The sequence below is a fragment of the Bartonella sp. MM73XJBT genome, assembly GCF_028618465.1.
Classification (GTDB): domain Bacteria; phylum Pseudomonadota; class Alphaproteobacteria; order Rhizobiales; family Rhizobiaceae; genus Bartonella.
In genome coordinates this window covers 1-115,343 of record NZ_JAQISY010000004.1, presented here as the reverse complement: position 1 = coordinate 115,343, position 115,343 = coordinate 1, and the positions used below count along the sequence as shown (strand labels likewise).

Genomic DNA, 115,343 nt, shown 5'->3' with positions numbered 1-115,343 from the left:
AATATTTGCTATGTAATGGATGGTATTTTCAATATCAACGGTTGTCTTTTTAGGAAGAAAAGAAGAAAGCCGTTTTACTCCGTGAAAGAGAAGGTTGCGTGCTAAAAAATTGACTAAAAATGCAATGATGATAAGAATAATAAGCCAAGCAATAGATTCTAGCAGTGGATATTGAACAAGAAATTTGATCACTTTTTCATTCTCCATTTCTGAAAATATGCGGTTGGAGCTTAATCTTTTAACCGCTTAAGAGGAAGTCTTGGAATTATGCTCTAAAGTCGTTAAATATGCAAAAAAGAAATTTAAAACTCTGTGAGAGATAATGCGATTTACGTCCGATTTCCTTGATGAGCTCCGCACAAGATTACCAATTTCAACAGTTATTGGACAAAGGGTGGTGTTTGATCCCCAAAAAAGCAAGCCTTCGCGAGGGGATTTTTGGTGTTGCTGCCCATTTCATGGTGAAAGGACTCCCAGTTTTCATTGTGATGATCGTAAAGGCCGCTATTATTGTTTTGGCTGTGGTGTCAGTGGCGATATTTTTACTTTTCTTTGTGAACTTGATGGATTGCATTTTTCAGAAAGTGTAGAGCGTTTGGCTGATTTTGCAGGGGTAAAACTCCCTGTTTTTGATCCACAAAGTCACAAACATCATATGGAAAAAGCAGACCTTTATGATGTTATGAGGATAGCTACGGATTTTTTTCAACAGAGTTTACATGATAAAGAAGGTGTGCAGGCGCGTCGTTATCTTCATGCGCGTGGTGTAACGCCAAAACTTGCAGAGCGTTTTCGAATTGGTTTTGCTCCGATAAGGCGTACAGCTTTAAAAGAAGCTTTAAGCGCGCGGGGTATTTCTATCAAACAAATGGAAGATTGTGGACTTCTCAAATTGGCTGAGGATAATACGGTTTCTTATGATCGATTTAGAAATCGTATTATGTTTCCTATTGAGGATTTACGCGGACGTGTGGTGGCTTTTGGAGGGCGTGCATTAGAAAAAGATACGCCGGCGAAATATCTTAATAGCCCTGAAACAGTACTGTTTCATAAAGGAAACATGCTTTATAATGCAGCCTCTGCTCGTAAAAATAGCCGCTTTGTTGGTGATGAAAAAGTCCGTTCAATTCTTGTGGTTGAAGGTTATATGGATGTTATTGCACTGACTAAAGCTGGTTTTGAGGGAGTTGTAGCACCTTTGGGGACAGCATTAACAGAAGCGCAAATTGGGCTTTTATGGCAGATGGCAGCTGATCCTATCTTGTGTTTTGATGGCGATGATGCTGGTTTAAAAGCGGCTTTTCGTGTTGCTGATCGCGTGTTGCCTCTTTTGAAGGCGGGGGTGTCGGTACGCTTTGTTTTATTGCCACAAGGTAAAGATCCTGATGAAATTATTTCTGCTAGTGGTGCACAACTTTTTTCTTCTTTTTTACAAAAAGCAATTCCATTGATTGAGCTTTTGTGGTGGCGTTCTACTTACGGAAAAAACTTTGAAACTCCAGAGGCACGAGCCGCGCTAGAAAAACAACTGAAACAGCAAATTTTTACCATTAAGGATGAAGATATACGTCGCTATTATTTACAGGATATAAAAAAACGGCTTTTTGATTTTTTTCGTCCTTTTTTTTCGAAAAAAAAATCTACAGGAGGGTATCATCAGTCTTCGCAAAACAGAATATTTAAAGATCAATCTTTTTCTGTTTTGGCAAATTCCGGTATTGTGCGCCACTCTTCGGAATCTATTCCTCTGCGTGAGGCCGTTATTTTATTGCTTTTAGCTTACTATCCTGAGTTGTGGTATGAAAATTTTGAAGTTTTGGCTGAGTTAGAATTACAAAATACTCAATTGGTATGTTTTCATCAGTCTATGTTAGAAATTCTCGGCAATCAACAGCTTCATGATAAGGAGACAATGGTTGCACTCTTAGAAGAAAGAGGACATAAAACGCTCTTAGAACGTATGAAACATCTTGTGCAAAATATCGGTATGCGTACGGTCTTTATGGGGGTGCCCATTGAAGATGCTCGTGCTATATTAAAACAGGCTGTCTACTTGCATCTTCAAGAATACCACCTACATAAGAGACTACAAGATATTGAAGCGCAACTGGTAGAAAGTCCTAACAGTGAGGTTTTTGATTTGCTTCGTGAAATAAAAAATGAGTTAGAGCAAATGCAAGCGACAGAAGCGTTAATTGAAGGATTTGGAAGTTGGTTGGATGGAAAAATAGACGGGAATAAGCAAGATACAATAAAATGATTCGCTTTTTTGATGCGAATCAGTCACCTAAGGCTTAGTATGAAGAAGTTATATAAAGCGACATTTTTATAAAGAATGACGACTGAATTTTAGGAAAAGCGGGAAATTGGTTCTTAACTATAGGGTACAGAGATTATCTCAGAAAGGCTGAGAGGTGTCGGGGAAACTTCTAGAGTTTTCCCGCGTTTTTGTGTGAATGACAAGGTGTATACGATATGTAGTCTTTCAAATGGTAATCTTTTCTAAGAGGGGGTATATTATAGGAAACTGTTCGTACGCTTAAATGAGAACGCAAAAAGTTGGTCACATGGAAGTTGTGGAGTGATCAAGTGGAGTTATGGTATGGCAACAAAGGTTAAACAGAAAGATAATGTAGAAGTATCAAGCCAAGCAAGTTTGGATAGTCCTCTTCTTGATTTTTCTGATGATGCCATCAAGAAAATGGTTAAACTTGCCAAAAAGAATGGTTATGTGACGATGGATGAACTGAATGCAGTTCTTCCTTCGGATGAGGTTACATCTGAACAAATTGAAGATATCTTGGCGATGTTCTCCGAGATGGGAATTAATGTTGTGGACGATGAAGATGAAATCGATTCTGGACATTATGACGAAGAAGTAACGGTGGAAGGAGGCGATTTAGTAGAGGCCTCTAGTCACGCAATTGCAACGACAACGAATAAGCGAGAGGTGACAGATCGTACTGATGATCCGGTACGCATGTATCTGCGGGAGATGGGAGCTGTAGAGCTGCTTTCGCGAGAAGGCGAAATTGCTATTGCTAAGCGTATTGAAGCAGGACGTGAGACAATGATTGCAGGACTTTGTGAGAGTCCTTTGACTTTTCAGGCCCTCATTATCTGGCGTGAAGAATTAAAAGAGCAGCGTATTCTTCTTCGTGAAATTATTGATCTTGAAACAACTTATGCGGGACCAGAAGCTAAGCTGGCCCCTTTTGTTGAACGAAGTGAAGTTGATAAGATAAAAGAGGACAAGACATCTGCTGGTGTGCGTAATATCGAGGGTCTTGCCGGTGATAGAGGCGTTGAGGATGATGAGGAAGAAGAGGATGATGTTAATTTATCTCTTGCAGCAATGGAGAATGAGCTTTGTCCTCAAGTTATGGAAACATTGGACTTTATCGCTCAGACCTATGTAAAATTGCGAAAATTACAAGATCAGCATGTTGAGAGCAGTTTAGCGGAGCGTAAAGAAGGTGCTCTTTCACCTTCTCAGAAGAAGAAATACATTCAATTAAAGAGCGAGTTGATTCAAGCAGTCAAATCTCTCTCTTTGAATCAAAATCGTATCGAATCTTTGGTTGAGCAACTTTATGATATCAATAAAAGATTGATTCATAATGAAGGGAAGTTGAAACGAATTGCTAACAGTTATGGCATTGGCCATGAGAATTTTTTAAAAGAATATCAAGGCCGTGAACTGGATGCTGATTGGACCAATTATATTGCGACTTTGCCAGGAATAGGGTGGCAAGAATTTTCTATGCGTGAAGCAAAAGAAATTCAAAGGTTGCGTAGCGAAATACAGAATCTTGCCCAAGAAACGGCTATTTCCATTAGCGAATTTCGTCGGATTGTTACACAGGTGCAAAAAGGTGAACGCGAATCAACCATTGCTAAAAAAGAAATGGTGGAAGCTAATTTGCGCTTAGTGATTTCAATTGCAAAAAAATATACTAATCGTGGTCTGCAGTTTCTTGATCTTATTCAAGAAGGCAATATCGGTTTGATGAAAGCCGTCGATAAATTTGAATATCGGCGGGGCTATAAGTTTTCAACCTATGCAACATGGTGGATTCGTCAAGCAATTACCCGCTCAATTGCTGATCAGGCACGCACTATCCGTATTCCTGTTCATATGATTGAAACTATTAACAAAATTGTACGTACATCGCGCCAGATTTTGCATGAAATTGGTCGAGAGCCTACACCAGAAGAATTGTCTAGCAAGCTTTCTATGCCATTAGAAAAGGTGCGAAAAGTTCTTAAAATTGCAAAAGAGCCTATTTCCCTTGAAACCCCTGTTGGTGATGAAGATGATTCCCATTTGGGTGATTTTATTGAAGATAGGAATGCATTGTTGCCCATTGATGCAGCTATTCAGGCTAATTTGCGAGATACGACAACGCGCGTCCTTGCTTCCCTCACGCCACGTGAAGAACGTGTGTTGCGGATGCGTTTTGGTATCGGTATGAATACCGATCATACTTTGGAAGAAGTTGGTCAACAATTTTCAGTAACCCGGGAGCGTATTCGTCAAATTGAAGCAAAGGCGCTTCGCAAATTGAAACATCCTAGCCGTTCACGCAAATTGCGTAGCTTCCTCGATTCTTGAACAAAGGAACTTGTGTATTTTCAAAAATGTCTTCAGGCATGTGAGTAAAAAGTGTATCATATTGTTCTTGAAGCACTTTTTTGAGAGGAGGCAGGGTGCTGCGTGCAAAATTCGCGGTATCTAGCGTTTTGTATGTTTTTGATCTTTGGACGATTGTTTATAAAATCAGCAAAGAATGTGTGTAATTTGTTAAGTGATTTCTTAAAAGAATGAATGATGTCTAAAGAATATTATTCTGCATGTAGCGGTCAATTGATTCAGAAACATGATACTAAAACATCACTGATGTTGGAAGGTATCAACTTTTTTATTGAGTAAGGTGCTCTTATACTGCAAAAGCATCCAGATAAGCGATTTATGTGAATGTGTGGGAGTTTAAAAGATTTCATTCAGACCGCTTGCTTTTGATTGTAAAATATTTTCATTTCCATGTTTTGATTGTGTTCTGTGTTTGTTTATGAGAGATATTTTAATGCATTATTTTTCTGTATGTGAAATCTTTATTCAAAATAGTGTGTATCTTTGATTGAATTTGTTTTAAAAGTTTGTCGTAAGGCAGTGTCGCAAATTTATTTTTTGCTTTTTAATCGCTTTTTCCAAAAAGATATGGTTGATTTATGAGTAAAGAAAATCCCTTTTGGAAAGTCAAAAAATTAGAAGAAATTTCACTTCTTGAATGGGAAAGTCTTTGTGACGGGTGTGGATGTTGTTGTTTGCATAAAGTAGAAGATGATGATACGGGTGATATTTATGCAACGAGTGTGGCTTGTCGTCTTTTAGATAGAGAAACTTGTCGGTGTCAGAATTATGTTCATCGTCAATCAATCGTTCCAAATTGTATAGCGTTGGATGTTGCGACGGTTAAAACAGCTCGTTGGCTACCAGAAAGTTGTGCTTATCGGTTGATTAATGAGGGAAAAGGTCTTCAATGGTGGCATCCGCTCGTGTCAGGAGATTGTCAGACGGTACATCAAACACAATTTTCTGCACGTGGGCAGATAGAAGTTTACGAGGATGAATTATCGTCTGAAGAAGCTTACCTTGAGCACATCACTGGTCTTCTTTGTGAAGGCCAGTGATTAATGATTGCACGCAATAATTGATGATATTACATAACTTAGTTTATAGAAAATACCACGGTAATACTGACGTTATAGCCCAATTCACCCCCTGAAAAATTTGTGTCTGTATAACTTGTATCCGCTGCTCGGCTCATAAGGCGTGGCTTTGGATAATAGGGATCGTTATTTTCATTGATTTCAATAATTTTTCCTAATTTTACATCTGCTGCTTGTGCTATCGTTTTTGCTTTTTCAATTGCCTCAGCAATAGCTTTTTTACGTGCTTCTTGATAAAATGGTTTTGGATCGGCGTTGGTAAAGGTAATGCCATTGACCGAATTAACACCAAGCGCCATTGCTTGATCAAATATTTTACCAGCATTGGCGAGATCTCGAATACGCACTGTTAAAGAATTTGAAACATGATACAGTTTTCCAGTGTGCTGTTTTTCGTGATGTTTGTCGGGGGTATATTGATAAATTGATAAGCCTGATGTTTGTAAATCATTTGCTTGGATACCATTGTTTTTGAAAGCGTTTACAATATCATTCATAGACTTATTATTGGCGGCTAGCGCTTGTTGAGCAGTTTTGTCATCTGTAACAACGGCTAAACTGATAATTGCCATATCCGGTGCTGCTTGGCTTTCGCCTGTTGCCGTAACTGTAATTGTTGCGTTTTTCATTTTGCTTTCTTCAGCATGGAGAGGGAGTGAACTGATGAGCAGTGTGAGTGCCATCATCGCTATTTTGATTCTATAGTGATGCAATGAATGGAAAACTGTTTTTGTCATATCTATTCCTTTATATTTATCATTTACTACTTTCTCATTTCTGAGAGTTCTTGTAAAGAAATTAGAGCATTGGAAAAAAAACCAAGAGAAAAGAGAAAAAGATGGGTTATAATTTAGGTAGGCTCTTGTGTCATAGGGCATTTTAGTTTAGAGAAGAGCAACCTATGTGGGGCCTGTAGCTCAATTGGTTAGAGCCAGCGGCTCATAACCGCTTGGTTGGGGGTTCGAGTCCCTCCGGGCCCACCATTCATAAAAAGAATAGGTTCTATAGAAGTCTTTGATTTTCTGTCTCACTGTTCTGCTGGTTTATTTTTGTCGGTTCTGTTTTTTCATCTTTAATTGTTTTCTTGTAAGTGATTTTCTTTTTACAGTTTTGCTCTAGAGTGGTGCTATGCTCTTTTTAGTCTAACCAAAAAGCCTTTTATTTGACGCCATTATTGCATCTACGCTAATTAATATATCTTTAAATTTTCTGCTACATTACATTCTTTATGAGGCACAGGGAAATTGTCCTTGATACGTTTTTATTGCCGCTTTTCTCTTCTGCTTTTCAATAAACGACACTATCTATGGTGTCTTTCTGATTATTCAAAACTGCATCATTACGATTTAATTCTATGCAAAAGAACAGAATTTACAGATGGTTATGTTATAGCATATGTTCAGTGATAATAACATTTGTTATCGTTTTCTTTTTTCAAGCTGAGAATTCATTCTTCTTTTGGTAAATGCTTGTGCAATGTATAGCAGCTATCATTAGGGCTTGACCCATTGTCTCTTTTTCAGTATTGCCATTTTTGTTCATGATAGATCTCTATGTCAATATTTTTAGTGGACTTCAGAGGTGCAATAACCTTTTACGCAAGGTATGCCATAGGGTTGTAGGCAGCACTGCTGTTCATAAGAACTGTACGTATTGCATTGCTCTATTTTTGCATATGCGATATCGTTTGAAAAACATAGATAGTGCTGTGTAGAATAAAACTGTGATATATTCTTCTTTTAAAATAAGCTTTTTTGTATTCTTTCACATAGAGAGCAGTAGCGTTTTCAGAGATATCTTCACATTCATCAGTTATTGGTGCGAATCGTTGGATTTGCATAACATTCTTAACGTTGTTGATAAAAGTGATAATGCCAGTTTTTTCACAAAAGGATCTGGATCGTGCGATGTTTTCTGTTTCACTATGGTACATAACCAACAGAATTCCATCTAATTTTATAAAACCAGTTTGTATACAACTGCTTCCATACTGCTTATTGCAAATATTTTTTCTAAGGTATGGGATATGTGCAAACGTTTTAGCGTTATATATAGTTTGACTACCTGGAGTATAACTATGAAGAATGACGAAAAATTTGAGGCAGCTTTATCTGATATTATCGTGAAATGGGAGGCTTTGTCTACGACTCAAAAGCAAAAGATATTGAAAATAGTAGAAAGTTCTACAAATTCTGCTCAGTCAACAGAATACTTAAAGCTTCAATCTTCTTTTTATCTCCAGAGGAAATCAAAGCGATAAGTTTTAAATCTTCATCGGAGATGTTAAAACCAGTTATTACATATATGGCGCTAGCATTTCCAAGTGTGTTAAGAATAGCCATGAGCTTATCTACAGAGGGTCTTTTTCCTCCCTTTATCATCTGTTGTACATAGTTTTGTCCACAGCCTGCTGCTTTACTTATTTGAATCATTGTGCGTCCGTCACTTTCTATTAATTCAATTAAGCGTTGGAACCAATCTTTTTCAGTCTTTTTCATTTTTAGACCTTTACACATTTACGCTATAGCGTTAATATTACACTGCGAATCCAGAATATATGAGATAAGGAGCGTGAAAATACCCATGCGTAGCTTTTCGCTTATGAAGGATACAGAGTTGTTTTTAACTAATAACAAAATGTCCCCATACACTTTCAGATTCGAATCAATAAAAAATGGTTGCTTAGTTTCACGATTGTGACAGGGTGGGTGCGTATGACCATAAATGGAAATACACTTGGTGTGTTCATGAAATATTATTGATAGTATACGCAGCGTCATTATAAATCAAGATATCCCCTAACATTGGCATTTATAAGAAATTTCTGCATTTGGTGTGTGGATAGAGTGGATTTCTGTGCTCTGGAGAAAAAAGATTATGGCTGTAGAAATTACAAACTCATGGGAGCAGAATACTTGTTTTTCTTTTGTTTTAAGAGATTCAGTTACTGTCAGAGATGGTATATCGCATGTGGGCGTTAAGAGAGTTTAAAAACATCAAAAAAGTAATCTTGATAATTTTATAGAGATGAAGGTACTTTCAGTCATGAAGATGTTTATTGGGGAAAGTGTCATATTAATGGTGGAGGTTTTATCGAAAATGGGTGTGTTTTGGCTGATCCCATAGTTTGTGATGATGTTCCTTTTAGCAGGGACATTTGTGTTTATGATAGCACGCAGATATATTGCATGTTACCTGTATTCACCATTCTTCATGTGTGTAGTAATGCACAAATATATGGTCGTGGAACAGGCAACAGTAGGCTGTATATTTGCAATAAGATAAAGATTTATTGTAATTTGAAGGTGAGTAGCAATGCACGTGTTAACGGCTATGATCTTGTTTATAACTGTGTAGAGATTCTCAAAAATTCTAAAATTTATATCAATGTTTTCGTTTGCTTTTATATAAAGGTTCATGAGAAAGAAAAAGTTTACGGTTATCTTGAAGTTTATCATTGTGCAGATTTTTGCAATGAAAAAGAGATTTGGATAGGGAGTTGCATTCTCCATAATATAAAAAAGGTAAATAAAAACGATACCAGGGAGGCATTTGCTGAACGTATTGGGCTGCTTGCATTATTTGAAATCATTTGTGGTTTTGCATTTTGTCTCAATCAATATGATGCAAGTAATTGGTATAAGGGGATGGATTTAGGTAGCTTTATGAGGCTGTCCTGTATCATTTTTTAGCGTGTTTTGATGGAAGTGAATAAGGAAACTGAGCGTGATTTATTACACTTGGTAGGCGGTCTTTTGCATTCTTTTTTTGATGGAGGGCGAAACAAAGAATTGGTCGAGATGGTCAATTTAATGGCAATTAAAGGAAATCCAAATGAGTGTAAATGAAATTTTATTAGGAATGGTGATTGTTGTTTTGTTTTTTAGTGGATTCGTATTTCGGTTCGCTCTTTATTATCGCGATCAGGTTAAAGCTTTTAAAGAACAGGTACGAAAGATAAACCATGAGTTCTTAAGAGATTCTATGAAGATGACTGAAGAGCGAGATAGGGCAATTAGAGAGCAAAATATGGTGATTAAAAGACGCGATCAAGCAATTGAAAAACTAAAAAAACAAGTTAAGCAGTACGAGGATATTATAAAGCAATATAAGGAAGCGGTTCAATCTGGAGATGATGTGAAAAAGTAATTATGCACATTGTATATTGGAGCTTTTGCATGACAAGATTTTTAGAGTGTTAAGAAAGTTATGAAAAAGTTTAGGGATAACGGAAAAGGTAAAACTCCGTCATGAAAGCGAATGTTGAGTTGGTGATGAAATTATATTTTTGAATGTTCAAATTTACTTTCATGCTGTGGTTTATAAAAATACTCAAGTATATGGAAAGATAATTTGGGGCGGTGATGTAAAAGTTTATGATGATACACTGATTTATAAGTCTGTGAAGTTGTTATAACAATGCAATATATAATTTCGGAACTATCTTGAAGAGCTAACGTTTTTTGTGACGAACCATTGCTAAAAACAATGGGGGAGGCGAGATGTCTTATGAAGGAGTAAGTCACCACCCTCATATTTTTTACTAGCTCTAAGAGTTGTACAGTTCTTAGGTTAAAGAGCTTTCATAAGAGGCATTTTAGTTCTTTCTTGTACAATTTTTACCCACGCGCCATCCCCGCTTGTGATGTGCAAGTGAATAGTTTTGATATAAATCAATATGAAATTATGATGTAGGGAGGCACATAACAAAGTAAAAATTCTGTCTTCAGGATCAATAATATTAAAATTGTAGCTCTCTAATGAGAGCTTTATGCGTAATCTCTTTTATCTGCTCAATATTCATTAGGATATCTTGTTTTGTTGGATAACCTTTACTAGAAAAAGCGATTTTTTGCTCGTCTCCTGAGATTAAACGCCAATACCACTGATTGTGAACTCCTTGAAACACCTCAAAATACATGCTTCTCACCTCATAAAATAGCCAATAATTTGCAGGATAAATATTCAAACACTCTGACTATAGATATTAAAGTATGTCTCTATAATAAGTCGTCAATATATTCCCCTTATTTTTTTGCTCTTAAGCAATAATTTCTATGAGGGTTATATCTTTGTAACAAGAAAGTACTTATTGTCAATAAGAAGAAAACGGGTATTTTATACTATTTATAGCAGAAACTTTCCTTCGTTATCATTTGGCAAAATTATCCCGTATTTCTACTATTGAAACAAAATTTTTACAGATATCAAACTCTATCAGCATGGAAAAATGCTTCTTTCCGTGCTGATTAAAGGTTTACATTTTTTTATATCCTTTGTGATCAGGATATTTACTGATTAGCTGTGATTTCTTTTTGAGATACGCTTCGAATGAGTAAATCAATGAACAAGCTAAGGGTATAGGAATTAGCCATTTTTGCTTTCATATCAATCAGAGAGGTTGCAGCTTTTGGGTTAAGACTATTCGATAAGCCCTGCTTTGACAAATATTGCTGCAATTTCTCGTAAGAACTATCGATTTTTTCCTGATTTGGTTTTTCACTACGATCACTATTGGCAAGAATTTCCTCGAGTCCTTCGATTTTTTTTATAAAATAGTTCCAGTCAAAGTCACCTTTAGTATATTCGGTATCAAACATTTTCCCCTGTCCGGTTAAAAGCCAGTTAATATTGACACCGTATAACGTACGGTATGTTTGTAAAACACTAAGATTGGGTTCTCTTTCGCCACGTTCATAAAAAGCGATAGAGTTTTTTGTCATGCTAAAATTTTTAGCCAAGGTTTCACGTGATGGATCTCCTAAAGCGAGACGTACATAACGTAAACGTTTGCCAAAGATAGTTTTTGATTCAGTTTCAGGACGTGCCACGAATTATCTCCCTCAGTAAATCATCATGGTATAGACTTGTGATAAATAAAGCCACACTATGTATTAATATCTCATGATGTAATGTCAATATTTATAGCTTTATTTTCCTTTATTTTTTTAATTTTAGTGGATAGAAAGTCATTTTAAACTGATTAGTTTGTACCTTAATTTAAGGTAGATACTCATTTTTTTATAAAATGAGAGAATCACTTAATTTTTCTCTTGTTTTTTCTAAAGAGCATTTCCATATAAGCACGCCGTGTAGGTTGTCGTTATTTTTCTATGAACAGATGCCATTTTTCGATGTGCACTCTACAGATAAATGAAAAATAAATTTTGAGGTATGATCATGACCTTATTAGGTTATTTTAGATGGGCTTTCTTTTTTACAGTTGTTGGGTTTTTTCTAGGAGGCATTATTGGTTGGTTGGAAACAGGGAGTATTACCGGCTTTCTTAGATATTTTTTTATTTGCTGTGTGCTAGGAATTTTAGAAATTTCCTTATCTTTTGATAATTCTATTATCAATGCCCGTGTTCTTGGAAAAATGGATTTTGTATGGCGTCGTCGTTTTTTGCTATGGGGCATTTTAGTGGCTGTATTTGGGATGCGGATTGTTTTTCCATTACTCGTGGTTGCTGTTGCTGTTGGGATTAATCCAATTGCGGCAGTAAAATTAGCAATATGGGAACCACATCAATATGCTGCAATTTTAACAGATGCACATATGGGGATTGCGGCTTTTGGAGGAACTTTCCTCATGATGGTCGGTTTGAAATATTTTTTTGATTCGCAAAAAGAGGTCCATTGGTTTTCTTTGATAGAGAAACCTGCTCAAAAATTGGGGACGCTTGTTGGTATTGATGTTGCAATTGTTTTGGCTTTGATATTATTCTTTTCCACACAGATTGTCACAGAAGATAAAATAACTTTCTTACTTGCTGCGCTTTATGGACTTTTGACTTTTATAGGAATCGAAGCAGTGAGTTCACTTTTGGATGCTCCTAAAACGACTCTTAGTACTGTTACAAAAGGGGGAGCAGGCGCCTTTCTTTATCTCGAAATTCTAGATGCTAGTTTTTCTTTTGATGGGGTGGTTGGTGCTTTTGCTTTTTCACATAATCTTTTTATTATTGCAATTGGTCTTGGTATAGGGGCGTTCTATGTTCGTTCTATGACGATTATGTTAGTTGAATCTGGAATATTGTTGCATTATCGTTATTTAGAGCATGGTGCTTTTTATGCCATTTTGGTGCTCGCAGTTATTATGTATCTGCAAACAACTATATCTGTTCCTGAAGTGTTAACAGGACTAGTGGGAGTTTGTATTATTGGAATGGCATTTTATTCGTCTCTTCGTTTTAAGCGTCATCATCTCAATAAGCATCTTTAACCTAAGTAAATTAAAAATTTTTTATACATGGCAATGGTAAAAGAAGAAGGGATTTTAGGAAGCCATTAAGAGTTCTATACCGGTTTCGTTCATAAGTTTAAGCATTGTATTGAGAGAACCATTTACATCAATGCCAGCGCAGGCATTTAATGAAACGCTGACTTTAAAGCCACATTGTATGGCGTGAAGTGCAGAAAGTCCTACACAAAAATCTGTTGCCAAACCACACATAGCAAGTTTTGTGAAGCCGTGTTCTTTGAGATAAACTTGTAAGCCTGTTGGTGTTTTCTGGTCATTTTCAAAAAAGGCGGAATAGCTATCAATTTTTGGGTTATAGCCTTTTCGAAGGATAAGTTGCGCCTTTTCAACTTTAAGAGATGTATGAAAGTCTGCTCCTTTGGTTCCTTGTACACAATGATCGGGCCAAAGTATTTGAGAGCCATAGTCAAGATCAACGGTATCATAGGGCTTTTTATCAGGGTAGGAAGATGCAAAACTACAATGGTTTTGAGGATGCCAGTCTTGGGTTAAAATGACATGATCAAAGTGGTCTATGAGATTATTGACAGCCGGTATAATGATATCGCCTTGTGGTACTGCAAGTGCTCCACCTGGTAGAAAGTCGTTTTGAACATCAATGACGATTAAGGCTTTTTTTTTCATAGACATATTCCTGTGGGAGACTTACTTTATGTGGTACTTTTAAAAAGTTATATTTTATTTTGAAGTTTTGAGATAATTGGGCGGATATTGGTATTACCTTTATAATTATCAAGCCAAAAAAGAGGTATGGATAAGTTTTTACAGTTCGCTTTATAGTTTTTTACGAACTGTAACCATCTTCCAATGGGGAGTGCACTATAGTCACTTCTTGCTATATGTTGGTGCAAAGCTTTCATGATCATAAGGCTTGGGACGTCAGATCCCATAAGACGGCGATCGTTTTGTAAACGCAGCTTAAGTCCCATCAAAGAAAGAGGTGAAGTCCATTGTTTTCCGTAACACAAAATTAATGAAAAAAGAGCGGGCTTTTTTACTGCATAGTGTAAAGCCCATAAGGCAAAAAAAGAAGGGGCATAGAGAATGAGCTTTTTATGGGGCACCATATTACATTGGTAAGACGGTTTAATACGATAAAAACACAATGTTGTATCGGGTATAGAAAAAAGAGGTGATGTTTGATAGCATGTTTCAGGTACAGCTAAAAACAGCTGTTCTCTATTTTTTGATGGGGTGTTTTTTTGCATGCAGAACCGTAGTAGGGCTTGTGAGATGAGAAAAAATGTATCAATATAGAGTGAGAGGCTTTTGATACAAGGAAAGCACTCTTTACTGCGTAGTTGAAAAAAGTGAAAGCACTTTTTTCAAGTTTCTGATTTTTAATACCGAAAATATCAAAGAGAAATTTATGGCACGTCAATTTATCTATCACATGGCTGGGCTTAATAAGGCTTATGGCAATAAAAAAATTTTAGAAAATATCCATTTGTCTTTTTATCCAGATGCAAAGATTGGTATTTTAGGACCCAATGGTGCAGGTAAATCAACAATTTTACGTATTATGGCTGGGCTCGATAAGGAATATACGGGGGAAGCATGGCTTGCTGAAGGGGCACGTTGTGGCTATTTGCCGCAAGAACCTATTCTTGATACGAGCAAGGATGTGCGTGGCAATGTGATGGAAGGTGTTGCAGATAAGCAGGCAATTGTTGAGCGTTATAATGAATTGATGATGAATTATAGTGAAGAAACGGCTGATGAGAGCGCTCAGCTGCAAGATATTATTGATAGTCAAAATCTTTGGGATTTAGAAAGTCAAGTAGAAATGGCTATGGCTGCTCTTGGTTGTCCGCCTGCCAATGAGAGTGTGATAAAGCTGTCAGGAGGTGAGAAACGGCGCGTTGCTCTATGTAAATTGCTTTTGTCAAAACCTGATTTATTGCTTTTGGATGAGCCGACAAACCATTTGGATGCAGAAACGACAGCTTGGCTTGAAAGACATCTGCGTGAATATCCTGGCGCGGTACTTTTGGTAACCCATGATCGTTATTTTCTCGACAATGTCACAGGTTGGATTTTAGAAGTAGATCGCGGTAAAGGTATTCCTTATGAGGGGAATTATTCTGCTTATTTGGCGGCAAAAGCCAAACGTTTGGCTCAGGAAGGTCGTGAAGAGGCTGCGCGTCAGCGTGCATTGTCACGTGAGCAAGAGTGGATAGCTTCTAGTCCAAAAGGGCGCCAAGCAAAATCAAAGGCTCGGATTAAAGCCTATGATGAATTGGTGCAGGCAGCACGGGAGCGCCGTCCTGGAGAGGCACAAATTATTATTCCTATTGGAGAGAGATTGGGGCAGGTTGTCATTGAAGTTGATCATCTTTCTAAAGCATATGGTGAGCGTGTGTTAATTGATGACCTCTCTTTTAAGCTTCCTGCTGGAGGGATTGTTGGAGTCATTGGGGCTAATGGGATGGGAAAATCTACTCTGTTTAAAATGCTGACGGGCCAAGAACAGCCAGATTCAGGTCAAATACGTATTGGGGAAACAGCTTACATGAGTTATGTTGATCAGAGTCGTGATGCATTGGCAGGTGATAAAACTGTTTGGGAAGAAATTTCTGGTGGAAATGATATTATTAAATTAGGCAAATATGAAATGAATAGTCGCGCTTATTGCGGTGCGTTTAATTTTAAGGGAGCAGATCAACAGCAAAAGGTGGCAAATTTATCAGGGGGGCAGCGTAATCGCGTTCATTTGGCTAAGCTTTTAAAAGAGGGAGGCAATGTTCTTCTCCTTGATGAACCAACAAATGATCTTGACACTGAAACATTAGCTGCATTGGAAGATGCATTGGAAAATTTTGCTGGTTGTGCGGTTATCATATCGCATGATCGTATGTTTCTTGATCGATTGGCAACGCATATTTTGGCTTTTGAAGGTGAAGGCCATGTGGAATGGTTCGAAGGTAATTTTGCCGAATATGAGGCTGATAAGATTCGCCGTTTTGGTGCAGAGTCCCTCAATGTTAAGCGTGTTAATTATAAGCCTCTTACGCGCTAAAATTTTTTATCTTGTTTAAGCTTGATTTGAGAAAATGATGGTGGTTGCTGGTGTCTTCTTTGTGTTTAAAACAGTATACCATAGGGTAAATTTTGTTTTTCACTTCTGAGATAACAAAGAAAGCTTAGAATTCTTATTATATTCTTTACAGAATATTTTATTATGTTTGAGATACTGATAATACATAATAACATATATAAATCTCTCTTATTCGTTACATTATCGTGGAGGGTTATAAGTTTTTACAGAGAGTTTTGTGATTGCTCTATAAGGTGTGTCACTATTATCTTGAGGAAATAGCGCTGGGAGGAACTGTTCATTTTTCATATTATTATAACAACAATCCACACAGTCTTATGCAACCTTATGCCTTCTGCTTGATTTTCTATTCGTTAGAATAAATGTTTATCTGAGTTAAGGAATATTGATGAACAAGACAGTAAGTTTAGATGCAATGATTGAGTTGCTGAAAACGATGGCAGAAGTAAGTCGTTTGCGTATTTTAGCGCTGTTGTGTCAAGAAGATTTAACAATTTCTGATCTTACTTTTATCTTGGCACAGCCGCAATCGCATGTCTTACGGCATCTCCATTTATTACGTAAGGCGTGGTTGGTGACATGCTATCAGAAGGGGGGAGAGAATTATTTTAAGTTTTGTTATAATTGTTTAAGCAAAGACATTGTGATGGCTGTTATTTCAGCATTGCCAAAGCATGACGTAATGTTAGTGCGTGATTTAGAACGTTTAGTGGAGGTAAGAAAACAGCGCCAAAGAGTGGGGAAAGAACATTTTTTACGAAAAAAAGCAGAGTGGAAGGCTTTACGGTTATCCTATATTGCCGATCAGGTTGTGGAAAGTGCTTTACTTGAAATTATTGGCGATGAACTGTTTGAGACTATGCTCACTCTTGGTATGGAGACAGATGCTGTCTCAAAATTATTTTCAGATCTTTATAGGCATAGTGTTGAAGTGGAGCTTGAAAGCAATGTTTTGCATCTTTCTGTTGGGGAGAAAACTTTTGATGTGGTTTTTCTTCATTGGGTTCTTCATTTTCTTGACAACCCTGAGATGGCTCTTCATGAGGTGGCGCGTGTTTTGCGCCCTCATGGGCGTTTGTTGATTGTAGATTTTGTTGGGCAAAAAGTTGCTTCTTCACATGTTTGCCACGCCCATATGTACCGTGGATTTTCAGATGCACAAATAGAACAATGGCTTGAAAATGCTGGACTTATTCTAGAACAAACGCTTTGTCTTGCTCCTATGCAAAATGAAAATAATAAGGGGTTTATGCCTACAGTTTGGCTTGCCCGTGATCCACGTTTACTCATAGATGATATCAAAGATAAAAAAGTAGATTTTGCATAAATCATCTTTGTTTAACGTGCTTTGTTCTCTGTTTTTTAATTAAAAGCAGGAAAGGTGAGGCTTTGGTGAGTTTTTAAAGGGGTATTGTTTTTGCACGCGATTTACTGGTGTTTTAAGAGGTAGTATGGGGGATAACTCAAGATATTCTTACAGAGATGTTTTTTTCTGGAAGCATTTAATGTGTGTTGATACAGTACGTGATTGATAATATATTGAATTTATGAGTGATCATTCATTGTTTTATAACTTCAAGGAAAATTGTGAATATAGGGATGTTTTCTCGTTTCAAGCCTTTTGATATACAGGTCACAGAAAGCTTATTGAGTTCCCATAAGGGGGCAATGTATGAGTGCAACTGTTAAAGAAAGAGGTAAGATATGCTTTTTGAAGCGTTATTTTAATGCAAGAGCAAATTCAATGTTGAGGGATGGTAAGTGTAATAATGTTTCTGCTTTGTCGCTTCACTCACTGGACAGATGCAGGTTTTAATGGTTTTGTCTTGTATCTTTCACAAATAGGGCTAGAAAATGGACTTAAAAGCAAAGTGAAATCTCTCTCTTTAAGCAAGTAGATGAGTGAGCAGTATCATCAGGTAAGGTTTTGTGAGAGGTATGATTTTATACAAAACGTGAACAGCAAAAAATTATTGGCTCATCCTCTTTATAAAGAACAGAATACAGCAATTTTCAACTATAGAGTGACTATTGCATCATGTTGCAAGAGAGTAACTACAAAGTAGTATGTGGAGAAAAAATATCTCTATGAATCATAGTCTTTTATGATAATGCGTTGGATTTTTTTGGTTGTAAAATAACTTTTAATCACTCTAGGTAGCAATAGTGAGTGATTCGGTGTAAATGATGTTGGGGGGCATTTTTTTTTGTACCATCTTTAAAGGGCTAAAAGGCTTGTGTTTTGATTGTTTTGGTAAAGACTGTTCAGCGAGTATTTGCTGTTTTTATAGGTTTTATCTGTACCATAGGTAAAATGCAGAAAAATCTGCTTACACTTTAAAGTTTTTTATAATCACAGAAATTTCTAAAAAAATATTGAAAATTATAATGACTGTAGATTCTTATTTCATTCTTCTTGAAATAAAATTGCTTCAAATTGGATCATTTTAAATATTTTTTGCCTAAATTTTTCCATTTTTAAACGATTTATAATTTTTTTATGTTTTTTTGCATAGAAGGTGATAAGAATTTCTTGTTGTTTAAAACATTTTATTCCATAGCAAGAATATTGCATTGATCACTTAGTGGTTGATGTGAGAAGACGATCGGGGAACCTCCTCCCCCCCCCCCCCGCGTGGATCCCCTAGATTGTCTTGCCTGGCTGAGGAAATCCTCAGCCAGGCTTTAAGGGAGTGGTATTGATTTTTGGGGGATGCAATAGCAGTATGTAGCGTTTGAGAGGGTGAGGTTCAATTTGTTTGGCTGAGGTACTATTCTTTTTATCGATGATAAGGCGATTTTTTTCTTTAAAGTGCAATGGATATGAGGTTGAGGGGTGCTTTGTCTGTTGTGATCTTTAGGTTAAGAGATAATGAGATTTTGCGAAAGTCGTATCGTTTTTATTTTTTTTGTGTTTTCCGTTTTTATCGCTAGCCTTTTCGTTTCTCGGAATGTTGCAGTTTATAAATTTTTGTTCGGTCGTTCTTTTTCTTCTTCCCAAGTTAATATCACAGAGGAAGTGCTTCTAGAAAAATTTGCAGTATCTTTTCCCAATGTTATTATGCAACTCTCTAAGCTGAAGCCGGAGCAACAAAAGAAATTAATTGAGAAAGTGCGCCATGACATGATTGCTCTTGCTTCTGCAAGTGGTCAAAACAGTGAGCAGGCTCAGAAATTAGGTAGGATTGTTGCTGTTATTCTATCAAAAGCGATTTCTCATTCTTCCATTGTGGATGCTTATTTTTAGCTATGTCTTTCACGAGTTGTATATTTGCAATTGATTTTATAAAGTTTTCTCACATTTTTTGCGTTTTTTGAAAAGCATGAGAAGGATTGCACTATTTGGTATGTTTCCTAAAGAGAGGGATAAGTATTTAGAGATAAACCGATTATAATATATGCGTGAAATATTGAGAGAGGGATAGGCGTTATAAATTTTTATTTAGAGGGTATTCGGATTCCTGTTTCTTTATAGAATAAAAAACAGAGAAAATGATTACGAAGCTTTATTATAGGCTCAAAAGTGTTTTTTAGTGTGTATTTAGGTGAATTCCATTGGAATGACCGATTTTGCTCCCTGGCTTTTCTAGCAGAAGTTTTCTGCTGTGGGTGTTTAGCTGTGTATGGAGCAAGTGGGTAACGGTTTCTCTTTCTCATTAAATATTCTGAAATATCAAAAGTGTTCGGTGAAAGACTTTTGTTCTGTGTCGCTTTTTGTAATGAGCGATTGATTTTAATGAAAGCTTTTAGAAATTCTGTATAAGAATGAACAGCGGTATTTTAAATGCTGTTTTTTTACTACAAGTAAGCCGTATGATAGATGTATGAAAAATGGGTAATCTCTATCGTATTTTTATTAGGTTTAAATCTCTTATAGAGTTTCTTTTTGTTTTTATATTTTATGAAATAAAGAAGTATATATTATTTTTTAAGAGATTTTCTTTTGTTATAAAAAATATCTTGAAATTGTCTTAATATTTTCATTTTCAAGCCGCTCTTTAGCTTTTTTTTTCTGTAAAGTACATCGGTAAAGTCATTACGGCTAGGATTTAAGAATGTCTTAATAAAGAGAGAGAAAATGCAATTTTTGAAAGTCTTTTTAAATGCAGCATTTGCTGTATTTTTTGTATTCGATATCAGTTTTGCTCATACTGTCTTCAATGTTGCAGGATCAAGTGAAAACTCAGTGAATAGTGCTCCTAAGATTTCTGTGCGTCCTTATGAGTCCCTTATTCAGAAATTTGCAAATAAGCATAATGTTCCTGTTAATTTGGCTCATGCTGTTGTAAGAGTTGAAAGTAATTATAAGGCACGTACAAAGGGGGCCGCTGGTGAAATAGGCTTAATGCAAATTAAACCTTCTACGGCGCGAGGGTTGGGTTTTAATGGTTCCGTACAAGATCTTTACGATCCTGCGACTAATCTTGAATATGGGATGCGTTATTTGGCACGGGCATATAAACTCAGTGGTGGAAATACCTGTGGTACGATTCTTAAATATAATGCAGGTCATGGTGCAAAGAAAATGAATGCTATTTCAGCAAAATATTGCTCAAAAGTAAAAACTTATTTGGCTTCATTGAAATAAAAATGATCTTGAAAGTGATGCATTTGCTCTAAAAATTCTTGGAGATACTATTTTCACGTCATGAAAAATGTTTTATAAGTGCCATGTCAGTCGGCTGGGCAGCCGCGCTTGTCCAATACTTAAAGGGGACAGGTGAGGAAAGTCCGGGCTCCACGGAAAAACGGTGCCGGGTAACACCCGGCGGGGGCGACCCTAGGGAAAGTGCCACAGAAAGTAAACCGCCTATTTTTATAGGTAAGGGTGAAAGGGTGGGGTAAGAGCCCACCGCGCATTCAGTAATGAATGTGGCAAGGTAAACCCCACCGGGAGCAAGACCAAATAGAAATGACGCGCAAGACTTAACTTGCAGCTGGTTTCCAAGCGAGTCATTCGGGTAGGTTGCACGAGGCGGATGGTAACATCCGTCCCAGATGAATGGTTGCCATATAGAGTGTAAGCTTTATGATACAGAACCCGGCTTATAGGCCGACTGATCTTTTTTGACTGAATGTGTTTTATCTCATTGATTATTGTAAAAAATGGGCGTTGTACGCAGACTTATTCTATGCAATCAATGGGTGCTTTTAGAGTGTATACTTTAAAAAAGCCTTTTAAAAAATCATAACATTTCTTTAAGTATAATGCGTTAGGATATGTGCTGGACTAACTTTGGCTTTATGTTCTTTCATTGTGAAAGGTGAAGTTTTGGTTATTCTAATATCAGTTTCCATGTGAGAGCTGTTTATTGTAAATAAGCATAAATCAAGACGGATTATTTTGACAAAACAAGGTCACAGAGCTGAACGCCATATTCCAGTGTTGTTACAGCCAGTTTTAGCTGGGCTTGCGCCATTGGTTGGGGCAAGAGTGATTGATGGCACCTTTGGTGCTGGTGGTTATACGCGTGCTTTGTTAAATGCAGGCGCACAGGTTATTGCTCTTGATCGTGATCCTTATGCTATTGTTGCGGGACAATCACTTGTTGATGAATTTTTTCCACGACTTCATTTAGTGCAGATGGAGTTTTCAAAGTTGGAGAGCGTCGTTGAAGAGAAGGTGGATGCTGTTATTTTGGATATTGGTGTTTCTTCAATGCAGCTTGATGAGGCTGAGAGAGGTTTTTCTTTTCAAAAAGATGGTCCATTAGATATGCGAATGACTCAGACGGGTTTTACTGCTCGTGATGTTGTCAATCGTTTGAAAAGTAATGAATTAGCGCGTATTTTTAAAATATTAGGAGAAGAACGTTATGCGGGGCGAATTGCACGAATGATTGAAAAACGTCGCTCTATCCAGCCTTTTTTGCGTACTGGTGACCTTGCCCATGCCATTGAAGCGTTGGTGGGGTACAAAAGTGGAGAGCGCATTCATCCTGCAACACGTGTATTTCAGGCTCTTCGCATTTATGTGAACGATGAAATTGGTGAACTCGCGCGTGGTTTATTTGCTGCTGAACGCGTTTTGAAGCCAGGAGGTCGTTTGGGTGTTGTGAGTTTTCATTCTCTTGAAGATCGTATGGTCAAAAGATTTTTTTCTGCTCGTTCAGGAGAGAGGGTGAGATCACGCTATCTTCCTGAAATAGAGACGGTTCCAGCAACATTTTTTCCTTTGTTTAAAGGTGTGATCACTGCAAGTGAAGAAGAGCTTCAAAAAAACCCTCGTTCACGTTCTGCAAAGTTGCGTATTGGTGTACGTACACAGGCGGAGAGTCTTGCAGCAGATATGAAATTATTTGGTTTCGCAGAAATTGCCAGTTTTGAGGGTGGCAAGAAATGACAGTTTTTCGCACATTTGATATGATTTTAGTGATCATTATGATTTGTATGGCAGGTCTTACTTATAAGGTAAAATATGATGTCCAAAGGCGAATGAGCGAAATCCGCCATCTTGAACATGAAATTGCTGCAGCGAAAAATACGGTGAGTTTATTACATGCTGAGTGGGCTGTGATGATAGAGCCTTCACGTCTGCAAAAACTTGCAAAACGTTATCAAAAAGAGCTTGGTTTGGAGATCATACAGCCTCGCCAAATCGTAGAGTTTAAAGATATTCCAGTGCGTGTACATGATCCCATTGAAGAAGTGATTAAACGAAATATTTTGGAGGAAAGGCGAGATATTTTGGCGAATAATCGTACTTCTCAGATGAATAGTGTTGTACAAAAAGGCGTGCGGTGATGAAATTATCCTTTCCATTCTCGCAAAAGAAAAGGCGCTTAAATAATAACCAGTTCAATCTTGATGGTTTTCCTGTTTATCGCTCGTATTCTGGTCGTCCACGCTTGCTTTTTTCTTTGTTCTGCTTTCTGGCTTTGTATAGTATTATAGGAGCTTGTCTTATTTCTTATGGGCTTGAAGGTGGGCAAATTGAAGAAGCAAAAGGGCCAACGGCTGTTCAGCCCACTGCTCGACCTGATATTGTGGATCGTAATAATCGTTTATTGGCAACGGATATTAAGACTTATTCGCTTTTTGCTGAACCGCGACGTATTATTGATGTGGATGAAACCATTGAATTGCTCTCAACAGTTTTGCCCAATCTCAATTGGCAGGAGACTTATAAACGTCTCAAAAAAAAGTCCAGCTTTTCTTGGATTCAGCGTGGATTAACGCCAATGCAAAAGACAAGGATTATGGCTCTTGGTATTCCAGGGATTGGTTTTCGTACGGAAATTCGTCGTTTTTATCCAAGTGGATCTATGGTTTCGCATATTCTCGGCATGGTGAATGTTGATAATCAGGGCATAGCTGGTATGGAAAAATATATTGATGATGCTGGCTTGAGTGCTTTGCGTGCTGCTGGTCTTGCAACAGAAGAATCATTAAACCCAGTTCAGCTTTCAATTGATGTGCGACTTCAGGCTATTGTGCATGATGAACTTGTTAAGGCCATGAAGCGTTATAAAGCGATTGCTGCAGGAGCTGTTATTTTAAATATCCACACAGGAGAAGTTTTGGCTTTGGCATCACTTCCAGATTTTGACCCTGGAAATCCTGCTGATGCTCTGAAAAGTGATCGTTTTAATAGAATGACAGCTGGGACTTTTGAAATGGGATCTATTATTAAAAGTTTTACAACCGCAATGGCACTTGATTCAGGACTTTTTCATTTGAATAGTGTTATTGATGCTTCAAACCCTATTCAGGCAAGTAAAAATTACTTCATTCGTGATTTCCATGGAAAAAATCGTCCCTTAACAGTTTGGGAAGTTTTTATTTATTCTTCCAATATTGGTTCTGCTAAGGAGGCTTTGGCGGTAGGAATTGACGGACATCGTGATTTTTTAAAACGACTTGGTTTACTTGATCGATTGACAATAGAATTGCCTGAGGTCGCCCATCCTGTCGTGCCACATCATTGGAAGGATATCCATTCTATGACGATTTCTTTTGGGCATGGTATGGCAACAACGCCTTTGCAAACAGCTGTAGGTGCTGCTGCTCTTATGAATGATGGTTGGTGGATTGATCCTACTTTTTTAAAACGCACAAAAGAACAAGCTTTGCAACATGCGAAAAAAGTTTTACAGGCCAAAACTAGTCAAAATATGCGTTATCTTTATAAATTAAATAGCAATATAGGTTCTGGACGTAATGCAAAAGTAGAAGGTTATCGTGTTGGTGGTAAAACAGGAACAGCTGAAAAAGTTGAAAATGGAAAATATTCTAAAACAAAAAATTTTAATAGTTTCCTTTCTGCCTTTCCTATAGAAAATCCTTCTTATGTTGTTTTAACTATTATCGATGAGCCTCAACCTGAAGAGGGGCAGCGTTCAGCAACAGCAGCAATGAATGCAGGGCCAATGCTTGCTAATATCATCCGCCGTTCAGCGAGTTTTTTGGGAATAAAACCAGATTTCGAAAAAGAATACGAGCCTCTTTTGAGCACAAAGAACAATTCGAAATTTGTTAAGCAACGACAGAATTAAGATAAAGGTACGTTATCATGTTGTTTGGAACAGTTTTTGCAGAATGTTTTGAAGATGAAAAGCTTTCTTCAATGGAAATAACAGGAATAACTGCAGATTCTCGGCAAGTTTTGCCAGGTTATGTTTTTGTAGCTATTCAAGGAAATCAAGCTGATGGCAAACACTATATTAATGATGCACTAAAACGTGGTGCACGAGCAATTGTGACAGATTCTCATGTTGTCTTTAAGGATTTATCTGTTCCCCTTTTACGTGTTGGTAATGTTCGTCATAGTTTAGCAATAGCAGCGGCACGTTTTTATGGTTCTCAACCTGAAACGGTCGTTGCTGTGACAGGGACAAGTGGTAAAACATCTGTTGTCTCTTTCATTCGGCAGATTTGGACTCACGTTGGATTATGTGCGGCAAGTATAGGAACGGTAGGTGTCATTTCTCCTCATCGGAATGATTACGGTTCTCTTACAACACCTGATCCAGTTATTTTACAACGTCTTCTTTCTGAAATTGCTCATGAGGGTGTTACTCATGCTGCCCTTGAAGCATCTTCGCATGGAATTGATCAAAATCGACTTGATGGGGTCCATTTAACTGCTGGCGCCTTTACCAATTTAGGGCGTGATCATATGGATTATCACGCATGTGTAGAGGATTACTTATGTGCTAAAATGAGGCTGTTTGATACGCTTTTGCCTGAAGATGCTCCTGCTCTGATTTTTGCCGATGATATTTATTCGCAAAAGGTTATTGATACCGTCAAGAAAGCACGCCGTCGTGTTTTAACAGTTGGGCGTAAAGGGCAATTTATCACTATTAATCGTGTTGAGCATCAACGTTCAAAACAGTGTGTTGAGTGTCGTGTGGAAAACGATATCTATACATTTGATTTGCCTTTAGCGGGAGATTTTCAGGTGACCAATGCGCTTATGGCGGTGGGACTCGCAATTGCAACAGGTGTTTCTCCAGATAAGGTGTTTCGTTCTTTGGAAAGTTTGCAGGGAGCACCTGGGCGGTTAGAGTTGGTTGGAAAGACAGAGAATAATGCTCCTGTTTATATCGATTATGCGCATAAACCAGAAGCTTTAGAACAGGTATTGCTTTCTGTTCGTCCCTTTACGCAAGGACGTTTGATCCTTGTTTTTGGTTGCGGTGGTGATCGTGATCAAGGAAAAAGACCCTTGATGGGAAAAATCGCAGAAAATAAAGCTGATATTGTCATTGTAACGGATGATAATCCTCGCACGGAAATACCAAAAAAAATTCGTCAAGATATTTTACAAGCAGCGCCCAAAGCCATCGAAATAGCAGATCGTGGTGAGGCTATTGCTTATGCAATTGGGCTATTAAAAGCAGGGGATACATTAATCATTGCTGGAAAAGGTCATGAGAATGGTCAAATTATAGGGCAAAAAACATATCCTTTTTCAGATCGCTTGAAAGTGATTGAGGCTTTACAGGAACGGATTAAATGACAGCTTTATGGAATAAACAAGCACTTGTTTCTGCAATCGGTGGTTTTGTTGTGGGGCGTTTGCCAGAAACTTTTTCTGGAGTTTCTATCGATACTCGTACTTTAGAAGAAGGCGAGATTTTTTTCTGTATTAAGGGGCATCATCTTGATGGCCATGATTTTGCCCTGCAAGCTTATGAGCAAGGTGCTGGTGTTCTTATTGTTGCGGAAAATCGTTTGGCGGATATGGAAAAAATATCTGCTCCACTCATTGTTGTTCCTGATGTTTTACAAGCCTTAGAAAAGCTTGGAAAAGCTGCGCGTAAGCGTTCAAAGGCTAAAATTATTGCGGTAACAGGATCTGTGGGGAAAACAACAACAAAAGAAGCTCTCAAACAAGTGTTGACAGCTGTTGGGAGGGTTCACGCTAATTCTGCTTCTTTGAATAATCACTGGGGCGTGCCGCTTACCTTGGCACGAATGCCTGAGGAGAGTGATTATGGTATCTTTGAAATTGGTATGAATCATAAGGGTGAAATTCGCCCTTTGGTTAAGTTGGTTCATCCACATATTGTTCTCATTACACATATTTCTGCGGCGCATATGGGTTTCTTTAAAAACCTTGAGGAAATTGCTGATGCAAAAGCTGAAATTTTTGAAGGACTGGATAAGGAGGGGATTGCTGTTTTAAATACAGATAGTGATTTTTTTTCTTATTTAGTCCAAAAAGCAAAGCAATGTGGTGTGAAAAAAATCTTAAGCTTTGGTGAGACTCAAAACGCTGATTATCAGGCTCGAGATATACGTCTTCTCACAGAGAATTCCTTTGTGACTGTCCGTATTTTGGGGCAAGAGAGAGAAATTCAAATTGGAGCTCCTGGACGGCATATTGTACAAAATAGTTTAGCGGTTATTGCTGTTTGTGATGCTCTTGGTGTTGATTTGGAATCCATTTTACTTTCTTTAAGTGGTTTTGCTCTTCAGAAGGGGCGTGGTATTCGTTATAGATTGGCTTTACCAAATGGGGGCGAATTTTCTTTAATTGATGAAAGCTATAATGCAAATCCTGCATCTATGTGTGCGGCTCTTGATTTGCTTGCTATAGGGCCGGTAGGGAGCTGTGGTCGGCGAATTGCTATTTTGGGTGATATGCTGGAGTTGGGTGCTTATAGTGAAAAACTCCATCGTGATTTAGTAAAGCCAGTCTCTCTTTCTGGTGCTAATCCCGTTTTTTTATTTGGTGAGGCAATGAAGTTTTTGTCCTCTGATCTGTCTGCCTCTGTGAAGGTTCACTATGCTGAAAATGCTGAAGAAATTTTACCGCTTATTTTTGCAGAAGTTTCCCATGGAGATCTGCTTATGATCAAGTCATCCAATAGTCTTTATTCATCAGATATTGTGAGGGCATTGCTTGATCGCTATAAGGTTGTTTCTTTCTCGTTGAAATAGGTTTTTTTATATCATGATGCTGTTTTTATCTTTGCTTAGTGATTGGCTTCCAGGAGTCAATGTTTTTCGTTATATTACTTTTCGCACTATAGCAGCTATGCTTACATCTGGGCTTATTGTGTTTTTGTTTGGTCCTAGCATTATTGCCTCTCTTAAATTGCGGCAGGGAAAAGGGCAACCTATTCGCGCTGATGGACCTCAAACGCATTTTAAAAAGGCGGGAACACCTACTATGGGTGGGCTGATGATTTTAACGGGCATTGTGGTATCTGCGCTTTTGTGGTGTAATTTATCAAATATTTATTTTTGGGTATCGCTGTTTGTTATGCTTTGTTTTGGAGTAATCGGCTTTTATGATGATTATCTTAAGGTTACAAAACAAACACATAAAGGTTTTTCTGGTAAAGCACGGTTAAGTTTGGAGTTTCTTGTTGCGGCAATGGCTGCTTTTATATTCTTACAAGTTGGCACGCCGGGATTAGCTTTGCCCTTTTTGAAAGAATATTTCATCAATTTGGGTTGGTTTTTTATTCCTTTTTCTGCTGTTGTTGTTGTTGCAACGGGTAATGCGGTTAACTTGACGGATGGTCTTGATGGACTTGCTATTGTTCCTGTCATGGTTACTGCTTTGTCTTTTGCTCTGATTGCTTACCTTTCTGGTAATATTAATTTTGCTGATTATTTACAAATTCATTATGTCTCAGGAACAGGTGAATTAGCTGTTTTATTGGGCGCTGTTGTTGGTGCAGGTCTTGGCTTTTTATGGTTTAATGCACCACCTGCGGCTATTTTTATGGGGGATACTGGCTCGTTGGCTCTTGGTGGACTATTGGGTAGTGTTGCTGTCGCCACCAAGCATGAAATTGTTTTAGCGCTTATTGGAGGACTTTTTGTTCTAGAAGGTTTTTCAGTTGTTATTCAGGTTGGTTATTTTAAATTAACCAAAAAGCGTGTGTTTCTCATGGCTCCGATACACCATCATTTTGAGAAAAAAGGATGGACGGAAAGCCAAGTAGTGATACGTTTTTGGATTATTTCGATCGTGCTTGCATTGATTGGTCTTTCAACACTTAAATTGCGGTAAAGCTTTGATTTCTGTTACATGTTATAAGGGAAAAAAAGTTGTCCTGTTTGGATTAGGGCAATCAGGATTAGCAGCTGCACAAGCGTTGATGCGTGGTGGTGCGCAAGTGGTTGCTTGGGATGATAATCTTTCCAGCATACAAGAGGCTTTTCAGAAAGATATTCCAACGAGAGATCTTCGTCATGAAGATTGGTCAGAGTTTGTTGCATTGATTTTGGCTCCCGGTGTTCCTTTAACTTATCCGAAACCTCATTGGGTTGTTGAAAAAGCGCGTCAAGCAAATATAGAAATTATTGGCGATATTGAATTATTTGTGCGTGCACGTTATCGTTTTTTACAGCATTATGGTTTTTGTGATAGGGATGTTCCGTTTATTGCTATTACCGGCACAAATGGGAAGTCGACAACGACAGCTTTACTTACGCATTTATTAGAACAAATGGGTTATGATGTGCAGATGGGCGGAAATATTGGAACAGCAATATTGATGCTTAAGCCATTTGTAAAAAAACGTATTTATGTGATTGAATGTTCATCGTTTCAAATTGATCTTACTCCTTCTCTTCGACCAACTATTGGGATTTTATTGAATTTAACACCTGATCATATCGATCGCCATGGTAGTTTTGCGCATTATGTGGAAGCCAAAAGACATCTCGTTGCTAGAGCATCTCGTGCTTTTATTTCAGTAGATGATGCATCTTGTCAGGCTTTGTATAAACAATTGCTTGATGAAGGTCATCACGTTGAAGCAGTTTCCAAGGAACATTTGCTAGAAAATGGTTTTTATGCGGATGGAACTAAGCTCTTTTCTGTTTGTCAAGGACAGCCTCAGATGTTGGCAGATCTCGCATCTATGACGGCATTGCGCGGTCGTCATAATGCGCAAAATGCTCTTATGGCATTAGCGACATTACAGGCTTTAAAAATAACTGATCCACATATAAATCAGTATTTAGCAAGTTATCAAGGGTTGCCTCATCGTATGCAGCAGGTGCGTCAAATGGGATCAGTTCTCTTTATCAATGATAGCAAGGCAACTAATGCCGATGCAGCTTCTCCCGCACTTTCTGCTTTTCATGATATTTTTTGGATTGTTGGGGGGCTGCCAAAAGAAGGTGGAATTGATTCTCTTAGAGGATTTTTTCATAAAATTCACAAAGCTTATTTAATTGGGAGTGCAGCAGAAGAATTTGCCGGTGTTATTGGATGTTCTTTTCCTGTTTCAATGAGCTTAACTTTGGAACATGCGGTGCGTGAAGCTGCTGCTGATGCAAGGCTCTGTAAGGCGAAAGAGGTTGTGGTCCTCTTTTCACCGGCTTGTGCAAGTTATGATCAATTTAAAAATTATGAAGAGCGTGGGGAAGAATTTGTTTCTTTTGTTATGCAGTTAAAAGAAACATGAATTTTAAAAAAGCCTTTTCACGTTAATACTCCGGAATCTTTTTTTGTGTAATTTAGTTTTTGAAGTGTATGTTACAGGGAGTGGGAACCATATCGCTTTGAAGAGAATTATGACAAAGATAAGGTAGATATGATGGTTACGCGTGCTGATAGAGACCCAATTGCTAATTGGTGGTGGACGATTGATCGCTCTATCTTTGCTGCTTGTTTGATTCTCATGGGGATTGGCATCATGCTGTCTTTTGCTGCGAGTCCCACTATCGCAAAAAAAATCGGCATAGCGGATAGTTTTTATTTTGTACGCTGGCATATCATTTTTAGTATTCCAGCGTTTTTTACGATGATTACTGTTTCTTTTTTTTCACTTCGTAATATTCGCCGTTTATGTGCTCTTTTGCTTGTTGTAACGCTTGTTCTTATGGTTGCAACCTTATTCTTTGGTCCAGAATTAAAGGGAGCGCGGCGCTGGATTCCTCTGTTTGGTTTTTCTGTACAAGCTTCAGAGTTTATGAAACCCGCTTTTGTGGTGATGTCTGCTTGGCTTTTTTCAGAACAGATAAGGCGTAGAGGTATTCCTGGCTATACGCTTGCTACTGTACTTTATGCTTTTTGTTGTGTGCTTCTCGTTTTACAGCCTGATATTGGTCAAACACTTTTAATCAGTGCAATATGGGGCGGTCTGTTTTTTGTTGCTGGTGTGCCTCTTACTGTTATTTTTCTCTTTGTCATTTTAGGATTGCTAGGAATTGTTTTTGCTTATTTTTCTCTGCACCATGTCCGCGAACGTATCAATGCTTTTTTGACAGGCGAAGGTGATACCTTTCAGGTGGATGTTGGACGTGAAGCTATTTTGAATGGTGGTTGGTTTGGGCAAGGTCCAGGAGAGGGGACGGTAAAACGTATCATTCCTGATAGCCATACAGATTTCGTGTTTTCCGTTGCTGCTGAAGAATATGGTATTATCCTTTGTCTTTTCATTATGATGCTGTTTGGCTTTATCGTTATGCGCTCATTGTATATAGCAATGAATACGCGTGATTCATTTATACGTCTTGGTATTACTGGTATAGCGATGATGATTGGCTTTCAATCAGCGATTAATATGGCTGTTAATCTTCATTTAATACCTCCAAAAGGTATGACATTGCCGTTTATTTCTTATGGTGGTTCCTCTATGATGGCGATTGCATTTTCGATGGGGATTTTGCTTAGTTTAACACGTCGCTGGCCAGAAGCACGCCTTTCAGCTTTTTCTTCTCCTTCTGTTTTGGATACCGCTTATGAGTGATAAAAAAGTTGTGGTTTTGGTGGCTGGTGGTACAGGAGGACATCTTTTTCCTGCTGAAGCTCTTGCTGCTGAATTAAGACAGCGTGGATATGATGTTCATTTGGCAACGGATGGAAGGGCTCAAGGTTTTGTACGCTGCTTTGATGAAACGCACACACATATTATTTCATCGGCAACATTTACACGACGTCATCCTTTTGCATTGATAAAAACATTTTGGACTTTGTTAAGGGGAATGAGGCAATCTTTGCTGCTTTTTTATAAACTGCGTCCTGTTCTTGTCGGTGGATTTGGAGGCTATCCTAGCTTTCCTCCTGTTGTTGTTGCTGCTTTCATGCGGCGGGTAACATTTATTCATGAACAGAATGCCGTTATGGGACGTGCTAATCGGGCGTTAGCACGTTTTGTGCGTGTAATAGCAGGTGGTTTGTTATCGCAAAATAATGCTTACGCTCATAAAATATTTTTGACAGGAAATCCTGTGCGTGAGGCTGTTCTTAAAGCAGCAGAAGTTCCTTATCATCCTTCTGCAAATGAAGATCCCTTTCATTTCTTGGTTTTTGGTGGAAGCCAAGGGGCTTCTGCTTTTTCACGAATTGTTCCTGAAGCAGTTACTTTGTTGGATGAGGGGATACGTAAACGCTTACGAATTGTTCAGCAAGTTCGAGGTGAAGCTGAAGAGTTAATAAAAACCTATCACGAGTTAGGTGTGCAAGCAGAAGTTGCCTCTTTTTTTGATGATATGGCTGAGCGTATGGCACGGTCTCATTTCATTTTATCACGTGCTGGTGCCTCATCTGTTTGTGAAATAGCTGTTATTGGTCGGCCTGCTTTGCTTGTTCCCTATCCCCATGCTTTAGATCATGATCAGGCAGCAAATGCTGCATTGCTTGCGCGTGTGGGGGGAGCTCAAATTGTATCAGAAAAAGATTTGAACGGACAAAGACTTGCTGCTCTCTTAACAGAAGCTTGTTGTAAGCCACACTTATTAGAAAAGCAGGCGCTTGCTGCAAAAAAAGTTGGACAACCTCGTGCAACTATTCGCCTTGCTGATATGGCTGAAGCATTGATTGCAGGGCGCTCATTATCAGATATAAAAGAGGAGTTTTTTGATGAAAATGCCGCTTAATATAGGTGTGATCCATTTTGTTGGAATCGGTGGTATTGGTATGAGTGGAATTGCAGAGGTTTTTCATAATTTTGGCTATAAAGTTCAAGGATCAGATCAGGTTGATAGCGCAAATGTAGAGCGTTTACGGAAAAAAGGAATTACCATTCATATAGGTCATCATCCTGAAAATTTAGGGAATGCAGAGGTTGTTGTATTTTCTACAGCTATTAAGAAAACAAATCCTGAATATATTGCTGCGAAAGAGCAGCATTTGCCACTGGTGAGGCGTGCGGAAATGCTCGCGGAGCTTATGCGCTTTCGTCGGGCAATTGCTGTTGGAGGTACACATGGTAAAACAACAACTACATCCATGATAGCAGCACTTCTTGATGCTGGTTGTTTTGATCCGGTAGTGATTAATGGCGGTATTATTAATGCTTATGGCACCAATGCTCGTATGGGGGAGGGTGATTGGATGGTTGTTGAGGCCGATGAGAGTGACGGTACATTTTTAAAATTGCCTGCTGATATTGCGGTTATTACCAATATTGATGCTGAGCATTTGGATCATTATGGAAATTTTTCGGCTTTGCGTCAAGCTTTTCGGAAGTTTGTAGAAAACGTTCCTTTTTATGGCTTTGCTGTTTTATGCCTTGATCATCCAGAGGTTCAATCGTTGGCTAGCCGTATTGATGATCGTTGGGTGATTACTTATGGCGCAAATCCACAAGCAGATGTCCGTTTTTTAAATCTTTCGATGGATGGTCAAAAAACGCATTTTGATGTTCTTATTCGTTCACGCAAGACAGGGAAAAAGACTGAGTTGAAAAATTTGACTTTGCCCATGTCTGGGCAACATAATATTTCTAATGCAACGGCGGCAATTGCAATTGCTCATGAACTTGGTATTGCAAATGAAGCTATAAAAAAGGGACTAGCAGAATTTGCTGGAGTAAAACGGCGTTTTACGCAAACAGGAAGTTGGCATGGCGTTGAAATATTTGATGATTATGGGCACCATCCTGTTGAAATAAAGGCTGTTTTACGTGCTGCGCGTGAGAGTGCAAAAGGGCGCGTGATTGCTATTGCACAACCCCATCGTTATTCACGTTTGTCTAATTTATTTGATGATTTTGCTGCTTGTTTTAATGATGCAGATACAGTGCTCATTGCACCCGTTTATGCAGCTGGTGAAGAGCCAATCGTTGGTTTTGGAGCTAGAGAATTGGTGGAACATATTAAAATGGCTGGTCATCGTGATGTGCGTTTGATTCACGGTCTGGAAGATGTTGTTTCTATTGTCTCTACATTTGCCCAGTCTGGGGATTATGTTGTTTTTCTTGGTGCTGGTAATATCACACAATGGGCTTGTGCGTTGCCTCATCAGTTGGCGGTACTTGATGGAAATGATGAACTTTCAACAGATTGATGGTGAGGCGCTGTTCGCGCGATTGCAACTGCTGTTTTGCGGAGTAAAAGGAAAACTTACGCCTAATATGGATATGCGTAAGGTAACGTGGTTTCGCACAGGTGGGCTAGCAGAGCTTTTTTATCAGCCTGCTGATGAAGAAGATTTAGCCTTTTTTCTGCAAAATTTGCCTGAATCTATTCCTATAACAATTGTAGGGATTGGTTCTAATCTTTTGGTGCGTGATGGAGGAATTCCTGGTGTTGTTATTCGTCTTTCAGCCAAAGGTTTCGGGCAAATACGACAAGTTTCTGCAAAGCGTTTTTTGGTTGGTGCTGCTACCGCGGATAAACATTTAGCAGCAGCAGCGCTAGAAGCTGAAGTTGCAGGTTTTCATTTTTATTATGGTATTCCTGGTGGTCTTGGAGGGGCTCTCAAAATGAATGCAGGAGCTAATGGTGTTGAAACGGCTGCTCGTGTTGTTGAGGTTTATGCATTTGATCGTAGAGGACAGCGTCATATTTTAAGTCTCAAGGATATGCACTATTCTTATCGCCATTGTGTCGTTCCTGAAGATCTTATTTTTACCGCTGCTTTGTTGGAAGGTGAATTAGGAAAGTATGACAATATTCGTGCTGCTATGGATGAAGTTGCACTGCATCGAGAAACAGTACAGCCTGTTCGCGAAAAAACAGGTGGTTCAACTTTTAGAAATCCTGAAAATACATCTGCATGGCGTGTTATTGATGAAGCAGGATGCCGTGGTTTGCAGATTGGTGGAGCTCAGATGAGTGAAATGCACTGTAATTTTATGATCAATACTGGGCACGCAACAGGTTATGATCTTGAAGCTTTGGGAGAGGCAGTGCGTGCTCGTGTTTTTGCTCATTCAGCCCACCTTTTACAGTGGGAAATACAACGTATTGGTCAATTTAAACAAGGACGTATTGTTCCCTCTTTTGACCCGTTTCATTAATTGATTCGGTGTATAAAAAATTGGTAATAAAAAATTGAGTCATTTCAAAGAGATAATGAAAAAAATCCATTAAGAATCAATAAATTAACAAAGAAACTCTTGCGTCATGCGCTTCAGTCTGATTCATTATGCAAAATGCTAGGCTATTGATTCGCAAGGATAAATCTTAGCATTTCCCGTATATGGTGTTAGTGGTTTTTATGTAGTCTATATCTAGTAGACATAAGAGGGCAAGTTGTTATGAAAGATGAGCATATAGCTGTATTAATGGGAGGGATTTCTTCCGAACGGTCTGTAAGCTTATCTTCAGGTAATGCTTGCGCTGATGTTCTTGAAGCACAGGGATATCGTGTGAGTCGGGTGGATGTTGATAGCCATATCGCTTCTGTTCTTGAACAATTGCAACCTGATGTCGCTTTCAATGCATTACATGGTTTATTTGGTGAAGATGGTTGTATTCAGGGTATTCTTGAATATTTAAAAATTCCCTATACGCATTCTGGAGTGATGGCGTCTGCATTGGCGATGGATAAGGGGCGTGCAAAAATTATTGCTGCGAGCGTTGGGATTTCAGTTGCACCTTCTGTTGTTATGAATCGTTTTGCTATTGGGCGGGAGCATCCTATGGAGCCTCCTTATGTGGTTAAGCCTGTATGCGAAGGGTCGAGTTTTGGGGTTGTGATTGTAAAGGAAAATGAGCTTTCACCACCACGTCATATTGTAGCGACTGAGTGGAGTTATGCAGATGAGGTGATGGTTGAAAAATATATTCCTGGTCGTGAACTTACTTGTGCTGTTTTGGGAAATGAAGTGCTGGATGTTTGTGAAATTCTTCCTGATCCGCACTTTCAATTCTATAATTATGAATCAAAATATAAAATTGGTGGTTCTCGTCATATTTGTCCTGCACAACTTTCATCAAATATTTACCAAAATGTGCAAAGAATGTCTTTAGCAGCACATCAGGCGATAGGTTGTCGAGGCGTTAGTCGTTCTGATTTTCGTTTTAATGAGGAAACGGGAGAATTGGTTTGGCTTGAAATTAATACTCAGCCCGGTATGACATGTACTTCTCTTGTTCCTGATATTGCAAAAGCAAGTGGTCGTACTTACGGCGATATTGTTCAGTGGATGGTGGAGGACGCGTCATGTATGCGTTGAATGTTAATAAAATAAATGTTCCGATGGAGGTGCTGTTAGTGCCAGCTTTGCCACGACTATATCGTCGCTTTCTTCGGTTTATGTTTGAGTTTTTCTTTATTAATATTCATGTTCCACGCCATTTCGGTTCTTTTGTTGTTGTCTTGTTTTTCTTTATTACGGTGCTTTATGGGCTTTCATCAAGTGGTCATATGGGAATGGTGATGAAGGCAGCGGTATCGGATGTTGGTTTTGTGGTTACCGATGTTGATATCAGTGGTAATAAGCGATTGGTAAAACAGGAAATTTTAAAAATTTTAGAGCTTGAAGCTGCGCAATCTATATTCGCTTTTAATGTTGATAGGGCGCGTTCTCTTTTAGAAAAACAGGCTTGGGTTCAATCTGCCAATATTCAGAAGATTTATCCCAATCGTGTGCGTATTTCTCTCGTGGAGCGTGAACCTTATGCCATTTGGCAGCATGATGGCGTGGTGGATGTTGTTGATAGTACAGGCCGTGTTATTGTGCCCTTTAAAGGGGGAAATGTTCGGGATTTGCCTCTTGTCGTTGGTCAGGGGGCGCAAAATTCTGCTAAAATGTTTATTCAAGCGCTGTCTGTATATCCAGAAGTTTACAATCGTGTTCGTGCTTTTGTGCGGGTGGGCGATCGGCGTTGGGATCTTGTCTTGGATAATGGGGTACGCGTTATGTTGCCTGAAAATGGCGCACTTGAACGACTTGCTTCTTTGATGAAGACAGGTACAGTACAAGATCTTTTTTCTCGTGATGTTCTCAGGATTGATCTGCGTCTTTTTGACCGCGTTACAGTTTCTTTGTCAGACGAAGCGTTGGAGCGTCGTCGTGCTGCTGTGGCAGAAGAAGAGCGTATTTTAAAAGTACGAAAGGCAGGGAACCTATGATGTTACTCAGGTCACACCATCTGGGGGGACGTAAAACACGTTTTTTGACGGTTCTTGATGTCGGCTCAAGTAAGATTGTTTGTCTTATTGCTTGTTTGCGTCCTTTGAAGCATGCGCATTATTTACATGGTCGTACGCATTCTATGGAAATTTTAGGCTTTGGAGTGCAACGTTCACGCGGTATCAAATCCGGTGTTGTAATGGATATGTTTGCAGCAGAGCAATCTATAAGATTAGCAGTTGATGCAGCAGAAAAAATGGCCGGCTTGGTCGTGGATTCGGTGATTGTTAATTTTTCTTCAAGTCGGTTACAAAGTGCTCTTATCAACGGTATGGTACGTTTAAATGGTCGTGAAGTAACTCAGCGTGATGTGCGTGTGGCATTTTCAGATGTTTCACGCAAGGCTTTTGATGCTGAGCGTCATATTATGCATTCAGTTCCGGTCTCTTATGTTTTGGATGGAGATAAAGGAATTTCTGATCCTGTTGGAATGACGGGGGAAACATTTGGTGTGGATGTGCATGTGGTGACAGCAGAAACTGCACCTTTGCGTAATTTAGAAACTTGCATTAATCGTGCGCATTTAAGTGTCGAAGCAATGGTTGCAACACCCTTTGCAAGTGGTCTTGCTGTGTTGATGAATGAGGAGGCACATTTAGGAGCAGCATGTATTGATTTTGGTGGTGGAACAACGACATTTTCAGTGTTTTTTGAGGGAAAGTTTGTCCATGCTGATGCTTTGGCAGTTGGTGGAAATCATGTGACTCTTGATGTCGCGCGTGGATTCTCTATGTCTCTTACAGAGGCAGAACGTTTAAAAGTTGTCTATGGTTCAGCGCTTCCTTCAAGTGCTGATGAGCAACATATGATTAATGTGGCGGAGATAGGGAGTGAACAGTGTGAAACGCAATATCCGCGTGCTGTTCTTGGTCGTATCATTCGTGCACGTGTTGAAGAAATCTTAGAGATGGTACGTGATTGTTTAAATCGTTCTGGTTTTGCTCATATTATTGGTAAGCGTGTCATTTTAACTGGCGGAGCAAGCCAATTAACAGGATTGCCAGAGATGGCACGTACTATACTGGGAAGAAATGTTCGTATCGGGCGGCCTTTGGGTATTTCGAGGCTTCCTTCTCTTGCAAAAGGGGCGGCGTTTACATCTGCTGTTGGATTGTTAATTTATCCACAATTGGTGGGTTTTGAAGAAAAAACAATGAAGACTGCAGTGAATCATTTATCGGTGGGCACGCGTGGGTATTTACAGCGTGTTGGTCAGTGGTTGCGTGAGAGTTTTTAGTTAAGTTTGTAGGTACAGGAAGTTAAATTTCATCGCTTGGGCTGGCGATGTCTTATGGGAAGGAAAAGGAAATGACGATTAATCTGCATCGGCCAGATATCGCGGAATTAAAGCCACGCATTACCGTTTTTGGTGTTGGTGGTGGTGGCGGGAATGCCGTGAATAATATGATTAATGCTGGTCTTCAGGGAGTTGATTTTGTTGTTGCGAATACAGATGCGCAGGCTTTGGCTATGTCAAAGGCGGAACGTGTTATCCAACTTGGTGCGGCAGTCACAGAAGGATTAGGGGCTGGTGCTTTGCCAGAAGTAGGACAAGCAGCTGCAGAAGAATGTATTGATGAAATTATTGATCATCTGGCAGACTCCCATATGGTTTTTATTACTGCTGGTATGGGGGGAGGTACTGGAACTGGGGCGGCACCTGTTGTGGCTCGCGCTGCGCGTGAAAAAGGTATTTTAACTGTTGGTGTGGTGACAAAGCCATTTCAGTTTGAAGGTGCGCGTCGTATGAAAACGGCAGAGGCTGGTATTGAAGAATTACAAAAGTCTGTTGATACCTTAATTGTTATTCCTAATCAGAATCTGTTCCGTATCGCCGATGAAAAGACAACCTTTGCTGATGCTTTTGCTATGGCTGATCAAGTGCTTTATTCTGGTGTTGCTTCCATTACAGATCTCATGATTAAAGAGGGACTTATTAATCTTGATTTTGCTGATGTTCGTTCTGTTATGCACGAAATGGGGCGAGCGATGATGGGAACTGGTGAGGCGTCTGGTGAAGGTCGTGCTTTGAATGCTGCTGAAGCTGCTATTGCAAACCCACTGTTGGATGATACTTCTATGCGTGGTGCCCGTGGTTTGCTCATTTCCATTACGGGTGGTCGTGATATGACGCTCTTTGAAGTTGATGAGGCTGCTAATCGTATTCGTGAAGAAGTAGATGCGGATGCAAATGTTATCTTTGGTGCTATTGACGATGAGTCCTTAGAGGGTGTTATTCGTGTATCCGTGGTTGCAACGGGTATTGATCGTGAGATGAGTGATGTGCTTCAATCTTCTCATTCTCAAAATCACAGACCAGCAGCTCCAATTCGCAAAAGTGATCCCAGCGTGGCACAGAGTTCTTTTCATGTTCAATCACCTCCATTGCGTTCTGAGTCAATGGTAGAGGTGATCGAAGCACTTGAAATAGAAAAAGGGAAATCGACTGGGGAACAGTTTCGTCCTAAAAGTCAGATTTTTGCACAGCCTGCAGATGCTGTTGCTGCACGAAATGCGAGCGCTGCTTCTTATGGATCGAGTGCTGTGCATGGGCAGATGGCAAATGCGCCACGTATGCAAGTAAGCCGTGGTTCTCAGCAGTCTGTGGTTGCACCAGTGAGTATGGAGGCAACAGCGCATGTTCTTGATGAGATGGCAGATGTTGTACAGCAGAAAGAGAAGCAAGTGCAACAAAGACAAGCACAACAGATGCAAGCGCGTCAACCTATGCGTATGCCTGAATTAAAGGATTTTCCTCCTGTTGCACATAGTCAACAGGAGAGATCCGCAGCTGGCGAACAGGGACCTCGCAATCTTTGGCAGCGTTTGAAACAAAGTTTGACACATCGTGAGGAAGCTGAACCAGAAGCTCGATTGGAGCCTGCTGTGAAATCTTCTCAGCAGCAAGAAACACAGGCTTATAATAAAAATTCTCGGGTGCTTTCTCAAGATGCTTCTGTTTATGTTCCACGTCGTTCTGGTGCGTTGCAGCCCCATGTGCCGCAAGATCAGCGTAATTTTATAAATGAAGAGGATCAGTTGGAGATACCGGCATTTTTGCGTCGTCAGGTCAATTAATTGGACAAAAGGAGAGGAAAGAGAGAATTTTATTACTTTTTCCGTAAAGTATAGAAGCTTTGTAGAGTTAGCTATACTGCACTTTTGAAAAAATATTCTGTTTTTTATGAACCCGCTTAGTAATAAGCGGGTTCATTATTTGCTATGAATATCATTTTTATCACTTTATAAATATTTTTACGTTTCTAAAAAATATTTATAAAGTGATATAATGACGTTGGTACAAAAATATCAGTCTACTCTTAAAAAAGCTGTGACATTTAAGGGTTATGGTGTTCACAGTGGGTGTTTATCTGTGGTGAAGGTTTGCCCAGCTCATGTGGGAAATGGTATTGTTTTTAAGCGTTGTGGATTAGACGGAAAAGAACAGATATTTCAAGCACATGCATCCCAAACAGGAGCAACTGAACTATCAACAGTGCTTGGACATGGAGAGTTTAGAATTGAAACGATTGAACATTTAATGGCTGCAATCGTTGCTTACAATTTGGATAATCTCATTATTGAAGTGTCGAGTTATGAGATCCCTATTTTGGATGGTGCTGCTTGGCAATATTGTCAAGCTTTTGAAGAAGCTGGCGTTGTACAGCAGAATGCTTTGCGTTGTTATTTCATTATAAAAAAGCCACTGCGGGTTGAAGAGGCTCATGGTATGGCAGAGTTTTTGCCATTTGATGGGCGTCGTTTCGATATAACAATCTCTTTTCCTTCTTCTGTTATTGGAAATCAATATTTCAATTTTGATCTTACCACAAAAGGGTTTCGAGATGAGTTGTCACGTGCTCGTACTTTTGGTTTTGTCAAAGATGTGGAAAAATTATGGAGTTCTGGAAAGGGGCTAGGTGCTTCGTTAGAAAATTCTCTTATCATCGGTATTGATGATAAAATCATGAATTCAGATGGTCCTTATTGGCAAGATGAATGTGTGCGGCACAAAATGCTTGATGCGATTGGTGATACCGCTTTACTTGGTGCGCCTTTTATTGGATTATTTCGTTCCTATTGTAGTGGACATAGGATAAATTCGCAATTGGTGAAGGCTGTTTTAGCAGACGAATCGTGCTATGAAGAAAGCTATTTATAGGGTGGGGGCAAAAAAATTGAAAAGATTTCCTTAAAGTCTGTTTGATTTTTAAGGGGATGATCCATTTTAAGCTGCTAAATTGGTTAGTGCATTCTCAAGTGATATGGTATAAAAATCTCTCATAAACAATTTTTGCTACAAGGTGACATTTTCTGGAGGCCGGAAGAACTATGATAAAATCTCATGTATGTATTGAAAATATGGCATATAGGAAATCTAACATTGTACGCAAGGTATTGGGGGTGATGCTTTTGGGGAGCTCCTGCATGTTAGCGGGTTGTTTATTTAAAGAGAAAAATACCCTTGATCCATCTGCGTATGTTTTAAAAATGGATCCACCAGATGTTCTCTATAATCAGGCACTCGCAAGCCTTGAGAGTGGAAAACTTGGCGATGCGTCGAAAAAGTTTCTTACCATTGAAAAGCAGTACGCTTATACGGATTTTGGACGTAAAGCCTTAGTGATGGGTGCTTTTACAAATTATCGACTCGGCAAATATGATGATTCAATTAGTATGGCTCAGCGCTATATTACTCTTTACCCAGGGTCAGATGATTCTGCTTATGCTTATTATATTATAGGTCTTTCTTCTTTCCGTCGGATTCCTGATGTTACACGGGATCAGCGCGATACAAAACGTGCTATTGCTGCTATGCAGCTTCTTATAGAGCGTTATCCGAATTCTGAGTATGTCAAGGATGCTCAAGATAAAATACGTTTTGGGCGAGAACAGTTGGCTGGTAAAGAGATGCAGGTTGGTCGTTATTATGAAGAAGGTCGGCGTTATCTTGCAGCAAGTAGAAGATTTCGTACAGTTGTTGAAGAGTATTCCGATACAAATCAGGTTGAAGAGGCACTTTTTCGCTTAACAGAAGTTAATCTTGCTCTTGGTTTGACAGCAGAAGCGCAGACAGCAGCCGCTATTTTAGGACGTAATTATCCAAAAAGTGAGTGGTATAAATTTGCTTATAATCTGTTGCACAAGAATAGCATATCACCACAGGAGCATAAATCTTCTTGGATCTCACATGCTTTAGATGGTGAGAAGAATAGGGTACGTTGATTCTCTATGCTGGTACAGCTTTCGGTTCATAATATTGTTTTGATCGAAACGCTCGATATTCATTTTACAGCCGGTTTGTCTGTTTTAACTGGAGAAACGGGTGCTGGAAAGTCTATTTTACTGGATGCTTTGTTGTTGGCTCTGGGCGGACGTGGTGATGCCTCTCTGGTGCGTCATGGTGCTGCCCACGGGCAGGTGACAGCTGTCTTTGATGTCCCTGTTTTGCATCCTGTGCGTCAGTTGATTCGTGAAAATGGTTTTGATGATGAAGGCGATATTATTTTACGGCGTGTGCAATCGAGTGATGGTCGTAGTCGTGTCTTTATCAATGATCAGGTAGCCAGTGTTGCTTTGATGCGTAATATTGGACGTCAGTTGGTTGAAATCCATGGTCAGCATGATGATCGCGCGCTTGTTGATGTTGCCACACATCGTCAATTATTAGATGCCTTTGGTGGGCTTGAGGGTGAGACAGAAAATGTGCGTCAATGTTATCGGGTATGGCATGAATGTGAAGAGCGTTTGCAGCAACAGCGTCTTAAAATAGAAAATGCAATGCGCGAGGCTGAATATCTTCGTACCTGTGTGGAAGAACTTGAAAAGCTTGATTTTCAAGTTGGTGAAGAGGATGCTCTCTCTCTTCGCCGTGCAGATATGCTTAAATTAGAAAAAATAGCCATGGATATTAAGGAAGCTGATGATCTTTTAAGGGGGCAAAAATCGCCCATTCCGGTTCTTTCTAATTTGGTGAGGCGCTTGGAGCGAAAAATTCCTGAAGCGCAAGAGCTTATTGCACCTGTGGTAAAATCTATTGATGAGGCATTGTGTGCACTTGCGACAGCACAAGAAGGGATCGAGGCCGCTGTGCAGGCATTGGATTTTGAACCGGATGAATTGGAACGGATAGAAGAACGTCTTTTTGCTCTTCGTGGTTTTTCTCGCAAATATCAGGTTTCTGCCGATGAATTGGTTCTGTTGCGCGATAAAATGAATGCTGAACTTGCTGATTTTGAAGAGGCTCAAATCACATTAGCGCGTTTTGAAGATGAGGCGGGTCAAGCAAAGAAAAATTATGATACATTAGCACAAGCTTTATCAATAAAGCGTCAAGAAGTAGCAAAGCACTTGTCTGAAAGCGTTATGGCAGAGCTGCCAGCATTGAAATTAGAAAAGGCAGAATTTATTGTTGGAATGCAAAGTGATGTTGAAAGACGAAGTGCAGAAGGGATAGACCGCATTGAATATTTTGTTCGGACCAATCCTGGAACACGTGCAGGACCAATGTTGAGTGTTGCTTCTGGTGGTGAGTTATCTCGTTTTTTATTGGCATTAAAAGTTGTATTATCCGATCATGGATCAGCTCCCACTCTGATTTTTGATGAAATTGATACAGGTGTGGGGGGAGCTGTTGCCGCAGCTATTGGGCAACGATTACAGCGTTTATCGGAGAGAATTCAGGTTTTTGCTATTACACATGCACCCCAAGTCGCATCAAAAGCGCACAGTCATTTTCTTATTTCAAAGGTGGAAAATGATGATAAAGGCTGTTTTGTGACAGCTATTCATAAAATGGAAGAGCATGAGCGTGCAGAAGAAATTGCTCGTATGTTAGCAGGAGAACAGATTACTGAAGAGGCGCGTGCAGCTGCTCAAAAGCTGCTCGCATAAAGATTGCGTCATAAAATATTGCTTATCCATGAACTCATGAAAAAGCACGTGTTTATGGGGATTCTGTATGTGACAAAGAATTAAGATTCTTATGGTTATAGTCCATCATTTGGAATAGATTATTTATGAATAAGGGTGAAATTAAAAAGCTCACTGCTGTTGAAGCAGAAAGTGAGTTAGAGTGGCTGGCAAAAGAGATTGCACGTCATGATGTGCTTTATAATCGTGATAACCAACCTGAAATTTCTGATGCAGAATATGATGCTCTGCGTCGGCGAAATGCAGAAATTGAAGCTCTCTTTCCTGAACTTATGCGTACCGATTCTCCTTCACATAAAATTGGAGCACCGGTTTCTGAAAAGTTTGAAAAATCTGTTCATACACAGCCAATGCTTTCACTTGATAATGCCTTTAGTTCTGAAGATGTCAGTGAGTTTATTGAGCGTGTTCGTCGCTTTTTGCGGCTACCAGAAACGCAAGTCTTGGAAATAACAGCAGAGCCAAAGATTGATGGTTTATCTTTATCTTTGCGCTATGAAAAAGGGCAGCTTGTGTGTGCTGCAACACGTGGTGATGGAACTGTCGGTGAAAATGTCACGGCAAATGCACGAACAATTTTTGATATTCCGCAAGTTTTGCAAGGAAAAATTCCTGATATTCTTGAGGTTCGTGGTGAAGTTTATATGCGGCGGGAGGATTTCCAAGCACTTAATAGGAATCAACAAGAAAAGGGAAAATTAGCTTTTGCTAATCCTAGAAACGCAGCAGCTGGTTCGCTCCGTCAGCTTGATTCACGGATAACTGCCAGCAGAAAGTTGCATTTTTTTGCTTATGCGTGTGGTGAAGTGAATGAAGTGTTTGCAAAAACGCAAATGGAGATGATGGAAAGGCTCAAAGAATATGGGTTTGTCATCAATCCATTCACAAAAGTTTTTAAGACTGTAGGAGAGATTATTTCCTATTATCACGATATCGAAGAACGCCGTCATGCTCTAAGCTATGATATTGATGGAATTGTTTATAAGATTAATGATTTGATGCTGCAAATGCGTTTGGGTTTTGTCTCTCGTTCGCCACGTTGGGCAATAGCGCATAAGTTTCCAGCAGAAAAAGCTATGACTCTTTTAGAGGGGATTGATATTCAAGTTGGTCGCACGGGAGCTTTAACCCCTGTTGCACGCCTTGCTCCTATTACTGTTGGTGGTGTGGTAGTTACTAATGCAAGTTTACATAATGAAGACTATATTAAGGGCATTGGCCATAAAGGAGAACCCCTTCGTGAGGGGCGGGATATCCGTGTAGGCGATACGGTGATTGTACAGCGTGCTGGTGATGTCATTCCTCAAATTGTTGATATTGTCGCTGAAAAGCGCCCTAAAGACTCTTCTGCTTTTGTTTTCCCTCATATTTGTCCAGCTTGTGGGAGTCATGCTGTTCGTGAGATAGGGGAAGCTGTGCGTCGGTGTACGGGGGGGCTGATTTGTCCAGCACAAGCGATTGAGCGTATTCGTCATTTTGTTTCGCGCAATGCCTTTGATATTGAGGGACTTGGAAAAAAACAGGTGGAGTTTTTCTTTCATGTTCAAGATGAGACGCTTCGTATTCATACACCAGCTGATATTTTTACTTTACAACGGCGCCAAGAAAATTCTTTGGTACGTTTGGAAAATATGGAAGGTTTTGGTGCTGTTTCTGTGCGTAAACTTTATGATGCCATTAATGCGCGTCGGGAAATTCCTTTAAGTCGTTTTTTATTTGCCCTAGGAATTCGTCATGTTGGAGAGGTTAATGCACGCCGTCTTGCACGTGCTTACCAAAATTATACGGCTTTTGAGACAGCGGTAAGGGCAGCAATCATATCCTGTGAGAAGAGGAATGAAGAAGGCAATGAAGCTTGGTTGGAACTTACCAATATTGAAGGAATTGGACCACAGGTAGGGAGTGCAATTGTTGATTTTTATGAGGAAGTACATAATCGTCAGGTGTTGTCTGTCTTGCTTAAAGAAGTAACGCCTCTTGATGAGGAGCCTATTTTAACAGATTCTTCGCCCGTGGCAGGAAAGGTCATTGTTTTTACTGGAACTTTGGCACGTATGTCACGCGATGAAGCAAAGGCATTGGCGGAGAGATTAGGGGCAAAGACCTCTGGATCTCTTTCTAAAAAAACTGATCTTTTGGTTACTGGACCTGGAGCAGGATCAAAATTGGCTAAAGCACAAGAGTTAGGTGTTGAGGTTATTGATGAAGAAGCTTGGCTGAAGTTGATTGAGGGATAGAAGGCTTCTCACAAGCAGATGAATGCAGCAGTCTTTGTTATTTTTACCATACCAGATTTTATTAACATGAGAAGTTCCTATATCACTCTGGAAAAGCTTATAATTGTTTTTTTAATACTATAATTTTTCTTTAGGATGGTGACATAATGAGGAGAGTTTTTTGCTTTGTTTATGTCGTTACTTTAAGAAAAAAAATCGCATCACAGATGCAATTGAAGCACTTTCATTTTATTACCAAGCAATAAATATATTTTTTAAATCCTGCAAAATTTTAAGAAATAATGGAATAGGATAAAAGAAGTTTTATTAAAAAGGAGGATATGGGTTTCTTTTATTGAGATTCTTTCGCAATGGTATGTTTGAATTATTAATTAAGTGCGTTTTTTGTACTGTTGATGTTTGTGCAAAAAAGACCTTTAATGAGGTTTGTTGTTTGTAACAGCAGTGTACTATGAACTTTATAATTATTCAGTGTTAAATAAAAATAATATGCATTGATGCTAATATGATATTTTAGTTATTATTTCACGAAGAATATATAAAATCTCTTCTCAAAAGAGAGAGATGCTCATTATATGGCAAACTGAAAGGGCAAAAACTGTCAACAAATACACAGAAATTTTGAATCGAAACATCATAATAAATTGATTATGGTAGGCATGATGGAGATTATATTAAGGATTATAATGAAAGTTTCCAGATAAGGAAAATAAGAGATATAAACTTGTAGAGGCAGTAAAGGGTCTTTGTTAAGATTAAGAGTGTCCAAACGATTACATCCTGTTTTACGTGGAGGCGTGTTGTCATACCAGCAAAAAATGAAGCCTCTAAGAAAAATATTTCCTAATAGTTAATGCGTATTGTTTTCTTAAAGAGGAAAGATGCAGTTGTCTGTAAGAAGCGCCAGAAGATGTTTATGCTCCTTTATTTAAAGGGGCATGGTTGCTTCTTTTGCCCATTCTTTCTCTTCTTCATTTAAGTGAGGTGCATTTGTTTGATAGACATGCGCATGGTAATCATTGAGCCATTGTCGTTCTTCCTGTGTTAAAAGCTCTGGAAGAATCAGTTTTCGGTCAATGGGACAGTTTGTGAGTGTTTCAAATGAGAGCATTTCTCTCTCTCCGCCATTGATTTTTTGCGCAGGTTTTACAATGAGCAAATTTTCAATACGAATGCCAAAAGAACCTTCGCGATAATACCCAGGTTCATTAGAAACAATCATTCCAGGAAGCAATTCCTGGCATCCTTTGCGTGAAATATTTTGCGGTCCTTCATGGACAGAGAGATAGGAGCCAACTCCATGACCTGTGCCATGGGCGTAATCAAAACCAGTTTTCCATAAGGCAATGCGTGCGAGAACATCAAGATCTTGTCCGCGTGTTCCTTTGGGAAAGCATGCTGTTGAAAGAGCTATCATGCCTTTGAGCACAAGAGTAAAACAACGTTTTCCTTCCTCTCCAATATTTCCAATAGCTACTGTGCGTGTGACATCTGTGGTGCCATCACGGTATTGTCCCCCTGAATCTACGAGATAAAGTTCACCAGCATTGAGTTGTTTATTTGTTTCATTTGTTACGCGGTAATGGACAATAGCACCATTTGCTCCTGCTGCGGAGATTGTATCAAAAGAGAGATCTTCCAGTTTTTTTCCCATTTCTTTTGCTGTGTTTATACGGAATTCTTCTAATTTTTGAGCTGCTGAAATTTCATTCACGGTGCCTAGTGTTTGTTTGTCTAACCAAGAAAAAAAACGGGTGAGTGCTACCCCATCACACAGATGTGCTTCGCGCGCACCGTCTCGTTCGGTGCTGTTTTTAATGGCACGGGGTAGAGCAGCAGGGTCGGTAAGTGTGATGAAAGATTTTCCATCTTCTTCAAGTACCGTGCGTAATTTCTCGCATGTTAACTGTGGATCTAGAGCAAAAACTGTTCCTTTTTGAAGATAATCTTTGATTTTTGCAATAAACTGTTCTGGTTCATATAATTTTGCATAACGTTCCAGATATTGTTTCTGTTCTTCACCAAGCTTTTTGCTGTCAATAAATAAGGAAGGTTTTTCTTTAATGGGAATGAGAGCAAAACAAAGAACAAAAGGTGTGTTAGAGACATCATTGCCCCGTATATTGAATATCCATGCAATAGAGGAGGGGTCTGTAAAAATAAAAGCATCGGCATGGGCTTTTTTGATATTTTGCTGAATTAAACTTAGCTTTTCATCGCTATCCCATCCTGCATATTTGAGAGGATGAATTGATAAGGGAGATTGTGGGAATGGTGGTTGATTATGCCAGATAAGATCAATAGGATTTTGCTGAACTGCGATTAGTTTTCCACCTGCGGTTATTTCGAATGTTTTTTTCAATGTATCTATAGCTGCAATGGTGTGGAGCCATGGATCAAAGCCAATAGAAAGATTTTTTCCATTTTTTTCAAGCCATTGTGATGGAGGACAAGTTACGAGATCCTCATACTCAAAAATATGCGGATTGGTTTGTTGACGAACTTGGAGTTTATAGCGTCCATCGGTAAAGAGAATGGCTTTATTTTTTAAAATGAGTGCCATTCCTGCTGATCCAGTAAAGCCAGTAAGCCAGCTAAGGCGTTGAGCGTGCGGGGGAACATATTCTCCTTGATGTTCATCGCTACGTGGAACAAGGAAGCCATCTAACCCGAGACGATCAAGTTCTTTACGAAGGGAGGAAATGCGTTCCGCAGCATGCGTGGGATTTGTTGTTGCTTCAAAAGATTGATACATAATAACCGTCCTTTTTATTTAAGATGTATCGTAACCCATCCTTGACGGTGGTATGTTTCAATATGTTTGAGACCTTGCGTTACATAAGCTTCTAGTACTTGGGAATGTTGTTCTTCAAGAATTCCAGAGAGTATGAGTGACCCACCGCTTTGGAGTGCTTCGGCCATTTCTTGTGCAAGTTCAATGAGTGGATTGGCAAGGATATTGGCAATAATGAGATCAAAAGGTGCACGGGATGCAATTTCTTCATGAGCAAAACCTGCTGCAGTAACCGCTGTAATATATTCTTTTACACCATTGAGTTCGATATTATGTTGGGCAACTTTGATCGCAATCTGGTCAATATCAGATGCAAGGACAGGAATCGGTTTGAGCATTGCGATGCCAATGGCTAAAACTCCACTCCCCGTACCAAGATCAAGGGCATTTTGTGGATTTTCCTGTTTCACCACTTTGGCAATCATTTCTAAACAACCGGCTGTTGTTCCATGATGTCCAGTACCAAAAGCTTGATTTGCTTCAATTTCAATAGGAAAAATATTCTGTGGAATGTCATTGCGATTATGGCTTCCATGTACAAAAAACGGACCAGCACGTACAGGTGTTAGCCCTTCAAGGCTTTGTTTAACCCAATCAATATTAGGCAAAATTTCACAGTTAATTTTACGAGGATCCACAGAAAGAATTTGTGCAAAACGCTGTAAAATATGCTCTTGGTTTTCTTTATCTACATAGAGTGAAAGTTCATAAATGGCGTTTTTTTCATCAATCTCTGCAAGAGCAAGGGGGTATCCTTCTTCGTCAAAGGCTGTTTCCATAACAGTATATAGTTGCTCTGCTTCATTTTTAAAAGCATTATAATACAGACGAATTTGTTGCGACATTCTGTTCTTTCTTTAATCGGCTTTTTATTTAGTTGGAGACAAGTTTTTTAAGCCGTTCAATGGCGATATCATCTTTTAGTTCATTATCTCCCTCTTTTTCATAAGGAATGACACCATACAGTTTACCACCTTTTTTGAGCAAAAAAATCGCGGCTGTATGGTTATAGGTGTAATTCCCATCGGTCCCAGATACTTTTTCAGCAACAATTTTAAAAGAATCTACCATTTTATGAACTTTTTCAGGATCGCCACTGATCCCAACAATTCTATTGTTAAAATTACTGAGATACTCATGGAGTACTTCTGGTGTATCACGTTCAGGATCAACGGTAATGAACCATACTCCTAATTTATCAGCTTCAGAGCCAAGGGCTGTGAGCCAGCGATCAAGATTGAGCAATGTGGTAGGGCAGACTTCAGGGCACATGGTGAAGCCAAAGAAAACAATTGAAGGCTTACTTCGTATATCATCTTGTGTAATCGTATTTCCATTGGAATCAGTGAGGGTAAAATTATCGCCTAAAGGCTTATTTCTTAACGCATCATAAAGAAAAATACCGGCAAGAAATATAGCTGTTAGCCCTAAGATGCGTATGATATTTTTCATAGTTGGCCTCTCTTCAAAAGACAAAAAACTGTAGCATTGGTAGGTTTGTTTTGCAATCTTTGTTTCATGGTTGATTTTCTTTGCTTGCTATGTCTTTTGTGTTCTTTTTAAGGAACAATTGGTGGGTGAATGGAGAAAGAGAAAGATCTTCGATTCCATGATAGTGAGCCTCGTATTCATACGACAGCACGATTGCATAGTTGTAAATTGGGGCGCTATGTGGAAATCAATGAACGGGTGGTTTTGCGTGATGTAACGGTTGGAGATTTTTCTTATTTTGAGCGTAATAGTGAAGCTATTTATAGCGAGATTGGGCGTTTTTGTTCTATTGCATCTCATGTTCGTGTAAATGCGCTAGAGCATCCTCTCGAGCGACTTTCAACGCATAAAATAACATATCGTCCTAATGAATATTTTCGCTATATGCCATTAGATTGCTCTTTTCGTGAAAGGCGCCGTGCAAAGCGTGTTATTATTGGGCATGATGTATGGATTGGACATGGTGCGGTTATTATGCCTGGGATAACAATTGGGCATGGCGCTATCATTGGTGCTAACGCTGTTATAACAAAAGATGTTTTCCCCTATATGATTGTTGCGGGTGTTCCTGGAAAGCTGTTGCGGATGCGCTTTTCAGAAGGTGTGATTCAGACGCTTTTGGAAATGGCTTGGTGGAACTGGCCCCTTGATAAAATTTACAATGCCTTGCCTGATATGCAAAATCTTACTATTGGGGCTTTTATTGACAAGTGGAAATAATATGCAAAATAACATGGAAAAGCGATTTTTCGTTTGGAAAGGTTATTTGTATGATATTTACGCTTGGTTTAAGCTTTGCCTACAAAGTTATCGAGAACGCGTTTTTCTCCAGCTTTTTCAAACATAATTGTTAATTTATGATCATCTATTGCAGTGATATGGCCATAACCAAATTTTATATGAAAAATTCGCTCACCGATTGCAAAGTTTGATGGTTCTTCAGAGACTGATTGGTCGATGATTTTTCCTTCAATGTTTTTTTGTGTACGCTTTTGTTTTGGTGTAGCATAGTCATTGTTAAAGGAATTGGGGTGTTTAAAGGAAGATCTTCCATAACCACCATAAGATGTTCCCATTTCTATGGCTTCTATATGTTCTACTGGTAATTCATCTAGAAAACGAGAGGGCAGCGCAGGTTGCCAAAATCCATGAATTTTTCGATTGGATACAAACCATATATGTAAATGTCTTTTTGCTCTTGTTAGTCCCACATAAGCTAGTCGGCGTTCTTCTTCTAATCCTAAACTGCCGCCTTCATCCAATGAGCGTTGATGAGGAAAGAGGCCTTCTTCCCAACCTGGAAGAAAAACGGTTTCAAACTCAAGTCCTTTAGCGGAATGGAGTGTCATGATGTTGATTGCATCGGTATTTTCATTGTTTTCAGCATCCATAACCAGTGCGACATGTTCTAAAAAGCTTGGAAGGTTTTCAAATTGTTCTATTGAGCGGACCATTTCCTTAAGATTTTCTAGTCGTGTTGCTGCTTCGGGTGAACGATCTTCTAGCCACATAGCTGTGTAGCCTGAATCATCAAGAATTGTTTCGGCAAGTTCTCTATGGGGTGTGCATTGCAGCATATTTTGCCAACGGCGGAAATCTTCAACAACGTTTCGCAAAGTACTGCGTGCCTTGGGCTTTAGCTCATCCGTTTCAATGATTGCGGCTGCAGCAGAAAAGAGAGGAATGGCGCGTGCACGAGCGCTTTCATAAAGAGTGCGTAGGGTTGCATCTCCTAAGCCGCGTTTAGGTGTGTTGATAATACGCTCAAAGGCTAAATCATCTGCTGGTTGAACAACAACGCGCAAATAAGCCATGGCATCGCGTATTTCCATTCGTTCATAAAAGCGTGGACCACCAATAACGCGGTAGTTAAGACCAAGGCTTACAAAGCGATCTTCAAACTCACGCATCTGGAATGACGCACGCACCAATATAGCCATATGATTTAGCGAATGACCAGCTTGTTGTGCGCGTTCAATTTCTTCTCCAATTGCACGTGCTTCTTCTGCTGAATCCCAAGCCGCATGGACTTTTACTTTTTCTTCTTTGCTCTTTGTTTGATGAGAAAAAAGTGTCTTGCCAAGTCTTCCTTGGTTATGAGAAATAAGATGAGAAGCTGTTTTAAGAATGTGTGATGTGGAGCGATAATTGCGTTCTAAACGAATAATTTTTGCAGGAGGAAAATCTTTTTCAAAACGCAATATATTGTCAACTTTAGCACCTCGCCATCCATAAATGGATTGATCATCATCACCAACGCAACAAAGGTTAACATGTCGCCCTTTAGATTGTTGTGCTAAAAGGCGGAGCCAAAGATATTGCGCTGTATTGGTATCTTGATATTCATCTACAAGAATGTAGCGAAACTGGGAATGATATTGGCGAAGAATATCTGGATTATGTTGAAAGAGAGAGATAGAATGAAGTAAAAGATCACCAAAATCACAGGCATTAAGGTTTTTTAATCTCTCCTGATAGCTACGATAAAGCTCGCGTCCCATACCGTTACCAAAGGAATAGGTATCGCTTTCTGATATGTGTTCTGGTGCAAGACCTTGGTTTTTCCAAGAATCAATCATTATGGCAAGGTTTCTAGCAGGCCAACGCTTATCATCCAATTCTGCAGCTTGAATAAGCTGTTTTAAAAGTCTGGTAACATCATCACTATCAAGAATTGTAAAATTGCTTTTTAAATTAACAAGTTCTGCGTGGCGGCGTAAAATTTTTGCACCGGTGGCATGAAAAGTTCCAAGCCAAGGCATACCTTCAACAATTTCACCAATAAGTTCACCAATACGCATTTTCATTTCACGTGCTGCTTTGTTGGTGAAAGTTACAGCAAGTATTTGTTGAGGAGAGGCAAGTTCCGAGCGCAAAATGTGGGAAATACGTGTTGTCAAAACGCGCGTTTTTCCAGTACCGGCACCTGCAAGAACTAATAGAGGTCCTTCTGTATTTATAACGGCTTGACGTTGTTCGGGATTGAGTTGTTCTAAATAACCGTTATTGCACTGTGTTTGTTCTTTTGTTGTTACCGTGTGCGTAGCGGCTTTAGCGCTCTGTTCATGAGGGGAGATGGCATCTTCTTCAAAGAATGGTATATGGTCAGAAAAATTATTCATTATATCTTTTGTGTAGTCTTTTTTTTGTTTAAGTGCTAGATTTAAAAAACTTTTTTCAAAAAAACACCACATCTTCTGTTAAATAAGAAAACAAAAATTGTAAAAAATAACAACGAATATTAAATGCTTTGGGTGAGAACACTCTCGAGGGCATAGACGCGTAATGAGGCTGAAAGATTTATCTGTTGTGGTCTTTTTCTATCAATATCCGTGATAATAAAGGCTAAAGATTGTCTTCTTTTACGCGCTATGGCTTTAAGAATATCAAGAAATGGTTGTTCTAAAGATATGCTTGTTGCGTGTCCATCAATCCGAACCGATATTTTTTTCGTTACCACTTTTGACCAATCAATAGAATCATTTTCGTGCATTTTTCTACTCTTATTCGTCGTGGTGTAAACGATTTTGATCAAGAAATTTTTGTGCCTTTAAAGCTTCTTTTTGCTCGAATTTTTTTTCAGCCTTGGTTCGTCCAAAACGATGGCGATTTTCTTCTGCATGAAGTGCTTCATCTGCACGCTTTTTTCGCTTGCGAAATTGACGAAGGTTAATTGGTTCTGTCATAAGCAAATTTATTTATTTTTTCCGAAAAGAATCTAATGAAACAACATCAGCGCTTTGTTTTGTATCATTATTTGAAGGCTCCTTATTTGTGCTGAGCTTTTGTTCTTTTGGAAGCGTATTTTCTTTTTTTTGTTTATCCGATAAAACGATAGGTGTGGGTGAGCTCTTTTCCGAAATTTCACTCTCCTCAGAGGTCAGATTGGAGGGCAGATCAAATGCTGCTTCGAATGAAGCGACGGGGTCATAAAACACTTGGATAGAAGAAAAAGGAATCACCAATTTTTCGCTAATTTCTCTAAAAGAGAGTGTCACTTCAAAAGCGGTCTCCGAAACACTTAAATCTCTAAACTGATGTTGTAAGACAATTGTCATTTGTTCTGGATAACGACTTTTAAGCCGAGGAGAAATTTTTACGCCTGGAGTATCTGTTAAAAAAGTAATAAAAAAATGATGATTTCCTGGAAGCCCTGCTTTAGCAACTTCCGATAAAACTTTACGGATAACCCCACGAAGCGCATCCTGAACGAGAATATCGTAGCGGATTTGATCTTGAACCATCGAAGCTTATTCCTTTTATTTCACGTAGCAGATGAGCATATGCAATATTGTGCAATAGAATGTATTTTTAAGCTAGCAATATTTTATCGACTATGCACTTAAATTAACTGAAAAAAGAATATGACATTTTACGACAAATCATATCTGAGAGATCAGCCAATAACATTTATAGGAGTGAAGGCTTCTGTTGCCAGGTGCCTTCGGACCCCGCTTAAACCTGCGACGGTTTAAGACTTAATTTGAAGCATTCACACCACCTTAGGCAGCGAGACGTACTTCCGCATAGTTGTCATTTGCAACTACTCATTTAGTCCGATAACGGTGGTACTATGCCGAGTAAAAGAGCAATCTTTACACTCTTGTCGATCCTATTTCGCCCCCACCAAAATATAATTTCCTTCTTATATTTTGGTGGAGGCGCCGGGTACCGCCCCCGGGTCCAATAAGTTTATTTCATTGTCCATTTATTACCATAGCTAGCAAGCCAGCTCTTTAAATATAGATGAAGAATGGTCTTTGTAAAAGGGGGGGTTGTTAATATTTTAAATCCTCTAATTATTTACAAGGTTATTATACAAGGTTATTATAAGCGCGGCTGTAAAGTATAGCCGCTCATTCTTGGAGAGGAGATGGCAAACAATGACAAATGATCTAGCAGATATTAAACTATATGATCCAAATCCCGATGAATCTGCCGTAGAACGACTTGGCCGTCGTTTAGCTTTGGTCATGCAAAAGCAGGATGCATCGCTTGTTGCTACATCAGATCCAAAAGAGTTAGAGCGCGTTGAAAAATGGGCTCAAGATGTGTTAGGTGCTGATGCGCAAAGTGTTAAAGATGCTGTTTCGAAAGTTGCAGAGATGATGTCTGGGGATCGCAGAAAAAGTCGTATGACTTTTTATTATTTACTTGCTAAGCAACTAAATGCGCTTCATAAAATTTAAAGAATATTAAATAAGAATTTTTATGTGAATAATAAAAAAGCCCAAGAAATTGGGCTTTTTTATTTCATACAAGGCGTTAATGAGCCTCATCCTTTTCGAGGTATCCTCCTTTGCTCATGCTTGGGACAAAGAGCAGTGCAATGAAGGCAACAATCATGACACCGGTTATATAGAAATAAAACAGTGTTTCATGTCCCATATCTTTTAAACCAAGTGCGACATATTCAGCAGAGCCACCAAATAATGCATTCCCAATAGCGTGAGAGAGACTTACACCTAATGCTCGTACTGAAGTAGGGAACATCGCTGATTTTACGACACCAGAGATGGATGTATACATACTCATAATACAAAGCATTCCAATAATGATGAATAAGGCAACCCATGCACTATGCGTGTTGCCGATTATACTCAGCCCAGGAAACGTAGTGAGTGCTGAGAGTATACTCCAAATGATGAGTAAAGTTTTTGTGCCAATTTTATCAGCTAATATACCTGCTAGGGGTTGAAATAGAACAAAAACAAACAGGGCGGCAGTCATTATCGTTGTGGCAGTATGTTTATCAAATCCGGTTGTTGTGACGAGATATTTTTGCATATAAGTGGTGCAGGTGTAAAAGGTGAGGGATCCTCCTGATGCAAAGAGAGCAATGACTACAAAAGCTTTACTGTGTTTGGTAAAAAGCTCTCTAAGACTACCAGTGTGTTTTTTAGAGCGACTTTCTTTGGTGGTTGTTTCATGAAGCGAACGACGCAGATAAATGGCAACCAGTGCTCCACATCCACCGATAGCAAAAGGAATACGCCAGCCCCATGATTTTAACTGATCTTCGTTAAGGTAAAGTGCTAAAATAAAGATAATAAAACTCGCGAGAAGCTGTCCCGTAATCAGTGTGCCTGATTGGAAAGAAGCAAAGAAGCCCCGATGTTTTTTTAGAGAAACTTCGCTCATATAAGTTGCTGCCGTGCCATATTCACCTCCCGCTGAAAGTCCTTGCATCATTCGGATTAAAAGCAGAAGGATTGCTGCTGTTATGCCAATGGTTTCGTAGGTAGGGAGTATGGCGATGAGGAAAGAACCACCACACATCATAAAAATAGATATCAGCATTGAGTTTTTGCGTCCATAACGGTCAGCAATGAAGCCAAACATCCATGCCCCGATCGGGCGCATGAGAAAACCAATAAAAAAGACTCCTGCACTTTTTAACAGTTGTGTAACAACATCACCATCTGAGGGAAAAAATTGTGATGCGAAATAAATTGACGTAAATGAGTAAACGTAAAAATCATACCATTCTACGAGGTTGCCTGATGCACTAGCTATGATAGCAAAAATACGTTTTTTCCTATCATGAGATGCGAAAATTGTCTCATTTTCCATGAAATGTTCCCCTTCTAGATATATAGTTTATTTTTTTAGTTAAGTTCGTTTTACGATTTGTATCATCAAAATGCAATTGTATCATACTAATTTTAATGAAAGCTGCTTGAGAGGGTATATCTTGGTTATGATGATACCTTTTGAGAACTTTATTTTGTCGTAGGATAAAGTACATCATATCGAACCTAAAGAGGGGAGGGCATTGAAAAAGAAGTTCAAGCTGGATGAAATGTTAGTAAAAAGGGTGATTAAAGAGCTGTTTAAAAAATTGACGCTATGAGGCTTTGAAAGTGCAGAAAAGTTATGTAACTTTTTATTATTTCATCACTTAACAATTAAAGATATTTGATAAAATATGAACAAGTTTTTTAGAGATTTATTCGTCACCTTATAGATGAGAACAATATTTTTTTCTGTAAGGTAGACTACAAGAAGTAAATTATTTTATATTTTTGCTTCTTTTCTTCATTTTTTATAGTATTCATTTAAAAAAGCCCAAGTTTTTGGGCTTTTTTTATGGTGTGTAAAAAATTAATGGATTTCATCATCTTTAAGGTATCCTCCTTTATCTATATCTGGCATCAAGAGAATTGAGATAAGTGCAATGAGCATCATAGCGATGATGTAAAAAGGGAAGACAGTTTCATATCCCATATTTTTTAACCCAAGTGCTACATATTCAGCAGAGCCACCAAACAGTGCATTACCAATGGCAAAAGCAAGTCCAACTCCTATTGCTCGGATTGAAGCAGGGAAAAGTTCTGCTTTTATGATACCAGCAATGGAGGTGTAGAGACTCATAATACACAGCATTCCGATAATGATTAAGAGCGCAGCCCAGGCATTATGGGCATTTCCAATCATTTTAAGTACAGGAATTGTGCAGATAATGGATAAGGCACTCCAACTAATAAGCAAAGTCCTTGTGCCAATTTTATCAGCTAGAAAACCAACGAGAGGCTGGAGTAACACAAAAACAAAGAGTGCTGCCGTCATTATTGTTGTTGCAGTGTGTTTATCAAAGCCGGTGGTGGTAATCAAATATTTTTGCATATAAGTGGTGTATGTATAAAATGTGAGCGATCCTCCTGCTGTAAAGCCAATAACCAAAAAGAAAGCTTTTGTGTGGTTGCGTAAAAGCTCTTTAATACTACCAGCATGTTTATGAGAGCGACTTTCTTTTGTGGTTGTTTCATGAAGCGAACTACGCAGATACATTGCAACCATTGCTCCAAAGCCTCCAATGACAAAAGGAATACGCCAGCCCCATGCTTTTAACTGATCTTCAGTGAAGTAAAGGGCTAGAATAAATATAATAAAACTCGCAAGAAGCTGCCCAGTAATGAGAGTAGCGTATTGGAAAGACGCAAAGAGTCCACGGTGATTTTTAAGGGCAACTTCACTCATATAAGTTGCCGTTGTACCATATTCACCACCAACGGAAAGTCCTTGAAACATACGGATTAAAAGCAGAAGGTATGCGGCTGTTATTCCCAAGGTTTCGTAAGTGGGAAGTATCGCAATGAGGAATGAGCCACCACACATCATAAAAACAGAAATAAGCATTGAGCGTTTGCGTCCATAACGGTCAGCAATGAAACCAAATAGCCATGCTCCAATCGGGCGCATAAGAAAGCCTATAAAAAAGATTGCTGCAGTTTTTAACAATTGTGTAACGGCATCATCATCTGCAGGAAAGAATTGCGAAGCAAAATAAATCGATGTAAAAGAATAAACATAGAAATCATACCATTCTACAAGATTACCAGATGCACTAGATATGATCGCAAAGATACGTTTTCTCGTATCATGCGGTGCTGGAGTTGTGTTGCTTTTCATGAAGTGTTCCCTTTATTAAATCTATCGTTTATTTTTTAGTTAAGGTTGCTAATAATTTGTACCATCAAAATTCAATGACGTAATAGTTATTTTTTATAAAAGCTGTTTAAAATAGTCTCTTGGACTTGTAGATTTGTGACATGCAGAGGGTAGAGTTGTAGTAAAATATGTGTTTATTCTACACATATATTGCGATAATCCGCAATCTGTACCGTTTACGATAAAAAATACGGTTGCTGCTCATTTTTTTAAGCTTGCATTGTTGCAAAAAAGAGGACGAGTGCATTTTCACGGGGAGAAGTCATTTTTAATAAAATTTTATCATTATTGATTAAAAGAGTGAATGTTTGTGAGATTTAGGGAAGTGTTTTTTGCATTTTGAATGCAATGTATTTAGTAGAAAAAAAGACCTTTTTATGTATGATAAGGGAAAGTAATGTGCTCTTCATAATTTACGTTACAGAAAAGAATATTGCTTTTTACTGTAATGAGGGAAGATCAGAATGATTATCAATACTTTATTTTTATATTACGAATATAACAAAAAAGCCCAAAATATTGGGCTTTTTTAAAACGTAAAAGTTTAATGAATATCATCTCCTTGAAGATATCCTGTTTTTCTGGCATCGGGCATCAAGATAACTGCGATAAATGCAATGATCATCATGCCGGTTATATAAAAATAGAAGATAGATTCATAGCCAATATCTTTTAAGCCGAGCGCTACAGCTTCAGCAGAGCCTCCAAACAGTGCATTAGCAATAGCATAAGAGAGCCCAACTCCCATGGCGCGTACTGAAGCGGGGAACATTTCCGCTTTGACGATACCAGAAATAGACGTATAAAAGCTCATAATGCATAGCATTCCGATAATGATTAAAAGAGCAATCCATGTATCGTTGGTATCAGCAATCATTTTAAGTCCAGGAATCGTGAAGATAATAGATAAAGCACTCCACATGAGGAGTGAAATTTTTGTGCCTATTTTATCCGCTAAAAAGCCAAATGCAGGTTGAAGTAACATAAAAACGAAGAGTGCAGCAGTCATTATAGTTGTTGCTGTATGTTTATCAAATCCAGTAGTTGTGATCAGATATTTTTGCATATAAGTGGTGTATGTATAAAATGTCAGTGATCCTCCTGCTGTAAAGCCAATAACGAGAAAAAAAGCTTTTCTATGATTGCGTAAAAGCTCTGTAAGGCTACCAGCATGTTTTTGAGAGCGACTTTCTTCTGTGGTTGTTTCATGAAGTGAACGACGAAGATAAATGGCAACAATCGCTCCTAATCCACCAATTGCAAAAGGAATACGCCAGCCCCATGCTTTTAGTTGGTCTTCTGAGAGATAAAGGGCCAGAACAAATATAACAAGGCTGGCTAAAAGTTGGCCACCAATAAGGGTGGTATATTGGAAAGAACTAAAGAATCCACGATGATTTTTTAAGGCAACTTCACTCATATAAGTTGCTGTTGTACCATATTCACCGCCAACCGAGAGTCCTTGAAGCATTCGAAGCAAAAGTAAAAGAACTGCTGCGGTCATTCCAATGGTTTCATAAGTAGGAAGTACGGCGATTAAGAACGAACCACCGCACATCATAAAAACAGAAATAAGCATTGAGCGCTTACGTCCATAACGGTCAGCAATAAATCCAAAAAGCCAACCGCCAATTGGGCGCATAAGAAAACCAATGGCAAATACACCTGCGGCTTTTAAAAGTTGTGCAACAACATTGCCATCTGAGGGAAAGAATTGTGATGCAAAGTAAATCGATGTAAAAGAATAAACATAAAAATCATACCATTCAACTAGATTACCTGATGCACTGGATACGATAGCAAAGATACGTCTTCTCGTATCATGCGGTGCTAGAGTTGTTTCATTCTCCATAAGTCTATCCCTTTAATTTGTGTCCATGTGTGTTGATTACCCCTGTATTTATTCCCCAAAGAATTGTCTATAGTATTTTGTCTTTTGCGTCAAAAGTTTAATCTGATCATGGTAATTTCTTGTGCAAGATATTGGAGAAGAGAAATTTAAATTGTATTTTTATAAATTTTACAGTTTCTATTTTCTATAATTAAGAGAATCGTCCATAATATCTATATGAAAACCTACCTTGATCTTTTATCTCATGTTTTAAATCATGGCATTGATCGTACTGATCGAACTGGTGTTGGAACGCGATCGGTTTTTGGCTATCAGATGCGGTTTGATTTACAGGCTGGATTCCCATTGTTAACAACGAAAAAGCTGCATTTGCGTTCAATTATTTATGAACTTTTATGGTTTCTCAAAGGTGATACAAATATCGCGTGGTTGAAGAAACATGGTGTATCGATTTGGGATGAATGGGCTGATGAGAAAGGGAATCTTGGTCCTATTTATGGTTATCAATGGCGTTCTTGGCCTGCTCCTGATGGAAGACATATCGATCAAATAAGGAATCTTTTGACTATGATTAAAAGAACCCCTGATTCTCGTCGTTTAATTGTATCGGCGTGGAACCCAGCCTTGATAGAAGAGATGGCTCTTCCACCATGTCATTGTCTTTTTCAATTTTACGTCGCTGATGGCAAATTATCTTGTCAACTTTATCAACGTTCAGCGGATATTTTTTTAGGTGTTCCATTCAATATTGCTTCTTATGCGTTGTTAACAATGATGGTTGCGCAAGTCAGTGGGCTTAAAGTAGGTGATTTTATTCATACCCTTGGTGATGCGCATCTTTATTCTAATCATTTCGAACAGGCAAAATATCAGTTGTCTCGTAACCCAAATGCTTTGCCATTTATGCGTATAAATTCAGAGGTAAAAGATCTTTTTTCTTTTCAATTTGAGGATTTTGAATTGCTTAATTATGAAGCACAACCACATATTAAAGCTCCGGTGGCAGTATGAATCTTCCCATTTGTCTCATTGCAGCTGTTGCAGAAAATGGTGTGATCGGTCGTGAAGGGGCTATGCCTTGGAAGCTGTCGACAGATTTACAACGCTTTAAGGCTTTGACTTTCGGTAAACCCATTATTATGGGACGAAAAACTTGGGATTCTCTAGGGCATCCTTTGCCAGGGCGGACAAATATCGTTATTACGCGCAATGGCACATGGAGAGCTGAAGGCGCTGTTATTGTTCATTCTTTGTCTCAAGCTTGTTCTGTTGCAAAAAGGATTGCATCGCAAAATGATGCAGATGCAATTTTTATTATTGGTGGCGGTGAAATTTTTCAACAAGGGTTGCATATTGCCGATAAAATATTTCTTACAGAAGTTCTAGCCTCCATTAAAGGTGATAGTTTTTTTCCTGTTTTCGATAAAGAAAAGTGGACTCTTGTGCAAACACAATATATTCCAGAAGGAGATAAAGACAGTCATCCGACACGGTTTGTAGTTTATGAGCGGAAATAACTGTTTATAATGAAGTGGAAAGAGCATATCTGTTACATTGTAATCAGATAAGAAGAGCTCTATAAGATCAAGTGAATGGTTGGTATTTGATGAATGGTAGTCAGTTAAAGAGGTGATGATGCCCTGGACAAATCAAAATGGTGGCGGCCCGTGGAGCGGCGATAAAAATAAACTCGGTGGTGACAAAAAAACATCTGCTAAGAACATTTTTGGTTCTGGTGGCAGTAGCGGTGGGAGCAATGGTTCCAATCTTGATGATCTTTTGCGTAAAGGGCAAAACCAATTTCAACAGTTTGGAAGAGGTGGGCTATTTGTCTTATTGCTTCTTCTTGCTGTGTTTTTTTGTTTATATCAGTCTCTTTATATTGTTCAGCAAAATGAACAAGCGGTAGAGTTGCGTTTTGGTGTACCTAAGGCAGAGATTATCGGTGATGGTTTGCATTTTCATTTTTGGCCAATTGAGACTTATATGAAAGTGCCTTTGACGGAAAAAACAATTGCAATTGGTGGTCAATCTGGTCAGGCACAACAAAGTGAAGGTTTGATGCTTTCGAGTGATCAGAATATTGTTAATGTCAATTTCTCTGTTTACTATCGGATTTCACGTCCGGGGCAATTTCTCTTCAATGTGAATGATCAAGAAGGAACAGTTCGTCAAGTTGCTGAGAGTGCAATGCGTGAGGTTATTGGCTCAAGACCTGTTGATGATGTTTTACGAGATAAAAAAGAAGAAGTTGCCAATGACGTGAGAAAAATTATCCAGTTGACTGTAGATAAGTATCAACTTGGTGTTGAAATAAGTCGTGTGTCAATCAGTGAAGCTGCTCCTCCTACAAAGGTTGCAGCGGCGTTTAATTCTGTCCAGCAGGCAGAGCAGGAACGTGGGCGAATGATTGAGGAAGGAAATCGTGTGCGTTTTACTAAAATTGGTTTAGCAAATGGTGAGGCTTCACGCACACGGGAAATTGCAAAGGGTGAAAAGGCACAAATGGTTGAAGAAGCAAGAGGGCGTGCTGAGCGTTTTCAGGCTATAGCACGTGAGGCGGCAATTTCACCAGAGGCTACGCGTTATCGTCTTTATATGGAAACGATGGGGCGTATTCTTTCTTCACCTCATAAGTTGATTCTTGATCAAATGAATTCTCCAGCGGTGCCTTATCTTCCTCTGAATGAATTGCTACGCAGCAATTCATCAGAAAACGCGAAAAAAACATCAGCGCGTTCGGCATCGTTTTTGGATTCTCGCATTTCTGGAGGACGCTAATGATGCGGCAGTCTCGTTTTTTCTTTATATTTGGTCCCATCGTGCTTCTTTTGATGATTTTGTGGATGTCTGTTTTTATTGTTTATCCTCGTCAACAAGTGGCAATTAAACGTTTTGGGCAAATTGTTAAGGTAGAATCTAATCCTGGAATTTATTTTAAGGCGCCCTTTGTGGATAAGATGATCGTTGTTGATAATCGATTATTGCGTTACGATGTTCCTACACAATCTGTGCAGGTCCGAGGTGGTGCTTATTATGAAGTGGATGCGTTCTTTATTTATCGTATTACAGATCCTAAGTTGTTTTTACAGCGTATTGCGTCAGGACGTCCGCAGATTGCTGCGCGTGAAAATCTTGCACCGCGTTTTATTGACGCTTTGCGTGCTGTTTATGGTAAACGAGAGTTTAAGGCAGCTTTATCCGATGAACGAGGAGCAATGATGGCCGAAGTGCAACGGCAGTTTTCTGTAGATGCAGGCTCATTGGGCATTACTATTCTCGATGTGCGTATTCGCAAAACTGATTTAACGGATGCTGTTTCAGAAGATGTCTATCGGCAAATGGCGGCTGAACGTGAGGCGGCAGCAGAAAATATTCGTGCTCGGGGGCAGCAGGAGAGAGACCGTATTGTGGCCGAGGCTAATCGTGAATATGAAGAGATCGTTGCAGCTGCTAAACGTGATGCTGAAATTACTCGCGGTGAAGGGCAAGCTGAGAGTATTCGCCTTTTATTGACTGCTAGGGAAGTCAATCCATCCTTTTACGATTTTTGGTTGGCGATGGAACAGTATAAAAACTTAGAGCGTATACCGATGGTGGTTTCACCAAATGAGAGTTTCTTTTTGTATTTCCACAATCCGTTGCAGGAAAAGAGAAAATTTTCATCAAACATGAATACTGGCTTGAATAAAACTGATCCAAAAATCGGAGGAGAGTAGAAGCAACGAGGGATTGTAAACTTGTGCTTTTGCATAGGAAATGTGATCTGTTGTTGTTTTCTTTTCTGATGCAAGTGGTAAAGTATTGAGCCATAATGGTTTTGCATAGATAAATTGAGTGAGGCTCTTGTAGCATTTTGTTAAAGGCATGTTATGGGTAGAAGTGTCGTAGATAAAAATACGTCTTTGAAGTTTTTTGTCACAAGAGTTGTTATCTGTGTGGTTTTGTTTTTATCAGGATCAATCAGTTTATGTTGGGGAACGCAAACAAAAGAGACACTGCTTTCCGTTCCTGATTTGGCTGCAGAGCTTTTGGAGACCGTTGTTAATATTTCCACAGCACAGACCGTTGAGGGTACTGAACAAGACGAGAATAGTCCGGTGCCTGTTATCCCAAAAGATTCATTATTACAAGAATATTTTGATGATTTTTTTGCACCTAAAGATGATCAAAAAGATAGTCAGTTTCAAAAGGTACGCTCTTTGGGTTCTGGTTTTGTAATTGATGCGCAAAGAGGGCTTATTGTTACAAATTATCACGTTATTGTTGATGCTGATGATATTGAAGTGAATTTTACGGATGGTGCAAAACTAAAAGCAAAATTGCTTGGAAAGGATAGCAAGACTGATTTAGCGTTGCTGCAAGTGGATGCAAAAAGTAGAAAGTTAAAAGCTGTCCGTTTTGGTGACTCAGAAAAGGCGCGTATTGGTGATTGGGTTATGGCTATTGGTAACCCTTATGGTTTTGGTGGAAGTGTGACGGTTGGCATTATTTCTGCACGTAATCGTGATCTTAATGCTGGACCTTATGATAATTTTATTCAGACTGATGCAGCGATTAATCGAGGTAATTCTGGCGGTCCTTTATTTGATAGAAGCGGTAAGGTCATTGGCATTAATACAGCAATTGTTTCACCTTCTGGAGGATCTATAGGTATCGGTTTTGCTATACCATCGGATATGGCTCTTTCTGTTATTAATCAGTTGCGTGATTTGGGAGAAATAAGACGTGGTTGGTTAGCTATACGTATTCAACCGGTGACAGAAGATATTGCCAAAAATCTGAAGCTAGACAATGCTGTGGGAGCATTGGTTGCTGGTAAGATAGAACAGGCGGATGTGGATAATAGTCAATTACAGACTGGAGATGTTATTCTTTCTTTTGGAGATACGCAAATTAAGCATGCGCGTGATTTACCCCGTTTAGTAGCGGAAAGTTCAGAGGGAAAAGTGGTGGATGTTACTGTTTTGCGAAATGGGCAGAAAAAAACAGTAAAAGTTAAGCTTGGACGTTTGATTGAGACAGATGCAAATGAGGGTTCACAAGAAGAATCCGATAATGAAAAAGGTGATACTGTATCAGAAAACGTGACAATGCAATTTATGGGAATGACATTATCTGAGCTTACAGCGGATTTGCGTCAATATTATTCCATTACGGATAAACTGCGGGGATTGGTGGTGACATCTGTTGTAAAAAATAGTGCGGCGGATAAAAAGCGTATTCGTATAGGGGAAGTGATTGTTGATATTAATCAAAGTTCTGTCACAACGATTGATGAGGCTAAAAAACGTATTCATAAATTACGTGAAGCTGGACGCAAAAATGCTCTCCTCATTGTTGCTCGTCCTGATGGAGAATTACGGTTCGTAACGGTTCCAATGGATTGATGTTGAGGGGATTGATATTTTAGAAATTCATTTTTGAGATGTTTGTTTAAGCACTCGTGTTTTTTATCGCTCTCACAGTATGCGGGAGTTGGTATTTTTCCCTTCAGTTTTTAAATATTCCTGATGTAGAAGGATTCATATCAGAACTCTTCAGTTGTGGATGTTGCCTATCTTGGTTTTGAGGTTAATGGAAAAAACAGTTGCGGGAAAAATGAAAGTGTAAAAGCATATAATCTGCTGGGTGTTTATTACGATCAGAATATTATCTCTTTTGTATAAAAAATAAAACTTTTTGATTGTATAGGTTAAGTTCAATATTGTTTTTTCTTACTCTTTGTAAGGAGCGTGTTTTTATGGCGAACAGTGTGAAAGAGCTCCTATGCTGTATTTTGTTATTGAATGATAATAAGAAGAAAAAAAGTTTAAGTTTTTTTATTGTTATTGTTTTATTTTTTTAGTTTTGCAAAGAAAGTAGAATTATTAGAGGCGCGTCTTTGCACTTCCTATAGAGATTTTTATATATTTCGTTTAAGGAGTTCATTTTATAATAGTCTAGATGAAATGCTATGCCTTTGGGGGACGTATGTTGAAAAGAGTTTTGATTGATGGATAGAGGAATTTCCATTCATGACGCAGAGAACAATTACATTGATAGCGGGGCCAACGGCAAGTGGAAAATCAGCGTTTGCCCTACAAATGGCTCAAGAAAAAGATGCTCTCATTATTAACACAGATTCCATGCAGGTTTATGATGTTTTGAATATTTTAACAGCTCGACCAACGAGGGCTGATACTGCGGTTGTTCCACACTATCTGTATGGTCATGTGAGTCCTGTGGTGAATTATTCGGTAGGAAAATGGTTGTGTGATGTTGAAACGTTATTGACGACGTTTACATCCAAATCGCTTATTTTTGTTGGTGGAACAGGGCTTTATTTCCGTGCTCTTTTAGAAGGGATGTCAAAAATTCCTCATGTTTCAGATGTTGTGCGACAAAAGTGGCGACTTCGGCTTGATAAAGAGGGGGTGGAGAGTCTTTATCGCCAGTTGTTATTGATTGATACTACTCTTGCTGAGAAAATTTCTTCGCAGGATGGGCAGCGTATTGTTCGTGCTTTAGAAGTTTATGATGCAACAGGTAAGAAATTAAGTTGGTGGCAGAAACAAAAAACAGCACCTCTCATTAGAGCGCATATTGCAGAAAAATTTCTTCTTATTCCACCTCGTCAACAGCTTTATGAACGTATTCATCAGCGGTTAGACTCTATGGTTGAGAGAGGTGCTTTAGAAGAGGTGATTGCTATAAAAAAGCTTGCACTTTCCCCTTTGTTACCAGCGATGAAGGCTATTGGTATCGCTGAATTTATAGCGCATTTGGATGGACACAGAAGTTTTGAAAATGCTCTTGAAATGGTGAAAACACAAACAAGGAGATATGCCAAAAGGCAGATGACATGGTTTCGTAATCAATTTAATGAAGAATGGATGATTCTTTCTTGATAGATAAGCTGAAAAACTTAAAAAGCATTTGAAAAAAGTTCATTGTAAATGGATTTTTTTAAGAAATATAATTTTTTATTGACGGACGCTATCAATGTAATTAGAAATGTGTTTCACAGGAAGTATTTTCCTTATAGGTTTTGTGTATCGGAATAAGGGGGGTAGTCATACAATATATGTTTTTTGTGTGTAGTAGGCTCTCTCAGAGCCTTTTTTGATAGGCTCCTTCGGGAGCTTTTTTATTGTGCTATCAAGTAAGCGAGTGGGAAAAATGACAAATCATCCAAAAATGCAACAGAGTGCGGACGGTAAAAGAATGTCTGGTGCTGAAATGGTGGTTCAAGCTCTTATTGATCAAGGAGTTCAGCATCTCTTTGGTTATCCTGGTGGAGCTGTGCTTCCTATTTTTGATGTCCTTTATCAACAGGATTCACTGCGGCATATTTTGGTGCGTCATGAACAGGCGGCGGGGCATGCTGCTGAAGGTTATGCACGCAGTACAGGGAAGGTAGGGGTTATGCTGGTGACTTCTGGTCCAGGGGCAACAAATGCTGTGACACCTTTGCAAGATGCACTTATGGATTCGATCCCGCTTGTTTGTTTTTCTGGTCAGGTATCGACAACTGTGATTGGAACAAATGCTTTTCAAGAGGCTGATACGGTTGGTATTACAAAACCCTGTACGAAACGGAATTGGTTGGTTGAAGATGTCAATGATCTTGCCGCCATTATTCATGAAGCTTTTGCCGTTGCTCAATCAGGGCGTCCAGGACCGGTTTTGATTGATATTCCTAAGGATGTTCAATTTGCTTTGGGTATTTATAGAATGCCTCAAGTTATGGCATCTCAGCATTCTTCTCCACAGTTAAAAGGGAAGAGTGAGGCACTTGAATGTGCTGTTGCTCTTTTAGCAGAAGCAAAACGTCCTGTTATTTATTCTGGTGGTGGTGTGATTTCATCTGGCCCACAAGCTGTACAGCTTTTGCGTGATTTGGTTGAGTTGGGAGACTTTCCGATTACATCAACACTCATGGGACTTGGTGCTTATCCGGCTTCTAGCAAAAATTGGCTGGGAATGCTTGGAATGCATGGAACCTATGAGGCGAATATGGCCATGCATGATTGTGATGTCATGTTAGCTGTTGGGGCACGGTTTGATGATCGTATTACTGGACGTCTTGATGCTTTTGCACCTCATGCGCGTATTATCCATATTGATATTGATCCTTCTTCCATCAATAAAACTGTAAAAGTGGAAGTTCCATTGATTGGCGATGTGGCTGATGTTTTGAGAGATATTAATCAACGTTTGCATATGTACAAACCGATATTTCATCATGAGAGTCGTGATGCGTGGTGGAGGCAAATTAAGCGCTGGAAAGCGCGTAATTCATTGGCATATATGGAAACAAAAGATGTCATTATGCCACAATATGCTCTTGAGCGGCTTTATGCATTGACCAAAGATGCGAATGCTTATGTGACAACAGATGTTGGACAGCATCAGATGTGGGCCGCACAATATTATCGTTTTGATAAGCCAAAACGTTGGATGACTTCTGGTGGTCTTGGAACTATGGGTTATGGTCTTCCTGCGGCTATCGGTGTTCAAATAGCGCATCCTGATGCACTTGTTGTATGTATTTCTGGTGATGCCTCTATTCAGATGAATATTCAAGAGCTTGCAACAGCAATTCAGCATAATACGCCAGTGAAAATTTTTATTTTAAATAATCAATATATGGGGATGGTTCGTCAGTGGCAGCAATTGTTGCATGGTAATCGTCTCTCTCATTCTTATACGGAATCGATGCCTGATTTTGTAAAATTGGCACAAGCTTACGGAGCCATGGGAATTCATTGTTCAAAACCCGATGAACTTGATGATAAAATTCAGCAAATGATTGATTGTGATAAGCCTGTTCTCTTTGATTGTCTTGTTGATAATTTAGAAAACTGTTTTCCTATGATCCCATCGGGATGTGCCCATAATGAGATGTTATTACCCGATGAGGCAAGCGAGGAAGCTGTTGCAAATGCTGTTTCTTCCGAGGGAAAGATTCTTGTATAAAATGAATATGTTAACAAAATAGTGAAGGATGGTGATGATGAAGACTTTGGAGTCTTCATCTCTGTCTCTTCTTTATGGAGAGTTCCTATTATCCTTAGAGCTTATTTTATGATTTTCATTTTTTGTTTAAAGACATGGGGTGTATTATTATTTGCTCATCTAAAAAATATTATAAGTCGTGTGCCCAACTATGTTTGAATTTATTTGTACGCGATGTTTATTTTTTAAATTCATATGTTCACATTAATAGCTATTTCGTTGCATTTTTTAGATAATACATTGCATTATCTGTTATAAATTAATTATGTTATCTCAATATATGAAAGATTCCATCGTGCAAGAAAAAAAGCTGCCGTGCTTGAAAGGTGCAACTATGCAAACCGTCATACTTGTGAAAACAATAGAAAAGTTTGTCACTATGTTTTGGTTTTGCATTATGAAATTACTCCAAATCACTCTTTTAAGGGCTTGATAGGATAATCACCCTAGCGGCTTGGAAGGAAAGGCAAAAATAACAAAGATCAAATGCAGTCATAGAAAATTAATTGACCACTATAGCTTATAATCAGGTAGTAACCTCACCTGATTATGCGTGAGAAACCTATACATATGAGATGTGTAGTCAATCTATATAAACCAGAATAATACTCAACATCATATCATTATCAGGACATTAGCATTGAAAATCAAAGACTCTTTCTTTTATTTGTTCTACATATCGATGATTCCATAAGTCTGCAGACACAAATACTCTTTGAATCCACCGCATTGGATTTTTATAACGATCAAATGATCCAGAAAATTTATCTCTAGAGTGTAGAGCCATTCTGTTATCAATGTATAATAATCTTCCTGGTTGTACATCAATTCCAAAAGATACAGCCTTAATAGCTTCATAAAAATGATCTAAAGCGTCCTTGGCTTTTTTTGGACTGTGGTTCTAACATGCCCGGATAAAAAACAGCGCTGATATCTGGGAATTCACCGTCCCCTTGAACGAGGGGCACTTTACTTGTAGAGGTTACCCCATTTTTTCTCCATCTCATAGGGAACATTAATTATATATAAATTATCCCTTAAACTCCTCAAATCCTCTTCACTTAAAAGTTTTAAAGCTAGACGTGCATCAGATATTCTCGTTAACGGGCCATCAACATCATTGCGAACACCAGTTAAAAGTATCCCTTTAGGAGATAAATTTAAACCTTTTATAAATTTTAGTGCAGCATTTTCTCTATGAAAATCTCACTCAACTTCAGATCCTAATCCTGTATAATCTTTTTTATTATCCTCTAAAGGAACCAGGTTATTTACTATATGTTTGCCTTCAAACTTAATTGAATAAGGCTCTCCGATCAATAAAGAAAACATCATAATTAAATTTTCGCTCATATAGCTACTTTTACAAGACGCATCTAAATTATAAGGATTAGGTGACGTATTAATTTTTCTATCAATAGGAAGGTTTTCAAAGACTAAATATGGTCTAGGGGTAATAGACATCTTTTGATTCATAAGAATTGCCAAGATTCTATGGGGTAGCAGCGAAAATGCTATTTTTTTAGCTTAACCGAATATTCAATACCACCGTATGGATCATAAATAATATGGTCTAAAGCCTCCCAAAGATTGTCTCTTTCGACATTGCTCAACTCAAAAGTATTTTCATTTATCATTGCAATTTCCTCCCCAATTGTATTCCCCTACTTTATTTACTAAGAAAAGTGAAAAAACAATCATTAAAATTAAAATCAACCATGTTAGTAAATAAGTGTCTGTAAAATCTTGGATTAATCCAAATAATGGTGGAGCAGCAATAATTGCGATTTGATTGACAGACATTGCTAATCCCAGAGAAAAGCCAACGCTTTCTTTCGGCGAGGAGTCTACAATATAAGCAACCCAAGGGCCATACCATCCTAATCCCCAAAAAATCTAACCAGGCAGATAAAAGAGTTAAATAAATTATGGATCCATTCATGCCCAAAATTAATATTAAAAATCCAAAAACGACTGCAATCATGCAAAACAAGACAGGAAAAAATCGTCCTTTTTTACAATGATCACTCCACGCTGCTAAAATAATTCTTCCTAAGGCACCAGAAGCCTGTGAAACAAAAAACAAATAAGTACTTTTATCTAGAGGCAGGTGATAGATTCTATAAAAATAAACAGTTATAAAAATGGTTAAAACATATTGGACGATCACAAGTGAAACGCCTGAAAAAATAATATTCTTCATATGCGGCGCAGCCAACATCGCAAGACGAGACCTTACATTTGCATAGAACGAAACTTTTGCCTTGCTTTTTGGAACGATAGCGACAACTTTTGCGGGTGCGTGATAAAAGATAATAAAGATACATCCCCCTAAAAAAGAAACGATGGCACCGACCAAAAACGCACCTTGTATGCCATAGACAAGCGCACTCGCAGGAAGAACCATCCCAGCTAATGCCCCACCTAATGGTAGTCCCGCCTGCCTTATTCCCATTGCAAATCCGCGTTGCGATTGTGGAAACCATGCAGAAACAGATTTAGCGCCACTAGGTTGAGCAGAACTATAAAATCCCCCTACAATGAGCAAACAAACCAAAAGGAAAATATAGTTATCTGCGATTGCTCCCAACAAAAGAGCGACAGAAACGCCGAGTGCGCCAACGCCAACAATATAGCGCTCGTTAAACTTGTCTAGTAATTCGCCAGCTATAAGTAAGCCAATAATAGGTAGGAATTGCGCTGCTGAAGACAGCAAACCTATTTGAGAGTCACTCAGCGAGAAATCCTTCTTAAAAAATTCAGCTAAAGGACCAATCCCTTGAACAAAGAAGCAGGCTGATGCTTGAGAGATAGTGGCAACAAGCAATACAATCCATCGATAATAATTTTTTCTATAAATTGATGATTGCTCACTCAGCCCCCTACAATGAGAGGATATTGGTAGTCTTTTTAATAATGATTGCAACAATAAATGAGGTATTTTATGCGGATGACATAAAAATTTGTTAATATGATTGGTATTAATATACAAGCTAAGGAATATGCTTCATTTAAGGAAATAAGCTATTATGTGTCGTGCAAATTTGATACGCTAGCGATATAAGATAAATTTTACAAACATTAGCTCAGCCGGCATTAAGCGTCTTCATAAAAGACGCTATATTTTGGAAAGCTTTTTCCATATAATTCTCAAAGCTTTCTTCAGTCACATAGCCCAGATGTGGTGTGCAAAGAACTCTCTCTGATTGCAATAATTTGCTCTCATATACTGGCTCGCTGTCATAAACATCCAGTGCAAAGTAAGTTGAATTTTCCAAACTTAGTATTTTTTCTATTGCCCCTTTTTCAACCAAAGCTGAACGCGCCGTGTTGACAAAAAGAGCATGGGGTTTCATACTCAACAGATCATCTAGTTGAATGATTTCTCTGGTTTTATCGCTTAAACGTAAATGTACAGATATAATGTCAGGACGTGTAAAAAAATCATTTTTTGAATGCGTAAAATAATAACCTAAATTTTTTGCTTCTTGTGTTGAACGCTCGCTCCCATAAACCAAAATGGACATGCCAAAAGCTTGAGCATATTGAGCAACCTTTTTCCCAATACGCCCAAACCCGAATATTCCAAGAGTAGCCCCTTTCATTTGGTTGCCAAATGTTGTTTGCCATCGTCCTTTTTTCATATCAGACACAGATTTACAGAATTTTCTCCGCGCAGACATCATTAAGAGCCAGGCAAATTCAGCAGCAGAAGTTGGATCTCCACCACCATCTAATATTTCAATTCCTAAGTCTCTACAAGCTTCTATGTCAATATGTGAACCTATAGGGCCTGTTTGGCAGATTAATTTTAAATTTGGCAGTTTCAGGAGAAGATTTCTATCAACTATAGTCCGCTCTCTGATTAAGATAAGAATATCTATCTCTTTGAGCTTATCTTCTAAATCACATTCTTGAGCTAAATTATTTATAACCAGCACTTCATGCGATTTCATTAATTTTTTAATAGACTGTAATGTTAGGGTGGCTTTTTGATAGTCATCTGGAATTAATATTTTCAATTTAAATCCCCCGTTTTATTCATCAATATTTGAGCCATTATTTCATTTCTAAAACAACCAAAAAGCAATCTCACCGCTGATTTTTTGACATAACGCCAAGCCTATTAACAAATTATACACCTTGATTTCATTGTATTTCTAGCAATAAGAATAGTATTAATCAGTTAGTCTTTATAAACTTTAACACATTGCGACAAAAAGAAAAAGTTTGATTGAGTAAATGGAGAATTGCGCTTTTCTCATATTCTCGGGGACAAACCTGAAGTGCTACGCTGGACATGAAACCATGTCCCAGTTTCCTTATAATAGACTAGCAAGAAGGTCATACTTACGAACCAGATTTTATTGTCGAAACAGAAAAAGCTCCATATTTGTGCGAGATAAAGCGTGCTTCATATAAGCGTGATGTCTCTCTTTGTCGTTGAGATATAACTTATTTGTAGCATGAAGAGTCAATTTATTAAAATCATGATAAGAGGGAGATAGGAACTTTATAGCTGTATCATCATAGGATTAATTAGGCTTGTTGAGAGCTATTTCTCTTTCTGCCAAAAGGTTCTTGATATATTTCATTATTATTTCGTAAGAGTGGATGTACTTTATTTTTATGTGCAAGAAAGCCGATTGATTGTGTAAAATAGTATTCATAAAATTACATTATTTTTATCTTGTTAAGGATATTTTTTCTAGCAAGGGTTTTGCAATTGCAATGCTCTTTTTCTCATTCTAAATTTTGGTTAGAAAAAGTGTATAGAGGTGTTATTTTAAATTTAAGATATGCATATTCCATTGTTGGTGTTACTGTTGTAAAAAATGATATTTTATTTGATAAGTATAAGGTGTTACAAAGAAGATCGATGTATAGATAAAATTTAGATTGCTACAATATCTTGAAAAAGCAATGGGTAAATAATTGATAATTGTGCTACGAAAGTTGTTAGATGGGCGTGTGTCAGCAATTCTTAATAAAAAAGTTTTTCTTGATAGTCGTTTTTTTTCAAAATACTGCTCTTTTTATGCAAATCTTATGTTGGTAAGCTATGCAGTTTTCACGGGAACAGGATAATGCATTGAAGGCTGTTGGTGCGTGGTTGAAGGAAGGGCGTTCTCCACTTTTTCGCCTCTTTGGCTATGCGGGGACAGGCAAGACGACACTTGCGCGCTATTTTGCTGAAACAGTTGATGGTTCTGTCCAATTTGCTGCTTTTACAGGAAAAGCGGCACAGGTTTTGCGTTCTAAAGGTGCAAGCAATGCTTGTACTATTCATTCGTTGATCTATTGTCCGCGTGGAGAAGAAGAAGTTTCTGACGAAGTAACAGGGAAAAAGTCTATTGCACCGACATTTGCACTCAATCGGAAAAGTGCTGCTGCGCAAGCTGCGCTTATCATTGTTGATGAGTGTTCGATGGTGGACGAACAATTGGCACGTGATTTAATGAGCTTTCGAACACCTATTCTTGTTCTGGGTGATCCAGGCCAATTGCCTCCTATCTCAGGAGGGGGCTTTTTTTCTAATGGTGAGCCGGATTTTCTTCTTTCAGAAATTCATCGGCAAGCACGTGATAATCCGATTGTCCGTTTGGCTATGGATGTGCGTGAAGGACGTGATATTACTTATGGTGATTATGGAGCAGCGCGCGTTATTACACGCAAAGAAGTGAATCAACAATTGGTGTTGGAAGCTGATCAGGTGTTGGTAGGAATTAACCGAACACGCCATCTTTATAATAAGCGTTTGCGTGCGCTGAAGGGATTTACATCAGATTATCCTCAAGCAGGAGATAAGCTTGTTTGTTTGCGCAATGATCCTCCTAAAGGCTTGTTGAATGGTTCTTTATGGAAAGTGATGACTTCGCAGAAGGAAACTGTTAAGCCAAGTATAAGCCTTCTTATTAAACCAGAAGAAAGCGAGCGTGGGGTAGCGAAAATTAAGCTTTTAAAAGCAGTGTTTGAAAATCCTGATCATGAGATTTCGTGGGCGTTAAAAAAGAGATATGATGATTTTGATTATGGATATGCATTAACTGTTCATAAAGCACAAGGATCTCAATGGGATAATGTTGTTTTGTTTGATGAGAGTTTTGCATTTCGCGATATGTATGCGCGGTGGCTCTATACAGGAATTACGCGTGCGGCAGAGCGTTTAACAATTGTTCGCTAGATAAAGATTTTATTTTCTGGAATTATAGGGCTGAGGGTCTTTTTTCTGTCTTTAAGTATAGAAATAGAGGAGTGTGTATGGCAATCAAACTTTCTGTTAATCTTAATGCTATTGCTGTTTTGCGCAATCGGCGTAATCTTCCTTGGCCAAATGTCAACAATATTGGGCATATAGCACTTACAGCTGGTGCTGCGGGTTTGACAGTTCATCCACGTCCTGATGAAAGACATATTCGTTTTGCTGATCTACCAGATATACATGGTTTAATTCACAGCATGTTTCCTCGTGCTGAATTTAATATTGAAGGTTATCCAAGCGAGACGTTTTTGGATAGAGCAGAAAATTATGCTGATCAGATTACTCTTGTACCTGATGATCCAGCACAATCAACTTCTGATCATGGTTGGGATTTTGCGCGTCATGCAGAATTTTTAGCACCTATTATTCAACGCTTGAAAGCAAGAAAAATTCGGGTATCACTGTTTGCTGATCCTATTGTTGATGGTCTTGATATTGCTAAAGAGATTGGTGCTGATCGCGTGGAATTTTATACTGGACCTTATGGGGGAGCATTTAACGATAAGACAAAACAGGAACAAGAACTTAATAAGCTTGTTTTAGCAGCAAGAAAAGCTCAAGAGCTGAAGCTTGGTGTTAATGCAGGGCATGATCTGACAATGACAAATCTCCCTGCTCTTGTTCATCATATTCCTTGGCTTGATGAAGTTTCTATTGGGCATGGGCTTATTGCTGATGCGTTAGAGTATGGAATGCATAACACTGTTCAACGTTTCATTCGGCTATTGGGGTGATTTTTCTCTATACAATAAGACATAGTGCGTTTTTATACAGTTCTGTTTTTTTGTAAAAAAAATGATTTTGCATAGGTTTTGTGAAATAACATTGTTGCATGTATAATGATAGCAACAGCAATACCATGCTTCATTACACATAATCGGCAATGATTTTCATTATATTCGTTCGGAACGGAATACCACAAAGCTTTGTAGCTTTGGCGCCCTCTTTTAAAAGAGCAGGAACTCAACAGTAGATTTTATGAGAAACATAAGATTTCTATTCGTTTTTGAGAATGTTTTTGGAGAAGAAAAAACTTTTTAATTTATGGTCGCTATGCAGTGAGGAGTATCATCATACATGCTTATCAAGCAGAGGTTGCTTCGGAGCCTTTTAAAAAGAGCAATGTTTGATAAAATTGTACAGATATTGATCGTATAAATACTTTGCTGTAATTGCTCTATTGAAAAGGTATTCAGCAAAAATACACGATATTACCTGTAATAGGGCTGCCAAAATTAACGGCTGTACAAAGAATGTTATTGATTATGGGAAAGGAAAAATTAAAATAGTGTGCTCAGGATAAAATATAAAAACGGTGTCCTTTATTTATAATTTTTCTTGCTATCCATTTTGATTTGGTTCATGTTAAAATCGTATGGTGTATCTTTAGTTTTAAGGATACATGCCTCATGATGCAGAAGAAGAGAACTTTATTACATGTATTTCTTTTCAGAAGCGTTTTTTGTACAATATATCGTTTTTGTAGAGCAGCATTTGAAGCCTATTTGGGGATCCAGATAGGTTCTTGGAAGGTTGGGGGCCATAGTTTTTTATGCAGTGTATAAATTTTAAAAGACTGCCCAATTGCTTTGTTATTATAAGCAGTGTTTCTGTTATTTATTGTGTGTGAAGCACTGAAGGTCGTTTTTTACTTTTTATTGAATAAAAATAATCTGAAATTTAGTTTAAATGTTAGAGAGAAGGAAGTATTTTTATGCGTGTTTATTATGATCGTGATGCAAATGTTGATTTGATAAAAGGAAAAAAAGTAGCCATTGTTGGTTATGGTTCACAAGGGCGTGCACATGCTTTAAACTTAAAAGATTCCGGTGTTCAGAATGTGCAAATTGCTTTGCGTGCAGGGTCGGCGACAGCTAAAAAGGCTACCGTAGATGGCTTTGAAGTTGTGAGTGTTGCTGAGGCTGCAAAATGGGCAGATCTTATTATGATGGCAACACCAGATGAATTGCAAGCGGATATTTATAAAGAACATATTCATGATCATTTACGTGATGGTGCGGTCATTGCTTTTGCACATGGCTTGAGTATTCATTTTGGCCTCATTGAACCTAAAAAAACAGTTGATGTTGTAATGATTGCTCCTAAAGGTCCAGGCCATACTGTCCGCAATGAATATCAACGGGGTTGCGGTGTTCCTTGCTTAATTGCAGTTGCACAGGATGCATCAGGACAAGCCCATGATGTGGCATTGTCTTATGCATGTGGTCTTGGTGGTGGACGTGCAGGGGTGATTGAAACAACATTTAAAGAAGAATGCGAAACGGACCTTTTTGGTGAACAAGCGGTTCTCTGTGGTGGTCTTGTTGAGCTTATTCGAGCAGGTTATGAAACACTAACAGAAGCAGGTTATGCGCCAGAAATGGCTTATTTTGAGTGTTTACATGAGGTTAAATTGATTGTTGATCTTATGTATGAAGGTGGCATTGCAAATATGAATTATTCAATTTCCAATACAGCGGAGTGGGGAGAATATATGTCTGGCCCACGCGTGATAACCGATGAAACAAGAGTAGAAATGAAGCGTATTTTGAAAGATATTCAGACGGGCAAATTTACATCAAATTGGATTCAAGAATATAAAGCTGGTGCTGCTCACTTTAAAACTATGCGGCGTTTAAATGATAGCCACCCACTTGAAGAAGTGGGTAAGAAACTCCGCTCTATGATGCCTTGGATAAAATCTAATGCCTTGGTTGATAAAGAGCGTAATTGAAGTTTTTAATAAGAATATTATGTAAACAGCTTTTATGCTTTATATACAAAAAGGGTAACCGAAGTTACCCTTTTTTAATATGTTTTTTTATGTATAAATTTTATTTGTTCTTTGGAGCTGTTTTTTTTCTTATAAATAAAAAATACATTATGCCTAGGAAAATAAACCAGAATGTACTGTATTTTAAAGCTGTTAGGGTATCAGGTTCTAATGTCAACAAATAGAGCATGAAAGCAAAAAATACTAAAACAATCCAGCACACGATAATACCTCCCGGCATTTTATAGACGGATTCAGTATGTAAATGAGGGTGATTGCGACGATAGACAATATAGCTAATCAAAATGACAGACCATACGAATAGAAATGCAATCGCTGAAATGCAGGTCACAATTGTAAAAGCGCTTATGATGCTTGGAGATGAAGATGCAACTGTATATCCTAATAAAATACATAAGCAAGAAAAGAAGAGGGCATTGGCTGGAACATGGTATCTGGAAAGCTTACCCAAAATCGGAGGTGCACCTTTTTGTGTTGCTAGCCCATATATCATGCGACTGGTGGAAAAAATACCACTATTTGCTGAAGAGGCAGCCGAAGTCAGAACGACAAAGTTTACCAAACCAGCAGCTATTGGAATGCCAGCAAGCCAAAACATCGAGACAAAGGGGCTGTTTTCTGGAACAATTTGATCCCAAGGTGTAACTGACATAATCACAGTTAGAGAAAAGATATAAAAGAGTACAATACGAACCGGTATTGCATTAATTGCTTTAGGGAGAACTTTTTTAGGTTCTTTCACTTCAGCTGCAGTTGTGCCGGCAATTTCTATACCAACAAAAGAAAAAATGGCAATTTGAAATCCGGCAAAAAAACCTGTAATCCCTCGAGGGAATATATCTCCACCATTCCACACGTGACTAAGAGAAGCAACAGTACCATTTGGAGTCGTAAAGCCTGTAGCAATCATATAAAATCCAACAATAACTAATGCTAAAATTGCTACGACTTTGATAAGACCAAACCAGAATTCAAGTTCACCGAAAAATTTTACGGCAAGGAGATTGAGGATTAAAAAGAAGCCAATGCAAGAAAAAACAACAATCCATGGATTGAGTGTTGGCCACCAGAAATGCATATAGTTAATGATAGCAATAATATCTGCAGCTCCAGTCACAACCCAGCTTAACCAATAGTTCCAGCCAACAAAAAAAGCAACTCCTGGTCCTAGCATATCGGTTGAAAAATCAACCAGAGACCGATATTGTGGATTAGAAAGCAGCAATTCTCCCATAGCGCGCATGACAAAGTATAGTGCACAACCAATAATGGCGTAAACGAGTATAATGGAAGGGCCTGCTACACTGATTGTTTTTCCTGATCCCATGAAGAGACCTGTTCCAATAGCACCACCGAGGGCTATAAGTTGTACGTGACGGTTATCTAGTCCACGTTGCAGTCTTTTATGCGGATCAGCTTCTAAATTTTGTGTATTATTCATTTTTTGAAGGTTCCCTTTAATTTTTTAAGATTCAAAATTACATTGGAAAAGTAATCTTACTTATCGAAGCATGATATAAATGAGGAGTAAAGGGGAAAAACATTTTTTGTTGCTTTGATGTGGATAAAGAAAAAAAAGTATAGAAATAACAAAGATGTACATTTTAAAAACAACGTGACAGGTATTTGAGTGCAGCATTTTAGACGGCAGTTAAAATAAATGATAAATGGTTGATAAAAAGGCTTGGTATTATTATGGCAGCTACTTTTTGTCTGTCTCAAATAATTATTAAGAAACAGTTCGTGGGTTATGGTAAATCCTGACTATATAATTAAGGGCTGTAAGCTGTAATGAGTTGTTTTAGATATTGTAGCAGAGAAATAGTTTTATTTTCAGCTAAATAGAGTATATAATTATCATCTTACTAAAAAACTGATAGCAGAGAATTTTAAATGCTTTTTATAATCATTTTATTTGCTATCATAAATAGAAGAATAATTTTCTCTTTTGCGCTAGGTAAGTGAGAAATCTATAGGACCTATTATTTTTAAATTGTGAATAAGAATTCCATTCAGATATTTGTACTCTTCGATAAAAGATCATGAGGGATTCGCATTGAAGATATAAAATGCTTGTTAGAGAAATACAGTGTATTTGTAGTATTTTTTCTTTTGTATAAATGATAAGAGATTCATTTTTATATGGTTTGATCAAAAGAGGAAGCTTCTTTTAAAGGTTAAAGACAGTTATTTATCATAATAATTTGGTAACAAGTTCTTGTTGAGCATTGAGAGGCAAAATTACGGGGGTATCTGTTAGAGTGTTTGATAGTTTTCTCAAAAACTTTTTAGCAGAATTTTTCGAATTAACAGAACTTTGTCAAGAGACATGCAAAATTCTCTTCTTTCATTTCATTACGAAGTATAGTTTAGCACTTGTTTTTGTACTAAACAGGACAGGATTAGATGGGAATAGGTAATACCCCTTAATTTTATCATTCAATGCATTGTTTTGCAAAGGTATTTTGTTAGCAGAAAATAAAGCAGAGTGTAAAATTACAAAAAACAACAATATTTGACATTTAAATAGGTGAGAAAGCCAAATCCTTTGAAAAAAATCAATTGATATAAATCTAGTGTCAAACTACAATTTTTTTTAGAGTAGCAAAAGTTTTTATAGTCAATGTTTTTGATCTATTAAAACATGAAACTGTTGGTGCACTTGTTAGATTTTTAAATAGTTTACCTCAAAGGAATTTAGCTGTACTCAAAGAAATATGAGAAATAATTTGTCAAAAGCATATTTTGTAGAACAAGGTTTGAAAATCTTATTCCTGAACTTTTATATTTATGCATTCGGTATCTTAAAAAAGATCCATAAAGTCAAAAAAATATTTATGGCTGGAGTTGGACAGTAGGTTTTGCATTACGTGGGAAGAAATGTAATGCGTGTTGAGATATGGCTAAAAAGTTAGATATATCTGTAACATTTTTATCTTCTGTCGAGATTAGCAGAAAATCAGTATCGGTTAGCATGGAAGACAAGGTCATAGAGCTTTATAGCTTAGATAAGGCTATGGCTTCTCTCTTTAAAAAAGAAGCCAATATGTGTTGTCGTAAGAATTTCACCATCAAACCTTTGACTCCATTGTAACATGAAACCGTCGTTGCGTTTATAAGACTTTCAGATGGCTTATCCCCAAAGCACTTAGAAGCATCCGACGAAGCACGCGCTTTGTAGACGCATGTTAGAAAATCCTAGTCCCTCATTTTTATTTTAGCATCCCTCACCTTAAAAAAAGATATGATAAGTCACTAACTTATTTGTGATATAAAATGCTATGGTGGGTGATGAGGGGATCGAACCCACGACCCGCTGATTAAGAGTCAGCTGCTCTACCGACTGAGCTAATCACCCATAACTTCTCAAAAGATGAGAATTGTGCGGTTCTATAACGCTCTTAAGGGAGGATGTCTAGATAATTTTGTTGTTTTTTATATGAAAGTGATCAAACTTGTCGCTAAATTGGTTGTACAGTTTAAAATATCATACTATACCTCTTGATCTTAGATAAAAATAGACCCATTATAAGGGGCTCTGTGAATAAGTGTTCTGATTATTATACGGGACTGTAGTTGGAGGATCGTCGAGCGTAATGCCCGAGAAAAATTCAGAGGAGCTTTCTTGTGGTTGTAAGCAATGTAGGCCAGCGTTCTGTTTTATAAACTTTATCAATAACTCTCTATGTTTAAGGAATATTTTGCCGTTGTTTGCTTTGAATGCGATTTTTTTGTGTTCAATGCTTTTGATCAATTGTGCGAATGAAGGCTTATGAATTTGTTTTATCAATCGTGCGCTTTTAAGCTTTTAAAGATGTTTTTAATGGGTGAACTATGATGGAATGGATCACTGATCCCCATGCCTGGTTTGGTTTGGTCACGTTGGTTTTTCTCGAAATTGTTTTAGGAATAGACAATCTTGTTTTTATTGCAATTTTAGCTGAAAAATTACCCCTACATTTGCGTGATCGTGCGCGCTTGATAGGTCTCACTTTAGCATTGGTTATGCGGATTTTTCTTCTTACGGTTATTGGATGGGTGATGAATCTTGATACAGTAATTCTTTCACTCTCATCTTTTGTCTTTAGTTGGCATAGCCTTATTTTAATTAGTGGTGGAGCTTTTTTGCTGGCAAAGGGAACGCTAGAATTACATGAAAGGTTAGAAGGCGTACCACATGAAAGAAAAACAGGTGTTTCTTATGCGGTTTTTTGGCAGGTCATTGTGCAAATCGTGGTGCTGGATGCCGTTTTTTCTTTAGATAGCATTATTACTGCAACAGGTATGATTGCAAAAGAACAGGCAACTGTTATGTATATAGCAGTTATTATTGCTATGGGAGTAATGATGTGTGGATCTGGCGCTCTGATGCGTTTTATTAATCGCCATTCCACTATTGTAATTCTTTGTCTTGGCTTTTTGATGATGATTGGTTTTACTCTCATTGTTGAAGGATTTGGTTTTCATATTCCAAAAGGGTATTTGTACGCCGCTATTGGTTTTTCTGTTCTTATTGAAGCTTTTAATCAAATTGGACGTCGTAATCGTGAAAAGATGATTACAACAAATGATCTACGTGGGCGAACTGCAGATGCTGTGTTGAAACTCTTAGGAGGGGGAAACAAAGACGGTCATCTTGGTGAGACTGTAGATGTCATTGCTGAACAGGCGGCAGCTTCTGAATTGTTTCGACCTGAAGAAAAAGAGATGATTCGTGGTGTTCTTGATTTGGCCGATCGTCCTGTTCGTTCTATTATGTCACCACGCAATGAGATTGAGTGGTTGGATTTAAATGGCGATGAGAATGAAATGCGTGAAGAATTACAACAGGTTAAACATAGTCGTTTAATTCTTGCTCGTGAAAAAGTAGATGAATTTGTTGGCGTTGCTTTGACAAAAGATCTACTGTTGAATTTAGCTGAGGGTAAAAAAATTGATTGGAAAAAGTCCATGCGAGAACCTCTCGTTGTTCATGAAAATACGAGCGTTTTACGATTGATGGAGCAATTGCGGCATTCTTCGATTCAGCTTGCAATTATTGTCGATGAGCATGGATCTTTTGAAGGGATTGCAACACCAACCGATATTCTTGAAGCCATTGCGGGTGATTTCCCTGATGATGATGAAGAACCTATGATTGCAGAAAAACTTGAAAATGGAAGCCTTCTTGTTGAGGGATATGCCGATATCCGCCGTTTAAGTGGTTATCTTGGGCGTAATCTTGTTGATGAGGCAGATCGTTATACGACTCTGGCTGGGTTTATGCTTTGGCAGTTTGGTCATTTGCCAAATGAGGGGGAAAGCTTTGAAGCTGATGGTTTGCGCTTTAAAGTTATCGAAATGGATCGCCGCAATGTATCTAAAATCCTTATTTCTCCGCTCGCATAGTCAAAAAAGAGCATTTGTTTGATAGGCAAGGGATAGGAAAAAGTTGCCTTATTTATAGAGAATGCAAAACATAGGGAGATTGGTGGATCAATTATAGTATCATTGGTCTTTAGACGTTTTCTTTGAGTGTAAAGCATGGATATGTATAAATTAAATTTTTATGAGTTTCTCTGTTTGAATAAAAAAGCTTTCTTGCTAAAGGGGAGGGAGTGATAATCTGCTAAAGACTAAAAAATGATGCAGAATTGTTGGGAAAATGACGATTAATCTCAAAAGTGATAATTACATATGCGTTATTTCCCCATTTTTAGTTTTTGAAAATTTTGTGAAATCTTTATTTGGATTTTTGTATGATCCTTTATAGAAACTTCTGTCATCAAAAATGTTATAGAGCCTGTTACATGACAAAACAGCATTGGCAACTCGACATTAAAAGTCGCTAAAGGCTTATGGAAATGATCATTTTTCTCTAAAGAAATCATTTTATGGTTTGATAAATGCTTTTATGAGAGAAATTAAAATATGATACATTTTGTATCATGAAATTAATATGGCAAGAGAGACGTCTCAGGGGTTAATAGAAAAAGATAAATGGCGATATAGTGGGGGTGTTTTCATAGGAGGATAAATTGGCTGTGATTATCTTTTAAAGAGACATCTTTCAAGGTTTTCTAGTTTATTTTACTATACCCCCATGGATGCTATAATGATAAAGCCATTGTGTTCTATCATCTTTACGCTTATGGAGAAGAAAGCAGGCACCATCATACTGTTTATCAGTCCCGATGTTGCTACAGTCTTTGGTAGCTGAGAGCATTCAATAAAGTTCTTTAATTTTTTTATTCGTTTTTTTCCACATGCTTATCTTGCTTGTGACGTGTAAGTGCGTCATTTTAATTTATTCAATTAGAAGGATTTGAAATGAGAGAATTTTACAATATGCGAGATACTCATTAAAGTTGTAAGAAATAAATTGTTATTATAGATCAATATATTGTAGTTTTATTTCCGTGGGCAAAAAGAGAAGCATTGATTTTTTTATTTACTCAGGAGGTATTTTAGGAGAACGTTTCCAGTATTGCTGGGCTTCAAAAATTGCTACAACAAATAATGAAATGATGAGCGGTATAATTAAATAAAGCATTCTAAAGACAATAAGTGCCGCAACAACATCGGTTGGATTTACACTTGGCATACCTGTTATGAATAAAGCTTCCAAAACACCAATGCCTCCGGCTGGAGCGTTGGAGAGAAGGGTTATGGTAAAAGATGCTAGGAAAACGCCGAGTACAGAAATAAAATGGATATCCGGGTTGTAGGGGAGAACGGCATATATAATTCCTGCTGCTCCTAAAAGCTCTATGGGACTAATGAGAAGCTGTTGAATGACAATTTTCAATCGTGGGTAGGAAAGTTGAACTTTTTTGCTCAAGCGTAAGGGTTTGAACTGAAGCCAACTGCCAAAAGTATAAAGCGCTATACAACCAAGCAGAATTGCACCAATTGTTATTCCAAGCCATTCAGGAAGCCCGTCATGAATGAGTGTAATAATTTCGGGTTGCAAAATCAAAACAATCCCAAAAAGTAAAATCGTGCCTATCACAAAGGTAAAAGAGCAAAATCCTACGAGTATCGCGATTTCTGTTCCGTTTAATCCTTTCATTTTATAGGCGCGATAGCGCACGACGGCACCAGAAAAAACTGAAGCACCAATATTATGTGACAGAGCATAGGTAGTAAAAGAACATATAGCAATAAAAAACCAAGAAATTTTATGGCCAAGATGCTGTAAGGCAATGCGATCATATCCAGCAAGAGCTGCATAAGCTAAGAGAGAGCATGCACAGGCTAAAAACCAGTGTTGTGCATCTAAATTGCTTAAGCGTTCCAATACATCACTAAAAGAAATGGCAGAGAGCTTTATATAAAGAATGCGGATAGATACCAACATTGCTAAAATACCAATAAACGGCCATATTAATTGCTTTATTTTCACGCTTCTTTACCCATTTGTGTTTTCTATGAAATTTGATTTATGATTGTGCATATTCTTGACAGATCTCTGCCCCGTTATATGTTCGATCACACCATTGGCAATTTCCTCATCGTCAGTTACTACGATATCTGCACCTAAATCAATGAGATAAGTTGTTTCTACATCGGAGAGTGCATGCGTGATTATCTGAATATCCTTCTTCATATCACGTATATTCACTATACATTCTCCCACTTCAATAGGACTGCGCATTGTAATAACAACTTTATATGCGTCGTTTATATTTGCTGCGTTCATTATTTCTTGTTGAATGATATTGCCACAAATGACCTCGAAGCCGTCTGCAATTGCTTGATCAGCTAGGCGTTTTGATTCTTCTACTATCACTACAGGTTCACCTTTGTCTATTAAAGATAATGCAACGCATTGACCAATACGACCATAACCAATAATCACGATATGGTTGGTTTTTAAGGTTGTTGGTAATAATTCTTGGTCTGGATCTTGCGGATCAATATCAATAATTGTTTGTGTATCTTGTACATTGGTAGAAAAAATTTCTAACCGTTTTTTTATTTTGTTACAGGCAATGAAAACAAGAGGATTGAGCAAAATAGAAAGAATCGCTCCTCCAAGAATTAAATCGTGGGCATCGTTGTTTAAAAGTCCTAAACTCAAACTTAAACCTGCAAGAATAAAAGAAAATTCTCCAATTTGGGCAAGGCTTGCAGAGATGGTTAAAGCTGTTGCATTAGAATAGCGAAAAGCTTTAACAATGAAGAAGGCAACAGCAGATTTGCCTACTATAATAATGAATAATGTTGCGAGGAGAGGGAAAAAATGAGTCAAGAGTTTCCCTGGGTCAAATAACATTCCTACAGAAACAAAAAAGAGAACAGAAAATGCATCTCGCAATGGTAAGGATTCTTCTGCTGCACGATGGCTTAATTCTGATTCACTCATAACCATACCGGCAAAAAAGGCACCAAGAGAGAGAGAAACACCAAATAAATGAGCGGCTGCGAAAGCCACTCCTAGTGCAATAGCAAAGACACTAAGCCGAAATAACTCACGTGATCCTGATTGTGCACTCATTTTTAGTAACCACGGGATAAAACGCCGCCCAATAATAAGCATTAGGGCAATAAAGAGAATAACTTTCAGAATGGTAAGACCAAAAATTCCCCAAATACCTAAATCTAACCATTGAACAAGGGGATCAAAGGCTTCCTTTTTTGTATTGCTAAGAACATTTGCTAATGATGGTATGAGAACAAGTATAAGGACCATCGCCAAATCTTCAATAATTAACCATCCAACAGCAATACGTCCTTTTTTTGTTTCAATGAGATGGCGTTCTTGCAAGGCACGCAGCATAATAACAGTACTTGCTATTGATAAAGCTAAACCGAATACTAAACTGCTGCTCAATCCCCATCCCATGATCAGACCAAGACACAATCCTAGAAGAGTAGAAAATGCCATTTGTGCAATAGCAGCAGGGATAGCAATAGCTCTTACGGATAAAAGGTCTTTTAATGAAAAATGAAGTCCAACACCAAACATGAGCAAAATGACACCAATTTCAGCCAGTTGGTTGATAATAACGGAATCTATTCTAAAACCGCCTGTATTGGGTCCTACAATAACGCCGGCTAACAAGTATCCTACCAGTGGTGAGATACGCAAGCGACTAGCAATCATTCCTAGCAGAAATGCTAAACATAAGCCTGCAACAATCGTTGTAATTAATGGTGTATCATGGAGCATGGATTATTTACGACTTTTTATCAAAAAATGAATGAATTGAAACAATAGTACTTTTTATAAGAGGAAGAGAGAATATCATAAGAAACAGCATGGTACTTTCATTTGAGGTTAGTGTTTGTACAATTATTCCGTTCACGCCACCAATTTCCCAGCAGGAGTAAGATAGGTGCGGCAATAAAGATAGAAGATGAGGTTGCAATTATAATTCCAAAAACCATGGGAAGAGCAAAATTATGGACAGCGCTTCCCCCCCATATCGCCATAGGCAACATAGCGAGAACGGTAGTAGCTGAGGTAAAGAGGCAACGTATAAGAACTTGGTTAATTGAGAGATCAATGAGTTCACGCAACGGCATGTTTTTATAAAGGCGCATATTTTCACGCATGCGATCATAGACAACAACCTTATCATTTATGGAATAACCAACAATTGTTAAAAGAGCAGCGATGGCTGTTAAATTGAAGTCAAATTGAAATAAAGCGAAAAAACCAATCATTTTGGTGGTATCTAAAATGAGCGTTACAATTGCACCAACTGCAAAGAACCATTCAAAGCGCAACCATATATAGAGGGTCATGGCAATTGCTGCGAGAATAACAGCCGTAAAAGCAGCTGTAGCAAGTTCACCCGAAATTTTAGGACCAACAACCTCTATTTGATCGAATGTGGCATCTGGATAGATGGTTTGTACTGCTGTTTTTACTTTATCAATGGCAGCAGTTTGTTGTGTTTCACCACCACTTTGTTTCTGCATGCGAATGAGCACACTGTTCGCATTATCAATATTTTGCAAGGTAATTTCACCAAGATTAAGAGTAGAAAGCTTTGAGCGCAAGGTGGCTAAGTTTGCTGGTGTTTGGGTGGTAATGCTTATTTGACTACCACCAATGAAATCAATTCCGAAATTCAAGCCAGGCTTAAAAAACAGAAAAACTGAAGCAAGTGATAAAATAATTGAAACGCCAATACCAATGAAGCGTGCTTTCATGAAACGGAAAGTTGTCTTTTGTGGAATGATGTTGAAAATAGAGCGAAGATGCAACGTCTTAATTTTCCATTTACGAATGACCCAAATCATCATGATGCGCACAATGGTGATATTCGTGAACATGGAGATGATGATACCAAGTAGCATTGTGACAGCAAAACCACGAACGGGGCCAGTGCCAAACCAAAACAGCAAAATAGTTGCAATAATTGCTGTAACATTGGCATCAACAATGGTCGCGAAAGCGTGTTTGAAACCACGATCTAAGGCAGCAAAGGCGCTGACACCTTTTCGACTTTCCTCACGGATACGCTCGTTGATCAGGATATTAGCATCAACGGCAATACCGATGCCTAAAATTATACCAGCAATACCTGGTAATGTGAGTGTCGCACCGAGAAGACTTAGCGCAGCAAAGGTTAGAATAGTGTGGAGTGCGAGTGCTATATTCGTAATGAGCCCCCAAACTCTATAGAGGAGAAGAATAAAAACTGTCACAAGAATAAAGCCAATTATGCCGGTGTAAAGCCCCATTTGGATGGCATCAGCACCAAGATTTGGACCTACCGTTCTCTCTTCAATTACGGTGAGTGGGGCTGGTAGGGAACCTGCGCGTAGAAGAGCAGCCAGAGTAGAGGCTTCTTTAGGATCAAAGTTTCCTGTAATTTGGCCTTGTCCGTTAGGAATGACACTATTGATTGTAGGAGCGGTTAAAACTTTGTTATCTAGAACGATGGCAAAAGGACGGTTAATATTTTGTCGTGTGATGTCGGCAAATATTTTTGCTCCAGCGGAATTCATGGTAAAAGAAATAATAGAACGTCCTGGTATTTGTGGGTCGAAACCTGCACGGGCATCTTTAAGAACATTTCCATCTAAGGCGATTTGATCATAAATGGCATAGCGCTGTGTCTCATCGTTATAGCCAGGAAGGATCGAAATACCTGGAGGTGGGTTATTTATATCCACCTGAGAGGGAACAAGATGAAAACTCATTTTAGCAGTTGTGCCTAAAAGATCACGTAATTGCTTTGGGTCTTGTAAACCAGGTAATTGGACCATAATACGATCCGTCCCCACTTTTTGGATGGCGGGTTCTGTAACACCAACTTGATCTATGCGGCGACGGATGATTTCTAAACTTTGTTCAATCGCATTGTTGATACGATCTTTTATACCAGCTTCAGTTAATCTGATACGGATAGTTTCATTTTGCGTACTTATACTTATGTCATTGGCTGTCGCACCGAAGCTACTGTGTATGGGAGTGATCAATGTTTGCAAAGCAGAAAGTGCTTTGTCAGTTTGTAATGGATCAGCAAGAAGGGCAACAATACTATCTTCAATGATACGAATACTTGATGTACGGATTTGTTTTTCACGCAGAGTGTTGCGCACATTGCTTAAAACTATGTGCAATTGATCACGCTTTAACGTTTTGCTGTCAACCTCGAGAAGGAGGGAAGAACCTCCTTGAAGGTCAAGACCAAGTGTTACACGAGTGTCAGTTAAGAATTGTGCGTTTTTAACTTGTTCTTGCGAAAATAAATTGGGCAAGGCAACATAAATGCTGCTTAAAAGAATCAAACAATAAAAAGTAGTCAACCAACCAGGTGTACGCATGATATATTCCGCTAATAGGCAATCTAATAGTTATTAAAATTAAAGGCAAAAACGATATAAGAAGATCGTTTTATAATTCAAGTAAGAGGAGGAGCACGCTTATTTGTAAAATATTGCGTTTGAAGATGCTCAAATCGTCTGCAAATCATTACGCTCGTTATTAAAAAGGGATTCAATGTTAGGATATTTTGAACAATATTGATAGGCAAAACGGAATCTGTATGGAGTGTTACAAACTTTTTGTTTTCGCTAACATTCAAATGATGATACTCATTTTGTGGATCAAGTGTATTCGTGCTCACTATATTATTTGCTTGTGGTTGTTTGATTAAATAAGCTAGCTTTTCTAAGTTGCTCGCCAATAATACGCCAAAGCCGGACAGAAGAAGCCAAGTCGTAAAAGGGAGAAAATTTTCTTTTTTGCAATAGAGGTGCAAAAAAAGCATTCTAGAGAGCCTCCTCTTTATCTTATAAGTTTCACAAGCCTATATTATCCTTTCCCTTATTATCAGTATTATGGGATGAGGAAAAGCTTTTATAAGCTTATTTTATAAATTCTATAAAAGTTGAAAATATTTGTTTTATGCCATACCTTTAAGAGGGGGTAGTTTACTCTTTGTAAATTTAAGGCAAATATGTATTCATTTTTTAGAAAAAAATTACGCATCGTTTTCTTTATTTTTGGCTTTATTGTTGTATTCAGTTGTTGGGGGTGGGGGCCTCTTGAGGCGCAAAATCCGATTATCGGACAAGCGCTCCCTTCTTATTCAATTGATGAAATTATTCAACAACAACAGCAGATTATCAAGACTCTTGAACAAAATACAGAGACTTTAGAAAAAGAGTTTGAAAATAAATCAGAAGATGAGCGGGCTTTGGTAGAACTACGGTTACGTGCACAAGATATCAGTAAACGTGCCCTAGAAGCAGCATTTGTTTTGCGTACTCCTCTTAATGATATTAATGCACTTCTTGATCAATTAACAGAGCTCCATGATGATTTGAAAAAAACAGCGGATGAGCGCTCTGTATTGATAGAGAAAAAAGTTAAAGTTAACAGTATAGTCCTCCGATTTGAATCAATCTTTTTGTCTGCAAATAGGATAGCCGAACTTGCTATTTCTCAATCTCGAGAACTTTTTAAGCGCACACTTACGCATAGGCTTGAGTTTTCGATATCGATGGTTAAACATCTTATCCAAAAAACCAAAGAGGCTTCCTCTGATTTTCTTTTGTTGTTGAGTTCTTGGTGGAATTTTGTATTTTATTTCAAGTTATTACAACTGTTTCTTTCCTTTTTTATTCCACTTTTTATTGCTTTAGGACTTTCTTATTTTTCTCGCAAAATTCTAGCAAATGTACGCTGTCATTTGATGAAGAACAATGAAGAAATATCGTATTTACAATTCTTGTTGGCCGCTTTTATTTCGGTTCTTCTCCCATCACTTATATGTGTTGTTTGCGTTTATCTTATCTTATTTTTGTTCCGTAGTTTTGATTTGGATCCAGGAAAACTTACAGCAGTATTTGATATGGTAGGCTGTCAAATTGTGTTCGTTTTTTTGATCAATCGTTTAGCGGTTGTTTTTTTAGCATCAAATATAACTCGTGGGTTTCTTCTTAATATTATACCATCGGCAGCGTATCAATTGGTGATTTTGATTACTTTTTTAGGTGGCGTTTTGGCATTTGATGCTGTTTTTGATAGTATTTATCAAATTGTTTCCGCCTCGCTTTCTTTGACGATTGCTAAAAGTTTTATTGCTGTTTTTCTTTTTGCTATATTGCTGTTTATCATCTCGTTTATACCTTTACGTTTTAGACGTGAGATTTCTCAAGGGAAGGAGAAAGAGCCGCGCTTTTTGCCATTTTATATACGTATTCCTCTTATTGTATTAGGAATATTGCTGATTGTGATGGATTGTTTAGGTTATGTTGGTTTAGCACGTTTTATTATGCAGCAGATTACGATTGGTGGGGTATTTTTAATTCTCATGTATTTGGGAATACAAAGTGCTCAAGCGCTTGGAACTAAAGGCCAATTTATGAAAACACACCTTGGTCACGCTTTAACGCAATGGCTGCATTTAGACGAGAAAACAATGAATCAATTAGGGGGGCTTTTAAGTATTTTCCTCAATTTGGTTGTGATTGTATTTTGTGCAATGCCAATCGCCGTACAATTTGGGTTTTCGTATTCTGATTTAAAAGCAGTGTTGTGGCAGTTAATGACAGGCTTTCAAATTGGAAATGTCTTCATTTCTTTAATTTCTATTGTAACTGGAATCGTTTCTTTTTCTATTGGTTTATTTCTCAGCCGACGAATGATCGGTTGGTTAGATGAAACTGTCTTAGAGCATGGGGAATTTGATTCTGGGGTACGTAATTCTATCAAAACGGTTATAGGCTATGGAGGTATTGTCGTATCGGCTTTGATAGGAATGTCAATGGCAGGTTTGGATCTCAAAAATTTTGCGCTTATTGCTGGTGGTCTTTCGCTTGGTATAGGGTTCGGATTGCAAAATATTGTGCAGAATTTTGTATCTGGGCTTATTATTCTAATTGGAAGACCATTTAAGATTGGAGATTATGTAGAATCTGGATCCGTGGGTGGTATTGTTAAACGTATCAGTGTGCGTGCAACGGAACTTGAAACATTGCAGCGTAAGACGATTATTATTCCTAATTCAAGTCTGATCAATAACAATGTTAGCAATTGGACGAGGCGAAGTAAAATGGGGCGAATTGATATTCCTGTTGCTGTTGCCTCCAATATTGCTCCAGAGCGTGTTGTGGAAATTTTGCTAGAAATTGCTTCTGCAACGGAGGGAGTTTTAAAAAATCCTGCACCACAGGTAAGTTTTACTGCATTTGATAGTAAGAAATTTTCATTTAATTTGGCAATTTATATCCCTAACATTACCTCACCTTCTAAGGTCACAAATGCTCTGCGCTTTTTATTATATAGGCGTTTTGTTGAGGAAGGAATCTTAGAATGCTAAAATATATTCATGTTTTTATAGCAGCTACGCTGTTGGATATTTTGTCTATGACGGCTTTTGCAGCAACAGTGAAAAATATTGATTTTAAAGTACAATCTCTCATCATCGTTGAAGGGAGTGTCCCTTTAAATATCTCGCTGAATTCGCAGCAAATAGTTACAATTTGTATGAAAGGATGTTTTATCACTTTTCCTAATAAAGATCGTTTTGCAATAAAGGCAGAAGATAATATAGAAATCAGTGAGGGTAGAGCAATTTTTAAATAAAATGGTTTAAGATTTTTATTATTAGGTAAAGCTTGGATGCACCATAGGTCTTTTCCTACTTGTTAGATAAGTGCGTGATTAAGAATAGTAGGTGAAAAATTGTGATGTGAGTATAAGATAGGTGGAAGATAATATGTGCAAAATTGTAATGTGTGTTTTTCGTGTGATTATTTAAAAATCTCTTTATAATATTTTGAGTATTTTGTATCCACTATAAAAAGTAAATGAATGGCATTTGTTTCTTATTTTTTTCTATAAAATTTATTAAAATATTTGACCTATAAAGTTATTTATTGTAGTTATTATTCAATAGGATAATTTATTTTATTAATATTATAAATAATTTTTTAATTTGTTGTATTTTTCTAAAATATTAAAATGTAAATAATATATAATTATTTTTGTAACAGTGATTTTTTATCGTTTAAATTATTTCTCAATAAGATAAGTTATGGAATGTTTAAGTTCTTTTATTTTAATTCAATAGTTTGTTTTTTCAAAAACAATACAAAAAATATTTAAGATAAATTTTTATCATATCAAGTATTGATTTTTACTGACATTTTAAAAGTAATTAAAATTTATTTGCTAATATTAAAATTTGATGTAATTATGAACTCAAGTGTAACTATAAAGGAGTACATATAATTTTGCGGCATAAGATTTTATAACACTTTGTTCTTCTAATGTGATTTTTGATTATGTTTGAATTTAGCAATGGGGTATAATTTTATGAATACAAAATTTGTCACAGCATCTGTTTTTTCTTTGGTTTCGTCTTCTATAGTACAGGCAGCGGATGTGGTGGTTCCTGAAGAGCCGATACATGCTGCTTCATCAGTTGTTGTTCCCCCACCTTTTTCTTGGTCAGGTTTTTATTTTGGAGCCCAGATTGGTGGTTTTTCAAGTAAAATTTCTGCAATGACACCTGATGTTAATATTCCTCTCTTTCCTGATAACGAAGCTAGAAGTAAGCCGTGGATACCAGTTGAAAAAAAGTATCTGCCTGAACTTTCAGGATTTATAGGTGGTCTTTATGCTGGTTTTAATTTTGATCTTGGTAATAATTTTATTTGGGGAGTTGATACGGATATTATTTTGACTGACAAAAAAGATACAATTACCAAGACTGAAGAATCTGGTAATGATGAACAGGGTACTGAAGAATCTGGTACTGAAGAATCTGGTACTGGAGAAAACGGTACTGAAGCGAATGACAATGGTGGCAAAAAGGCAGGAGTTGTAAAAGTCCGAGCTGGTGGAGCTTATCGGACAGTAGCAGAAAAAAATAGTGCAACTTTTAATCATACTTTGAAGCAAAAATGGACAGGCGCCACACGGGTGCGTGTTGGATTTTCTACGGGGCGTATAATGCCTTATATAGCTGGTGGTGTTGCTTATGGGCAGTTTCAAGATATCTTGTCTATGTCAATTACAGGAGATGATCCTTTTAATAGGACATCAGATGTTAAAAAGACGATGATTGGTTATACGCTCGGTGGTGGTATTGATTTTGCAATAACAGATAATTTCATTGTGCGTGCGGAATATCGTTACTCAGATTTTGGTAAAGCGAAATTTAATGACGAGATTGAAATTAAGTATAAGACGAATGAATTTCGTGCTGGAATAGCTTACAAATTTTAATGTTTGTGAGCCTAAAATGGCTTAAGAGGTCCTATCCAAGATAGGACCTTTATTCTTTTTGTACTGTGAGTACTTTCTTTATGGCAAAGGGTGCGTTAAAAATTTGGAATGGTTATTTGAATGATGGAGATCAGCCAAAGCAGAGTTATTTGAGTTTCTATTGTGTAGAATAAAACTCTTTTAGATTATAAAGCAGGGCAAAAATACTTTTTTAAGAGAAGGGATGATTCGCTTTTTCCATATACAATTTCTTTTGCATATTACCATAGCACTACTTTAAGTAATTTTAAAGATTGTTTCTCAATAACTTTAACGAATTGGAAAATAAGGGAAAATCTAAATATCATGGTGCGGACGGCGGGACTTGAACCCGCAAGGTCTTAGACCGGCAGATTTTAAGTCTGCTATGTTTACCGTTTTCATCACGTCCGCGATAAGAGCTCCCTCATAAGCTATATTTTTTATTGAATCAAGAATTAATGATAAAAGAAAAACTTTTCGTTTGGGATAGATTTTAACTGACAATAGTTGCCTTTATCGCTAGAAGGATCCTTAATAATATGAACGAAACATGAAATGATTGGTGTTATGAGTAACTTTATTGGAGACGTAACGAAAGCTATGAGAGCTTTGCATCATGTGTTTGCTGAAACACCACTTCAAAGAAATGACTTTCTTAGTCAAAAATATGATGCTGAAATTTATTTAAAGCGTGAAGATTTAACGCCAGTACGGTCTTATAAAATTCGTGGTGCTTTTAATTTTGTTTCAGAAATGCTAGGTAAGATATCGTCAGATGCTGCATTCGTTTGTGCTTCAGCAGGGAATCATGCGCAAGGGGTTTCTTTTGTTTGCCGCTATTTTAAACGTAAAGGCGTGATTTTTATGCCTGTGACGACTCCGCAACAAAAAATAGAGAAGACGCGTATTTTTGGCAAAGAGTTTATTGATATTCGTCTCGTTGGTGAAACATTCGATCAATGTTATGCGGCTGCACAATCTTTTGCTACAGAAAGTGGGGGGGTGATGGCACCACCTTTTGACGATATTCGCATTATTACTGGGCAGGCAACAGTTCTTTGTGAGGCTGTTTTGCAATGGAAAAAACTCAATGGGGACAGCGAGCCAGATCTCATCATTGTACCGGTCGGAGGTGGTGGTTTGGCTAGTGGTGTGAGTAAGTTTTTGCATGAATATGGTTGGAAAACGCAGCTGCGTTTTGTTGAGCCACAAAGAGCTGCAAGTTTGCTTGCCTGTTTGGAAAGTGGAGAAAGAGTTAAGCTTGAAAACATTGATACATTTGTAGATGGTGCTGCTGTCTCTGAAATTGGTGCTTTGAATTACACAATACTCAAGCAATTTGCAGCTGATTCTGTTATTACAGTTCCTGAAAATCGTGTTTGTTCTACAATGGTTGAAATGCTTAATGTCGAAGGGGTGGTTCTTGAACCGGCGGGTGCTTTATCCATTGATGCTCTTAACAGTCTTTCTTCTCAAGAGTTAAAAGGCAAAAGAATCCTTCTGATTATTTCAGGAGGTAATTTTGATTTTGAGCGTTTGCCAGAGATTAAAGAGCGTTCTCTGCGTTTTCAAGGATTGAGAAAATATTTTATTTTTAGTTTTCCACAACATCCTGGTGCATTGCGTAGTTTTCTTGCCACATTATCACCGGATGATGATATTGTGCGCTTTGAGTACCTTAAAAAATCGGCGAGAAGCTTTGGTTCTGTATTGATTGCCATTGAAACAAAAAAATATAATAATTTTCGTCTCTTAGAAGAAAAGTTTCAAGATTTAGGTTGGCGCTATCGTGATATTACTGATGATCAAACATTGTTTGATTTTGTCATTTGAGACATTGAAATTTTTACTGAAAAAAGAGACATAAAAATGAAGTCTATTTTTTATTTTGTACTGAGTCTGTTTTTGTTTTTAAGTGTTGGTCAACAGAGTTTAGCATCTGAGCCAACCGAAACACAAAAAGCTGAGCTTTCAAGATTAATTGTTGATGCCAATCATGCCGTAAAAAATGGGGACTTTGTATCTCTTTCTCATTATATGCCTGATCGGCTTTATCAAGAAATGGCGCGTCGATTGAATACAACAGAGAGTGATTTACGGAATAAGTTTTTTGAACAATTGCGTGTTCAATTTGAAAGTTTGCCTGCTGATGCTTATCATTTAGATGAAACAAATATCGATTATTTGCAAGCTGCCCATGGTACTTTTTATGCTTTGATTCCAACAAGGGTTGAAACGAAAGATCGCATCATTGAATATAAAACTTTGGCAATTTTTGATAAAACGCAGTGGTATTTAATCTATGGTGGTCAGAAGACTGTACAAAATCCAGTTTTTCTAGAAATTTATCCCGATTTTAATAACCTATATTTACCAAAGGAAATCGTAATAAAGAAATAGATTGCTTAAACATTGTTTTTTGTTCGTATTAAATAACTTTTGTCAAGTCCTTGCTTTTTTGTCATAATCCAACAATAATAACAACGAAGGTATTTGGGCTGGTTAGCGGCCTGTTTGTAAAGTAAAGATTTATATGCCTTTACTTTGTTTAGGGTACCCATGGGGTGCGCAAAGCGCTTATTTGAGCGTTGCTTCACGAATTCAATATATCAAGACTTCTCTTGCGCGGGTTCTTGAGGAAGAGAGTTTTAGCTTATTGCTTGTTTAGAGCTCTTAAGCTTAAGGAAAGATTTTATTTTGCATATCAAACAAGAAAATATTTTCACCAAGTTAGGTTTGCCTGCTTTTTTGCTTAAAAATTTACTCATTGCTGGGATAAATGAACCTAAACCTATACAAGAACAAGCTATTCCAATGATTTTGAAAGGAAAAGATATTTTAGGTATCGCTCAGACAGGTTCTGGAAAGACTTTGGCATTTGCCTTACCTATTTTAAGTCAGATTTTGTCCTTGGGAGATAAACGTTGTCCTAAAACTGCGCGCGCTTTAATTTTGGCTCCTACGCGTGAACTTGCTGTTCAGATTGATGAAACAATTCGTGCTGTTTCGAAAGGAACACATCTTTCAACATGTCTGGTTTTTGGGGGGGTATCACGTTTAAAACAAATTAAGCGCATGGCAGCAGGTGTGGATGTTTTGATAGCAACACCTGGGCGTTTAAGAGACCTTGTTGGTGAAAAATGTGTTGATCTTTCTCAATCTCGTTTTTTGGTGTTAGATGAAGCAGATCGTATGTTAGATATGGGCTTTATTCATGATGTACAGCATATCGCAAAGCTTTTGCATCAAGAGCATCAGACAGCACTTTTTTCTGCGACAATGCCGAAAGAGATCATTGCTCTTGCAAAGAATTTGCTCAATGATCCAGTAAAAATAGAAGTTGCTCCTCAAGGAACGGCTGCTGCTGAAATCACTCAAAAGTTATACTGTGTTTCTACGCGTGAAAAAAAGAATGTTTTAAATAAACTTTTGACGAATCCAGCTTTTGCTTCGGTTATTGTTTTTACTCGAACAAAACACGGCGCTGATGCTGTCACACGGAGTCTGGGAAAAATAGGTTATTTAGTTGCGACAATTCATGGAAATAAATCACAAAGTGCTCGTCAATCTGCACTAAAAGCTTTTCGTGAAAGAGCTGTACGAATTCTTGTTGCAACAGATATTGCTGCACGCGGTATTGATGTACCAGGAATAAGCCACGTTATTAATTATGATTTACCAGATGAAGCAGAAAGTTATGTGCATCGCATTGGTCGTACTGGGCGCAATGGTGCATCGGGAGAAGCTGTCACACTTTTTGACGAAGGAGTAGAAGGAGCGCGGTTGCGTGCTGTAGAACGCTTGATTCGTATGCGATTAGTGCGTGAATCTGTTCCAGAACAGTTCGCTGAATTTCCAGCAAAGCCAGTTATGTTAGAAGGTGAGGAAAAAGAAAACGATAAGGAACTTCGTTTTGGAAAATCTAAACGCCAAAAGAAATTTTCAAATCATAAAAATAAAGCTAAACAGTTACAGAGTAAAAATTCTTCATCTCCCAATGAAAGACACAAAAAAGCAAAAGCAGTAACAAAGCGTGCAAAGCCTTTTCATTGCCGTAAATCAGTAAAAAAGGCAGCTTGAGTAAAATATTGAGAAGAAATTCTATGCTAATTTTTTCTATTTCTTCTCAATGTAAATGAAAGCAAGAGAAATACCAAACAACGCTCTTGCCAAAGTCAGAGAGGCTCTTATTGTTTCTAGAAATAGCAATCGTTTGGATATCTCGTGGAATGAATATTTTGAAAAGGCATTTTCTTTCATCATATGCTGTAGAGACATCTTTAAAAACTCCCTTTTTAGACTCTTTGGTGAAGCTCCTATTTTAAAAATTTGCATAAAGGTAAGTTCCCTTTAATAAGAAAAAGGTGCATTTTATTTTCTATGCGAGCTTATAGTGGAGAGAATTTGGTGGCTGATAAAAATTTCACTTAACTACAGTTCTATTTTAATGCTTGATAATATCGATGGGTTTTGGTCTTTGTTTAATAGGTATGGAAATTTAAAGAATAGAATGTCGTGCGGTGCAATTTACATTTTAAGGATGATCTTTGAATCAGGATAAGATTGATTATTTGATAGTTTTTAAAACTACAGGTATCTTTTATATAGGTTGCATAGGAATAATATCTGAAAGTATAGCTTTGCTCTTGTTAAAATTGATTCGTTTAGTGATAAGATTTTGAGTATATTCCTTATAACTTTGAAGAGATTTTCCAAACAGATCGGAAAAGTTTAAAGAATTACAGGAGAAAGCCTATAAAAAAACACACTTATTCAAAGTGTCCAGTAGAAAAATTTCTTCTCTTACTTTATATTCTAGAATCTCTCATATTTTAAAAACATTAATAAAAACAATGTATTATACGTAATAATAAACAGAATGGCTCCCCGGGCCGGATTCGAACCAGCGACCAACCGGTTAACAGCCGGTTGCTCTACCGCTGAGCTACCGGGGAACACGGTGCTCAATTACTCAATTGCAAGGGCTATAGCAAAGCATTGTTGATTTGCAAAGTACAAAATTGCTTTTTTTTAAAAAAATATCTAAATTGCAGAAGGAGAGGAAAAAAGAACAGAGAAGACTTCTCTCTCTTGACGGATGCGTTGCCTTCCCTTATTGACACTTGATATGTTTAATGAGGCCTCGTGGCGGAATGGTTACGCAGAGGACTGCAAATCCTTGTATCCCGGTTCGATTCCGGGCGAGGCCTCCAGCCGATTTTAAACAAAATGGCTTTTAGGGGTAAAATACGAAAATAAATAGCTGCTCTTGATGGTAAAGTGCTTTATCAGGAAAATGGTGCGGTTAGAATCTCATTATTGACTATAGTGTGCTTTTTGTAACACCCACAGTAAGGTATTTAAAGTTCTCACTATCGCCGTTTTGTTGTAGTCTTATTGTATGTGGGAGAAGAGAGTCGTGATGGTTGCATATTTTGCAGAGCTTCGCCGCAAAATGGTTGACAATCAAATTCGTACAGTTGATGTAACGGATTTATCAGTTCTTGAAGCGTTTTTAATGGTACCGCGTGAAGATTTCGTACCAGAAGATATGAGAGCTTTAAGTTATGTTGATACGGACATTATTGTGTATCCAGCGCAAAATGGACTATCTACAGGCTATTCAATGCGTCCTGCTTCTTTGGCAAAATTGCTACAGCTTGCTGCTGTAAAATCATCCGATATTGTTTTAGATGTTGGTACTAATAGTGGTTATTGTGCAGCATTGCTTTCAAAACTCGCGGCAACTGTGGTTGCGTTAGAAAGTCATAAAGATCTTTCGGAACAAGCTGCTGAGACTTTAAAGCGTAATCAGTGTGATAATGTGGTTGTAGTTCATGAAGATTTAGAAAAGGGATACGCTATTGGGGGACCTTATGATCTGATTTTTATCGAGGGTGCGGTTGATTTTATTCCAGAGAGTTTTTTTGAGCAAATGAAAGAGCAAGGACGTCTTGTTGTGGTTGAAGGATGCGGTAATTCGGGTGTTGCACGAATCTATGTAAAAGAAGATGGGATTATTGCATCGCGTCGTGCTTTTAATCTTGCGGTAAAACCTCTTGCTCGTTTTTTTAAAAGGCCTGATTTTATATTTTAGTGTTTGTTTTGTATGTAAATAAAAGATAATTTTAATGAATGTGGGGTTCGTGTTGTGTGTATGGTGTTTAAAGTAAACAAGAAATTTCAGGCATGTGTGTTGCTGGTTTTAAATGTTCTATTATCAGGATCGGTTTGTGCTGAAACATTGATGGATGCTTTTGCTAAAGCTTATATGCACAATGCCAAGTTGAATAGTGAACGTGCTGCTGTGCGTATATCAAGTGATGATGTGGTTATTGCACGTTCTGGGCTCTTGCCACAAATTGAAGGAATTGGAAGCTATGGGCGAAGCAAGCCCATGATGGGAGCTTATACTACTTCTGGGTCTCTAGGTATAAGGGTGAATCAAAGATTATTTGATGGTTTTGTCACACAAAATACATTTTCTTCAGCTCAGGTTAAGTTGCAAGCACAGCGTGAATATCTTCGTAATGTTGAACAGAATACTTTTCTCGACACTGTAACTGCCTATGCGAATGTCTATCAAGCACGTCGTATTGCTGATCTTCGTAGAGAAAATTTGGCAGCTCTTGAAGAGCAAGTTCGTTCGGATAAAGCAAAGTTTGATGTGGGAGAGGGGGGGCGTGTTGATCTTTCTCAAGCACAAGCGGCACGTTCGGTTGCTGTTTCAGAGCTTAGCCTTGCACGTGCTGATGTAAAATCAGCTGAGGCTGTTTATCGACAAGTTATTGGTTCTGATCCTGAAAAATTAACACATCCATCTATGGCAAAAGATTTGCCGGTCAATCTTGATGTTGCTTATCAAATGAGCGTTGTACAGCATCCAGCAATTCTTTATGCAAAATATTTGGTTGATGCGAGCCTTTACAATGTAAAAGCAAAAGAAGGGGCATTGCTTCCTAAAGTTGATCTTTCTGCAACAGCATCTTATAATCGGATTTACAGTGGTGCTGGGGAGGATGGTGTTTCTAAATCAATAGGGGTGTCGTTAAGTGTTCCAATTTTTGAAGGTGGGCGTACATCTGCGCAAATTCGTCAATCTAAGGAACAACTTGGGCAGGCACATCTTCAGCTTGATTTAGCTCATAGTAATATAAGACAAGCCCTCACGTCTGCTTGGTTTCAGTTAGAAGGGGCACGCGCATCTGTTATCGCTTATCGTGAGAGTGTACGTGCTGCTGAAATTGCTCTTAAAGGGCGTGTTCAAGAAAATCGTGTGGGACAGGCAACGACATTGGATGTATTAAATTCTCGGACACAACTCATTAACGCTCAAATTGCGCTTGCAAAAGCAGAACGTAATGCTCTTATTGCTAGCTATAGTGTTCAATCTTCCATTGGTAAACTGACTGCGGATTATTTAGGTTTTAAAATGGTAAAATATGTTCGTTAATGCCTAAAAGTAATTTTAAATCTGCAAATAATTTTTCAGCTTTAAAAGCTTAATAAATTCAGAATTAAGCATGTTGAGAAAGAGAGCGCTTTATGAATAAAGTTGTGTGTAGTGCCTTCTTTGTGACAATCACGTTTGAAAATATAGTACGAGGCATGTTGATCTTATGATTCTTTTGCTTACACTATAGAGTGTGATTCTGTTTATGGTTGCGTCTTTGAGAGGTTTTAAAGTATGGTACAGAGTTCAAGTGTATTACGTGAGCCGAGTATGGATGAGATTTTGACATCTATTCGTGAAATAATCGAAGAAAATACGGTTCAACCTGAGCATTTTTTAAATGGCGATGTTGTAGCAAATGCTTCTACAGATCGTGCGTCCGTGGCTTCAGAAAGTATTTATGATACGACCTTATCAGTTGATGATGCAATGAAAGCTTTGGCTGATCGCATCGGGCTTTCTTCTGAGAATCAAGATTTTTCTTTAACGCAAGAGAAAGAGAATATAGAGGCAGAAAATAATACGGTTGGCGTGGATATGCAAAAGGTAAAGCTTTCTTCTGAAGAGCAGCGCTCTGTTCATAAAGCAAAAGAATATAGTAATGAGGCATATGCTACACAGTCAGAAAATACGGCAGTTGGTCATGGCGAATTATCTGAATATTGTCTTTCTTCTGCTGAGAAGATTGCAAAAGATGTTTTGCGTCCGGCTATAGCAGAATGGTTACAAAGTAAATTGCCAGTTTTGCTTGAGAATATTTTACGTGAAGAGATTGTTAAAGCTATTAAGAAGTCGTCTTAATTGTTTGTTCTTTATCGTTTTTGTGATTTCCATTTTATTTTATGAGAGTTTTGCGGCTTTGGACGTGAGATAGTTAGTTGAGCTTTTTAGATAAGTCTGATCACATTTTAGAACGGATATTTGTATTTTTCAGCGGCGTTATGGGTGAGTGGAATGCTAGAAAAAAACTATGATGCTGCTTCTATAGAGCAACGGGTTGCAAAAAGGTGGGAGGCTCGTGGTGCTTTTGAAGCGGGTGTGGGTTCAAAAAGTGATGCTGAACCTTTTTGCGTTATGCTTCCGCCTCCCAATGTTACCGGTTCCCTTCATATGGGGCACGCACTGAATACGACAATTCAAGATATCGTGGTTAGATTCCAGCGAATGCGTGGCAAGAATGTGTTGTGGCAACCTGGCATGGATCATGCTGGGATTGCTACGCAAATGGTTGTTGAGCGTCAACTTGCAGAATGTCAAGAGCCAACGCGTCAAGAAATGGGTAGAGAAAAATTTGTTGAACGTATTTGGCAATGGCGTCACAAAACTGGGGGCGTTATTGCAAATCAGTTGCGTCGTCTTGGTATTTCCTGTGATTGGTCACGCGAGCGGTTTACAATGGATGAGGGGTTGTCTGAGGCTGTTCGTGAAGTTTTTGTTACGCTTTATAAGCAGGGATTGATATATAAGGATAAGCGCCTTGTTAATTGGGATCCTAAATTGTTAACGGCTATTTCAGATCTTGAAGTTGAGCAAAAAGAAGTCAAAGGCCATTTGTGGCATTTTCGATATCCGCTTGAAGGTAAGATTTTTGATCCCAATGATGCTACAACTTTTATAACAGTGGCGACAACACGGCCAGAAACAATGCTTGGTGATACGGGAATTGCAGTTAATCCTGAAGATGATCGTTATAAAAATCTTATAGGGAAAAATGCTCTTTTGCCCCTTGTTGGTCGTAGGTTATTGATTGTTGGTGATGATTATGCAAATCCTGAAGAGGGAAGTGGGGCTGTAAAAATTACACCAGCCCATGACTTTAACGATTTTGAAGTAGGGCAGCGCAATGATCTACGGTTGATCAATATTTTTACAAAAAAAGCGGAGATTTTCCTGCGTGAGAATGAGGCGTTTTTTGATGGTTTAACTTTATCTGATGAATTAAATCTATTAGTGGAAAACTTAGATCAAGCTGATCGTTTTGTTGCACGCAGTCGGATTATTTCTTTGATGGAAGAAAAAGGATATTTAGCAGCTATTGATGATCATCCGCACACCGTTCCTCATGGAGATCGCAGTGGGGTGCCGATTGAACCGTTCTTGACAGATCAATGGTATGTTCATGCTGAAGAATTAGCAAAACCTGCAATAGAGGCTGTTCAGCAAGGAAAAACGCGATTTGTTCCCGATAGTTGGAAGAAAACTTATTTCAATTGGATGCAAAATATTCAACCCTGGTGCATTTCGCGTCAATTATGGTGGGGACACCAGATCCCAGCTTGGTACGGTCCTGATGGCGCAGTTTTTGTTGAAAAAAGTGAAGAAGAAGCTTTGGCTTCTGCTGTCTCTCATTATGGTGAAGTGGTGGAATTAACCCGTGATCAAGATGTTTTAGATACGTGGTTTTCATCCGCTCTTTGGCCTTTTTCAACACTTGGCTGGCCAAATAAAACCACGGAACTTGCTAGCTTTTATCCAACATCTCTATCGGTTACAGGATTTGATATTATCTTTTTTTGGGTTGCTCGTATGATGATGATGGGGCTTCACTTTATGGGGGATGTTCCTTTTCCAACGGTTTATGTGCATGCTCTCGTTCGGGATCAGAAGGGGGCAAAGATGTCAAAGTCAAAGGGGAATATTATCGATCCCTTGGAGCTCATTGATCAATATAGTGCTGATGCTCTCCGTTTCACGTTGGCCATTATGGCAGCACAGGGGCGGGATGTTAAACTTGATCCTTCCCGTGTTGCAGGCTATCGTAATTTTGCTACCAAATTATGGAATGCTACCAGATTTGCACAGATGAATGGTGTTAAGCATGATCCAGCTTTTAAGCCAGAAAAAGCAAAACTTGCACTTAATCGTTGGATTTTAACAGAACTCTCTCAAACTATTTCGGCAGTGACTACTGGCATTGAAAATTATAAGTTTAATGAGTCCGCTAGCGCACTTTATCGTTTTATTTGGCATACCTTATGTGATTGGTATCTGGAACTTCTCAAACCAGTATTTCAAGGTTCCAATGAGGATGCTAAAGGTGAGGCTCAGGCATGTACTGCTTGGGTTTTGGATCAGGTTTATAAGCTTCTTCACCCCTTTATGCCTCATATGACGGAGGAGTTGTGGTCTCTTACAGAAACACTAAGTATGAAGCGTGAGGATATGCTGGCTTTAGTATCATGGCCAGAGGAAATATTCGTAGATGAAGAAGCTGCTGCTGATATTAATTGGCTTATTGATGTTGTCAGTGAAATTCGATCTGTACGTTTTGAAATGAATATTCCGGCTGGTACGCTAGCACCTCTTGTTATTGTAGAGGGCGGCACACTAACGCAGAAGCGTGTGAAACGTTATGATGCTCTTCTTAGAAAGTTAGCACGTATCGAGACAATTGATTTCTCTGATAAAACTCCAGCTGTTTCTGCGCAAATGATTTTGGGAGAGGCGATTTTTTGTTTACCATTGGGGCAATTAATTGATTTGGAAGCTGAACGTGCTCGCTTAAGGAAGGACGTTAGTAAAATTGAACAAGATATTGAAAAAATATCTATTAAATTAGATAATCCTAAGTTTATAGAAAATGCAAGACCGGAAATTATTGAGGCTGAGCGTAACAGAATTGTAGAATTGCGTACCGCGCAGAGGAAAATATCTGTTGCTTTAGAGCGATTGACATAGTTGCGCTTTTTTATTCTACTGCTTTTGTATTTACTTCGTATTATTATGTTGTCTGTTTATGTTTTCTTGTAAAGAGCGTTTTTTCTGTATTTCCATTGAAATTTTCAGTGTTCTCTTACTGATGTTATAAATAAAAACTCTATGCAGTTTTCTAGTGTTTTTACGTTTATGAGGTCGTGCGTTTCTATTATCCTATTGTATTATAAAAACACTGTGATTTAGAGCAGTGATACATGTAAAATTTTATACTATTTAAGGCGTTTTTTAATAGGGGAATAAATAGATCAAGGCACTTTTAGCGTTACGTTATGCAGCCAATATGGGAAATATTGATGCAAATTGGAAATTTGGTTGTATCTATGTGAAGGGTTATGGTGCTCCTGAAGATGATTATAAGGCATACAATTTTTTGCCTATGTTGTTGAAAAAAGTGCTGATCTTAGTTCAGAGGATGAGAGTTATATTTCTGATACATTGGTTAAACTTGCGCGCTATATAAAAAAGGTATTCCTCAATCACCTGAAAAATCTAATCCGTCTTATGCTGCTCTCCTCTATATGTAGATTGCAGTGAACTATTGAAGTCCTAAAGCACAATATTATGTAGGAAAAAGGTTTTTCAAGAGAAAAGGGAGAAGAGAAAAATCTTCTGCAAGCAGCATGGTGGTTTCAGCAAGAAAAGGGATTCTCCTGCTCAAGCCGTGCTTGGAAATATTCTGCTTCATCAGGAAGGAAAAACAGCTTTTGGCACCATATGTTAACAGCAGCCTATGAAAAAACTAAAGAAAAAGATCGAAATTAGATTGCTTCTCTGCAAGAGTGTGCTTTTGCTCATTTGTAATGAATTTGAGAAACGTACGGCATTTGCTGTTCCCTAATATTATAAAAAGTAATCATTTTTTAATATTCAACAGCAACACTTCTTTAGTTTTCAATCCAAAAATTATCATTTTTATGCTTGATTCTGTAATAGAGAGAATTTTTGAAATAACACCTAATTAATGACTAAGGATCTTAGATAAAAAGTCCTGTGCTCTTGGTGTTCTAGATTGTGGGTTAGAAAAAAACTCTTTAGATGAGCAGTCTTCGAGAATTTTTCCTTGATCCATGAAAATAACACGTTCAGAGACTTTTTGTGCAAAACCCATTTCATGCGTTACACAAATCATCGTCATACCTTCTTCTGCTAAGCTGATCATGACATCTAACACTTCACCTACCATTTCAGGATCTAGAGCAGATGTTGGTTCATCAAAAAGCATAACGAGTGGATCCATAGTTAAGGCCCGAGCAATAGCAACACGTTGTTGCTGCCCGCCAGAAAGTTGACCAGGGTACTTATTTTTATGTTCGATGAGTCCAACACGTTCAAGATACAATAAACCACGCTCAAGCGCTTCTTTTTTGTTGCGCTTTAAAACTTTGATTTGTGCAATGGTCAAATTTTCTGTAACGGATAAATGTGGAAAAAGTTCGAAGTGCTGAAATACCATTCCTACGTGGCTGCGCAATTTAGGTAGATTCGTTTTCTTTGAATGAACGGGTGTTCCATTAATCCAAATCTCACCTTTTTGAAAAGGAACAAGAGCATTAATTGTTTTAATGAGTGTTGATTTTCCTGAACCAGACGGACCACAAACTACAACAACTTCCCCTTTGTTAATATTGGTGGTGCAGTCTTTAAGAACATTAACTTCGCCATACCAGTTGGAAACATTCTTTATTTCAATCATATGCGTAGACATTTTTTTTCCTGTTAGCGGATAATAGATATTCTTTTCTGTAAATACAAGACTATCTGCGATAGTGTAAAACAGATAACAAAATAGAAAATAGCTGCTAAGACATAAGCTTCTTGCTTTACGCCAAAGTTGTTAGCAACAATATCAAAACCGTTCAAGAGGCTATTGCCACTAATTGCATAAACAAGCGTTGTATCCTGAAAGAGAATAATGACTTGTGTTAAAAAAACGGGCAGCATGTCTCTAAAGGCTTGGGGAAGAATGACAATGTACATATTCTGCCAATACGTCATTCCAAGAGCTTGCCCCGCCTGTTTTTGTCCTTGTGAAACAGAATTTATGCCGGCGCGCATAATCTCGGCAAAATAAGCAGTTTCAAATGCAGTAAAGGTAATGAGTGCTGATTTATTTGCACCGATTGATATCCCAGTTAGGAAAGGTAAAAGCACAAAAAACCATAAGATAACCATCACGAGCGGTATTGAGCGCATGGCAGTTATGTAAATTGTTGCAAGCCAAGAGAGCAGTTTTACAGAAGAAAGCCGCATCATTGCTAAGAGTGTACCAAAAATAAGTCCTAATATCGTGGCAAAAAGGGTTAGGAAAATACTAAAGAGTAAACCTGATAGAATATAAGAACAGAATATATCAAAAGTAAAAAATGAAAAATCAAAGTCTGAAAAATTGAAAGAAGAAGAAAATCCAAACTGGGAGCTTATGAAATCTGTCATATTCAGTGTTCCTCTGTTTGAAAATTAGGGATTTTGAGCATGTGTTCAATTATTGTCATAATAATGAACACAAAGAGAGCTATAAGGATATAAAGAATCGTGACGATAAGATAATTTTCGTAAACATGACTTACTTCTTCGATTGTTTGGTATTGAAATTGCATCAGTTCATTGATTGAAACTGCAAATGCTATAGATGAATTTTTCACAATGCCCATTGCTTCTGAAGTAAGCGGAGGCATAATTGTACGTATAGCACGCGGTAATATGATATAGCGATAAACTTGATAGGTTGTGAATCCCATTGCCATAGCTGCATAACGTTGTCCAGAAGGAATCGCTTCAATACCTGAGCGGACTTGTTCTGCAATACGGGCAGATGTAAAAAATCCTAAGGCACATGTTATTAAGAGAATAGGTGAAAAATTCATCGCTGGCGGATACACCTTAGGCACAACGAAATACCATAAAAACACTTGTACCAGCAAAGGAATATTACGCATGATTTCTACCCATATGCTACCGATAGCGCGTAATATACGATTGATTATGGAGGTATTGGGTAAAGTGCGCATCGTTCCTATAATAACACCACAAAATACAGCTAGAATTAATGAAAAGGCGGACAATAAAATTGTATTTTTCAAGCCATCGAGCAGTGTATCTAAATAAGTATGACTTACGCCAGGAGTCCCAAAGCATCCTGCTACCAGTGTTTGAGTAAGATCATCTCTACAAAGGAAAGAAAAGTCCATTGATTGATATTTCCTAAATTGAGTCGTTTATAAACAGAGCAATAAATCAGCCATTTTATATCAAGCAAACTTTATTGAAAAATGAACTAAAACATAACCACACTCTTTGCAAAGAGTGTGGTTATTGTTTTTAAAAAATCTAGAAACTATTCTCTGTATAGTTTTCCCGAGGCTTATTGTTTGGATGTTCCCAAGCATATTTTGTTGCTTTAGATAAGGGAAGGTTGACAATAGTATTGGCAGGCGGAGTTGGTTTCATAAACCATTTATCATAAAGTTTTTCAAGTGATTTGTCTTTGATTTGGTGCACGATACTATCGTTGATTGCTTGTTCAAAGTTTTTGTCATTTAATCGCAGCATACAAGCGATGGGTTCGACTGAAAGTACTGGATCAAGGATTACATAATCAGATGGATTTTTTGATTTGGCAATATGGCCTGCAAGAATTGAAGCATCCATAACAAATGCGTCTGCACGACCAGATTCTAATAATAAGAAGCTGTCTCCATGGTCTTTACCTTTCACAACATTAAAGTGAATATTTTTTGCACGTTTATTTTTACGGATAAGTTGAACAGATGTTGTTCCTGTAGTGGTTGCAACTGTTTTTCCATTTAAATCGGCAAGAGATTTAATGTGGGAATTTTTCTTTACGGCGATTCGAACTTCTTCAATGTAAGTGGTATAAGCAAATGCGGCTTCTTTACTACGGGAGACATCATTTGTTGTAGAGCCACATTCAAAATCATAGGTACTATTTTTTAAAAGAGGGATTCTATTTTGTGATGTGATAGGGAGATAATGAATTTTGATCGGTTTACCAATTTTTTTTGAAATATCGTCGATAATATGCTCTGCCATTTCTGTGTGGAAACCTACATATTTATTATTACCTAGGGCATAGGCCAAACCTGATGATTCTCGGACACCTAGGGTGACTTCTCCTGTCCTTTTTATTTTCTCAAGTGTATCATTTTCAGCATGTACAACACTTGTTAGTCCAAAGGCAGTTGCTGCAATAAGTATTAACAATGATTTTTTCATTATGTCCTCCATTCACTGACGATTTCTTGTTCTCGTTTTATTATTTAAATGTCTTTTCACACACCGTGTAGCACATTTATATTCTAGGTGGGATATTTTTTTACTTTAAATAAAATCAGGTGTTTTACTCTTTTAATCGAAATTAAAATGAGCCCAAATGGGAATATGATCCGATGTTTTTTGATATCCTCTTACTTCTGTTTGGCTATAGGCGCAAATAAGTTGATCGACAGCTTCTGGTGATAAGAGAAAGTGATCAATACGAATTCCGTTATTTTTACGCCATGCACCAGCTTGAAAATCCCAAAAGCTGAATGAAGGGGTATCTGTGACATTACGAATAGCGTCGTAAAAACCTAAATGAGTAATGCGTTGAAATGCCTGTCTTGTTTGGGGAAGAAATAAGGCATCACGATTCCACTCTTGAGGTTTTTTTGCATCCAAGGGGGTGGGAATAACATTATAATCACCAGCTAAGATAAGAGGTTCCTCATATGCAAGCAATGATCTTGCATGGGTATATAATCTTTCCATCCATTCCATTTTATAAGGATATTTGTCACTGCTGATAGGGTTTCCATTTGGTAGATAGAGGGATGCAACACGAATAACGCCTTTATTGGTTGAATAAACGGCTTCAATGTAGCGTGTTTGTTCATCATTATCATTACCTGGTAAGCGCCGGATAACTTCATCAGGTGTTTTTTTAGAAAGAATCGCAACGCCATTAAAACTTTTTTGTCCGTGTGTTTCTATATGATAACCTAATCCTTCAATTGCATTACGTGGAAAGTTCTCATCGGTACTTTTTGTTTCTTGTAGACAGACTACATCGGGCTGATTTTGCTGTAACCATTGATATAATGTTTCATGTCGTGCTTTGATTCCAGCAATGTTCCAGGTTACTATTTTCATGGTGCTCATCTTCAATATCTATGCAAGTTAAACTGCTACTTTCCAATGTTAATAGATATACCCAACAATGAGTTACGTTAAGTTATGATGTGTCGCGTTTTTTTGTATGAGAGAAATATTACTATGAGGATTTCATTTATCAAGAACTCCTGAAAAAAGCTAAATTAAAGTGTTAAAATTTTATTTATGTTCATTTTTAAAAACTTTCTGGTGTTTAGTTCTTGACGAATGTATGTGTTCTCGCTATTAGAGGATACAGAGCTGATGTGAGAGTGGTTTTAGAGATTTTATTTTTATCCTAAGAGTCACTCAAACAGGTTTTAGAAGATTAAAAGCAAATGCTAGTGCAAAAGGCGAGTGCCTTCTCTGCTTGTGGTCGGGTAAACTGTTTTTAGCAGTGCTGCCCGATTTTGTGTGTGAGTTTAGATATTTGCTCCGATTTTGTCGGAATGGATGAAAACTAGGAGAGCCCAAAAGGGCGAGACAAACGTAAATCGAAAAGAGGAAGGTTGCATGCCTACCGTAAACCAATTGATTCGCAAGCCACGTGTTGTGCCGGTTAAGCGCAATAAGGTTCCTGCTCTTCAATCAAATCCGCAGAAGCGTGGTGTTTGTACACGTGTTTATACAACAACGCCAAAGAAACCGAATTCTGCGCTTCGAAAAGTTGCTAAGGTCCGTTTGACAAATGGATTTGAGGTGATTGGTTATATTCCTGGAGAAGGGCATAATCTTCAAGAGCACTCTGTTGTTATGATTCGGGGTGGTCGTGTGAAGGATTTGCCAGGGGTTCGTTATCACATTATTCGTGGTTTGCTTGATACGCAGGGTGTCAAGAATCGTAAACAGCGTCGTTCAAAATATGGCGCGAAGCGTCCAAAATAATATTGAGAGACAAAGCCGATGTCCCGTCGTCATAGAGCAGAAAAGCGTGAAATTAATCCAGATCCTAAGTTTGGTGATTTGGTTATTACGAAGTTTATGAATGCCATTATGTTTGATGGTAAAAAGTCAGTTGCTGAGCGTATTGTTTATGGTGCGCTTGACGCTGTGGAGAAGAAAGTAAAAACAGATCCTGTGGCTCTGTTTCATCAGGCGTTAGAGAATGTTGCTCCTCATATTGAGGTTCGTTCGCGTCGTGTGGGTGGTGCTACTTATCAGGTTCCGATTGATGTTCGTCCAGATCGTCGTCAGGCTCTTGCTATTCGTTGGTTAATTTCAGCGGCACGTGGGCGTAATGAGACGACAATGATTAATCGTCTTTCTGGTGAGTTAATGGATGCGGCCAATAATCGTGGTTCTGCAGTAAAGAAGCGTGAGGATGTGCATCGTATGGCTGAAGCTAATCGTGCATTCTCTCATTACCGCTGGTAGGTATGTTTAAAACTTAAGGCAAATAGAATGGCTCGCGAATATAAAATTGAAGATTATCGTAATTTTGGTATTATGGCGCATATTGACGCTGGTAAGACCACTATGACTGAGCGTATTTTGTTCTATACAGGTAAGAACCATAAAATCGGAGAAACTCATGATGGTGCTTCTACGATGGATTGGATGGCGCAAGAGCAAGAACGTGGTATTACGATTACATCTGCTGCGACGACGACCTTTTGGGAGGGGCGTGATGGTCGCAAGCGGCGTTTTAATATCATAGATACACCAGGCCACGTTGATTTTACGATTGAGGTTGAGCGTTCTTTGCGTGTTCTTGATGGGGCGATAGCATTGTTGGATGCAAATGCTGGTGTGGAGCCTCAGACAGAAACTGTTTGGAGGCAGGCTGAGAAATATCGCGTGCCGCGTATGGTTTTTGTTAATAAAATGGATAAAATAGGCGCTGATTTTTATCGTAGTGTAGAAATGGTTGGTTCGCGATTGGGGGCTAAGGCTCTTGTTTTGCAGTTGCCAATTGGTGCTGAAAATGATTTTGAAGGTGTTGTTGATCTTATTGAGATGAAGGCATTAAAATGGGATGGTTCCATTGGTGCTTCGGCGGTGGTAAGTGAAATCCCTTCTGATTTGAAAGAGAAAGCAGAAGAATATCGCGAAAAACTCATTGAAATGGCGGTGGAGGTTGATGAAGCAGCGACGGAGGCTTATCTTGAGGGCGTTATGCCAACTGATGAGCAGCTTATAGCTCTTGTTCGTAAGGGGACAATAGGGGTCCAGTTTCATCCTGTTCTTTGTGGTACAGCTTTTAAAAATAAAGGTGTGCAGCCGCTTTTGGATGCGGTTGTTTCTTATCTTCCTTCTCCAGTTGATATTCCAGCGATTAGGGGTGTAGATGTGAAAACGGAGTCTGAGGCAACACGTGAATCTTCAGATGATGCTCCGCTTTCTATGCTTGCTTTTAAGATTATGAATGATCCTTTTGTTGGATCATTAACTTTTTGTCGTGTTTATTCTGGTAAAGTTCAAAAGGGCGTTTCCCTTGAAAATACAGTGAAGAGAAAGAGAGAACGTTTGGGGCGTATGCTGCAAATGCATTCAAACTCTCGTGAGGATATTGAGGAGGCATTTGCTGGCGATATTGTCGCTCTTGCGGGACTTAAGGAAACGACAACAGGTGATACACTTTGTGATCCTCTAAAGCCCATTATTCTGGAGCGGATGGATTTTCCAGAACCTGTTATTGAAATTGCGATTGAGCCCAAAACAAAAGCGGATCAGGAAAAGATGGGTATTGCACTCAATCGCTTGGCTGCTGAAGATCCATCGTTCCGTGTGAAATCTGATGAGGAATCAGGGCAGACTATTATAGCTGGAATGGGGGAGCTTCATCTTGATATCATTGTTGATCGTATGCGGCGTGAGTTTAAGGTTGAGGCTAATATTGGGCAGCCTCAAGTTGCTTATCGTGAGTCGATTACCAAAATGGCAGAGATTGATTATACGCACAAGAAACAATCCGGTGGTGCAGGGCAGTTTGCTCGTGTGAAAATTATTTTTGAACCTCATGATGGTGATGATTTCGTTTTTGAATCGAAAGTTGTTGGTGGTGCGGTTCCAAAGGAATATATTCCTGGTGTTCAGAAGGGGATTGAGAGTGTTATGGGTTCAGGTCCTCTTGCAGGGTTCCCTATGCTTGGTGTAAAAGCAACTCTGATCGATGGTGGTTATCACGATGTTGATTCTTCCGTGTTGGCTTTTGAAATTGCCGCTCGTGCAGCTTTTCGTGATGGAGCGAAGAAGGCTGGTGCGCAGCTTCTTGAGCCAATCATGAAGGTGGAGGTTGTAACTCCAGAAGATTATGTTGGTGATGTCATTGGTGATCTCAATTCTCGTCGCGGTCAAATTTCAGGTACTGAGGCTCGTGGTATTGCTACAGTGGTGAATGCAATGGTTCCTTTGGCAAATATGTTTGGTTATGTGAATAGTCTTCGTTCTATGAGTCAGGGGCGTGCACAATATACAATGCAATTTGATCATTATGAGCCAGTCCCTTCGGCTGTTGCTTTGGAGATTCAGAAGAAGTACGCGTAATTTTTTAGGTCATTAATTTTAACTTAGTCCTTGATTTGGATGGAAAATGGAGAGCTCAAATGGCAAAGAGCAAGTTTGAACGCACGAAACCGCATGTTAATATAGGAACGATTGGTCACGTTGATCATGGGAAGACCTCGTTGACAGCAGCGATTACGAAATATTTTGGTGAATTTAAAGCCTATG

89 protein-coding genes, 5 tRNA genes, 2 other RNA genes and 1 pseudogene (1 of these 97 running past the window's edge) are annotated in these 115,343 nt (G+C 38.3%); 62 read left to right on the top strand and 35 right to left on the bottom strand.

Annotation, left to right across the window (positions count from 1 at the left end):
- On the bottom strand, positions 1-192 hold the 5' portion of the coding sequence (locus tag PVV69_RS02600) for a mechanosensitive ion channel family protein (protein WP_273756342.1). It extends 1,026 nt beyond the left edge of the window; 192 of the gene's 1,218 nt are visible here — the first part of the coding sequence; it begins with the start codon at positions 190-192; its stop codon lies off the left edge, out of view.
- A gap of 130 nt (positions 193-322) precedes the next feature.
- Here PVV69_RS02600 and dnaG point away from each other — a divergent pair, with 130 nt between their 5' ends.
- The 3 genes from dnaG (at position 323) to PVV69_RS02585 (ending at position 5,694) form a co-directional block, all read left to right on the top strand.
- A complete protein-coding gene (gene dnaG, locus PVV69_RS02595) occupies positions 323-2,260 on the top strand; it encodes a DNA primase (protein WP_273756341.1) in 1,938 nt (645 codons plus the stop codon).
- Positions 2,261-2,602: 342 nt separating this feature from the next.
- Positions 2,603-4,615: an RNA polymerase sigma factor RpoD gene (rpoD, locus tag PVV69_RS02590; RefSeq protein WP_273756340.1), complete on the top strand. Its 2,013-nt coding sequence runs from the start codon at positions 2,603-2,605 to the stop codon at positions 4,613-4,615.
- Positions 4,616-5,232: 617 nt separating this feature from the next.
- Positions 5,233-5,694: a YcgN family cysteine cluster protein gene (locus PVV69_RS02585; protein ID WP_273756339.1), complete on the top strand. Its 462-nt coding sequence runs from the start codon at positions 5,233-5,235 to the stop codon at positions 5,692-5,694.
- Between the two features lie 38 nt (positions 5,695-5,732).
- On the opposite strand, the gene PVV69_RS02580 is transcribed toward PVV69_RS02585, so the two are convergent.
- Positions 5,733-6,470, bottom strand: a complete 738-nt coding sequence (locus PVV69_RS02580; protein ID WP_273719834.1) for an SIMPL domain-containing protein — start codon at positions 6,468-6,470, stop codon at positions 5,733-5,735.
- Between the two features lie 169 nt (positions 6,471-6,639).
- Here PVV69_RS02580 and PVV69_RS02575 point away from each other — a divergent pair.
- Positions 6,640-6,716: transfer RNA gene (locus tag PVV69_RS02575), tRNA-Ile, on the top strand.
- A 1,094-nt stretch (positions 6,717-7,810) separates the two neighbouring features.
- A complete protein-coding gene (locus PVV69_RS02570; RefSeq protein WP_273756338.1) occupies positions 7,811-7,993 on the top strand; it encodes a hypothetical protein in 183 nt (60 codons plus the stop codon).
- Here PVV69_RS02570 and PVV69_RS02565 read toward each other — a convergent pair.
- The gene (locus PVV69_RS02565) at positions 7,917-8,231 is read right to left on the bottom strand and encodes a helix-turn-helix domain-containing protein (protein WP_273719838.1); all 315 of its coding nucleotides are present in this window, start codon (positions 8,229-8,231) and stop codon (positions 7,917-7,919) included. The genes PVV69_RS02570 and PVV69_RS02565 overlap by 77 nt on opposite strands.
- A gap of 612 nt (positions 8,232-8,843) precedes the next feature.
- Here PVV69_RS02565 and PVV69_RS02560 point away from each other — a divergent pair.
- From PVV69_RS02560 to PVV69_RS02550, 3 genes are read left to right on the top strand one after another with little or no spacing between them, the layout of a single operon-like run.
- Positions 8,844-9,425 carry a hypothetical protein gene (locus tag PVV69_RS02560; RefSeq protein WP_273756337.1) on the top strand — a complete coding sequence of 194 codons (582 nt, stop codon included), beginning with the start codon at positions 8,844-8,846 and terminating at the stop codon, positions 9,423-9,425.
- A 9-nt stretch (positions 9,426-9,434) separates the two neighbouring features.
- The gene (locus tag PVV69_RS02555) at positions 9,435-9,581 is read left to right on the top strand and encodes a hypothetical protein (RefSeq protein WP_273756336.1); all 147 of its coding nucleotides are present in this window, start codon (positions 9,435-9,437) and stop codon (positions 9,579-9,581) included.
- The gene (locus tag PVV69_RS02550; protein ID WP_273756335.1) at positions 9,568-9,882 is read left to right on the top strand and encodes a hypothetical protein; all 315 of its coding nucleotides are present in this window, start codon (positions 9,568-9,570) and stop codon (positions 9,880-9,882) included. Before PVV69_RS02555 ends, PVV69_RS02550 begins: the two co-directional genes overlap by 14 nt.
- A gap of 592 nt (positions 9,883-10,474) precedes the next feature.
- Here PVV69_RS02550 and PVV69_RS02545 read toward each other — a convergent pair.
- Both PVV69_RS02545 and PVV69_RS02540 read right to left on the bottom strand, forming a co-directional pair.
- The gene (locus tag PVV69_RS02545) at positions 10,475-10,654 is read right to left on the bottom strand and encodes a YegP family protein (RefSeq protein ID WP_273719845.1); all 180 of its coding nucleotides are present in this window, start codon (positions 10,652-10,654) and stop codon (positions 10,475-10,477) included.
- Positions 10,655-11,024: 370 nt separating this feature from the next.
- A complete protein-coding gene (locus tag PVV69_RS02540) occupies positions 11,025-11,564 on the bottom strand; it encodes a helix-turn-helix transcriptional regulator (RefSeq protein ID WP_273756334.1) in 540 nt (179 codons plus the stop codon).
- A 349-nt stretch (positions 11,565-11,913) separates the two neighbouring features.
- Here PVV69_RS02540 and PVV69_RS02535 point away from each other — a divergent pair, with 349 nt between their 5' ends.
- Complete coding sequence (locus PVV69_RS02535) at positions 11,914-12,957, top strand: DUF475 domain-containing protein (protein ID WP_273756333.1); 1,044 nt, start codon at positions 11,914-11,916, stop codon at positions 12,955-12,957.
- Positions 12,958-13,011: 54 nt separating this feature from the next.
- Here PVV69_RS02535 and pncA read toward each other — a convergent pair whose 3' ends face one another.
- Together pncA and PVV69_RS02525 are read right to left on the bottom strand one after the other, a co-directional pair.
- The gene (gene pncA, locus PVV69_RS02530) at positions 13,012-13,620 is read right to left on the bottom strand and encodes a bifunctional nicotinamidase/pyrazinamidase (protein WP_273756332.1); all 609 of its coding nucleotides are present in this window, start codon (positions 13,618-13,620) and stop codon (positions 13,012-13,014) included.
- A 47-nt stretch (positions 13,621-13,667) separates the two neighbouring features.
- Entirely contained in the window at positions 13,668-14,204 is a 537-nt protein-coding gene (locus tag PVV69_RS02525; RefSeq protein ID WP_273756331.1) for a hypothetical protein, read from the bottom strand.
- 161 nt (positions 14,205-14,365) lie between these two features.
- Here PVV69_RS02525 and ettA point away from each other — a divergent pair, with 161 nt between their 5' ends.
- From ettA to ligA, 24 genes are all read left to right on the top strand, one after another.
- Complete coding sequence (ettA, locus tag PVV69_RS02520) at positions 14,366-16,015, top strand: energy-dependent translational throttle protein EttA (RefSeq protein ID WP_273756330.1); 1,650 nt, start codon at positions 14,366-14,368, stop codon at positions 16,013-16,015.
- Between the two features lie 427 nt (positions 16,016-16,442).
- A complete protein-coding gene (locus PVV69_RS02515) occupies positions 16,443-17,381 on the top strand; it encodes a methyltransferase domain-containing protein (protein WP_273756329.1) in 939 nt (312 codons plus the stop codon).
- 1,545 nt (positions 17,382-18,926) lie between these two features.
- Positions 18,927-19,301 (top strand): hypothetical protein, encoded by a 375-nt coding sequence (locus tag PVV69_RS02510; RefSeq protein ID WP_273756328.1) that lies wholly within the window; start codon positions 18,927-18,929, stop codon positions 19,299-19,301.
- Between the two features lie 831 nt (positions 19,302-20,132).
- Complete coding sequence (locus tag PVV69_RS02505; RefSeq protein ID WP_273719857.1) at positions 20,133-20,642, top strand: lytic transglycosylase domain-containing protein; 510 nt, start codon at positions 20,133-20,135, stop codon at positions 20,640-20,642.
- 86 nt (positions 20,643-20,728) lie between these two features.
- Positions 20,729-21,119: RNase P RNA component class A (gene rnpB, locus PVV69_RS02500), an RNA gene on the top strand.
- Positions 21,120-21,398: 279 nt separating this feature from the next.
- Positions 21,399-22,397: a 16S rRNA (cytosine(1402)-N(4))-methyltransferase RsmH gene (gene rsmH / locus PVV69_RS02495; protein ID WP_273756327.1), complete on the top strand. Its 999-nt coding sequence runs from the start codon at positions 21,399-21,401 to the stop codon at positions 22,395-22,397.
- Complete coding sequence (locus tag PVV69_RS02490) at positions 22,394-22,798, top strand: hypothetical protein (RefSeq protein ID WP_273719861.1); 405 nt, start codon at positions 22,394-22,396, stop codon at positions 22,796-22,798. The genes rsmH and PVV69_RS02490 overlap by 4 nt, the downstream gene beginning before the upstream one ends.
- A complete protein-coding gene (locus PVV69_RS02485) occupies positions 22,798-24,549 on the top strand; it encodes a penicillin-binding protein 2 (protein WP_273719862.1) in 1,752 nt (583 codons plus the stop codon). Before PVV69_RS02490 ends, PVV69_RS02485 begins: the two co-directional genes overlap by 1 nt.
- A gap of 17 nt (positions 24,550-24,566) precedes the next feature.
- Positions 24,567-26,018, top strand: coding sequence for a UDP-N-acetylmuramoyl-L-alanyl-D-glutamate--2,6-diaminopimelate ligase (locus tag PVV69_RS02480; protein ID WP_273756326.1), 1,452 nt, complete (start codon positions 24,567-24,569; stop codon positions 26,016-26,018).
- Positions 26,015-27,445: a UDP-N-acetylmuramoylalanyl-D-glutamyl-2,6-diaminopimelate--D-alanyl-D-alanine ligase gene (locus tag PVV69_RS02475; protein ID WP_273756325.1), complete on the top strand. Its 1,431-nt coding sequence runs from the start codon at positions 26,015-26,017 to the stop codon at positions 27,443-27,445. The genes PVV69_RS02480 and PVV69_RS02475 overlap by 4 nt, the downstream gene beginning before the upstream one ends.
- 13 nt (positions 27,446-27,458) lie before the next feature.
- Positions 27,459-28,529, top strand: coding sequence for a phospho-N-acetylmuramoyl-pentapeptide-transferase (mraY, locus tag PVV69_RS02470; RefSeq protein WP_273756324.1), 1,071 nt, complete (start codon positions 27,459-27,461; stop codon positions 28,527-28,529).
- A gap of 4 nt (positions 28,530-28,533) precedes the next feature.
- A complete protein-coding gene (murD, locus tag PVV69_RS02465) occupies positions 28,534-29,934 on the top strand; it encodes a UDP-N-acetylmuramoyl-L-alanine--D-glutamate ligase (protein WP_273756323.1) in 1,401 nt (466 codons plus the stop codon).
- 132 nt (positions 29,935-30,066) lie between these two features.
- The gene (locus PVV69_RS02460) at positions 30,067-31,221 is read left to right on the top strand and encodes an FtsW/RodA/SpoVE family cell cycle protein (protein WP_273756357.1); all 1,155 of its coding nucleotides are present in this window, start codon (positions 30,067-30,069) and stop codon (positions 31,219-31,221) included.
- Complete coding sequence (gene murG, locus PVV69_RS02455) at positions 31,214-32,350, top strand: undecaprenyldiphospho-muramoylpentapeptide beta-N-acetylglucosaminyltransferase (protein WP_273756322.1); 1,137 nt, start codon at positions 31,214-31,216, stop codon at positions 32,348-32,350. Before PVV69_RS02460 ends, murG begins: the two co-directional genes overlap by 8 nt.
- Complete coding sequence (gene murC, locus PVV69_RS02450; protein ID WP_273756321.1) at positions 32,334-33,761, top strand: UDP-N-acetylmuramate--L-alanine ligase; 1,428 nt, start codon at positions 32,334-32,336, stop codon at positions 33,759-33,761. Before murG ends, murC begins: the two co-directional genes overlap by 17 nt.
- Positions 33,739-34,716, top strand: a complete 978-nt coding sequence (gene murB / locus PVV69_RS02445; RefSeq protein ID WP_273719942.1) for a UDP-N-acetylmuramate dehydrogenase — start codon at positions 33,739-33,741, stop codon at positions 34,714-34,716. Before murC ends, murB begins: the two co-directional genes overlap by 23 nt.
- A gap of 240 nt (positions 34,717-34,956) precedes the next feature.
- Positions 34,957-35,877, top strand: coding sequence for a D-alanine--D-alanine ligase (locus tag PVV69_RS02440; RefSeq protein WP_273756320.1), 921 nt, complete (start codon positions 34,957-34,959; stop codon positions 35,875-35,877).
- Positions 35,865-36,776 (top strand): cell division protein FtsQ/DivIB, encoded by a 912-nt coding sequence (locus tag PVV69_RS02435; protein ID WP_273756319.1) that lies wholly within the window; start codon positions 35,865-35,867, stop codon positions 36,774-36,776. The genes PVV69_RS02440 and PVV69_RS02435 overlap by 13 nt, the downstream gene beginning before the upstream one ends.
- On the top strand, positions 36,773-38,074 hold the full coding sequence (gene ftsA / locus PVV69_RS02430) for a cell division protein FtsA (RefSeq protein ID WP_273719878.1): 1,302 nt from the start codon (positions 36,773-36,775) through the stop codon (positions 38,072-38,074). The genes PVV69_RS02435 and ftsA overlap by 4 nt, the downstream gene beginning before the upstream one ends.
- Before the next feature lie 71 nt (positions 38,075-38,145).
- Positions 38,146-39,915 (top strand): cell division protein FtsZ, encoded by a 1,770-nt coding sequence (ftsZ, locus tag PVV69_RS02425; protein WP_273756318.1) that lies wholly within the window; start codon positions 38,146-38,148, stop codon positions 39,913-39,915.
- 211 nt (positions 39,916-40,126) lie between these two features.
- Complete coding sequence (gene lpxC, locus PVV69_RS02420) at positions 40,127-40,999, top strand: UDP-3-O-acyl-N-acetylglucosamine deacetylase (RefSeq protein WP_273756317.1); 873 nt, start codon at positions 40,127-40,129, stop codon at positions 40,997-40,999.
- A 170-nt stretch (positions 41,000-41,169) separates the two neighbouring features.
- A complete protein-coding gene (locus PVV69_RS02415; protein WP_273756316.1) occupies positions 41,170-42,063 on the top strand; it encodes an outer membrane protein assembly factor BamD in 894 nt (297 codons plus the stop codon).
- Positions 42,064-42,069: 6 nt separating this feature from the next.
- Complete coding sequence (gene recN / locus PVV69_RS02410) at positions 42,070-43,731, top strand: DNA repair protein RecN (RefSeq protein ID WP_273756315.1); 1,662 nt, start codon at positions 42,070-42,072, stop codon at positions 43,729-43,731.
- Between the two features lie 125 nt (positions 43,732-43,856).
- On the top strand, positions 43,857-46,007 hold the full coding sequence (gene ligA / locus PVV69_RS02405; RefSeq protein WP_273756314.1) for an NAD-dependent DNA ligase LigA: 2,151 nt from the start codon (positions 43,857-43,859) through the stop codon (positions 46,005-46,007).
- Positions 46,008-46,935: 928 nt separating this feature from the next.
- Here ligA and PVV69_RS02400 read toward each other — a convergent pair.
- Genes PVV69_RS02400 through PVV69_RS02390 form a run of 3 tightly spaced genes read right to left on the bottom strand, consistent with a single transcriptional unit; the run spans position 46,936 to position 50,253 of the window.
- On the bottom strand, positions 46,936-48,762 hold the full coding sequence (locus PVV69_RS02400) for an aminopeptidase P family protein (RefSeq protein WP_273756313.1): 1,827 nt from the start codon (positions 48,760-48,762) through the stop codon (positions 46,936-46,938).
- A gap of 14 nt (positions 48,763-48,776) precedes the next feature.
- A complete protein-coding gene (locus PVV69_RS02395; RefSeq protein ID WP_273756312.1) occupies positions 48,777-49,646 on the bottom strand; it encodes a 50S ribosomal protein L11 methyltransferase in 870 nt (289 codons plus the stop codon).
- Positions 49,647-49,674: 28 nt separating this feature from the next.
- Complete coding sequence (locus PVV69_RS02390) at positions 49,675-50,253, bottom strand: SCO family protein (protein ID WP_273719894.1); 579 nt, start codon at positions 50,251-50,253, stop codon at positions 49,675-49,677.
- Positions 50,254-50,382: 129 nt separating this feature from the next.
- Here PVV69_RS02390 and PVV69_RS02385 point away from each other — a divergent pair, with 129 nt between their 5' ends.
- On the top strand, positions 50,383-51,012 hold the full coding sequence (locus PVV69_RS02385) for a DapH/DapD/GlmU-related protein (RefSeq protein WP_273756311.1): 630 nt from the start codon (positions 50,383-50,385) through the stop codon (positions 51,010-51,012).
- A gap of 68 nt (positions 51,013-51,080) precedes the next feature.
- On the opposite strand, the gene PVV69_RS02380 is transcribed toward PVV69_RS02385, so the two are convergent.
- The 5 genes from PVV69_RS02380 to ssrA all read right to left on the bottom strand — a co-directional run bounded on the left by PVV69_RS02380 (position 51,081) and on the right by ssrA (position 55,064).
- The gene (locus tag PVV69_RS02380) at positions 51,081-53,414 is read right to left on the bottom strand and encodes an ATP-dependent helicase (RefSeq protein ID WP_273756310.1); all 2,334 of its coding nucleotides are present in this window, start codon (positions 53,412-53,414) and stop codon (positions 51,081-51,083) included.
- 119 nt (positions 53,415-53,533) lie between these two features.
- Entirely contained in the window at positions 53,534-53,785 is a 252-nt protein-coding gene (locus PVV69_RS02375) for a ribbon-helix-helix domain-containing protein (protein ID WP_273756309.1), read from the bottom strand.
- A gap of 10 nt (positions 53,786-53,795) precedes the next feature.
- The gene (locus tag PVV69_RS02370) at positions 53,796-53,978 is read right to left on the bottom strand and encodes a DUF4169 family protein (RefSeq protein ID WP_273756308.1); all 183 of its coding nucleotides are present in this window, start codon (positions 53,976-53,978) and stop codon (positions 53,796-53,798) included.
- Between the two features lie 12 nt (positions 53,979-53,990).
- Positions 53,991-54,536, bottom strand: coding sequence for an SspB family protein (locus PVV69_RS02365; protein ID WP_273719902.1), 546 nt, complete (start codon positions 54,534-54,536; stop codon positions 53,991-53,993).
- Between the two features lie 173 nt (positions 54,537-54,709).
- Positions 54,710-55,064, bottom strand: a transfer-messenger RNA (tmRNA) gene (gene ssrA / locus PVV69_RS02360).
- 111 nt (positions 55,065-55,175) lie between these two features.
- On the opposite strand from ssrA, the gene PVV69_RS02355 reads away from it, so the two are divergent.
- On the top strand, positions 55,176-55,481 hold the full coding sequence (locus PVV69_RS02355; protein ID WP_273756307.1) for a DUF2853 family protein: 306 nt from the start codon (positions 55,176-55,178) through the stop codon (positions 55,479-55,481).
- Between the two features lie 76 nt (positions 55,482-55,557).
- On the opposite strand, the gene PVV69_RS02350 is transcribed toward PVV69_RS02355, so the two are convergent.
- From PVV69_RS02350 to PVV69_RS02340, 3 genes are all read right to left on the bottom strand, one after another.
- Positions 55,558-56,865, bottom strand: a complete 1,308-nt coding sequence (locus tag PVV69_RS02350) for an MFS family transporter (RefSeq protein ID WP_273756306.1) — start codon at positions 56,863-56,865, stop codon at positions 55,558-55,560.
- A 531-nt stretch (positions 56,866-57,396) separates the two neighbouring features.
- A complete protein-coding gene (locus PVV69_RS02345) occupies positions 57,397-58,704 on the bottom strand; it encodes an MFS family transporter (protein ID WP_273756305.1) in 1,308 nt (435 codons plus the stop codon).
- Positions 58,705-59,287: 583 nt separating this feature from the next.
- Positions 59,288-60,595 (bottom strand): MFS family transporter, encoded by a 1,308-nt coding sequence (locus PVV69_RS02340; protein ID WP_273756304.1) that lies wholly within the window; start codon positions 60,593-60,595, stop codon positions 59,288-59,290.
- A gap of 216 nt (positions 60,596-60,811) precedes the next feature.
- On the opposite strand from PVV69_RS02340, the gene PVV69_RS02335 reads away from it, so the two are divergent.
- The 7 genes from PVV69_RS02335 (at position 60,812) to PVV69_RS02305 (ending at position 69,556) form a co-directional block, all read left to right on the top strand.
- Positions 60,812-61,606: a thymidylate synthase gene (locus PVV69_RS02335; protein WP_273756303.1), complete on the top strand. Its 795-nt coding sequence runs from the start codon at positions 60,812-60,814 to the stop codon at positions 61,604-61,606.
- Complete coding sequence (locus PVV69_RS02330) at positions 61,603-62,112, top strand: dihydrofolate reductase (RefSeq protein WP_273756302.1); 510 nt, start codon at positions 61,603-61,605, stop codon at positions 62,110-62,112. The genes PVV69_RS02335 and PVV69_RS02330 overlap by 4 nt, the downstream gene beginning before the upstream one ends.
- A gap of 118 nt (positions 62,113-62,230) precedes the next feature.
- Positions 62,231-63,376, top strand: coding sequence for an FtsH protease activity modulator HflK (gene hflK, locus PVV69_RS02325; RefSeq protein ID WP_273756356.1), 1,146 nt, complete (start codon positions 62,231-62,233; stop codon positions 63,374-63,376).
- 2 nt (positions 63,377-63,378) lie between these two features.
- A complete protein-coding gene (gene hflC / locus PVV69_RS02320) occupies positions 63,379-64,314 on the top strand; it encodes a protease modulator HflC (RefSeq protein WP_273719947.1) in 936 nt (311 codons plus the stop codon).
- 153 nt (positions 64,315-64,467) lie between these two features.
- A complete protein-coding gene (locus PVV69_RS02315; protein ID WP_273756301.1) occupies positions 64,468-65,985 on the top strand; it encodes a Do family serine endopeptidase in 1,518 nt (505 codons plus the stop codon).
- A 627-nt stretch (positions 65,986-66,612) separates the two neighbouring features.
- On the top strand, positions 66,613-67,485 hold the full coding sequence (gene miaA, locus PVV69_RS02310) for a tRNA (adenosine(37)-N6)-dimethylallyltransferase MiaA (RefSeq protein ID WP_273756300.1): 873 nt from the start codon (positions 66,613-66,615) through the stop codon (positions 67,483-67,485).
- A gap of 271 nt (positions 67,486-67,756) precedes the next feature.
- The gene (locus tag PVV69_RS02305) at positions 67,757-69,556 is read left to right on the top strand and encodes an acetolactate synthase 3 large subunit (protein WP_273756299.1); all 1,800 of its coding nucleotides are present in this window, start codon (positions 67,757-67,759) and stop codon (positions 69,554-69,556) included.
- A 673-nt stretch (positions 69,557-70,229) separates the two neighbouring features.
- Here PVV69_RS02305 and PVV69_RS10030 read toward each other — a convergent pair.
- From PVV69_RS10030 to PVV69_RS02285, 4 genes are all read right to left on the bottom strand, one after another.
- Positions 70,230-70,445 (bottom strand): TauD/TfdA family dioxygenase, encoded by a 216-nt coding sequence (locus PVV69_RS10030; RefSeq protein ID WP_273755406.1) that lies wholly within the window; start codon positions 70,443-70,445, stop codon positions 70,230-70,232.
- A 356-nt stretch (positions 70,446-70,801) separates the two neighbouring features.
- Positions 70,802-71,071 carry a hypothetical protein gene (locus PVV69_RS02295; RefSeq protein WP_273756298.1) on the bottom strand — a complete coding sequence of 90 codons (270 nt, stop codon included), beginning with the start codon at positions 71,069-71,071 and terminating at the stop codon, positions 70,802-70,804.
- Positions 71,072-71,264: 193 nt separating this feature from the next.
- Entirely contained in the window at positions 71,265-72,587 is a 1,323-nt protein-coding gene (locus PVV69_RS02290) for an MFS transporter (RefSeq protein WP_273756297.1), read from the bottom strand.
- Positions 72,588-72,681: 94 nt separating this feature from the next.
- Complete coding sequence (locus PVV69_RS02285) at positions 72,682-73,617, bottom strand: D-2-hydroxyacid dehydrogenase family protein (protein ID WP_273755376.1); 936 nt, start codon at positions 73,615-73,617, stop codon at positions 72,682-72,684.
- Between the two features lie 1,040 nt (positions 73,618-74,657).
- On the opposite strand from PVV69_RS02285, the gene PVV69_RS02280 reads away from it, so the two are divergent.
- The 3 genes from PVV69_RS02280 to ilvC all read left to right on the top strand — a co-directional run bounded on the left by PVV69_RS02280 (position 74,658) and on the right by ilvC (position 78,591).
- A complete protein-coding gene (locus PVV69_RS02280; protein WP_273756296.1) occupies positions 74,658-75,779 on the top strand; it encodes an ATP-dependent RecD-like DNA helicase in 1,122 nt (373 codons plus the stop codon).
- Positions 75,780-75,856: 77 nt separating this feature from the next.
- On the top strand, positions 75,857-76,591 hold the full coding sequence (locus PVV69_RS02275) for a pyridoxine 5'-phosphate synthase (RefSeq protein ID WP_273755378.1): 735 nt from the start codon (positions 75,857-75,859) through the stop codon (positions 76,589-76,591).
- A 980-nt stretch (positions 76,592-77,571) separates the two neighbouring features.
- Positions 77,572-78,591 (top strand): ketol-acid reductoisomerase, encoded by a 1,020-nt coding sequence (gene ilvC / locus PVV69_RS02270; RefSeq protein WP_273756295.1) that lies wholly within the window; start codon positions 77,572-77,574, stop codon positions 78,589-78,591.
- A gap of 100 nt (positions 78,592-78,691) precedes the next feature.
- On the opposite strand, the gene PVV69_RS02265 is transcribed toward ilvC, so the two are convergent.
- Positions 78,692-80,092, bottom strand: coding sequence for an amino acid permease (locus PVV69_RS02265; RefSeq protein WP_273756294.1), 1,401 nt, complete (start codon positions 80,090-80,092; stop codon positions 78,692-78,694).
- Between the two features lie 1,455 nt (positions 80,093-81,547).
- Here PVV69_RS02265 and PVV69_RS02260 point away from each other — a divergent pair.
- Positions 81,548-81,745 (top strand): annotated as a pseudogene (locus tag PVV69_RS02260) (XRE family transcriptional regulator); the annotation flags it as partial.
- 188 nt (positions 81,746-81,933) lie between these two features.
- Here PVV69_RS02260 and PVV69_RS02255 read toward each other — a convergent pair.
- A tRNA-Lys gene (locus PVV69_RS02255) sits at positions 81,934-82,009 on the bottom strand.
- A 476-nt stretch (positions 82,010-82,485) separates the two neighbouring features.
- On the opposite strand from PVV69_RS02255, the gene PVV69_RS02250 reads away from it, so the two are divergent.
- Entirely contained in the window at positions 82,486-84,039 is a 1,554-nt protein-coding gene (locus PVV69_RS02250) for a TerC family protein (protein WP_273756293.1), read from the top strand.
- Positions 84,040-84,715: 676 nt separating this feature from the next.
- Here PVV69_RS02250 and PVV69_RS02245 read toward each other — a convergent pair.
- The 4 genes from PVV69_RS02245 to secD form a co-directional block, all read right to left on the bottom strand.
- Positions 84,716-84,856 carry a hypothetical protein gene (locus PVV69_RS02245; protein WP_273756292.1) on the bottom strand — a complete coding sequence of 47 codons (141 nt, stop codon included), beginning with the start codon at positions 84,854-84,856 and terminating at the stop codon, positions 84,716-84,718.
- 225 nt (positions 84,857-85,081) lie between these two features.
- Complete coding sequence (locus PVV69_RS02240; RefSeq protein WP_273756291.1) at positions 85,082-86,035, bottom strand: YbhN family protein; 954 nt, start codon at positions 86,033-86,035, stop codon at positions 85,082-85,084.
- A gap of 6 nt (positions 86,036-86,041) precedes the next feature.
- Positions 86,042-87,805, bottom strand: coding sequence for a YbaL family putative K(+) efflux transporter (gene ybaL, locus PVV69_RS02235; protein ID WP_273756290.1), 1,764 nt, complete (start codon positions 87,803-87,805; stop codon positions 86,042-86,044).
- A 98-nt stretch (positions 87,806-87,903) separates the two neighbouring features.
- The gene (secD, locus tag PVV69_RS02230; RefSeq protein WP_273756289.1) at positions 87,904-90,417 is read right to left on the bottom strand and encodes a protein translocase subunit SecD; all 2,514 of its coding nucleotides are present in this window, start codon (positions 90,415-90,417) and stop codon (positions 87,904-87,906) included.
- Between the two features lie 635 nt (positions 90,418-91,052).
- On the opposite strand from secD, the gene PVV69_RS02220 reads away from it, so the two are divergent.
- The 3 genes from PVV69_RS02220 to PVV69_RS02210 all read left to right on the top strand — a co-directional run bounded on the left by PVV69_RS02220 (position 91,053) and on the right by PVV69_RS02210 (position 95,332).
- Positions 91,053-93,419, top strand: a complete 2,367-nt coding sequence (locus PVV69_RS02220; RefSeq protein WP_273756288.1) for a mechanosensitive ion channel domain-containing protein — start codon at positions 91,053-91,055, stop codon at positions 93,417-93,419.
- Complete coding sequence (locus PVV69_RS02215) at positions 93,413-93,685, top strand: hypothetical protein (protein ID WP_273756287.1); 273 nt, start codon at positions 93,413-93,415, stop codon at positions 93,683-93,685. The genes PVV69_RS02220 and PVV69_RS02215 overlap by 7 nt, the downstream gene beginning before the upstream one ends.
- A 732-nt stretch (positions 93,686-94,417) precedes the next feature.
- Positions 94,418-95,332, top strand: a complete 915-nt coding sequence (locus PVV69_RS02210; protein WP_273756286.1) for an outer membrane protein — start codon at positions 94,418-94,420, stop codon at positions 95,330-95,332.
- Positions 95,333-95,678: 346 nt separating this feature from the next.
- Here PVV69_RS02210 and PVV69_RS02205 read toward each other — a convergent pair.
- Positions 95,679-95,764: transfer RNA gene (locus PVV69_RS02205), tRNA-Leu, on the bottom strand.
- Positions 95,765-95,908: 144 nt separating this feature from the next.
- Between PVV69_RS02205 and ilvA the strand changes: the two genes are divergently transcribed.
- The 3 genes from ilvA (at position 95,909) to PVV69_RS02190 (ending at position 99,433) form a co-directional block, all read left to right on the top strand.
- The gene (gene ilvA, locus PVV69_RS02200) at positions 95,909-97,186 is read left to right on the top strand and encodes a threonine ammonia-lyase IlvA (protein ID WP_273756285.1); all 1,278 of its coding nucleotides are present in this window, start codon (positions 95,909-95,911) and stop codon (positions 97,184-97,186) included.
- Between the two features lie 36 nt (positions 97,187-97,222).
- Complete coding sequence (locus PVV69_RS02195; RefSeq protein ID WP_273756284.1) at positions 97,223-97,753, top strand: hypothetical protein; 531 nt, start codon at positions 97,223-97,225, stop codon at positions 97,751-97,753.
- Between the two features lie 297 nt (positions 97,754-98,050).
- Positions 98,051-99,433: a DEAD/DEAH box helicase gene (locus PVV69_RS02190; protein WP_273756283.1), complete on the top strand. Its 1,383-nt coding sequence runs from the start codon at positions 98,051-98,053 to the stop codon at positions 99,431-99,433.
- Positions 99,434-100,233: 800 nt separating this feature from the next.
- Here PVV69_RS02190 and PVV69_RS02185 read toward each other — a convergent pair.
- Positions 100,234-100,308 (bottom strand) — tRNA-Asn (locus PVV69_RS02185).
- A 184-nt stretch (positions 100,309-100,492) separates the two neighbouring features.
- Here PVV69_RS02185 and PVV69_RS02180 point away from each other — a divergent pair.
- The 5 genes from PVV69_RS02180 to PVV69_RS02160 all read left to right on the top strand — a co-directional run bounded on the left by PVV69_RS02180 (position 100,493) and on the right by PVV69_RS02160 (position 106,484).
- Positions 100,493-100,566, top strand: a tRNA-Cys gene (locus PVV69_RS02180).
- A 209-nt stretch (positions 100,567-100,775) separates the two neighbouring features.
- On the top strand, positions 100,776-101,450 hold the full coding sequence (locus PVV69_RS02175) for a protein-L-isoaspartate O-methyltransferase (protein WP_273756282.1): 675 nt from the start codon (positions 100,776-100,778) through the stop codon (positions 101,448-101,450).
- 60 nt (positions 101,451-101,510) lie between these two features.
- Positions 101,511-102,806 carry a TolC family outer membrane protein gene (locus PVV69_RS02170; protein WP_273756281.1) on the top strand — a complete coding sequence of 432 codons (1,296 nt, stop codon included), beginning with the start codon at positions 101,511-101,513 and terminating at the stop codon, positions 102,804-102,806.
- Positions 102,807-103,040: 234 nt separating this feature from the next.
- Complete coding sequence (locus PVV69_RS02165) at positions 103,041-103,607, top strand: DUF2497 domain-containing protein (protein WP_273721143.1); 567 nt, start codon at positions 103,041-103,043, stop codon at positions 103,605-103,607.
- A 153-nt stretch (positions 103,608-103,760) separates the two neighbouring features.
- Positions 103,761-106,484: a valine--tRNA ligase gene (locus PVV69_RS02160; protein ID WP_273756280.1), complete on the top strand. Its 2,724-nt coding sequence runs from the start codon at positions 103,761-103,763 to the stop codon at positions 106,482-106,484.
- A gap of 997 nt (positions 106,485-107,481) precedes the next feature.
- Here PVV69_RS02160 and PVV69_RS02150 read toward each other — a convergent pair.
- From PVV69_RS02150 to xth, 5 genes are all read right to left on the bottom strand, one after another.
- Complete coding sequence (locus tag PVV69_RS02150; RefSeq protein ID WP_273756279.1) at positions 107,482-108,228, bottom strand: amino acid ABC transporter ATP-binding protein; 747 nt, start codon at positions 108,226-108,228, stop codon at positions 107,482-107,484.
- Positions 108,229-108,239: 11 nt separating this feature from the next.
- Positions 108,240-108,956 carry an amino acid ABC transporter permease gene (locus tag PVV69_RS02145; RefSeq protein ID WP_273756278.1) on the bottom strand — a complete coding sequence of 239 codons (717 nt, stop codon included), beginning with the start codon at positions 108,954-108,956 and terminating at the stop codon, positions 108,240-108,242.
- Between the two features lie 2 nt (positions 108,957-108,958).
- Positions 108,959-109,711, bottom strand: coding sequence for an amino acid ABC transporter permease (locus PVV69_RS02140; protein WP_273756277.1), 753 nt, complete (start codon positions 109,709-109,711; stop codon positions 108,959-108,961).
- Positions 109,712-109,850: 139 nt separating this feature from the next.
- Positions 109,851-110,756, bottom strand: coding sequence for a transporter substrate-binding domain-containing protein (locus tag PVV69_RS02135; protein WP_273756276.1), 906 nt, complete (start codon positions 110,754-110,756; stop codon positions 109,851-109,853).
- Between the two features lie 132 nt (positions 110,757-110,888).
- Positions 110,889-111,671 (bottom strand): exodeoxyribonuclease III, encoded by a 783-nt coding sequence (gene xth, locus PVV69_RS02130; protein WP_273756275.1) that lies wholly within the window; start codon positions 111,669-111,671, stop codon positions 110,889-110,891.
- Positions 111,672-112,184: 513 nt separating this feature from the next.
- On the opposite strand from xth, the gene rpsL reads away from it, so the two are divergent.
- The 4 genes from rpsL to PVV69_RS02110 all read left to right on the top strand — a co-directional run.
- The gene (gene rpsL, locus PVV69_RS02125; RefSeq protein WP_005865042.1) at positions 112,185-112,556 is read left to right on the top strand and encodes a 30S ribosomal protein S12; all 372 of its coding nucleotides are present in this window, start codon (positions 112,185-112,187) and stop codon (positions 112,554-112,556) included.
- 18 nt (positions 112,557-112,574) lie between these two features.
- Positions 112,575-113,045: a 30S ribosomal protein S7 gene (gene rpsG, locus PVV69_RS02120; RefSeq protein WP_273721159.1), complete on the top strand. Its 471-nt coding sequence runs from the start codon at positions 112,575-112,577 to the stop codon at positions 113,043-113,045.
- Between the two features lie 27 nt (positions 113,046-113,072).
- A complete protein-coding gene (gene fusA, locus PVV69_RS02115; protein ID WP_273756274.1) occupies positions 113,073-115,157 on the top strand; it encodes an elongation factor G in 2,085 nt (694 codons plus the stop codon).
- A 59-nt stretch (positions 115,158-115,216) separates the two neighbouring features.
- On the top strand, positions 115,217-115,343 hold a 127-nt coding region (locus PVV69_RS02110; RefSeq protein WP_234924853.1), incomplete at its 3' end, for a GTP-binding protein.

What these genes read in the sequence shown, in the direction of transcription:
- dnaG (WP_273756341.1), top strand. Translation starts at nt 323, where the DNA reads ATGCGATTTACGTCCGATTTCCTTGATGAGCTCCGCACAAGATTACCA.
- rpoD (WP_273756340.1), top strand. Translation starts at nt 2,603, where the DNA reads ATGGCAACAAAGGTTAAACAGAAAGATAATGTAGAAGTATCAAGCCAA.
- PVV69_RS02585 (WP_273756339.1), top strand. Translation starts at nt 5,233, where the DNA reads ATGAGTAAAGAAAATCCCTTTTGGAAAGTCAAAAAATTAGAAGAAATT.
- PVV69_RS02580 (WP_273719834.1), bottom strand. Translation starts at nt 6,470, where the DNA reads ATGACAAAAACAGTTTTCCATTCATTGCATCACTATAGAATCAAAATA.
- PVV69_RS02570 (WP_273756338.1), top strand. Translation starts at nt 7,811, where the DNA reads ATGAAGAATGACGAAAAATTTGAGGCAGCTTTATCTGATATTATCGTG.
- PVV69_RS02565 (WP_273719838.1), bottom strand. Translation starts at nt 8,231, where the DNA reads ATGAAAAAGACTGAAAAAGATTGGTTCCAACGCTTAATTGAATTAATA.
- PVV69_RS02555 (WP_273756336.1), top strand. Translation starts at nt 9,435, where the DNA reads ATGGAAGTGAATAAGGAAACTGAGCGTGATTTATTACACTTGGTAGGC.
- PVV69_RS02550 (WP_273756335.1), top strand. Translation starts at nt 9,568, where the DNA reads ATGAGTGTAAATGAAATTTTATTAGGAATGGTGATTGTTGTTTTGTTT.
- PVV69_RS02545 (WP_273719845.1), bottom strand. Translation starts at nt 10,654, where the DNA reads ATGTATTTTGAGGTGTTTCAAGGAGTTCACAATCAGTGGTATTGGCGT.
- PVV69_RS02535 (WP_273756333.1), top strand. Translation starts at nt 11,914, where the DNA reads ATGACCTTATTAGGTTATTTTAGATGGGCTTTCTTTTTTACAGTTGTT.
- pncA (WP_273756332.1), bottom strand. Translation starts at nt 13,620, where the DNA reads ATGAAAAAAAAAGCCTTAATCGTCATTGATGTTCAAAACGACTTTCTA.
- PVV69_RS02525 (WP_273756331.1), bottom strand. Translation starts at nt 14,204, where the DNA reads ATGCAAAAAAACACCCCATCAAAAAATAGAGAACAGCTGTTTTTAGCT.
- ettA (WP_273756330.1), top strand. Translation starts at nt 14,366, where the DNA reads ATGGCACGTCAATTTATCTATCACATGGCTGGGCTTAATAAGGCTTAT.
- PVV69_RS02515 (WP_273756329.1), top strand. Translation starts at nt 16,443, where the DNA reads ATGAACAAGACAGTAAGTTTAGATGCAATGATTGAGTTGCTGAAAACG.
- PVV69_RS02510 (WP_273756328.1), top strand. Translation starts at nt 18,927, where the DNA reads ATGAGATTTTGCGAAAGTCGTATCGTTTTTATTTTTTTTGTGTTTTCC.
- PVV69_RS02505 (WP_273719857.1), top strand. Translation starts at nt 20,133, where the DNA reads ATGCAATTTTTGAAAGTCTTTTTAAATGCAGCATTTGCTGTATTTTTT.
- PVV69_RS02490 (WP_273719861.1), top strand. Translation starts at nt 22,394, where the DNA reads ATGACAGTTTTTCGCACATTTGATATGATTTTAGTGATCATTATGATT.
- PVV69_RS02485 (WP_273719862.1), top strand. Translation starts at nt 22,798, where the DNA reads ATGAAATTATCCTTTCCATTCTCGCAAAAGAAAAGGCGCTTAAATAAT.
- PVV69_RS02480 (WP_273756326.1), top strand. Translation starts at nt 24,567, where the DNA reads ATGTTGTTTGGAACAGTTTTTGCAGAATGTTTTGAAGATGAAAAGCTT.
- PVV69_RS02475 (WP_273756325.1), top strand. Translation starts at nt 26,015, where the DNA reads ATGACAGCTTTATGGAATAAACAAGCACTTGTTTCTGCAATCGGTGGT.
- mraY (WP_273756324.1), top strand. Translation starts at nt 27,459, where the DNA reads ATGATGCTGTTTTTATCTTTGCTTAGTGATTGGCTTCCAGGAGTCAAT.
- PVV69_RS02460 (WP_273756357.1), top strand. Translation starts at nt 30,067, where the DNA reads ATGGTTACGCGTGCTGATAGAGACCCAATTGCTAATTGGTGGTGGACG.
- murG (WP_273756322.1), top strand. Translation starts at nt 31,214, where the DNA reads ATGAGTGATAAAAAAGTTGTGGTTTTGGTGGCTGGTGGTACAGGAGGA.
- murC (WP_273756321.1), top strand. Translation starts at nt 32,334, where the DNA reads ATGAAAATGCCGCTTAATATAGGTGTGATCCATTTTGTTGGAATCGGT.
- murB (WP_273719942.1), top strand. Translation starts at nt 33,739, where the DNA reads ATGATGAACTTTCAACAGATTGATGGTGAGGCGCTGTTCGCGCGATTG.
- PVV69_RS02440 (WP_273756320.1), top strand. Translation starts at nt 34,957, where the DNA reads ATGAAAGATGAGCATATAGCTGTATTAATGGGAGGGATTTCTTCCGAA.
- PVV69_RS02435 (WP_273756319.1), top strand. Translation starts at nt 35,865, where the DNA reads ATGTATGCGTTGAATGTTAATAAAATAAATGTTCCGATGGAGGTGCTG.
- ftsA (WP_273719878.1), top strand. Translation starts at nt 36,773, where the DNA reads ATGATGTTACTCAGGTCACACCATCTGGGGGGACGTAAAACACGTTTT.
- ftsZ (WP_273756318.1), top strand. Translation starts at nt 38,146, where the DNA reads ATGACGATTAATCTGCATCGGCCAGATATCGCGGAATTAAAGCCACGC.
- lpxC (WP_273756317.1), top strand. Translation starts at nt 40,127, where the DNA reads ATGACGTTGGTACAAAAATATCAGTCTACTCTTAAAAAAGCTGTGACA.
- PVV69_RS02415 (WP_273756316.1), top strand. Translation starts at nt 41,170, where the DNA reads ATGATAAAATCTCATGTATGTATTGAAAATATGGCATATAGGAAATCT.
- recN (WP_273756315.1), top strand. Translation starts at nt 42,070, where the DNA reads ATGCTGGTACAGCTTTCGGTTCATAATATTGTTTTGATCGAAACGCTC.
- ligA (WP_273756314.1), top strand. Translation starts at nt 43,857, where the DNA reads ATGAATAAGGGTGAAATTAAAAAGCTCACTGCTGTTGAAGCAGAAAGT.
- PVV69_RS02400 (WP_273756313.1), bottom strand. Translation starts at nt 48,762, where the DNA reads ATGTATCAATCTTTTGAAGCAACAACAAATCCCACGCATGCTGCGGAA.
- PVV69_RS02395 (WP_273756312.1), bottom strand. Translation starts at nt 49,646, where the DNA reads ATGTCGCAACAAATTCGTCTGTATTATAATGCTTTTAAAAATGAAGCA.
- PVV69_RS02390 (WP_273719894.1), bottom strand. Translation starts at nt 50,253, where the DNA reads ATGAAAAATATCATACGCATCTTAGGGCTAACAGCTATATTTCTTGCC.
- PVV69_RS02385 (WP_273756311.1), top strand. Translation starts at nt 50,383, where the DNA reads ATGGAGAAAGAGAAAGATCTTCGATTCCATGATAGTGAGCCTCGTATT.
- PVV69_RS02380 (WP_273756310.1), bottom strand. Translation starts at nt 53,414, where the DNA reads ATGAATAATTTTTCTGACCATATACCATTCTTTGAAGAAGATGCCATC.
- PVV69_RS02375 (WP_273756309.1), bottom strand. Translation starts at nt 53,785, where the DNA reads ATGCACGAAAATGATTCTATTGATTGGTCAAAAGTGGTAACGAAAAAA.
- PVV69_RS02370 (WP_273756308.1), bottom strand. Translation starts at nt 53,978, where the DNA reads ATGACAGAACCAATTAACCTTCGTCAATTTCGCAAGCGAAAAAAGCGT.
- PVV69_RS02365 (WP_273719902.1), bottom strand. Translation starts at nt 54,536, where the DNA reads ATGGTTCAAGATCAAATCCGCTACGATATTCTCGTTCAGGATGCGCTT.
- PVV69_RS02355 (WP_273756307.1), top strand. Translation starts at nt 55,176, where the DNA reads ATGACAAATGATCTAGCAGATATTAAACTATATGATCCAAATCCCGAT.
- PVV69_RS02350 (WP_273756306.1), bottom strand. Translation starts at nt 56,865, where the DNA reads ATGGAAAATGAGACAATTTTCGCATCTCATGATAGGAAAAAACGTATT.
- PVV69_RS02345 (WP_273756305.1), bottom strand. Translation starts at nt 58,704, where the DNA reads ATGAAAAGCAACACAACTCCAGCACCGCATGATACGAGAAAACGTATC.
- PVV69_RS02340 (WP_273756304.1), bottom strand. Translation starts at nt 60,595, where the DNA reads ATGGAGAATGAAACAACTCTAGCACCGCATGATACGAGAAGACGTATC.
- PVV69_RS02335 (WP_273756303.1), top strand. Translation starts at nt 60,812, where the DNA reads ATGAAAACCTACCTTGATCTTTTATCTCATGTTTTAAATCATGGCATT.
- PVV69_RS02330 (WP_273756302.1), top strand. Translation starts at nt 61,603, where the DNA reads ATGAATCTTCCCATTTGTCTCATTGCAGCTGTTGCAGAAAATGGTGTG.
- hflK (WP_273756356.1), top strand. Translation starts at nt 62,231, where the DNA reads ATGCCCTGGACAAATCAAAATGGTGGCGGCCCGTGGAGCGGCGATAAA.
- hflC (WP_273719947.1), top strand. Translation starts at nt 63,379, where the DNA reads ATGCGGCAGTCTCGTTTTTTCTTTATATTTGGTCCCATCGTGCTTCTT.
- PVV69_RS02315 (WP_273756301.1), top strand. Translation starts at nt 64,468, where the DNA reads ATGGGTAGAAGTGTCGTAGATAAAAATACGTCTTTGAAGTTTTTTGTC.
- miaA (WP_273756300.1), top strand. Translation starts at nt 66,613, where the DNA reads ATGACGCAGAGAACAATTACATTGATAGCGGGGCCAACGGCAAGTGGA.
- PVV69_RS02305 (WP_273756299.1), top strand. Translation starts at nt 67,757, where the DNA reads ATGACAAATCATCCAAAAATGCAACAGAGTGCGGACGGTAAAAGAATG.
- PVV69_RS02295 (WP_273756298.1), bottom strand. Translation starts at nt 71,071, where the DNA reads ATGAATCAAAAGATGTCTATTACCCCTAGACCATATTTAGTCTTTGAA.
- PVV69_RS02280 (WP_273756296.1), top strand. Translation starts at nt 74,658, where the DNA reads ATGCAGTTTTCACGGGAACAGGATAATGCATTGAAGGCTGTTGGTGCG.
- PVV69_RS02275 (WP_273755378.1), top strand. Translation starts at nt 75,857, where the DNA reads ATGGCAATCAAACTTTCTGTTAATCTTAATGCTATTGCTGTTTTGCGC.
- ilvC (WP_273756295.1), top strand. Translation starts at nt 77,572, where the DNA reads ATGCGTGTTTATTATGATCGTGATGCAAATGTTGATTTGATAAAAGGA.
- PVV69_RS02265 (WP_273756294.1), bottom strand. Translation starts at nt 80,092, where the DNA reads ATGAATAATACACAAAATTTAGAAGCTGATCCGCATAAAAGACTGCAA.
- PVV69_RS02250 (WP_273756293.1), top strand. Translation starts at nt 82,486, where the DNA reads ATGATGGAATGGATCACTGATCCCCATGCCTGGTTTGGTTTGGTCACG.
- PVV69_RS02245 (WP_273756292.1), bottom strand. Translation starts at nt 84,856, where the DNA reads ATGCTCTCAGCTACCAAAGACTGTAGCAACATCGGGACTGATAAACAG.
- ybaL (WP_273756290.1), bottom strand. Translation starts at nt 87,805, where the DNA reads ATGCTCCATGATACACCATTAATTACAACGATTGTTGCAGGCTTATGT.
- secD (WP_273756289.1), bottom strand. Translation starts at nt 90,417, where the DNA reads ATGCGTACACCTGGTTGGTTGACTACTTTTTATTGTTTGATTCTTTTA.
- PVV69_RS02220 (WP_273756288.1), top strand. Translation starts at nt 91,053, where the DNA reads ATGTATTCATTTTTTAGAAAAAAATTACGCATCGTTTTCTTTATTTTT.
- PVV69_RS02215 (WP_273756287.1), top strand. Translation starts at nt 93,413, where the DNA reads ATGCTAAAATATATTCATGTTTTTATAGCAGCTACGCTGTTGGATATT.
- PVV69_RS02210 (WP_273756286.1), top strand. Translation starts at nt 94,418, where the DNA reads ATGAATACAAAATTTGTCACAGCATCTGTTTTTTCTTTGGTTTCGTCT.
- ilvA (WP_273756285.1), top strand. Translation starts at nt 95,909, where the DNA reads ATGATTGGTGTTATGAGTAACTTTATTGGAGACGTAACGAAAGCTATG.
- PVV69_RS02195 (WP_273756284.1), top strand. Translation starts at nt 97,223, where the DNA reads ATGAAGTCTATTTTTTATTTTGTACTGAGTCTGTTTTTGTTTTTAAGT.
- PVV69_RS02175 (WP_273756282.1), top strand. Translation starts at nt 100,776, where the DNA reads ATGGTTGCATATTTTGCAGAGCTTCGCCGCAAAATGGTTGACAATCAA.
- PVV69_RS02170 (WP_273756281.1), top strand. Translation starts at nt 101,511, where the DNA reads ATGGTGTTTAAAGTAAACAAGAAATTTCAGGCATGTGTGTTGCTGGTT.
- PVV69_RS02165 (WP_273721143.1), top strand. Translation starts at nt 103,041, where the DNA reads ATGGTACAGAGTTCAAGTGTATTACGTGAGCCGAGTATGGATGAGATT.
- PVV69_RS02160 (WP_273756280.1), top strand. Translation starts at nt 103,761, where the DNA reads ATGCTAGAAAAAAACTATGATGCTGCTTCTATAGAGCAACGGGTTGCA.
- PVV69_RS02150 (WP_273756279.1), bottom strand. Translation starts at nt 108,228, where the DNA reads ATGTCTACGCATATGATTGAAATAAAGAATGTTTCCAACTGGTATGGC.
- PVV69_RS02145 (WP_273756278.1), bottom strand. Translation starts at nt 108,956, where the DNA reads ATGACAGATTTCATAAGCTCCCAGTTTGGATTTTCTTCTTCTTTCAAT.
- PVV69_RS02140 (WP_273756277.1), bottom strand. Translation starts at nt 109,711, where the DNA reads ATGGACTTTTCTTTCCTTTGTAGAGATGATCTTACTCAAACACTGGTA.
- PVV69_RS02135 (WP_273756276.1), bottom strand. Translation starts at nt 110,756, where the DNA reads ATGAAAAAATCATTGTTAATACTTATTGCAGCAACTGCCTTTGGACTA.
- xth (WP_273756275.1), bottom strand. Translation starts at nt 111,671, where the DNA reads ATGAAAATAGTAACCTGGAACATTGCTGGAATCAAAGCACGACATGAA.
- rpsL (WP_005865042.1), top strand. Translation starts at nt 112,185, where the DNA reads ATGCCTACCGTAAACCAATTGATTCGCAAGCCACGTGTTGTGCCGGTT.
- rpsG (WP_273721159.1), top strand. Translation starts at nt 112,575, where the DNA reads ATGTCCCGTCGTCATAGAGCAGAAAAGCGTGAAATTAATCCAGATCCT.
- fusA (WP_273756274.1), top strand. Translation starts at nt 113,073, where the DNA reads ATGGCTCGCGAATATAAAATTGAAGATTATCGTAATTTTGGTATTATG.